General features: G+C 41.7%; 91 protein-coding genes and 3 pseudogenes. 32 read left to right on the top strand and 62 right to left on the bottom strand.

What is annotated here, in order from left to right; translation table 11 throughout:
- Nucleotides 1–231: 231 nt before the first annotated feature.
- Together C1G49_RS01225 and C1G49_RS01220 are read right to left on the bottom strand one after the other, a co-directional pair.
- Nucleotides 232–495 (bottom strand): hypothetical protein, encoded by a 264-nt coding sequence (locus C1G49_RS01225; RefSeq protein WP_029187635.1) that lies wholly within the window; start codon nt 493–495, stop codon nt 232–234.
- Nucleotides 496–748: 253 nt separating this feature from the next.
- Nucleotides 749–1609, bottom strand: coding sequence for an Rgg/GadR/MutR family transcriptional regulator (locus C1G49_RS01220; RefSeq protein WP_029187634.1), 861 nt, complete (start codon nt 1607–1609; stop codon nt 749–751).
- Nucleotides 1610–1708: 99 nt separating this feature from the next.
- On the opposite strand from C1G49_RS01220, the gene C1G49_RS01215 reads away from it, so the two are divergent.
- Together C1G49_RS01215 and C1G49_RS01210 are read left to right on the top strand one after the other, a co-directional pair.
- Nucleotides 1709–2605, top strand: a complete 897-nt coding sequence (locus tag C1G49_RS01215) for an ATP-binding cassette domain-containing protein (protein ID WP_105114400.1) — start codon at nt 1709–1711, stop codon at nt 2603–2605.
- Complete coding sequence (locus tag C1G49_RS01210; RefSeq protein ID WP_105124303.1) at nt 2589–3281, top strand: ABC transporter permease; 693 nt, start codon at nt 2589–2591, stop codon at nt 3279–3281. The genes C1G49_RS01215 and C1G49_RS01210 overlap by 17 nt, the downstream gene beginning before the upstream one ends.
- A 78-nt stretch (nt 3282–3359) precedes the next feature.
- On the opposite strand, the gene C1G49_RS01205 is transcribed toward C1G49_RS01210, so the two are convergent.
- The 14 genes and pseudogenes from C1G49_RS01205 to adhE form a co-directional block, all read right to left on the bottom strand.
- On the bottom strand, nt 3360–4055 hold the full coding sequence (locus C1G49_RS01205) for a histidine phosphatase family protein (protein WP_105114398.1): 696 nt from the start codon (nt 4053–4055) through the stop codon (nt 3360–3362).
- Between the two features lie 74 nt (nt 4056–4129).
- On the bottom strand, nt 4130–5467 hold the full coding sequence (locus tag C1G49_RS01200; protein WP_044669365.1) for a PFL family protein: 1338 nt from the start codon (nt 5465–5467) through the stop codon (nt 4130–4132).
- 11 nt (nt 5468–5478) lie between these two features.
- The gene (locus C1G49_RS01195) at nt 5479–5745 is read right to left on the bottom strand and encodes an ACT domain-containing protein (RefSeq protein WP_029175615.1); all 267 of its coding nucleotides are present in this window, start codon (nt 5743–5745) and stop codon (nt 5479–5481) included.
- 90 nt (nt 5746–5835) lie between these two features.
- Nucleotides 5836–6933 (bottom strand): type 2 isopentenyl-diphosphate Delta-isomerase, encoded by a 1098-nt coding sequence (gene fni / locus C1G49_RS01190; RefSeq protein WP_105124302.1) that lies wholly within the window; start codon nt 6931–6933, stop codon nt 5836–5838.
- A gap of 10 nt (nt 6934–6943) precedes the next feature.
- A complete protein-coding gene (locus C1G49_RS01185; RefSeq protein ID WP_105124301.1) occupies nt 6944–8023 on the bottom strand; it encodes a phosphomevalonate kinase in 1080 nt (359 codons plus the stop codon).
- 1 nt (nt 8024) lies between these two features.
- On the bottom strand, nt 8025–9050 hold the full coding sequence (gene mvaD, locus C1G49_RS01180) for a diphosphomevalonate decarboxylase (RefSeq protein ID WP_105124300.1): 1026 nt from the start codon (nt 9048–9050) through the stop codon (nt 8025–8027).
- Nucleotides 9043–9978 carry a mevalonate kinase gene (gene mvk / locus C1G49_RS01175; RefSeq protein ID WP_105124299.1) on the bottom strand — a complete coding sequence of 312 codons (936 nt, stop codon included), beginning with the start codon at nt 9976–9978 and terminating at the stop codon, nt 9043–9045. Before mvk ends, mvaD begins: the two co-directional genes overlap by 8 nt.
- Before the next feature lie 231 nt (nt 9979–10209).
- Nucleotides 10210–11484 carry an MATE family efflux transporter gene (locus tag C1G49_RS01170; protein WP_105124298.1) on the bottom strand — a complete coding sequence of 425 codons (1275 nt, stop codon included), beginning with the start codon at nt 11482–11484 and terminating at the stop codon, nt 10210–10212.
- A gap of 5 nt (nt 11485–11489) precedes the next feature.
- Entirely contained in the window at nt 11490–12917 is a 1428-nt protein-coding gene (locus C1G49_RS01165) for an ABC transporter ATP-binding protein (RefSeq protein ID WP_105124297.1), read from the bottom strand.
- Nucleotides 12881–13540, bottom strand: a complete 660-nt coding sequence (locus C1G49_RS01160) for an energy-coupling factor transporter transmembrane component T (protein WP_105124296.1) — start codon at nt 13538–13540, stop codon at nt 12881–12883. The genes C1G49_RS01165 and C1G49_RS01160 overlap by 37 nt, the downstream gene beginning before the upstream one ends.
- Entirely contained in the window at nt 13537–14130 is a 594-nt protein-coding gene (locus C1G49_RS01155; RefSeq protein WP_105124295.1) for an MptD family putative ECF transporter S component, read from the bottom strand. The genes C1G49_RS01160 and C1G49_RS01155 overlap by 4 nt, the downstream gene beginning before the upstream one ends.
- Nucleotides 14131–14403, bottom strand: a pseudogene (locus tag C1G49_RS01150) (ATP-binding cassette domain-containing protein); the annotation flags it as partial.
- 211 nt (nt 14404–14614) lie between these two features.
- A complete protein-coding gene (thrC, locus tag C1G49_RS01145; protein ID WP_105124294.1) occupies nt 14615–16099 on the bottom strand; it encodes a threonine synthase in 1485 nt (494 codons plus the stop codon).
- A 329-nt stretch (nt 16100–16428) separates the two neighbouring features.
- Complete coding sequence (gene adhE, locus C1G49_RS01140) at nt 16429–19080, bottom strand: bifunctional acetaldehyde-CoA/alcohol dehydrogenase (RefSeq protein WP_105124293.1); 2652 nt, start codon at nt 19078–19080, stop codon at nt 16429–16431.
- A gap of 444 nt (nt 19081–19524) precedes the next feature.
- On the opposite strand from adhE, the gene adhP reads away from it, so the two are divergent.
- Nucleotides 19525–20550: an alcohol dehydrogenase AdhP gene (gene adhP, locus C1G49_RS01135; protein WP_105124292.1), complete on the top strand. Its 1026-nt coding sequence runs from the start codon at nt 19525–19527 to the stop codon at nt 20548–20550.
- An 84-nt stretch (nt 20551–20634) separates the two neighbouring features.
- On the opposite strand, the gene hisS is transcribed toward adhP, so the two are convergent.
- On the bottom strand, nt 20635–21915 hold the full coding sequence (gene hisS, locus C1G49_RS01130) for a histidine--tRNA ligase (protein ID WP_105124291.1): 1281 nt from the start codon (nt 21913–21915) through the stop codon (nt 20635–20637).
- Between the two features lie 330 nt (nt 21916–22245).
- On the opposite strand from hisS, the gene C1G49_RS01125 reads away from it, so the two are divergent.
- Entirely contained in the window at nt 22246–23418 is a 1173-nt protein-coding gene (locus tag C1G49_RS01125; protein WP_105124290.1) for an IS110 family transposase, read from the top strand.
- Between the two features lie 240 nt (nt 23419–23658).
- On the opposite strand, the gene C1G49_RS01115 is transcribed toward C1G49_RS01125, so the two are convergent.
- The gene (locus C1G49_RS01115; RefSeq protein WP_105124288.1) at nt 23659–24360 is read right to left on the bottom strand and encodes a hypothetical protein; all 702 of its coding nucleotides are present in this window, start codon (nt 24358–24360) and stop codon (nt 23659–23661) included.
- A 278-nt stretch (nt 24361–24638) separates the two neighbouring features.
- On the opposite strand from C1G49_RS01115, the gene rpmF reads away from it, so the two are divergent.
- Together rpmF and rpmG are read left to right on the top strand one after the other, a co-directional pair.
- The gene (gene rpmF / locus C1G49_RS01110; RefSeq protein WP_002937589.1) at nt 24639–24821 is read left to right on the top strand and encodes a 50S ribosomal protein L32; all 183 of its coding nucleotides are present in this window, start codon (nt 24639–24641) and stop codon (nt 24819–24821) included.
- A 15-nt stretch (nt 24822–24836) separates the two neighbouring features.
- Entirely contained in the window at nt 24837–24986 is a 150-nt protein-coding gene (gene rpmG, locus C1G49_RS01105; RefSeq protein WP_002262412.1) for a 50S ribosomal protein L33, read from the top strand.
- A 171-nt stretch (nt 24987–25157) separates the two neighbouring features.
- Here the strand turns inward: rpmG and C1G49_RS01100 are convergent, their stop codons facing one another.
- From C1G49_RS01100 to C1G49_RS01085, 4 genes are read right to left on the bottom strand one after another with little or no spacing between them, the layout of a single operon-like run.
- Entirely contained in the window at nt 25158–26984 is a 1827-nt protein-coding gene (locus C1G49_RS01100) for an ImmA/IrrE family metallo-endopeptidase (RefSeq protein ID WP_044674055.1), read from the bottom strand.
- A 15-nt stretch (nt 26985–26999) separates the two neighbouring features.
- Entirely contained in the window at nt 27000–30134 is a 3135-nt protein-coding gene (locus C1G49_RS01095; protein WP_044674053.1) for a type I restriction endonuclease subunit R, read from the bottom strand.
- Nucleotides 30127–31251 (bottom strand): restriction endonuclease subunit S, encoded by a 1125-nt coding sequence (locus C1G49_RS01090; RefSeq protein WP_044674052.1) that lies wholly within the window; start codon nt 31249–31251, stop codon nt 30127–30129. Before C1G49_RS01090 ends, C1G49_RS01095 begins: the two co-directional genes overlap by 8 nt.
- Nucleotides 31241–32842, bottom strand: a complete 1602-nt coding sequence (locus C1G49_RS01085) for an HsdM family class I SAM-dependent methyltransferase (RefSeq protein WP_044674050.1) — start codon at nt 32840–32842, stop codon at nt 31241–31243. The genes C1G49_RS01090 and C1G49_RS01085 overlap by 11 nt, the downstream gene beginning before the upstream one ends.
- Before the next feature lie 587 nt (nt 32843–33429).
- On the opposite strand from C1G49_RS01085, the gene C1G49_RS01075 reads away from it, so the two are divergent.
- The 7 genes from C1G49_RS01075 to C1G49_RS01045 all read left to right on the top strand — a co-directional run bounded on the left by C1G49_RS01075 (nt 33430) and on the right by C1G49_RS01045 (nt 38415).
- Nucleotides 33430–33864 carry a hypothetical protein gene (locus C1G49_RS01075; RefSeq protein WP_044674049.1) on the top strand — a complete coding sequence of 145 codons (435 nt, stop codon included), beginning with the start codon at nt 33430–33432 and terminating at the stop codon, nt 33862–33864.
- A 153-nt stretch (nt 33865–34017) separates the two neighbouring features.
- Nucleotides 34018–34332: a hypothetical protein gene (locus C1G49_RS01070; protein ID WP_044674117.1), complete on the top strand. Its 315-nt coding sequence runs from the start codon at nt 34018–34020 to the stop codon at nt 34330–34332.
- Complete coding sequence (locus C1G49_RS01065) at nt 34332–35408, top strand: cell division protein FtsK (protein WP_044674114.1); 1077 nt, start codon at nt 34332–34334, stop codon at nt 35406–35408. The genes C1G49_RS01070 and C1G49_RS01065 overlap by 1 nt, the downstream gene beginning before the upstream one ends.
- Before the next feature lie 2 nt (nt 35409–35410).
- Nucleotides 35411–36028: a hypothetical protein gene (locus C1G49_RS01060; protein WP_105124287.1), complete on the top strand. Its 618-nt coding sequence runs from the start codon at nt 35411–35413 to the stop codon at nt 36026–36028.
- Nucleotides 36029–36222: 194 nt separating this feature from the next.
- Entirely contained in the window at nt 36223–36810 is a 588-nt protein-coding gene (locus C1G49_RS01055; RefSeq protein WP_044674047.1) for a replication protein, read from the top strand.
- Nucleotides 36800–37060, top strand: coding sequence for a MerR family transcriptional regulator (locus C1G49_RS01050; RefSeq protein WP_044674045.1), 261 nt, complete (start codon nt 36800–36802; stop codon nt 37058–37060). The genes C1G49_RS01055 and C1G49_RS01050 overlap by 11 nt, the downstream gene beginning before the upstream one ends.
- An 89-nt stretch (nt 37061–37149) precedes the next feature.
- Nucleotides 37150–38415, top strand: coding sequence for a tyrosine-type recombinase/integrase (locus tag C1G49_RS01045; RefSeq protein WP_044674044.1), 1266 nt, complete (start codon nt 37150–37152; stop codon nt 38413–38415).
- Between the two features lie 194 nt (nt 38416–38609).
- Here C1G49_RS01045 and C1G49_RS11235 read toward each other — a convergent pair whose 3' ends face one another.
- Nucleotides 38610–38783: a FanG protein gene (locus C1G49_RS11235; RefSeq protein WP_105124286.1), complete on the bottom strand. Its 174-nt coding sequence runs from the start codon at nt 38781–38783 to the stop codon at nt 38610–38612.
- 28 nt (nt 38784–38811) lie between these two features.
- On the opposite strand from C1G49_RS11235, the gene C1G49_RS01035 reads away from it, so the two are divergent.
- Nucleotides 38812–39426, top strand: coding sequence for a CadD family cadmium resistance transporter (locus tag C1G49_RS01035; protein WP_105124285.1), 615 nt, complete (start codon nt 38812–38814; stop codon nt 39424–39426).
- A gap of 11 nt (nt 39427–39437) precedes the next feature.
- The gene (cadX, locus tag C1G49_RS01030) at nt 39438–39776 is read left to right on the top strand and encodes a Cd(II)/Zn(II)-sensing metalloregulatory transcriptional regulator CadX (RefSeq protein ID WP_105108485.1); all 339 of its coding nucleotides are present in this window, start codon (nt 39438–39440) and stop codon (nt 39774–39776) included.
- A 408-nt stretch (nt 39777–40184) separates the two neighbouring features.
- Here cadX and C1G49_RS01020 read toward each other — a convergent pair whose 3' ends face one another.
- The 14 genes from C1G49_RS01020 to pezA form a co-directional block, all read right to left on the bottom strand.
- Complete coding sequence (locus C1G49_RS01020; protein WP_105124284.1) at nt 40185–41024, bottom strand: metallophosphoesterase; 840 nt, start codon at nt 41022–41024, stop codon at nt 40185–40187.
- Nucleotides 41025–41075: 51 nt separating this feature from the next.
- A complete protein-coding gene (locus tag C1G49_RS01015; RefSeq protein ID WP_105124283.1) occupies nt 41076–41969 on the bottom strand; it encodes an aldose 1-epimerase family protein in 894 nt (297 codons plus the stop codon).
- 66 nt (nt 41970–42035) lie between these two features.
- On the bottom strand, nt 42036–43442 hold the full coding sequence (lacG, locus tag C1G49_RS01010; RefSeq protein ID WP_105124282.1) for a 6-phospho-beta-galactosidase: 1407 nt from the start codon (nt 43440–43442) through the stop codon (nt 42036–42038).
- A gap of 234 nt (nt 43443–43676) precedes the next feature.
- Nucleotides 43677–45356 (bottom strand): lactose-specific PTS transporter subunit EIIC, encoded by a 1680-nt coding sequence (locus C1G49_RS01005; RefSeq protein ID WP_002941140.1) that lies wholly within the window; start codon nt 45354–45356, stop codon nt 43677–43679.
- Complete coding sequence (locus tag C1G49_RS01000; RefSeq protein ID WP_003048451.1) at nt 45356–45673, bottom strand: PTS lactose/cellobiose transporter subunit IIA; 318 nt, start codon at nt 45671–45673, stop codon at nt 45356–45358. Before C1G49_RS01000 ends, C1G49_RS01005 begins: the two co-directional genes overlap by 1 nt.
- 31 nt (nt 45674–45704) lie before the next feature.
- Complete coding sequence (locus tag C1G49_RS00995; RefSeq protein WP_105124281.1) at nt 45705–46538, bottom strand: PRD domain-containing protein; 834 nt, start codon at nt 46536–46538, stop codon at nt 45705–45707.
- Between the two features lie 188 nt (nt 46539–46726).
- Nucleotides 46727–47704: a tagatose-bisphosphate aldolase gene (lacD, locus tag C1G49_RS00990; protein ID WP_105124280.1), complete on the bottom strand. Its 978-nt coding sequence runs from the start codon at nt 47702–47704 to the stop codon at nt 46727–46729.
- A 1-nt stretch (nt 47705) separates the two neighbouring features.
- Nucleotides 47706–48638, bottom strand: coding sequence for a tagatose-6-phosphate kinase (locus tag C1G49_RS00985; protein WP_105124279.1), 933 nt, complete (start codon nt 48636–48638; stop codon nt 47706–47708).
- 9 nt (nt 48639–48647) lie between these two features.
- The gene (gene lacB, locus C1G49_RS00980; protein WP_018031055.1) at nt 48648–49163 is read right to left on the bottom strand and encodes a galactose-6-phosphate isomerase subunit LacB; all 516 of its coding nucleotides are present in this window, start codon (nt 49161–49163) and stop codon (nt 48648–48650) included.
- Between the two features lie 26 nt (nt 49164–49189).
- The gene (lacA, locus tag C1G49_RS00975) at nt 49190–49612 is read right to left on the bottom strand and encodes a galactose-6-phosphate isomerase subunit LacA (RefSeq protein ID WP_002935225.1); all 423 of its coding nucleotides are present in this window, start codon (nt 49610–49612) and stop codon (nt 49190–49192) included.
- A gap of 206 nt (nt 49613–49818) precedes the next feature.
- A complete protein-coding gene (locus tag C1G49_RS00965; protein WP_024381344.1) occupies nt 49819–50586 on the bottom strand; it encodes a DeoR/GlpR family DNA-binding transcription regulator in 768 nt (255 codons plus the stop codon).
- A 163-nt stretch (nt 50587–50749) separates the two neighbouring features.
- Nucleotides 50750–51025 (bottom strand): hypothetical protein, encoded by a 276-nt coding sequence (locus tag C1G49_RS00960; protein ID WP_238142261.1) that lies wholly within the window; start codon nt 51023–51025, stop codon nt 50750–50752.
- Nucleotides 51026–51150: 125 nt separating this feature from the next.
- Nucleotides 51151–51927, bottom strand: coding sequence for a type II toxin-antitoxin system toxin PezT (pezT, locus tag C1G49_RS00955; RefSeq protein WP_105124278.1), 777 nt, complete (start codon nt 51925–51927; stop codon nt 51151–51153).
- Nucleotides 51927–52403 carry a type II toxin-antitoxin system antitoxin PezA gene (gene pezA, locus C1G49_RS00950; protein WP_105124277.1) on the bottom strand — a complete coding sequence of 159 codons (477 nt, stop codon included), beginning with the start codon at nt 52401–52403 and terminating at the stop codon, nt 51927–51929. Before pezA ends, pezT begins: the two co-directional genes overlap by 1 nt.
- A gap of 478 nt (nt 52404–52881) precedes the next feature.
- Here pezA and C1G49_RS00945 point away from each other — a divergent pair.
- Nucleotides 52882–53649 (top strand): annotated as a pseudogene (locus C1G49_RS00945) (tyrosine-type recombinase/integrase); the annotation flags it as partial.
- Between the two features lie 317 nt (nt 53650–53966).
- Here the strand turns inward: C1G49_RS00945 and C1G49_RS00940 are convergent.
- Both C1G49_RS00940 and C1G49_RS00935 read right to left on the bottom strand, forming a co-directional pair.
- The gene (locus C1G49_RS00940) at nt 53967–54572 is read right to left on the bottom strand and encodes an NUDIX hydrolase (protein WP_105124276.1); all 606 of its coding nucleotides are present in this window, start codon (nt 54570–54572) and stop codon (nt 53967–53969) included.
- Nucleotides 54573–54683: 111 nt separating this feature from the next.
- Nucleotides 54684–56216: a helicase HerA-like domain-containing protein gene (locus C1G49_RS00935; protein WP_105124275.1), complete on the bottom strand. Its 1533-nt coding sequence runs from the start codon at nt 56214–56216 to the stop codon at nt 54684–54686.
- A gap of 269 nt (nt 56217–56485) precedes the next feature.
- Between C1G49_RS00935 and C1G49_RS00930 the strand changes: the two genes are divergently transcribed.
- From C1G49_RS00930 to C1G49_RS00915, 4 genes are all read left to right on the top strand, one after another.
- Nucleotides 56486–57292 carry a formate/nitrite transporter family protein gene (locus tag C1G49_RS00930; protein ID WP_105124274.1) on the top strand — a complete coding sequence of 269 codons (807 nt, stop codon included), beginning with the start codon at nt 56486–56488 and terminating at the stop codon, nt 57290–57292.
- 181 nt (nt 57293–57473) lie between these two features.
- The gene (locus tag C1G49_RS00925) at nt 57474–57800 is read left to right on the top strand and encodes a PadR family transcriptional regulator (protein WP_105108268.1); all 327 of its coding nucleotides are present in this window, start codon (nt 57474–57476) and stop codon (nt 57798–57800) included.
- Entirely contained in the window at nt 57787–58542 is a 756-nt protein-coding gene (locus C1G49_RS00920; protein WP_105124273.1) for a DUF1700 domain-containing protein, read from the top strand. Before C1G49_RS00925 ends, C1G49_RS00920 begins: the two co-directional genes overlap by 14 nt.
- Entirely contained in the window at nt 58539–59609 is a 1071-nt protein-coding gene (locus tag C1G49_RS00915) for a DUF4097 family beta strand repeat-containing protein (RefSeq protein WP_105124272.1), read from the top strand. Before C1G49_RS00920 ends, C1G49_RS00915 begins: the two co-directional genes overlap by 4 nt.
- Before the next feature lie 74 nt (nt 59610–59683).
- Here C1G49_RS00915 and C1G49_RS00910 read toward each other — a convergent pair whose 3' ends face one another.
- The 3 genes from C1G49_RS00910 to C1G49_RS00900 all read right to left on the bottom strand — a co-directional run bounded on the left by C1G49_RS00910 (nt 59684) and on the right by C1G49_RS00900 (nt 64373).
- On the bottom strand, nt 59684–60901 hold the full coding sequence (locus C1G49_RS00910; RefSeq protein WP_105124271.1) for an ABC transporter permease: 1218 nt from the start codon (nt 60899–60901) through the stop codon (nt 59684–59686).
- A complete protein-coding gene (locus tag C1G49_RS00905; protein WP_105124270.1) occupies nt 60898–61791 on the bottom strand; it encodes an ABC transporter ATP-binding protein in 894 nt (297 codons plus the stop codon). The genes C1G49_RS00910 and C1G49_RS00905 overlap by 4 nt, the downstream gene beginning before the upstream one ends.
- Before the next feature lie 122 nt (nt 61792–61913).
- Nucleotides 61914–64373 (bottom strand): YhgE/Pip domain-containing protein, encoded by a 2460-nt coding sequence (locus tag C1G49_RS00900; RefSeq protein WP_105124269.1) that lies wholly within the window; start codon nt 64371–64373, stop codon nt 61914–61916.
- A gap of 125 nt (nt 64374–64498) precedes the next feature.
- Between C1G49_RS00900 and C1G49_RS00895 the strand changes: the two genes are divergently transcribed.
- The 4 genes from C1G49_RS00895 (at nt 64499) to C1G49_RS00880 (ending at nt 67653) form a co-directional block, all read left to right on the top strand.
- Nucleotides 64499–65029, top strand: a complete 531-nt coding sequence (locus C1G49_RS00895) for a TetR/AcrR family transcriptional regulator (protein ID WP_105112879.1) — start codon at nt 64499–64501, stop codon at nt 65027–65029.
- Nucleotides 65030–65113: 84 nt separating this feature from the next.
- Nucleotides 65114–66097, top strand: coding sequence for an ABC transporter ATP-binding protein (locus C1G49_RS00890; protein ID WP_105124268.1), 984 nt, complete (start codon nt 65114–65116; stop codon nt 66095–66097).
- On the top strand, nt 66090–66869 hold the full coding sequence (locus C1G49_RS00885; protein WP_105124267.1) for an ABC transporter permease: 780 nt from the start codon (nt 66090–66092) through the stop codon (nt 66867–66869). Before C1G49_RS00890 ends, C1G49_RS00885 begins: the two co-directional genes overlap by 8 nt.
- A gap of 1 nt (nt 66870) precedes the next feature.
- On the top strand, nt 66871–67653 hold the full coding sequence (locus tag C1G49_RS00880) for an ABC transporter permease (RefSeq protein ID WP_105124266.1): 783 nt from the start codon (nt 66871–66873) through the stop codon (nt 67651–67653).
- Nucleotides 67654–67700: 47 nt separating this feature from the next.
- Here the strand turns inward: C1G49_RS00880 and C1G49_RS00875 are convergent, their stop codons facing one another.
- From C1G49_RS00875 to C1G49_RS00860, 4 genes are all read right to left on the bottom strand, one after another.
- A complete protein-coding gene (locus C1G49_RS00875; RefSeq protein WP_105124265.1) occupies nt 67701–68525 on the bottom strand; it encodes a Cof-type HAD-IIB family hydrolase in 825 nt (274 codons plus the stop codon).
- Nucleotides 68526–68748: 223 nt separating this feature from the next.
- Complete coding sequence (locus C1G49_RS00870; RefSeq protein ID WP_238595821.1) at nt 68749–69471, bottom strand: ABC transporter permease; 723 nt, start codon at nt 69469–69471, stop codon at nt 68749–68751.
- A gap of 6 nt (nt 69472–69477) precedes the next feature.
- Entirely contained in the window at nt 69478–70218 is a 741-nt protein-coding gene (locus C1G49_RS00865) for an ABC transporter permease (RefSeq protein WP_105124263.1), read from the bottom strand.
- Entirely contained in the window at nt 70211–71146 is a 936-nt protein-coding gene (locus C1G49_RS00860; protein ID WP_105124262.1) for an ABC transporter ATP-binding protein, read from the bottom strand. The genes C1G49_RS00865 and C1G49_RS00860 overlap by 8 nt, the downstream gene beginning before the upstream one ends.
- Nucleotides 71147–71631: 485 nt before the next feature.
- On the opposite strand from C1G49_RS00860, the gene C1G49_RS00855 reads away from it, so the two are divergent.
- The gene (locus C1G49_RS00855) at nt 71632–72498 is read left to right on the top strand and encodes a helix-turn-helix domain-containing protein (protein ID WP_105124261.1); all 867 of its coding nucleotides are present in this window, start codon (nt 71632–71634) and stop codon (nt 72496–72498) included.
- Between the two features lie 100 nt (nt 72499–72598).
- Nucleotides 72599–72850: pseudogene (locus tag C1G49_RS00850) on the top strand (transposase); the annotation flags it as partial.
- 348 nt (nt 72851–73198) lie between these two features.
- Here the strand turns inward: C1G49_RS00850 and C1G49_RS00845 are convergent.
- Nucleotides 73199–74452: a CapA family protein gene (locus tag C1G49_RS00845; RefSeq protein WP_105114354.1), complete on the bottom strand. Its 1254-nt coding sequence runs from the start codon at nt 74450–74452 to the stop codon at nt 73199–73201.
- Between the two features lie 87 nt (nt 74453–74539).
- Complete coding sequence (locus tag C1G49_RS00840; RefSeq protein ID WP_105124260.1) at nt 74540–75475, bottom strand: dihydroorotate oxidase; 936 nt, start codon at nt 75473–75475, stop codon at nt 74540–74542.
- A gap of 221 nt (nt 75476–75696) precedes the next feature.
- Between C1G49_RS00840 and gdhA the strand changes: the two genes are divergently transcribed.
- The gene (gdhA, locus tag C1G49_RS00835) at nt 75697–77043 is read left to right on the top strand and encodes an NADP-specific glutamate dehydrogenase (RefSeq protein ID WP_105124259.1); all 1347 of its coding nucleotides are present in this window, start codon (nt 75697–75699) and stop codon (nt 77041–77043) included.
- Nucleotides 77044–77276: 233 nt separating this feature from the next.
- On the opposite strand, the gene C1G49_RS00830 is transcribed toward gdhA, so the two are convergent.
- The 6 genes from C1G49_RS00830 to C1G49_RS00805 form a co-directional block, all read right to left on the bottom strand.
- The gene (locus C1G49_RS00830; protein ID WP_105124258.1) at nt 77277–79130 is read right to left on the bottom strand and encodes a proline--tRNA ligase; all 1854 of its coding nucleotides are present in this window, start codon (nt 79128–79130) and stop codon (nt 77277–77279) included.
- A 419-nt stretch (nt 79131–79549) separates the two neighbouring features.
- A complete protein-coding gene (rseP, locus tag C1G49_RS00825) occupies nt 79550–80809 on the bottom strand; it encodes an RIP metalloprotease RseP (RefSeq protein ID WP_105124257.1) in 1260 nt (419 codons plus the stop codon).
- 9 nt (nt 80810–80818) lie between these two features.
- Nucleotides 80819–81613, bottom strand: a complete 795-nt coding sequence (locus tag C1G49_RS00820; protein WP_161942062.1) for a phosphatidate cytidylyltransferase — start codon at nt 81611–81613, stop codon at nt 80819–80821.
- Between the two features lie 21 nt (nt 81614–81634).
- The gene (locus C1G49_RS00815; protein WP_105124255.1) at nt 81635–82390 is read right to left on the bottom strand and encodes an isoprenyl transferase; all 756 of its coding nucleotides are present in this window, start codon (nt 82388–82390) and stop codon (nt 81635–81637) included.
- A 158-nt stretch (nt 82391–82548) separates the two neighbouring features.
- Complete coding sequence (yajC, locus tag C1G49_RS00810; RefSeq protein ID WP_105124254.1) at nt 82549–82860, bottom strand: preprotein translocase subunit YajC; 312 nt, start codon at nt 82858–82860, stop codon at nt 82549–82551.
- A gap of 110 nt (nt 82861–82970) precedes the next feature.
- Entirely contained in the window at nt 82971–84263 is a 1293-nt protein-coding gene (locus C1G49_RS00805; protein ID WP_029187714.1) for an adenylosuccinate synthase, read from the bottom strand.
- A gap of 363 nt (nt 84264–84626) precedes the next feature.
- Here C1G49_RS00805 and gshAB point away from each other — a divergent pair, with 363 nt between their 5' ends.
- The 3 genes from gshAB to dusB all read left to right on the top strand — a co-directional run bounded on the left by gshAB (nt 84627) and on the right by dusB (nt 88800).
- Nucleotides 84627–86858, top strand: a complete 2232-nt coding sequence (gene gshAB / locus C1G49_RS00800) for a bifunctional glutamate--cysteine ligase GshA/glutathione synthetase GshB (RefSeq protein WP_105124253.1) — start codon at nt 84627–84629, stop codon at nt 86856–86858.
- A 78-nt stretch (nt 86859–86936) separates the two neighbouring features.
- Nucleotides 86937–87803: an Hsp33 family molecular chaperone HslO gene (gene hslO / locus C1G49_RS00795; protein WP_013730589.1), complete on the top strand. Its 867-nt coding sequence runs from the start codon at nt 86937–86939 to the stop codon at nt 87801–87803.
- The gene (dusB, locus tag C1G49_RS00790) at nt 87796–88800 is read left to right on the top strand and encodes a tRNA dihydrouridine synthase DusB (protein ID WP_105124252.1); all 1005 of its coding nucleotides are present in this window, start codon (nt 87796–87798) and stop codon (nt 88798–88800) included. Before hslO ends, dusB begins: the two co-directional genes overlap by 8 nt.
- Nucleotides 88801–89002: 202 nt before the next feature.
- On the opposite strand, the gene C1G49_RS00785 is transcribed toward dusB, so the two are convergent.
- The 6 genes from C1G49_RS00785 to C1G49_RS00760 form a co-directional block, all read right to left on the bottom strand.
- Entirely contained in the window at nt 89003–89776 is a 774-nt protein-coding gene (locus C1G49_RS00785) for an NUDIX domain-containing protein (RefSeq protein ID WP_105124251.1), read from the bottom strand.
- Nucleotide 89777: 1 nt separating this feature from the next.
- Complete coding sequence (gene pnuC / locus C1G49_RS00780) at nt 89778–90584, bottom strand: nicotinamide riboside transporter PnuC (RefSeq protein WP_105124250.1); 807 nt, start codon at nt 90582–90584, stop codon at nt 89778–89780.
- Nucleotides 90585–90594: 10 nt separating this feature from the next.
- A complete protein-coding gene (locus tag C1G49_RS00775) occupies nt 90595–91632 on the bottom strand; it encodes an AAA family ATPase (RefSeq protein ID WP_105124249.1) in 1038 nt (345 codons plus the stop codon).
- A gap of 125 nt (nt 91633–91757) precedes the next feature.
- Nucleotides 91758–92258, bottom strand: a complete 501-nt coding sequence (locus C1G49_RS00770; protein ID WP_105124248.1) for a GNAT family N-acetyltransferase — start codon at nt 92256–92258, stop codon at nt 91758–91760.
- 8 nt (nt 92259–92266) lie between these two features.
- Nucleotides 92267–94723: an ATP-dependent Clp protease ATP-binding subunit gene (locus C1G49_RS00765; protein ID WP_105124247.1), complete on the bottom strand. Its 2457-nt coding sequence runs from the start codon at nt 94721–94723 to the stop codon at nt 92267–92269.
- A 4-nt stretch (nt 94724–94727) separates the two neighbouring features.
- The gene (locus C1G49_RS00760) at nt 94728–95186 is read right to left on the bottom strand and encodes a CtsR family transcriptional regulator (RefSeq protein WP_105124246.1); all 459 of its coding nucleotides are present in this window, start codon (nt 95184–95186) and stop codon (nt 94728–94730) included.
- Nucleotides 95187–95459: 273 nt separating this feature from the next.
- On the opposite strand from C1G49_RS00760, the gene C1G49_RS00755 reads away from it, so the two are divergent.
- A complete protein-coding gene (locus tag C1G49_RS00755) occupies nt 95460–95798 on the top strand; it encodes a thioredoxin domain-containing protein (RefSeq protein ID WP_105124304.1) in 339 nt (112 codons plus the stop codon).
- Nucleotides 95798–96499 (top strand): GNAT family acetyltransferase, encoded by a 702-nt coding sequence (locus C1G49_RS00750; protein ID WP_105124245.1) that lies wholly within the window; start codon nt 95798–95800, stop codon nt 96497–96499. The genes C1G49_RS00755 and C1G49_RS00750 overlap by 1 nt, the downstream gene beginning before the upstream one ends.
- Before the next feature lie 442 nt (nt 96500–96941).
- Here C1G49_RS00750 and tsf read toward each other — a convergent pair whose 3' ends face one another.
- On the bottom strand, nt 96942–97982 hold the full coding sequence (gene tsf / locus C1G49_RS00745; protein ID WP_105124244.1) for a translation elongation factor Ts: 1041 nt from the start codon (nt 97980–97982) through the stop codon (nt 96942–96944).
- A gap of 158 nt (nt 97983–98140) precedes the next feature.
- The gene (rpsB, locus tag C1G49_RS00740; protein WP_012775356.1) at nt 98141–98917 is read right to left on the bottom strand and encodes a 30S ribosomal protein S2; all 777 of its coding nucleotides are present in this window, start codon (nt 98915–98917) and stop codon (nt 98141–98143) included.
- Between the last annotated feature and the right edge of the window lie 293 nt (nt 98918–99210).

Here is a 99210-nt window from a genome sequence, read left to right as displayed (position 1 = left end):
TACATCCTGCTGAAATTGCTTTCCTTTAAAATGATTCATCGTCATTCCTCCTGCTATCTTTTTCTATTATTCTACCTTATTTGATAGTAGATTTAAAACTTTGCAACAGAACCTTTTAACTTATCGTTCATAAAACTCCTTTCGCACTACGATACATCGAACTTCGATACATAAAGTGTATCGCATCTCGATATATAAATCAAGAAAAAAATCAGAGAAAAGTCCCTGATTTCATTTCTTGATTGTTTTAGAAAATGGTGTTTTATGTGTCGTGATAAAGTTTTCAAGCCAGCTAGCATCATCGCTCTCCGTCGCTACTTCTTCCCTTTCCTCATCCGTGTCCTGTTCTTCATCGTCTGAAAGATCGACTTTTCCAAACAGAACTACCTTGCCCTCCGTTTCAGCACTTGCTGAACTGCTATTAGTTGTTAGAAGCCCAAAAGTTACAAAACCTAGCATTGCAAGAGCACCTAAAACAAGTAATTTCTTCATCATTATTTCCTCCAAGATAATTAAGAACCTGTATTCACAGTTCAGCACTTCTAGCTAAGGCTAGTTTTTCAGCTACTCACCGTTCGTTTTTTCAAAATACAGTCAGTATTCCCTCAAAAAACTGCCTTGATTAGCAAAAAACCATCTCTTCTCTAAAAGCACTTTTCTTGTGAATACAGGTTCTAAACATTGTTTTATAAAGTTGTCAAACTTACAAGTATTATCTTACAGGAAATGACGAGCCACTTAAAATTCATTACATATCTGTAACTTTCTCAATTTCCTTATTGATCTGGTGGATTAAATCATAGCAATCTAAAAATTTGGCAATATGCAGGCATTCCTTCATTATTTCTAGGCCACCATCATTTCCATTCATGTAGGACAAGCGTGCTTTTAGGAGCTTAAGCAGCAAGCGATCCCGCATATTCTTTTCCATGATATTGACAGAGTCAAGAATTTTGAGAAAGCGAATCGCAGCAATCTCCTCTCCCCTATCTAACAAACTGCTCGAAATATTGATGAGTACCTTATAGACATTATCTCTGTTTTCTGTGATATCCATATAAAACTTTGTTCGATTGAGAACTTCCATTCCCAGAACTTCCAACATTTTGCTAGGAAGACCTCTGCTACAATTTCCGAAAATCCAGAGTTCAAATTTCCCCCAATCATCTATGGACATTAAATAGTCCGATAGAATAGCTTTTTCATCCTCAGAAACATCATAATCAGGATCGCACCATTGTTGCTTAAAAATATGAAAGGCTGCAACCATCACCCTATCAAACGGACGTCCATCCCTATCATACTCTGCTTGATGGTACAAAATTCTATCATCCATATACTGAGTATTGTGACTATAAACTGCACGGACAAATCGCTCTGATGAAAACAAATTATCTATCTGAAAGTAGGACTGGTAGAGGGTAGAAAATTCGCCCTCTACCACATTCATCCGTCTCAAACAATTAAAAAATGTATCTACAGAAAGATTACTCTTTCCATTTTCAAAGCGTGATAACTGAGCAGGTGTCACGAAATCCCCTGCCACTTCTTTTAGAGACATATTTTTTGATTCACGAATGAGTTTAAAAATTTTTCCGTAAGTTCCCATTATATTCTCCACGAGTTACATTTATGTAACGAAATTTGCTAACTTTTGAATCTAGTATATCATAGATTTATCATTTTTTTTATAGAAAGGCAGGTAGTTATGTCATCTCTCTTATCTACCCAAGAATTATCAAAGCAATATGGGAAACAAAAGGCCGTTCAGCAGGTTTCCTTGACTATTAATAAAGGAGAAATCTGTGGCTTAGTCGGTGAAAATGGTGCTGGGAAAACAACGCTTCTCAGAATGTTATCGGGCCTCATTTCCCAAACTTCAGGTACCATTAATAGTTCAAAAGATTGTCGTATTGGAGCTTTAATTGAATCCCCTGCTCTACAACCCAATTTATCTGCGATCGATAATCTTCGTTACATGGCTCTGCAATTAAATCTCAAGCAAGCGGATGAAAAAATCTTAGAGACATTAGCAATTGTCGGTTTAGAGGATATTGATCCTAAGAAAAAATCTAAAGATTTTTCACTGGGAATGCGTCAACGTTTAGCCATTGCCTTAGCTATCCTAGATGACCCTGATTTTTTAATCCTAGACGAACCGATTAATGGTCTTGACCCTGTTGGAATCAAAGAGATGAGAAGTATTATTTTAAATCTTCGAAATCAATATGGGATGACCATCCTTATCTCCAGTCATATCCTATCAGAGCTTGAGATGGTGGTTGATCGATACATTATTATGCATAAGGGCCTTATCGTCAAAGAATTCTCAAAGCAAGAGCTTGAACAAACTTTAGAGGAACAACTCTATCTACAAACAAACAACCATCCTAAGACCTTTACTATCCTTGAAGAGCAGGGCATCGCTTACAAAATAGATAAGGATTATATCAGTCTGTCATCAGATACGAATGTTATGAGCCTCATTCATCTCTTGATAAACCATGAGATTGAGGTCAAAGAAATTGTTAAACAACAAATGTCATTTGAAGATTATTACCTGACATTGATTCAAGAAGGAGAAGAGCATGATACATTACTTTAAAGCTGATTTATTTAAGATTCAAAAAGAACAGAGATTAACGATTTCATTGGGAATATTGGCTTTACTGTCCTTTTTATCCGCTTTTTTGTTACATGGCAACGAAGACTTCACTAGCTCTCTGATTCAATTGCTTTCTCAATTTATCACACTATTTTTTATCGTTCCAGCCAACCTATTCTTTGGAGAAGATTTTACTTACCGTACCATCAATCATATTATTATCAAGCAACAAACAAGAAAAAGGGTGTTTTTCTATAAAGTCTTAACAACCCTTGTGCTAGATCTCGCTTATATCCTTCTAGCCTATTTATTGAGTAGCAGTGTTGGCTTCATTCTAAGTGATCGTGTTGATATTGCAGTGATAGTACAAAGTTTCATTGCTCAAACACCTTTATTTATCTGTATCTCTCTTTTGTCCATCCTGATATTTGTCAAGTCTAATAAGGTCAATCAAGCCTATCTTGCCTTTAGTTTAATTAGCCTTCTTTTTGACAATGTCACCAACCTCATTACTAGTAACCTACTCCATATAAAATTACCAACAGATTATTTTCTATTTCTTTCCCTCCAACAAGGGGAAAATATTTCAAGGCTATCCATGGGTGTTAGCTTTATGGCTACTATACTATATCTCTATCTGAGTTACTTTATCTTCAGCAGGAAAGAGTTAAAATGATGTAACTTAGATTTCATATATAAAAAACAGGTATGTCACACATCCGAAAAAACGTATGACATACCTGATTTCATTTCTTTATTTCCCTTGGGCAATCAATTCTGCCCCACGTTTGCGGTAGGACATATCCCCAACCGCTTCAATCAAGAGCTTGCCATTTTCGTATTTGAGGACGGTTATCGAGCCGTTATCGAGAAAGACATTGGCACCACGCTCTGGCTCCAACAGATGAGCCAGGGTTGCAATAGTCATACCGTGGCTGACCACAAGGGCATTGCCTCCGCCTTGTTTTTCCAAGTCTTGGGCGATGGATTCAAAACCTGTTAAGATACGATTGCTCAAAACCTCCCACGATTCCGCCCAGCCAGCGGTGTCTGCCTCTTGGATACCTGCTGCGATTTCCGCAAAGGACATACCCGTCGCATCAACTGTCCCTTTCAAACGAGGCAGGACACCTTGGAAAAGCTCGGCATCGTACATGCCTTCAAAACTACCGAAACACCATTCACGGATACGCTTGTCTTGGTAATAAGGGATTTTCCCTAAAATTCCTAACTCACGCTGGGCGATGGTCATAGTTTGAACAGTTCGTCCCAAGTCACTAGAAACAGCCAGCTTAAAATCAAGACCCGCATCCTTTAGCCCCAAGCCCAGTTCACGAATTCCTTCCTCACCGACCTTGGTCAGCGGTGTATCACACCAGCCCTGCACGCGCCCGATGGTATTAAACATGGTTTTCCCGTGACGAGAAATATATAATCTTACGTCTGCCATAGTATTCTCCTTGTCATTTCTTACTATATAGTATAACAAAAAACCGACTGCTTGTGGCAATCGGTCTACGTTTTTTAGTTCTTAAAGCTATGAATCGGTGCTGGAATCTGTCCGCCACGGTTGATAAAGTCCACAGACGAAGCCTGATTGACCTTCATGACAGGAGCCGTTCCCAGAAGGCCGCCAAATTCAATCATGTCTCCTTCTTTTCCGAGAGGAATAATACGGACCGCAGTTGTTTTCTGATTGATAACCCCAATAGCCGCTTCATCCGCAATCATGGCTGCAATGGTTTCAGCAGGCGTTGTTTCTGGAATAGCAATCATATCCAAACCTACAGAACAGATGGCCGTCATGGCTTCCAATTTTTCAAGGTTGAGCGAGCCATTTTGCACCGCCGCAATCATGCCCTCGTCCTCAGACACAGGGATAAAGGCACCTGACAAGCCACCTACTTGGTTGCAGGCCATGACCCCACCCTTTTTGACTGCGTCATTGAGCAGAGCAAGGGCAGCAGTCGTTCCGTGCGTACCAACGGTTTCTAAGCCCATTTCCTCCAAAACCCGTGCTACTGAGTCGCCAACAGCTGGCGTTGGAGCAAGGGACAGGTCCACGATACCGAACTTGACCCCCAGGCGTTCACTGGCCATATTGCCGACCAACTGACCGATACGGGTAATCTTGAAGGCGGTCTTCTTGACGGTCTCCGCCACCACATCAAAGCTCTCACCACGCACTTTTTCAAGGGCACGCTTGACCACACCAGGCCCAGATACGCCGACGTTGATGACCACATCCGCCTCACCGACACCATGGAAGGCACCCGCCATGAAAGGATTGTCCTCAACCGCATTGGCAAAGACCACCAGCTTGGCAGCCCCCATATCAGAAGCCTCCGCCGTCTCCTTGATGATCCGCCCCATGTCCCGCACAGCCGTCATATTGATACCCGTCTTGGTTGAGCCGATATTGACCGACGAGCAGACCTTAGAGGTTTGGGCCAATGCCTGCGGTATGGAGTTGATGAGGATTTCATCTCCTTTTTGGTAGCCCTTTTGAACGAGAGCTGAAAAACCTCCGATAAAATCAATTCCGATCTCATGAGCCGCCTTGTCCAAGGCATGAGCTAGAGGAAGGTAATCCGTCGCATCCGTCGCCGCACCAATCAAAGCAATAGGCGTCACCGATACCCGTTTGTTAACAATAGGAATCCCCAGTTCTGCCGCAATCTCATCGCCGACGGCTACCAAGTTTTTGGCCTTGGTGACAATCTTGGTATAAACTTTCTCAGCAGCTTTCTCAATATCCGCATCAATACAGTCCAAGAGGGAAATCCCCATGGTAATGGTCCGAATATCGAAGTGCTGCTCCTCAATCATCTCAATGGTTTCTCTAACCTGTCTAATATCCATGATTGTTCTCCTTACAAGTTGTGCATAGCATCAAAAATCGCCGCACTTTGAATGTTGATTTTCACGTTCAAACTTTGACCAAAGGCATCCAATTCCGCACGAAGTTGCGTGAAATCTTGCTTCTCATCTGATGACACCACCGCCATCATGGTAAAATACTCATCTAAAACAGTCTGGGAAATATCATCAATATTAAGCCCCAACTCCGCAATCTTAGTCGCAACACCCGCAACAATCCCTGACTTGTCCTTACCGACAACTGTAACAATAGCTTTCATCTGAACACCTCTTCTAAATTTTCGTATATTTTATCATAAATATACAGAAATAGGTAGAAATCATCTAGATTCTACCCTAATTGTATGCATTTACTTAACAGATTGCGTCCGACGAGCATAGGCTTTCCAGTCAATCCCACGCGCTTCGCACCAATTTTGTACATTTGGAGCCAAGACCAAATCTTTCTGACGGAGTTCCGCAATATTCTTAGCACCCAGCATGGTCATGATTTCAGCCATCTGCCATTGGAAGGTCTTAATAGCCTGCAAGCCGTCGTCAAAACGATGCCCTTTTCCATCCTTGACATACTGGAGGAAATGATTGGACATACCAACAAGGTCTGCACCGAGGGCCAATGATTTGACAATATCTAGTGGCGTCTTAATACCACCAGATGCAATCAGACTTGGGCGAACTTCTTCAGGGACAGACATAGCTTCCACCAAGGATGTCACCGTTGACTGCCCCCAACCTTCTAGATAGGTATAATCATTGAAGGTCCGACGGGCATTTTCAATCTTGGCGAAATCCGTCCCCCCAGTCCCAGACACATCAATGGTCTTGACACCGACAGAAGCCAGCTGGGCAACCGTTTCTCGGCTCATGCCAAAACCAACTTCCTTGACGATGACCGGTACTTCCAGCTCCCGCACCAGAGTTTCAATATTCTTCAACCACATCGTAAAATCACGGTCCCCCTCAGGCATGACAATCTCCTGGGGTGCATTGACATGGATCTGGATGGCATTGGCCTCCAACAAATCCACCGCTCGCTTGGCGTTCTCAACACTGTGGTGGGCACCTAGATTGGCAAAAATAATGCCATAAGGATTTTCCCGACGCATAACGGAGAAGGTTTCCGCAACAGACGGATCCTTGATCGCCGCACTAACCGAACCCGAAGCCAGAGCAATCTTCCCAAAATGCCCCATAATTCCCAAGAGACGATTGATTTCCCGCGTCTTCTTGCTTCCACCGGTCATGGCATTGATGAAGAAAGGAAAGGCAAAGTCCAAACCAGCTACACTGGTCGAAATATCCACTTCATCCACCTTGGTCTGAGGCAGGGAATGATGGACAAACAAGGTCTCCGTAAAGTCCTTGGCCGGCGTTGCACTATATTGCTGGTTGGCCAAGCCAACATGTTGATCCTTGCGATCTAAACCAAATTCTCCTAGATAAAACATAGGGTTCTCCTTATTCTCTACTTGTGATCTTTAGTTGGAGTGGAAGAATGCCGGCTTGTTGCCAAGCCTTCTCAATCGTTACTTTTTGTTCCTTACTGTCTACCAAGCAAATGCCGCAGTCACCACCGCCTGCACCAGATGATTTGGCCACCGCTCCATAAGTCTGGGCCAGGTCACAGAGTTGACTCAGTTGAGGGGTTTCAATGACCAAACCCATTCCTCTCGCAAAATCCTGTAAGAGCTTGCGGTTTTGAGAAATGGCCTGTCTAGCAACTGTTCGATTGCCTGTTTGACAGGCCGCTATCAACTGCTCTACACAGGTCTTGGAGTCGGCTAGAAACTGGCTATGAATGTGCTCTTTTTCTGCCTGACTTTTTTGGCTTTCCATCTGGGAAACCAATCGATCTGTCGAAGCCGCCGACCCTGTCCAACCAACTAAGAGGTCTAAGCCTTCAGGTAGCTGGATGGGGCTGATGGACAAACCTTGCCAATCACTTTCCACCAGTTCAAGCAGGGACAGCTCTGCCATTTTCCCTAAAAGCCAAGAACGGTCCAGGGAATGATAGGCAATCAAGCCACCAAAACTGGAAGCCGCCAAGTCACCGAAGGAACCCGTCATGCCTAGCTTGGTCTGGGCCAAGGCTGCCAGCTTGTAGGTCAGCAGAGCATCTGGTCGGTGACCGTAGTAGGTCAGGAGAGCCTTGACCGTCGCAACCGTCACTGCCCCTGACGAGCCCAAGCCATACTTGGCACCTGAAGTCTGGTCATCCAGGTCAGACTGGACAGATAGGCTGTAAGCTGCTTGACAAGTATAGCCCTTGGCAGTCAAATATTCCTCGGTCACCTGCATGGCTGTTTCAATCAGAGCATAGGGATGGTCACCTTGGACATGAAGAGCACCTTCCTGACGCTCCCAGGTCAGATAGAGGTCTGCTTGTTGGCTGGAGTGAAGAAGGCCGCGGTCACTTGGTTCAATGGTGACAGTCAGGTATTGGTCAAGGGCCGCAATCACTGCGGGATAGCCTGCCTCGACAACTGCGTATTCCCCTGCTAGAAAGAGTTTTCCAGGTATCTTTACTTGTACTTTCATGCTACAAGCCCTTTTCAAACGCTACTTGTGAGGCCTGCCAATCATCTTCACTGAGGACGTAGGCAGCAGGACCAGGCTTGCTGGTAATGATTTTCTCTCTTGGGAAGACTTTGGCCAATTCAGCTACTAGCTCATCCATTTGACTTGCTCGGCAGAGGACCTTGACATTCGGTCCTGCATCCATAGTCATGTAGGCTGATAAGCCACTTTCCTCACGAACCTGACGGACTGCCTCTTGGGCCACTAGACTATCCGCTGACCAGTAGGTAAATGGCGGATTGGCAGAAAGCGTCGTTGCATGCATTTTCATGCCGTTGTGTTCCGTAATCTGACCAAGTTTTTCAAAATCACGGCTAGCAATAGCTGCCTTGATGTCCACCAAGTCTTGTTTGGCTGTATCTACCCAGGCTGGGTAAAATGGTGAGGTTGCAACGGTATGGTCCATTCCTTCTCGACTGGCAATCTTTTTCGGTCCGGTATTGACCGCCAAGACGACCATACCGATATCCCAATCCGCATCGTCAATGGGATGAGCCATCGAATCTTCCGAACCAGTTCCCATATCCCACTCGACAAAGCCGCCGAATAGGCTACGGGTGCTAGAGCCAGAACCCCTGCGAGCAAGGGTTGATAGGGTGGCTGGTGACAAATCTAAATCCAAGGCAGTTGCGGTTGCAAGTGCAAGTGCTGCGAAGGCTGATGCTGAGCTGGCCAAACCAGCCGCAGTCGGAACAAAATTTAGACTTTCCACTCGGGCAAATGCCCTTTCACCTATATATTCGCAAAATAAATCCAAAAATCGAGAAATTTTTAACATTTCTTTTTCTTTTTGTAAGATTCCGTTGAGATAGAACTCATCCGCAGTTAATTCCGGGTCAAAAACGACCTTGGTATCCGTATAAAATGCGTCAAGGGTCAGGGATAGACTAGAATTCATGGGTAGGAACAATTCCTTATCGCGTTTTCCCCAGTATTTAATCAAGGCAATATTGGTATGGGCACGAGCTATGCCTGTTTGTTTAGTCATTGGTTTCTCCTAAGTACTGTATCCAGGTTTGGCGGGCGCCAGCTTGGTTAAGGATGTGTGCAAGATTTTGGGCATCCTGGGCTGTTCTTGCCAGAGCAATCATGCAACCGCCTCTTCCACCACCGGTTAATTTGGCTCCGAGGGCTCCATTTTCTTGGGCAAGGCTGACGAGCTTATCCAGGCTAGGATCAGACACGCCTAATTTTTGCAGGAGGGCATGGGCTTGGTTCATTCTGCTGCCTAGAAGCTCTGCCTGGTCTGTGGCTAAATCCTCCTTAGCCTGTCGGGTCAAGGTACCCAGGTCTTCGACTAGCTTGATAGCCTCTGGCTCTTTCTCCAACAAATCCGCCACATCTGAAATGGCTTCTAGGGTATTTCCCGTCACGCCTGTATCAGCCACCACCAAATAGGCCTGGAGTTTTAGCTCCAAGGGCTCGATGGGCTGGTGCTTGATAAAAAAGACGGGGGACTTGCCGCTGGTGGTCGCCGCATCAATGCCCGAGGGATTACCGTGAGCAATTTTTTCCGAAGACTGTACAATGTCCCAGAGTTCGCCGTCGGTCAGGTCTTTTTCATAGTAGGCAAAGAGGGCGCGGGCAACGGCTACTGCCACCGCAGCACTGGACCCCATGCCTCGCTCGGCGGGAATGGTGGAGCTGATTTCGATGTGAATAGCCGGATCTGTCGGGGCACCGATACGGTAGAGGGAAAAGCGAATGGCATGCTTGAGGCTTTCCCAGATTTTTGGCATCTTGTGAACCAAGCCTTCGTAAAAGTCACAAGCCACACTCAAAGCCTGACCTTGCGCCCTTACCTGAGCGGTAATTTCAACAGCAGAAAAAGGCATAGCAATTGCTGGCTGACCATAGACAACCGCATGCTCACCCATCAAAATGATTTTTCCATTTGCTCTTCCTACTACTGACATATTCTTCTCCTTATACAATCACAACTATTATACCATTTTTCATAAGAATAATAGACGAAAACAGCCGACCGCAGTCGACTGTTCTCTGGAGATTATATGATACCTAGCTCTTTGTCGCTTGCGACTTAGAGATAGGGACACCTTTAGGTGAAAAGAAATTCGCTATTTCTAGCTTGATGATAGTATATCGCTACTAACTTAAAAGAAACTGAAAGTTTTCTTAGCCTTATCTTAAATTGATTCCTGTTTTGAATACCTATACTGAAAAAATAGCACCCCTGCTCGGAAGGCATTATCTAAAATCGTTGCAATCCAAATCGCTGACAAGCCGATTTTATAAAATGTTACAAGTAAATAAGCTATGCCAATCCGCACTAGCCACATACCGATAGTCGTGGCATAAAAGGGTAATCTAGCATTTCCCAAACCTTGCCAAAGAGCTGTCATAATAAGAGTGCCAGCCGTAAAGGGAACTCCTAACATGGAATAGAGCAAAACTGTCTGGCTGGCCTGAACAACCTGTGGTTCTTTTGAATACAAACCGATTAAAAGTAGGCCAGATAAATAGGTTGTAACAGCTACCAGTAACATAAATAGGAGAGAGAGGAAAAAACTCCTTTTCAAGATGTCCTCAACCGCAGACTGATTCTGCCTATGCTTGGCTGTCAAGATAATAGTTGCCGTTGCAATTCCCATAGCCGGCATATAGTTAAACTGAGTGAGCGTTTCTCCAATGGCGTTACCTGCCACAACCGCTGTACCTAAACCAGTAATCAAAGCGACAACAACCACATCTCCAGCCCGCATCATCAAGCGCTCACCAGTAGCTGGTAAGGCAAGTCGGATGAGTTCTATGTCCCAAGACCAGTTCCATTTCTCTAAAGGAAGGGCAAGCTTTGCCCACAGCAGAAAACAACCTACCAGCCGTGACAAGACTGTTCCAAGAGCAACTCCAGCCACGCCAGCATGGAGCACGAAAACAGCAACAGCTGAAAAAAGAACATTCAACAGATTGGACAGAAGGCTGATATACATGGGGAATTTGGGTTGACCCAAGGTTCGTAAGATCGCACCTAAACTCATCATCAATCCGAGAAAGAGAATTCCGCCACCAACCAACATCAGATAGGAACCTCCCGCTTGTGCAACAGCCACTTCAGCTCCCAAACTTGTCAGCAAATGTGGCCCCGCAAGCACAGCCAGCCCTCCCAGCAGCAGACTGATACAAGCTGTTATTTTCAAGCCCTCGCTAACAATATAGCTCATCTTTTCAGACTTTCCTTGACCCAAAATCTGAGCTAGACGAGCTGAGATGGCCGCGGCTAAAGCGATAAAAATTGCCTGATAAACTGCCAATATATTGTTGGCCAGAGATACTCCTGACAGGGCTACAAGGCCGATACTAGCCACTAAGTAAGAATCTACCATTCCCATCAACATTTGGAGAATATTTTCAGCCATGGCAGGCAAGGCAATCCTTAGTAATTCTTTTGTATGCTTGTTCATCATCCTCATCTTAATTGTTTAATATCTATTATTTTATCACAAACCAAGTCTAAGAGTTCTTCATCATGAGAAATCAACAGAACCAACTTGTTTTTCTCTTTTAAATCAAGCAGGGCCCTGGCGACTGCTTTCATCTGCCGCAAATCCAATCCGCTAGTCGGCTCATCAAAGATAAAAATATCCTTGTCCGCCAATAAGCTAGCTACCATCATCACACGTTGCTGCTCACCACCTGACAAACTGACTGGATGCCTGTCCAGCAAGTCTTCCAAGCGAAAACGGCTGATTAGCTCCTCATCAAGCTGCTTGTCTTTTTGCCCCAGCGTCAATTCCCTGCGGACTGTTTCTGCAAAGAGTTGCAAACGGACATCCTGCATGACAAGGGCAGTTTTTTCCAGGCGTTGACGTGCTGTGAGTTTTTTCCCATACCAAGCAATGCTAGCCTGTTTATCTTCTAACAGTCCAACCAGATAATTGGCCAGACTAGTTTTTCCAGACCCATTTGGTCCCACAAGACCAATAACCTGACCCGGTGCCAAACAGAGCTTTTCAACCTGGTAAAGAAGGCTTCCTGACTGGCTGACCGATAGGTTCTCAACAAGCAAGCCTTGCTCATCATCTGTAAACTGACTGGCCCGCTCTGCTATTGCCCGCCCATAAGGCGCTGCATCGTAGCACCGCAAGCCCATATCCTGACGGCACTCCTCTGTTCGGCTGAGAAAGTCCGCAGCCAGATAGTCCGTCACCAAGTGCCCATCCTGAAAATACAAATACCGGTCAGCTAAGTGACTAAGATAGGACAGGCGGTGTTCAGCAATAATAATGGTCTTTCCCTGTTTTTTCAAGAGCTGCAAGACTTCTTGAACTCTTACCACACCTTGCTGATCCAAATTAGCTGTCGGCTCATCCAGAACTAGAAGATCTGTTCCCTGCATGGCTGCCACAGCCAAAGCCAGAACCTGTTGCTGTCCACCAGATAGGCTGGAAATCTTTCGTTCATACAGGGGCTCTAAGTCAAACAAGTTATTGACCCAAACCAAACGCTGAGCTATTTCTTCCTTAGATAAGCCTTGGTTTTCACAGGGAAATACCAGTTCCTGCAAGACTTGATTTTGAAAGAATTGAGTAGAAGGTTGCTGAAAAACAGAAGCAACATGATGGGACAAATCTTCTAAACTCCTCCCTCTCAACTCCTTGTCACCTAGATAGGCCTGACCTGAGAGTTTGGCTGGATAATATTCTGGAACCAGGCCATTCAAAACTTTGAGAAAACTGGATTTTCCCGAACCGCTCTGACCACAAAGGACAACACATTGGCCGGTTGGGATGGTTAAATCTGAAATAGCAAGGGCTGGTTTGTCAGATCCGGGATAGTGCAATTCCAACCCTTTTACCGTCACAGCTGGACCAGAAGAAGAAAACTGACACAACATAAACAAAGACTCCAATCTAGCAGGCTCCAAGACGACTGCAGGTATTCTGTGGTTTTACCAGACAAGGCCAAGCCCTTTGTTAAGCTAGCCACTGTTAACTCCTGAGCTGTTCGTAAGAGCGACATCATAAGGGGAACCAAGAAACATTCCAGGTACTGAAGCGGTCTACAAATCACGTCCCTCTTCCCCAGGAAAATCCCCCTCACCTGTAATGAAGCGCGAATGGTTCTAGCATCCTCTTTGATGGCTGGCAGAAAGCGAAACATAACCCCCAAGGTCAAGAGAAAGGCTTCTGGTAAGCGCCATTTGCGCAGACCATGGACAAGTTCATAGCTGCTGGTGGTCATCAGTAAAAAATGCCCTGCTAAAAGTGGTGGCCATGTATAAGTCAGAACGACCAAGACATGTGCCAGCCAAGCTGGCAAGAAGGAAATATAGGACAGGAGCCAAAAACCAGTATAGAACAAGATCCCAATGACAGCCATTTTTTTCTTCTGAGAAAACCAGAAAAGCAGGCTAAATCCCAAGACTAGCACTGCATTTTCAAGAATAGTCAGTCGCAAACCATAGGTAATACTAGCAAAGATGACTAGAATGATTTTGGTACGGGCATCTAATTTCATGATAGAAAACCTGATTGTTTGAAATAGCGCTTGACCATGTATTGTCCAAAAAGACCACTTACAAGAGCAGTTAGAATAATAGTGGTTGACAACCAGATGACATTCCCTGGAGTAAAGTCCAACATCACTCGGGCCACATACTCTGCTGATTTACCACGGGCCAATAGACTAGCTTCATAGGCATCTCTCATGAACCACATGAGAATAATAGGACCTAAATTTCCAAAGGAGAATACAATATAACTAAGCAGATTGACCCATTTTTGTTTATAATGACCAGTTTTTGCGATCAGTTCAGCCAGTAAGCCAAAGATCAGGCTAGGCAGAAAGGCAGCTGTCATATAGCCTGATAGGAAAAAGAAACAAGCCATGACCGCACCGACTAGACTAATAGAACCCGGCTTCCCAACCTTGGCAATCAAGAGCATATAGACTGGACCAGCTAAGAGAGCTGCTCCAGCTGGTGCATACATCATATTTCCTGACCGATCAAAAACCAGGCTCAATAAGGTTCCTAGACCAACACAAACAAAGTAGAGGGCAGCAAAAGCCCCTGTGACCATCAGATCTTTTACTTGTAATTTCTTCATTTATTTTTCCTTTACTAATTGTCCGGCTTCCAAACGGAAAATGGTATCCGCACAAGCCATAGTCGAGCTTCTATGGGAAATCAAGAAGACCATGCCCTGACAATGTTCCTTAACCAGCTGGATAAAGCGGGCTTCATTGAGTGAATCTAGGTTACTAGTTGGCTCATCAAAGATATAGCAGTCTGCGTTTTTGAGCAAGGCCCGCATGAGCTCCAAGCGTTGCCCTTCTCCTGCTGAAAAGTCACTGGCTTCTACAAGCGTATCCAAGCCCTCTCAATGTTGGTAAAATCCATTCTTCCAGCTACATTGAGAAGGCGTTTTCTTTTTACAAAAAATGGTTACTTGCTACTGTGCCACTAGTGACTTCTTTTCCAAGTGCTCTTATCTAGTATATCATTCCTTAAATTATCTGTAAATTTTACTCTACATTTAAAAAGAAAACAAACTACTCAAGATAAGTAGTTTGTTAGGAATCATCAATGGATTAAATACCCAAATAACGTTCCACCTCAGCCTGCATATCGGCTGCCGCAACAACAGTATTGTGGCGGACAGGTGCCGTTTCCAAGCCGTCCACAGCTGGCGGCAGGGCTACACCTGAAATTTCATGCAATGTTGCAAGGGCTTCAAAGTCAGACAAACCTGACTGGCCTGTCACAGCCTCAACCGCAACCACTGGGAACTTGTAAGGACTTGCTGTGGAAGCAATCACTGTCGGAGTTTTGTCCCCTGTTTGCTCCACATACTGTTTATAGACAGCTGAGGCAACAGCCGTGTGTGGATCTTCAATGTAGTCTGACTCCTCATAGACTCGCTTGATTTCCGTAGCAGTTTCTTCTTCTGTCGCAAAGGCGGCAGCAAAGAGAGAGAGGATATCCGCGTCAGCCCCTTGAATGTCATACTGACCAGCTGTGTTCAAGGCTTCCATGAGCTCGGCTGTTTTTGCAGCGTCATTGCCAAAGAGATGGAAAATCAAGCGTTCCAAGTTAGAGGACACCAAGATGTCCATGGACGGACTGGTCGTCACGCGGAAGGTACGGTTCTTGTCGTAAACGCCTGTTGAGAAGAAGTCGGTCAATACATTATTATCATTGGATGCGCAGATAAGTTTACCAACTGGCAGACCGATTTGTTTGGCGTAATAAGCCGCCAAGATGTTACCGAAGTTACCTGTTGGAACGGTGAAGTTGACCTTGTCACCCGCCGCAATCTCGCCAGTTTTAACCAACTGAGCGTAGGCATAGACATAGTAAACAATCTGTGGTACCAAGCGGCCGATGTTCATAGAGTTAGCAGATGAAAACTGGAGTTTCTTAGCCGCCAATTTGGCACGGAGGGCCTCATCATTGAACATGTGTTTGACATTTGTCTGGGCGTCGTCAAAGTTACCATCAATAGCCACCACGTGCGTATTAGCCCCTGTCTGCGTGGTCATCTGCAATTCCTGAACCTTAGACACACCGTCGCGTGGGTAGAAGACAATGATTTGCGTGCCAGGGACATCCGCAAAGCCAGCCATGGCTGCCTTGCCTGTATCGCCTGAAGTCGCTGTCAAGATGACAATCTCATTTTCCAAACCATGCTTTTTGGCCGCAGTCGTCATCAAGTAAGGCAGGATAGACAGAGCCATATCCTTAAAGGCGATGGTTGAGCCACGGAAAAGCTCCAAGTTGTACTGACCATTGAGCTTTACAACCGGGGCAATAACTGGCGTGTCAAACTTGCTGTCGTAGGCGTTATTGATACAGTAGTCCAGCTCATCTGCCGTGAAATCATCCAAGAAAGCCGACAAAATCAGTTTAGCAACTTCCTGATAAGAAGCGTCTTTGAGAACAGAAAAATCTAAGTCAACAGTTGGAATGGAAATCGGTGTAAACAAGCCACCATCAGTCGCCAAGCCCTGCAAAATGGCCTGACTAGCCGATACAGTATTTTTAGCATCGCGTGTTGATTGATAAACTAGTGTCATAGTATCCCTCGTAAAAAATCTATTTTTTCTATTCTACCATAAATTGACAGAAAATTGGGAAGATAAGACAAAAAACCGAATATCTGTCCGGCTTTGGGCTCTTACCTTCAAAATATCAAAACACCAACCTACTCACGTAAGCTGGTGTTTGAGAAAGTTTTGGAGGCTAGTCCAATTGTTTATATAAGGATTATTAAGAAATGACTTGTGCAACAAACACTTACACGTCCATTTTGAAATCAGTTTTTCCTAAGAGAGTCTAGGCGGCGAAGGCGACGGTTGAACTCAAGTTCACCTAGCCAAGCCAACGCAGAGGCTCGACGGAAAAATTATTTCAAACGGCCTGGACGTTCTTTGTAGCCATAATACGCATCCTCAATGATTTCTTGCATATGGTCAACCATTGCTAGACGAGGGTTAGCTGGTGTACATTGGTCTTCGTAAGCAAGAAGAGCCAATTCACGAGAGTATTCTTTGAGTTCTTTCTCGTCCACACCTTGCGCTTTCAAGTTCATTTGGATACCGATACGCTCACCGAGGTCATAAACAGCTTGTGCGTATGAAGCGACACCTTCCTCTGGTGTTGAAGCTGGAAGTCCTAGCATTTTCGCGATGTCTTGGTATTTCTCATCTGCTTTGTAGTAGTTGTACTTAGGCCATGTAGCTGTCTTAGCTGGACGAGTACCGTTGTAGCGGATAACGTATGGAAGCAAGATAGCGTTTGTACGACCGTGAACTGTGTGGAAACGTCCACCAATCTTGTGGGCCATTGAGTGTGAAATACCCAAGAAAGCGTTGGCAAAGGCCATACCTGCAATAGTTGAAGCATTATGCATTTTCTCACGTGAGTGGAAGTCAGCATTCTTCACTGAGCTTTCAAGGTTTTCAAAGACAAGTTTAATAGCTTGAAGCGCAAGACCGTCTGTGAAGTCGTTTGCTACTGTTGATACATATGCTTCTGTTGCGTGGGTCAATACGTCCATACCAGTATCGGCAGTAACATGGGCAGGTACTGTCAATACAAGAGCTGGGTCAACAATTGCCACAGTTGGCGTCAATGAGTAGTCAGCAATTGGGTACTTGCGGTTGTTTGCCTTATCAGAGATTACAGCAAATGGTGTTACTTCTGAACCTGTACCAGATGTTGTTGGAATCGCGATAAACTTAGATTTCTTACCAAGTTCTGGGAACTTGAAGGCACGTTTACGGATGTCCATGAATTTTTGAACAAGGTCATGGAAGTCAACTGTTGGTTGCTCGTAGAAGAGCCACATAACTTTGGCAGCATCCATTGGTGAACCACCACCGAGTGCGATGATTGTATCTGGTTTGAAGGTACGCATCAATTCTGTACCCTTGTAAACTGTTGTGATGTCTGGATCTGGTTCAACGTCTGAGAAGATTTGGTAAACCACTTTGTTACGACGAAGATCCAATTGTTCAATAATACGATCCAAGAAACCAAGCTCTACCATGGCATGGTCCGTAACGATCATCACACGTTCAACGTCACGACATTTTTGGAGGTATTGGATAGAATCACGTTCGAAGTATGTTTTAGAAGGAACTTTAAACCATTGCATATTATTTCTACGTCTTCCTACTTTCTTGATGTTGAGCAAGTTCATCGCACTTACGTTATCACTGATTGAGTTACGTCCATAAGAACCACAACCAAGTGTCAATGATGGCAAGAAGGCATTGTAAACATCACCGATACCACCGAAAGTAGATGGAGAGTTCCAAATAACACGAATCGCACGTACGATTGTACCAAATTCTTTGGCCAATTCAGCATCTTCTGTATGGATAGCTGCTGAGTGACCTAGACCGTGGAATTCAACCATTTGACGAGCTGCTTCCAGACCTTCTTCACGGCCTTCAACTTTCAATACTGCAATAACTGGTGACAATTTCTCACGAGTCAATGGCTCTTTTTCACCGATTTCAGTAACTTCAGCTGCCAAGATGTTAGTACCTTCTGGAACTGAGAAACCAGCTTGTTCAGCAATCCATGCAGCTGGACGACCTACGATGTCCGCATTCAATTTGCCTTCTGCACAGTTCTTGCTGTTGGCTTTTACACCGAAGCAGTACTCTTCAAGTAGGGCTTTTTCTTTCTTATTAACAAAGTAAGTTTTGTAAGATTTGAACTCAGCTACAAATTCGTCATACACTTCCTTATCAATGATCACTGCTTGCTCTGACGCGCAGACCATACCATTATCAAATGACTTAGACATGACGATATCATGAGCAGCTTGACGGATGTTTGCAGATTTTTCAACATAGGCAGGAACGTTACCGGCACCTACACCAAGAGCTGGTTTACCACAAGAGTAAGCTGCACGCACCATGGCGTTACCACCCGTTGCAAGGATTGTCGCAATACCGTCGTGCTTCATCAATTCAGAAGTTGCTTCCATAGATGGTTTTGTTACCCACTGGATACAGTTCTCTGGAGCACCAGCTGCCACAGCTGCTTCATAGACAACACGCGCTGCGTGAGCTGAAGATTCTTGAGCAGATGGATGGAAGGCAAAGACGATAGGGTTACGTGTTTTCAAAGCAATCAAAGACTTAAAGATTGCAGTTGAAGTTGGGTTTGTTGTTGGCGTGATACCACAGATAACACCAACTGGCTCGGCAATTAAGGTCAAGCCGGTAACATCATCTTCTTCGATGACACCAACTGTTTTTGTATGGCGCATGTTGTTAACAACGTGCTCACAGGCAAACAAGTTTTTAGTTGCCTTATCTTCGAATACACCACGTTTGGTTTCTTCAAAAGCGTGCATTGCCAGTTCACCGTGCTTGTCAAGAGCAGCTACCGAAGCCTTAGCTACAATGTAGTCTACTTCTTCTTGACCAAGTTTGCGGAACTCATCAAGAGCAACCAAACCTTTTTGAACAAGCTCATCAACGTGCTTGCGAGCTTCTGCTAATTTTTCTTCTGGTGATACAACTTTTTTATCAGCCATTGTGTTCCTCCAAATATACTCGTTAACTATTTGTTAACTTTTTCACAATGTTATTCTACTATTTTTTATTTTATTTGTAAAGAGAAATTGTTAATTTTTTCACATTTTTTCTGTTTTGTTTTTGAAAACGCTTTCTTTTTTGTTTATCTGGAGTACATTTCAGAAAACTTTCTGAAATGTATCTGTTAACAGCTTCAAAAATAAACCTAAGATATAAAAATCTAACAACTAACCCCCTTGGTTTCTATTTTAACAGGAAAACGCTTACAAGTAAATGACTTTTTATGAAAAAATTTCAGTAATTATCTGATTGTTTTCAAAAGCAGATACATAGCCCTCTTTCCTGATTTACTTGCATTTTCTTGTTTTATGTGATATTATTAACAAGAAAATATCTATATTAACACATTCAAAGAATGTGCTATAATAAATAGGAGGTCTGCCATGAAAGCAGTTGTCGTTAATCCAGAATCTACTGGTGTTGTCGTTGTTGAAAAAGAACTTCGTCCACTTGAAACTGGCGAAGCTCTGGTTCAGATTGAATATTGTGGTGTCTGCCATACTGACCTACACGTTGCTCAAGGTGATTTTGGCAAGGTCCCTGGCCGTGTTCTTGGGCATGAAGGGATTGGTGTCGTTACTGAAATCGCCCCTGATGTGACCAGCTTGAAGGTCGGCGACCGTGTCAGCGTTGCTTGGTTCTTCCAAGGTTGTGGTACTTGCGAATACTGTACTACTGGCCGTGAAACCCTCTGCCGTACTGTAAAAAATGCAGGCTACTCTGTTGATGGTGGCATGGCTGAGCAATGTATCGTAACAGCTGACTATGCGGTAAAAGTTCCAGAAGGTCTTGATCCAGCTCAAGCAAGTTCTATCACTTGTGCCGGCGTTACTTGTTATAAAGCTATTAAGGAAGCACACCTAGAACCAGGTCAATGGATTGTCATTTACGGTGCTGGTGGACTAGGCAACCTTGCAGTCCAATACGCTAAGAAAGTGTTCAATGCCCACGTTATTGCTGTAGATATCAATAATGACAAATTGGAATTAGCCAAGGAAGTCGGTGCAGATGTCATCATCAATGGTCTTGAAGTGGAAGACGTGCCTGGCTATATCAAGGAAGTAACTGGCGGCGGTGCTCACTCAACTGTCGTAACGGCTGTTTCTAAGGTTGCCTTCAACCAGGCTATTGACAGCGTTCGTGCAGGTGGTTATGTAGTTGCTGTCGGACTTCCATCTGAATACATGGATCTCAGCATTGTCAAAACAGTACTAGATGGTATCAAGGTTGTCGGCTCTCTAGTTGGTACTCGTAAAGATCTAGAAGAAGCCTTCCACTTTGGTGCTATGGGTCTAGTTGTTCCGGTTGTTCAGAAACGCCCTGTAGAAGATGCAGAAGCCGTCTTTGATGAAATGGCTGCCGGTACTATCCAAGGCCGTATGGTACTTGACTTCTGCCACAGTCACTAATTTCTACTCTACTAAAGTTAGAAGCGACTCAATTGTCGCTTCTTTTTTGCTTTTAGAACCAGAAAAAAGTAGCAGCCCTCGCTACTACTTCTCTAATTTTTCTAAAATGCTTGCGAAATCTGTTTTTAAGATTTCCAGACTTGTTTCAACTTGACTTCTAGTCTGGTTATTTTTTACCACAACCTGTCCGCTTTCCAGCTCGCTTCCACCAAGTGTGATAATGGTCTTGGCTCCAAAGACATCTGCTGACTTAAACTGGGCCTTGAGCTTGCGGTCCAGATAATCGCGCTCTGCTCGGAAACCTTGTTTGCGGATAGCTTGAACCAAGTCTAGCGCTCCGCCATTGGCCTCCTGACCCAAAACCGCGATGTAGACATCTAGCTGGGTATCGAGAGGAAGCTCAATGCCCTGCTTTTCAAGGACGAGGATGAGGCGTTCAATCCCCATACCAAAGCCAAAGGCTGGCGTTTCTGGTCCGCCAAAGTAGGTCACCAAACCGTCATAACGGCCACCGGCACAGATGGTCAGGTCGTTGCCACCTACCTCTGTCATAAACTCGAAAATAGTGTGGTTATAGTAGTCCAAACCACGCACCATGTTGGTGTCGATGGTGTAAGCAATACCTAGACTGTCCAACATAGACTTGACCGCTTCAAAGTGGGCTGTGCTTTCTTCGTCCAGATAGTCCAGGATAGACGGTGCGTTTTCCACAGCGACCTTGTCTTCCTTTTCCTTGGAATCCAACACACGCAGGGGATTTTCTTCTAGACGGCGCTGGCTGTCCTTAGATAGCTGGTCCTTGAGCGGTGTCAGGTAGTCAATCAAGGCCTGGCGATAAGCGGCACGGCTCTCAGGATTACCCAAACTATTGAGGTGGAGGCGGATGTCTTTAATCCCTAACTCCTCAAAGAAGTGATAAGCCATGGCAATGGTTTCCACATCTGTTGCTGGGTTGCTAGAGCCAAAGCACTCAACACCAATCTGGTGGAACTGGCGCAGACGACCAGCTTGTGGGCGCTCGTAACGGAACATTGGACCCATGTAGTAGAACTTAGCAGGCTTTTGCACTTCTGGGGCAAAGAGCTTGTTTTCTACATAAGAACGAACAACCGGTGCCGTGCCTTCTGGACGAAGAGTGATATGGCGGTCCCCCTTGTCATAGAAATCGTACATCTCCTTGGTCACAATATCCGTTGTATCCCCAACTGAACGACTGATGACCTCGTAATGCTCGAAGATCGGTGTGCGAATTTCTGCATAATTGTATTGCTTGAAAATGCTGCGGGTGAAGTTTTCCACATACTGCCACTTGGCAGAATCCTGTGGTAATAAATCCTGGGTTCCTTTTGGTTTTTGTAATTTCATAGGTCTTCTCACTTCTCTATATCTTGCCCCTTATTTTATCATATTTTAATCTTTTTTGGAAATGACAGAGCAGACAAAAAGGGAGTGGGAAAGACATCCATGATGGCTCCGCCCTCACCCACAGAATAATGAAAACGAACATAAGGCCCTCACTAGGTGTATAATCTTAGTGAGGGCTTTGTGGTTGACGAGTTAATGATGTTAGTCATCGCGGGAAAAACTAACCCACTCTACTGACGAGCACCCCAGAATATGCGATAGGCATGAGTATAAAAATACGACAAAAATTCGGTAGATAAGCTCTCTAATTTTTAGAAGGAGGGAATTATCATGGATGTTCTCTATCAATCTTGTGCAGGTATTGATGTCCATCAAGCCAATATCGTTGTCTGTATCCTACACGGACCACTCACCTCAACTCGTCCAAAGCGTGAGATGGCTACGTTTGATACAACGACTAAAGGCCTACGTGCTTGCCACGATTTTCTCAGTCAATTTCATGTGGAAGCTGTTGGTATGGAAAGCACAGGTGTCTATTGGCGACCTGTCTGGCATGCTCTATGTGGTGACTTCAAGTTGATACTCGCTCAACCAGCCCACATGAAGGCTATTCCAGGTCAGAAAACCGACAAGAAGGATGCTCACTGGATTGCCAAATTAACACGGATTGGTCTGCTTCCTCGGAGTTTCGTTCCCGATGAAACTATTCAAGAATTGAGGGAGTTGACCAGACAACGAAAACATTATGTGGAAAGTCGCAATCGAGAAACCAACCGAATCCATAAAATTCTTCAGTCAGGTGGTATCAAGTTAACAACCTATATCGAAGATATTATGGGGCTATCTGGTCGCAATCTCCTTCAGCTACTGGTTGATGGGACGCCTATGACACCTCGCATTGTCCATCAATCCGTTTATACCAGCTTGAAGAAGAAAGTGCCGCAGCTTCTGGAAGCCTTGGACGGTTATTTCTCTGACCATCATCGCTTCATGTTAAAGCAGTCCTTAGAGATTTATGATTTTTATCAGAAGCAGATTGAGTTGTTGGAAGAGCGAATGAATGTCTATCTATCACAATATGAAAGCCATGTAGAAATATTGGATTCCATCCCAGGCATTGATGTCATTACAGCTTCTGTTATCATTTCTGAGGTTGGTGTTGACATGAGTCAGTTTCCCACTGCTGGACATTTAGCTTCTTGGGCTGGACTTTGTCCAGGTAATAATGAGAGTGCTGGTAAAAAACGAAGCACCAAGATTCGACACGGAAATTCTTATTTGAAGAAATGTTTATGCCAAGCCGCTTTCGCTGTCAAAAAACAAAAAGGAAGTCCTCTAGCAGACCGATTTTATCAGATTCAAAGTCGGCGTGGTTCACAAAAAGCAACAATTGCACTCGCACATCAATTATTAAAAATAGCTTATATCCTCTTAAAAAAGCAGATAACGTATTCTGAATTTTTAGCACAGAAAAAGACTACTAGGGACGAGCTAGTAGCCTAACATAAAAAATTTTTCGCTTTGATTATATCATAGGGAGAGAGTTTTTGCATTCTTTTGAGTTTTCGTATAAGAACTCGACTAGTCAAAAAAAGAGTTCGTCTTCCCACCCCCGCACAGTTGATTAGGTCAGATTTGGAGTGTAAAACACGAACAAATCTGCCAATCAACCACTGCGCTGAGATGTTGACACTAACTTTGAGAAGCGGTGCTGGGCTTGAGCCCAGCCTCCTTGTTTAAAAACTATTTCTTATCCACAATCTGGAAATTCAAGTCGCTCACTTCTATCTCAACCTCAAGTTTTTCTTCGGAGTTGAGATTGAGGAGGTTTTCTAAAGCCGTTTCTGCAAAAGCCGCGACTTTTTCCTTACGTTCTGCATCATTCAAGACTTCCTCACTTGTCTTGTAAATGGCTTCTTGGGATTTATCATTTAAAAATTCCTGAGCCTTTTGCCCTGCAGTAAATACATCCACCGCCTTATCGACAAGACCATTGCTATTATTGCTGATTTTGATTTGACCATGCTGTTGAGAATCAACTTCGACAAGGACAGGCTGCTTGAATGTCAAGGTATTGTTTTGAATGTGAACATCTGACTGCTCAATTCCTTCCAAGACCAGTTTGAACTCCGTCTGGACAGGAATATCTACAGACATTTCCCGCCCAACAAAGAGCTTGGTAATGGGCTCTGTCCAGTCTGGCCATTCTTCTAATTTATTGTTTTCAAAGGTTTGGTTGGCAGTGGTGGCTACCTCAGCTCCTGCCACAACTAGCTTGCTTTCCGCTTCAAACTTCTTGATGACAAATTCATACTGAACCTTGTGGGTCCCTTGAAACCAGGCAAAAATACTATTCCTAAGCCAAAAGATACCTAGACCTAAAACCAGCAATAAGACCAAAAGGCTAGCCAACTTTTTCGCGAAAAACTTCCCAACTGTTTTCATACAGTTCTCCTTCATATTTGAATTATCGGAACTTGTCCTACAACCATTATATAATATATATGCTGTCAAGTATTTTTTGCATTTTTTTGACTATTTTAGCAAAGTTAGGTAAATTCTGCTCGCTAGAAGCATTTGAGGCAAAAATTTTTAAAAAAATCTGTCAAGTAACTTTACTTTACAAAAAACTTTTGTTATACTGTTAAAGTTGACGAAAGTCATACGCACTATTTTAGATTGAAAAAGGGCTGTGCCCTTATATTTAACGGAGGAAGAAAGAAATGGCAGTACCTGCACGTCGCACTTCAAAAGCGAAGAAAAACAAACGTCGTACTCACTATAAAGTAGCAGCTCCAACTGTGAAATTTGATGAAACTACTGGAGATTACTCACGTTCTCACCGTGTATCTTTGAAAGGATACTACAAAGGACGTAAAATCGCTAAGGCTGCTTCAGCTGAATAATAGAAGGGAGATACCATGCGCGTAAATATTACACTTGAACACAAAGAATCTGGTGAGCGTTTGTACCTTACTTCAAAAAACAAACGTAACACTCCAGACCGTCTTCAATTGAAAAAATACTCACCAAAATTGCGTAAGCACGTAATTTTTACTGAAGTTAAGTAGACATTCAATACACGTCAGTTGACGTTAAAAACATCGATTTTAAGCGATTCTTGAAATTTCAAGTTTCAATAGATTGCAACAAAAATCAGCCGAATGACTACATTTTTGACTACATTTTTTGTGAAATAATTATAGAAATTCGGATATAAAAAAGGAACTCTAGCTTAAGTGCTAGAGTTCCTTTTTTGTAGTTAAAAGTGAGAATTTACTTTGAGCTAATATCAAATTACAATGTTCAACTGTAAAATTTCCAGTAGCCATCATAAAGACATCTAACAGTAATTCTTCATCATTAGATTGAGTCCGTAATGTTCTTCCTGATAGTTCTAAAAATTTATAAGCTATCTTATGAGGTAAAGAAAGAGCTACAGACAAAGCAATTACTGTCCTCATCTTTGGTTCTTTAGTATTATTTAGTAAACTATAGATTGAGCGCTCTGATATTAACGATGTAAAGGCGAGGTCTTGAATCGTCATATCTCGCCAATCTCGTAAATAATTTAGCGCTCCCCCAAAGTCAGGTGGTAATTCATTAAGAACTTTTTTTATCTCATTCCCATGACTCATTAGCATCGAAGCTTCTTCTTCAAGCTTCAGATTTTCGTCATTATTTGGGTAGTGAAAATGAGAGGTGACACTGTCATCGACTGAATTATCAAGCATTTTAGCAAATGACAATTTCGTTTTACTATGAGAAATGCTTTTCTTTTCAAAAACTAAACAACATTCTTCCATATGAGTTCTGGCATATGCCGTTAGCTCGGGAAGTTCGTTTGACTTGGTAGTAATATACTTAGCATCATTTAAACATACATGAGCTTCCGCATAAATCAGACCTCCTTCAGAAAGTCTATGACGTAATGACTCATGTTTTGATACTAACTGAGATAAATCAGAGAGTCCTATCGAAAATGTTTGGTCAACTCCTAGAAAACCTTTTTGCCAAGAATGGGCTGGAACATAGCGATCATCGACATAATTAAATGCTCCCCTAGCCTCCTCTACTCCAAATTCTACTATCCGTTTTTGAGCTGCAATAATAGTTACCCCAAAATAATTCGCAGTAGCTTTAATTAAATCTTCAATGATATCTATCATTGAGTTCACTTGTCTATTTTCTTTTAACTCAGCAAATTTCAATTTGAGAAATTGTTGAGTCATAGCTTTAGGCATCATGATTTTAGGAGCGAGACTGTGTACTTGCCATTCCATCCAATCCGTTTCTACAGCTTCTTCAGTTGTTGAAATTTGAGTCACGCTATCAGCAGAACCCTTCTCTAGCTCCACTGAATATCGGTGTAAAATCCAATGTAAACATTCATGAACAATAGTATTATTGACAGTTCCTGATGGTCTAATTTTTTCTAGGTTACTATCGATAACAATAGTCATTTTAGATATCTCTTGCTCCGTGTCATCCTCAAAATAAATCCGTCCAAAAATAGAAGTGTCAGAGGTGATTTCTCTAAATTCAACACTAAGCCCCAACGTTTGGGCTAGAATATAGGGATTGATTTGAATAGGTGATTGAAGCGCCTCTGGATAATACAGTCTCAAAATCGCTTCTGCGGTATCATCTAGTTCGCCTTTCCATAAAAATGGTACCAGTTCATCAGAAAGGGGATGTTCGAAAAGACTAATCTTGCCCCTCTTGTATGGAGTGACTGATTGAATTTGAAAATCTTTAAGACCATCATCTACAAGTGCTGTGCACGAGACACGTAGCCAACGATTTTTCTTTTGAGTATCTTCTGGTTCAAAAATAGAAAATCTAGATACCTCCGCATAAATGTTCAGTAATACATCTATGTCTATTAACTCATCTTCTCTATTCCCTGCAGAAACATACTTTATTTCACTATACTCAACAGAAACCGACTCTATAAGCTCATCGGCTATAACTCCTAAATGAATAACATTCTGTAAGAAATAATCAACCCCTGCTTTTGATACCTCATCAAAGTAATGCTCTTTTACATATTTTGTAATTGAAGCCATATATCCTCCTAGGTATCAGTTTGTAGACTTTTTAAAGTTCTCAGCTTGTCCAAGCACTTGTTCAAAAACTTCATCATTCCATTGCGGTGGATAGCCGTTTTCATAGAGTAAAATTGTTAAATCCATGTTCAGCTGACTCTTAATATCCTCACGACTTGACCAGTCTGCATACTGTGCTTTATCATCTACCAACTCTTTAATCGCTTTAGCTAAGTCAATACATTTTTCATCAGCATATTCAAAGTCATGTTCGTCTCGAACCTTGATAAGGATATCATAAAAGGCTTTTTCTTCATAAGATATTCCTAAGTCTTTAAATGAATCCATATCAACTTGGAGGTCTTTCAAAATTCTCATAATTTCATCTGAAAGACTATTGATAAAATCTGCCGTTACCTCAGAAACAAAAATTTGGCTATCTCTATTGTTATAGGCTTCAACAACTCTCTCTAATCTGTCAGAAAACTCAATTGCCTTGACTCGATTCGTTCCACCATATTGGTCTATGGCACGTTTCAATAATTTTAGCAAGGCATTGAACTTAGTGATAGGCATCTCTAAAGCATCGAGTTCATCTAAGAAACTTTCATCGAATAGCTCTTGTTTGTCATTATTAACAATATCTTCCACACCCGTTGAAGCTATCGCATTTTCAATCATTTGCTGAACTTGCTTGTTCATTATTTCAGCGTCTGGTGCATTACCTTTGGTCTGTTTATAGATAATTGACCGAATTGCCATATAAAATTGAGCTTTCTCTGTCTCCTCATCTGTGAGTTCTCCAGAAGGAAAAACAATCTCATAAGCAGATTTCATTCGACGTGAAAGGTACATAAAACGTACTTCCATATCATGAAGTCTCTGAACGTACTCTGCTCCTCTGTTAAGACAAAGTAATCTCTCCGCAGGCGTACCACGATAGAAATCCGAGGCATCAAAATTGACCAGCAATTCATCAATTAAACTCAATTGATTTCTAAAGATTTTCAAGGTAACCTCCAACTCATCAATTGGGCTTTCTTGCTCCCCACCATAAGTTTTGATAGCTTCTAGCATTGCTCGCTTGATGCCAATATAGTCAACAACCAAACCATAGTCTTTTCCTTCAAAAACACGATTGACACGGGAAATCGTCTGTATAAGCGTATGTTTTTGCAGAGGCTTGTCAATGTACATAACGGCAAGTGATGGTACATCAAACCCCGTAATCCACATATCCACAACAATAACAATTTGAAAGTTTGAATCATTGTTTTTAAATTGAGTGTCCAACATCTTACGGTGTTTCGCATCTCCCAATAAATCATACATTTCCTTGACGTCATCTTGGCTACGTGTTGCAACTATATTGACTTTAGGCAGAGATTCTAACTTTTCTAATTCTTGCTGTGATAAATCCTCACGCTCCGTTTTCTTTGCGATAAACCATTCTGGACGAACTGATTTTATGGCTTGATAAACACTAAAGGCATGCTCACGATTTGAACAAACAATCATAGCTTTTTGAACAATCTCAGGCTTCTCACTAACCACCTTTTCATAATGTTCAACAATATCTATAGCTACTTTTCGGATACGGTCTGGGTGACTTAAAATTTGTGTCACCTTAGACATGGTACGTTTACTTGCCTCTATCTGCTCAATATTGGCGCCCTGCTCCTCAACTTCTTTGTAGTAGTTGTCAATCTCAGCAATCTGTTCCTTATTCGTGATAACACGTGCCAAGCGTGGTTCATAGGAGATGCGAACAGTAATGCCATCATCTGTTGATTCTTTCATCGTGTAAGATTCAACAACTTCACCAAAAACATGTATCGTTTCATCAATCGGTGTGCCCGTGAAGCCAGCATAAGTCGCATTTGGGAATGAATCTCTTAAATACTTGGCAAATCCGTAAGAAGTTTCAACACCAGCATCCGTGTATTTTAGCTTAGAACCTACGTTTGTCTGTGTTCGGTGTGCTTCATCTGAGATACAGATGATATTTGTTCGTTCTGAAAGTAATCCTGTTGCCTCTTCAAATTTTTGAATCGTGGTAATATAAACACCACCACTCTCATTGATGGATAACTCTCGTTTAAGTTCTGCTCGGCTTCCAATCGTTTTGACTTTTTCTGTTTTTAGGTAACGTTTTGACCCTTCAAAAAGTTTGCTGGTCTGGTCGCTTAAATCCTCACGGTCAACCAAAATAACTACAGTCGGAGACTTGAAGATTTCTCGGTCATGTGTCGCTAGTAAACGTGACAAGAAAAGCATAGTATTCGTCTTACCTGAACCAGTCGCACCAAAGTAAGTACCTCCCTTACCGTCCCCATGAGGTTTTAAATGCAACTTGATATTTTCCAACATCTTATTGGCTGCAAAAAACTGAGGATAGCGTGTCACGATAGCTGTATCCTTTTTATCAGAGTCAGGATAATAGATGAAATCTCGTAAGATAGCCACCACTCTATCTTTGGCAAAAGCTCCATGAATCATGGTCAAAAGAGCAGAAATACCATTAGACACCTTCTCAGTATCATTTACTTTATTCCATGAATAGTAGTATTCGTAAGGCGTAAAGATTGAACCCAACTTGGTATTAGCTCCATCAGAAATAACTGACAAGAAAGCGTACTTCATCAGAGAAGGGATATCTCTGTTATAGCGAATGGTAATCTGCTTCCAAGCGTCATAGACATTTGTTGTCTCCTGAATAGCTGTCTTGAACTCAAAAATAGCAACAGGAATCCCATTGATAAAGAGAATCAGGTCTGGTCGGCGCTCACGGACATCTTGAACCGTATATTGATTGACGACTTTAAAAATGTTGTTTTCAGGATTCTCAAAATCAATATACTCGATATGAATTGGCGCCAGCGCTGAGTCGTCACGAACAAGGTTAAATCCCTCATTGACCAAATAAAACGCCTCACGATTCCCCATATAAAGCGGGGTGTTGGGAACATACTTGATTTTATTGATAACTTTTTCTAGCTCTGTATCGGTTAAATTTGAATAGCGATGACTGAGAAAGTCCCTCATGTCCTCTTCCAGCAGAATATCATCATACTTGCGATGCAGTTTGTCACCATTGGTATAGTCATACCCCTGTGCTTGAAACAGCTCAATAATCGCTTCTTCCAGTTGAGCTTCCGTAAATTTAGGCATTGCTATTCGCCTCCTTTATAGCTCCAGCAATCAAAATAGGACAAATTTCCTTTATTTGCTGTTTGAGCCTCTCATTGATTTCTTTGCGTGTGATATAGGCATTGTAAATATCTACGATGGACTGTTGGATATTAATGTCAGGCACAGGGATTTCAAATTCTATAAAATCCTCCCAATTATACGTTTCACGTGCTGACCCCCATGAATTGAATCTGGCAAATCTATCAAAATTATCTCGATTAAAATACATGAACAAAAACTCAGGTAACAAAATTTCCTTATCTGTAATCTTAAAAGTTATATAAGATGAGGAGACTAAATATTTTTCAGTAGTATTATTTTGTGCAATAGTAATTTTTTCACCATTTCTAGAAGTAACCGTTACGTAAGCAATCTCATTCGGTTTAAACAATTTATAATTAGATAAACTTACGCCTGACATATTAGCTTTTGTCGGAATAATTTTTTTCTCGATTGATAATCCTCTAACAAAATCAACTCCTAATCCATCGTTTCTTTCGTCCGTCTGCTCAATATATCTTCCAATAGCTTCACTAGGCATTTCTCTCCGAAGTTTTTCAATTGTTGCATCACACACCAGTTTCAAATCTTCTAGTCCATTTTCATAGGCTTTTTGATTGGCGAGCATGGCTTGATAGACAGCGACATACTTTTCTTGAATGTGGAGAGGTGGGAGGTCGATTTCAATATCGCACATATCGTCCCATGAGAAGGTTTCACGTGCTGACCCCCATGAATTATACCTTGAAAAACGGTCAAATTCTGGACGGTTGAAATACATGAATAGAAATTCAGAAGATAATAACTTTGGTTCTTTATTGTGAAAAACAATATAAGATGACGAAACGATATAGGTATCCTCTGTATCATTGTATGCAAGGGTGATTTTCTCACCATTTCGTGAAGTGACAGTCACATAAGCAAAAGTATCGGGCTTAACCAGTTTGTAGGGTTTCAACGATACGCCATCCATATTGGCTTTAGTCTCGATAAATACCTTCTGAATAGAAATCCCTTTAACGTCCGTGAGCGTGTGCTCTGCACCTGCATTTCTTTCATCAAGTTGTTCAATCAATCTTCCTAACTTAAACTTCATACCCAATCCCCTTAAAGGCTTCTTCCAAGCTAGCTTGAGAAGCTTTTTCTAGTGACAAGATTTCTCTCATCTCAGCTTGGATACGTGCCATCTCCACATCGTAGTCAATATCTAAATCATGGTCGATAAACTCGACATACTTAGAAGGAGCAAGAGAGTAGTTAGCTTTGCGAATCTCCTCAAGGCTTGCTGATTTGCATAATTCAGCTACATCTTCATAGCCTTCACCTGTTTGCCATGAGTTATAAATTGCTTTTACATCAGCAATTTGCTTATCAGTCAAGACTGTTTTCTTCTTTTTCTTACCTTTTTCAACAACATACTGTTCAATATGGTCATCCCAGCGTCTTAAGTCACAGAAAAGGATTTCATACTGACGATTACGGTATTCATGACCATTTTTCAGACCACCTTTTTTATTGTTGTTCAAAATCCAAAGTGTTACTGAAATATCCGTCGTGTAAAACATATCACGAGGTAAGACAATAATTGCCTCTACTTTATCATTCTCAATAAGCTGTTTACGGATTTCATACTCTACACCATCGGCATTCAAAGCACCATTTGCCAAAAGAAAACCTGCAACTCCATCAGTTACATCTAGCTTAGACAGCATATGAAGAATCCAAGCATAATTGGCATTAGAAGCAGGTGGGACTTTATAGCCTTCCCACCGAGCATCGTCTAGCAACTCTTTTTCGCCACGCCAATCTTTTAAGTTGAATGGCGGATTTGCCATGATATAATCAACCTTTATGTCTCTATGCTGGTCATCTGTAAAGCTGGAACTCTCTCCATAAGGTTTATTTCCAAAATTATATGAAATTCCTCGAATCGCAAGGTTCATTTTTGCCAAACGACGGGTGTCAGGGTTCTTTTCTTGACCAATGATAGAAATGTTTTTCTTATTTCCATGATGTTGTTCGATAAACTTCATAGACTGAACAAACATTCCTCCTGAACCACAGGCTGGGTCGTAAACTCTTCCAGAATAGGGCTCAATCAGTTCCGCAATCAATTTTACCGCTGAAGGTGGGGTGTAAAATTCTCCCTCTTCTTTAGTACTGGCTACGGCATAAGACTGCATGAAGTATTCATAAACTCGACCGATTAAATCTTCTTCATGAAACTTACTTTGGTCAATCTTATTGATTTCATCAATCAAATTTTTAAGAGTTCTAATCTCAGCACCTAAACTAGCATAAAAGTTCGACAAAAGGGCACCTTCTAGAGAAGGATTGTCCTTTTCAATCGTTGCCATAGCTGTATCGATTTTTATCGCTATATCGTTGGAGCTTGATTCTTGAACGAGATAAGACCAGCGACTCTCAGGCTCAAGATAGAACACATTTTGGGAAGTATATGAGTCTTTCTTCTCTGCTAAAATCTTTACCAATTCAGGTTTATCAGCATATTCACGACTAATCTCCTGACGACGATTTTCAAATTTATCGCTAGCAAACTTTATAAAGACCAAACCAATAACGGCATCACGATTTTTTTCTGTTCCACCTGCCCCACGTAAAGCAATGCGACAGTTTAAAAGGATTTGTTCTAAGGTAGCCTCTTTAGACACTGTTTTTTTAGCCATTAAAAAGCACCTCCATTCTCAATGTGTGAAGGCGTTTTTTTGCGTGCTGAAAAAAGGTAGAAACTACCTGCTGTGCTGTGCTGTGCTGTGCTGTGCTGTGCTGTGCTGTGCTGTGCTGTGCTGTGCTGTGCTGTGCTGTGCTGTGCTGTGCTGTTAGATTGTATCACAACTATTCCCCTAATCAAGTTATTCTCACTACTATTATATCACGTGAGAAAAATTTTTTTTGAAAAAAGTTACGTGTTTTATGAATTGGAAGTTCATGTTTTATAAAGAGTTCAGCCCATATATTGAACTTTAATCAGTAGAAACCCTGCAATTGTAGGCTTAAGTAACATGAACTGACAAGTCATGGGAAAAGTGATTATCATCAACTACAATGTAATCATAAGATGAAAATCTTAACAAAATCATTTTTATAGTCCTATATTGATGCGCATCAAATGGACGGATTGAAACTCAGAACATAGTTACACCATCAGGTGGTCACTGTGTCAAATGTTTCGCCGTTTCTTTGGTGTGCTTTTCATACTCCAATCGGCAAACGAATGTGTTTCTCTTCCGTCCGAGGACGGAAAGGACACTATATGACTAACAAAGTCGAAAACAAACGTGAACAGAACATTGCAAACGCCGTTAAAAAAGGTGATTGGAGTAAAGTTGATAAACTACTCAATCAACCAATGGATAACCTTGAACGAAAAGAACGCTATTATGGCAAGACTAGTCTAAATGCTATCGTTTCAAATGAAGGACAAGTAACGGAGCTCATGGACTTATATCCTGATAATACTTATAACCCGATTGAACAGTTACTTATCAAGGAGCGTAATGAACACCTCTACAATGTTCTCTCTAAACTTCCAGAAGTTGACCTTCATATCTTTCTAGAAATTACACTCTATGGCACTTCAGCACTACAACTGACCAAAGAGACTCCGTACAAGAGCCACAAAACCATTAAAAAACACTATGAGGACACCATTGATATCTTAAAAAAAGAACTCGGAAAATATTTCTAAAAAACTTTTAGCAGGAACTACCAGTTTCCTGCTTTTTTCTCCTTATAGATAAGGAGGTAAGAAATCTTGACCTAACAAAAGTCCAGCTCATGACTTAAAAGGAGCATGTTGACCTGAATCTACAAACACAATGAAAGATAAATGGTGAAAACTATGAAAACTCGTAATCGCAAAGGTGGCTATTCAGCCAATACCGCAACCGAATACATCGACATCAAACAAGCAATCCATTGTTTAAGCACCGAACTTGAACCTCAAATGAGATTTGAAGACGGTCAGCCAACAGGAGAAATTATTGCCCATAAAGCTTGGTTCAGTCAAAAAGGACTTCCACCCTTCCAAGTGAAATTTGAATCTGAGGTAACACTGCCAGCCTATATGACTATGGTTGAATTTGAGAACCTAGAAGCCTGTGAAGTTGGCTATAATGTCTATTTCCGTGCTACTAATATTAAGGAGGTTAAATGATGACGAATAAAGAACTAGCTCAATACCTGCTCCAAAGTCTCAATATGGGACTTGGAGCCCTCATGCAGGGGGAAACTAGCTATACCAACAGCTTTGATACTAAGATTATGTCTGACGGCTTTCTGTTTATTCCTCGCTTACCTGCAGGTTATATCATTGATGATGAACTCTATCAGAAAATTTTCTTGATTGCCAATGCTGCCCTTTACCCACGTTATACCCTCTTAAAGCAAAATTCAGCCTATTTCATGGCACTAGATACTGATGATATTCATGTTCAGCGAGGGCTTTTCTTTCCTTGGAAAAAAGGTGTTTCTGAACGATTGGTCATCTCAGATTTAGAGGAATTTTCAAAAATGCAGGAAAAAGATATTCTTCCAATTATGAAAAATCTCACTCTGAACTTTAATAAGGTCACTTCGCTAGCAATCGCTGGAAATAGTGGCTCTGGGAAGTCATATGCACTTACCTACTTTCTAAGTTTATTGAAAAACTTTTCTGAACTTATTATTGTAGACCCCAAATTTGATACACCGTCTCGCTGGGCTCGTGAAAATGGCATTGCCATAATTCATCCTCAAAAGAACCGTTCAAAATCAGATTTTGTTTCCGAAATCAATGAAAATCTCAGCACTTGCCTAAATCTCATTCAGCAACGACAAGAAATCCTTTATGACAATCCTGAACATCAATTTGACCATTTGACAATTGTCATTGATGAGGTACTTGCCTTGAGTGAAGGCGTAAACAAGACTATTAAGGATTCATTTTTTTCTCTATTGTCTCAAATTGCTCTTCTTGGTCGTGCAACTAGAGTCCACCTTTTTTTAGTAAGTCAACGTTTTGACCATAATACGATACCTGTCTCAGTTCGTGAACAGTTAAATGTATTGATTCAAATCGGAAATATCAACAAAAAGACAACGCAATTTCTCTTCCCTGACTTAGACCCTGAAGGAATTGTAATCCCCATCGGAAAAGGGACAGGACTGATTCAAATTATTGATAATGAGCATCCCTATCAAGTCCTTCCTCTTCTTTGTCCCACCTACTACACCAAGAAAGGTATACTATAAATATGAAAAAGACTTTCTTTCAAAAATCATATAATCTTATTTCCTCCTTACTTTTCTTTGGACTGTTTAGCTTCATTCTAAATTTTTCTCTCAATCTGCTTGTAAAACTATTTGGAGATTTTGATATCCCATCTTTGGTTAGTACTATCTTCATTATCCAATATAAACTTAGTCTCCTAGAGAATTACACAAGTCAAATTGCAACCATACTTATGCTATTCGCTGTCTCTCTGATTATCATCGAATTAACTCAACGAATGATTAACGACAGTATTTTGAACTATTTCAAATCAGTCTATCAAACCATACGCCTACGGCAATTTCTCAGGCAAGATGAAAAATCAGAGTCAATTATCACCATTGACAATCAGACGACTGTTACGAAATCCAATCCTATACTCAAAAATTTCAACCAATCGGTAGGAAAAGCAACCGTGGATGTTCGAAAAGAATCAGTTGTCGTCTTTCTCAAATACCCTAGAACACAGCAAGCTCAAAAACTTCTGAGGGATATGGAAGCTCATATCAAGGAAGAAATTTCTAGCCGTAATCCAAATTATTATTTTTCTTCACCCAATCGGGAAGGAAATAAGCTCTGGTTTATAGCTACAAGAAGATAAGGAAAGGGCGGTGCTTGGCTCACAAAGTGAAAGCCAAAGGCACTGCCCTTTCAAACTCTCTAACTTAGCTATGTAATGGGGCTACTACGACCCCCATTACATCAGCAATCAATAATCACATTTTTGGGACTAAGACTGCCAAAATCGCCAAAAATTCTCCTTATAGATAAGAAATAGAAATGAGGTACCTGCCTATGGCAAAAGAAAAACGTTCTAACAAATGGGCTTTCCTTCTCTATCAAGAGAGTGCTCCTGAAAACTATTTGGAAATCCTCGAAGAAATGCACATCCCCTTTGTGCTCAGTCCTTGGCATGATAAAGATGTTAATAGACAAACTGGAGAATTTAAGAAGTCTCACAAACATGGTGCATTGTTCTTTGATTCCTTAAAAAGCTACTCTCAAGTTTCAGAACTTCTGACAGAAAAACTAAACACACCTAGTCACGTTGAAATCGTCATGTCCCCTAAAGGGATGTATGATTACTTTATCCATGCTGAAAATCCTGAAAAGACACCTTACGATATCGAGGATATTGAATCAGGGTGTGGCTTTGAACTTGATAAATTTCTTATAAGCAATAATAACGATGAATTTCTTTCGACTGTGATTGATACTATTGAGGAGCATAATTTTACAGAGTTTAACAATCTTGTCATATATGCTCGTGAGGAAAACCAATTACTACTGAGTGTTATAGTTGATAAAACCTACTTCTTTGCGAAATATCTTGACTCACGTCGTCACTCAGGCTATGGAAAGGACAACAATAATGACCAATAATGAATATGCCAAATTAACCCAAATTGAGCAATTGTTAAATACCTTATTAACCATCATTCAACATCAACAAAAAAAACAGAAAAGCTCTAACATCGTCACTCAAAAAGAATTGTTGTCAATTCTTCAGATTTCTCCTAACACCTTAAAATCGTGGGAGAAAACTGGTCTAAAGAGACTTGAACCTCCTATAGAAGGAACACGTACAGTCTATTACAAAATGGAAGATGTAATAAAATACTTAACTCCTTAATCCAAAATGTGCTAAAATAAGACTATCACAATAAATACATGTGAGGTTGTTATTTTAGCCTTTTATATATCCGAAATAAGAAGGCTACTATGCAAAAAGAAACTATCATTCACAACAATCGAAAGGTAACAAAAACTACAAAAAACAACGGTACAATCAGCTACACTCAAAGAGGTGTTTATATTGGGATTGATGTTAAGACTGGTAAAAAAGTCACCTCATCCATCACTGCCAAAACTTTACGAAGTCTTGACCGAAAAATCATACAGGCTAGACTAGACTTTGAAGAAAAAGGGGCTACCTTAAAAGGGACTCTTGTCATCAATAATTTTGAAGAACTCGCAGAAGCGTGGTTCACTAGCTTTGTAACTTGGGTGAGCTCACAAAATACTATCAACCGTGTTAGAGGATACTTAGATACTTATATCATTCCAAAATTTGGTACTTATAAGCCTGAGGAAATAAAATCTGTTGATATTCAAGTATGGGTGAACAAACTTGCTCAGCAATCAAAGAAATCTGTGGAATCAGGCGCTAAAAAGTCTAAAAAAGGCTGCGCTAAAGATTTTGGAGCTATTTTACACAAATTAAGTGATATTTTTGATTTTGGTATCACTAATTTTGAATTAGGTCACAATCCTGCAAATACTGTTAAAATTCCCCCGAAACCCAAATCTACTAAAAAAAGATTCATGGTTCTCCATGATCAGGAGTTAACAATATGGCTGTCCTTTCTGGAGACTCTTCCAAATACAAGAGCTAATCGAAGATTTAAAGTCATTTGCGATACCTTGCTAGCTTCTGCACTTCGGATTAATGAGCTTCTTGCTTTAGATATCCAAGACTTGGATTTTGAAAGCTGTGAAATTGTTGTTAATAAAACTTTAGTCTGGAAAGCTGGCAATCGTAAACTTGGCGTACGCGGGGAAATTCTTTGCAAGAATACTCCCAAAACAGATGCTGGCAATCGAAGAGTGCCTGTTCCTCATGAAACACTTCAAAATTTAAAGGATTTCCATAATGAGATGAACCTTTATTTTGATAAACACGGATTACCTAAAACCGATTTATTATTCCCAACTATCTATGGAAATTATATGTGCGATAGAAACGAGAGAGCAACACTTAAAAAGCGTCTCTCAGAACTTGGGTTGCCCGATTATGGTTTCCATCTGTTTCGTCACACACACGCCTCTATGATGCTTAATGCAGGTGCAAACTGGAAAGAACTCCAAAGCAGAATGGGACATAAGTCAATCAAGACAACTATGGACACCTACGCTGAACTCGCACCAAAGAAAAAGTCTGAAGCTGTTAGTATTTACCTCAGGGAGATTGCAAAACTTACGTCCTAATACAATGACTACATTTTTGACTACATTTTATTAGATTTGAACTCAAAAAACGTTGATATACCCACGTTTATAGCATGCTGAAATAACACTAATAAACCTTTACTGAGGTGAAATAGGGATTCACTACACGTCAATAGACGGTAGAAACCTTGATTTTAAGCGATTTTTGATTTTTTGAAACTCATTATATCGCACTACAAATCAATAAAAACTCTACCTTTTTTAGATAAATATATCATCTGGATATTGAAGTTAAGCCCTGCTATCATTTCGATGGCAGGGCTTTTTAATATTTGGTACACTAACTTCTTATCTATATTTTGGTGGATTTTATGTTGACATCTACAAAGTTTAATGTTAGAATACATTCAAAAATATATTTGAATGAGGTGTTTTATGATTCAAAATGTTGTTACTTCAATAATCCTGTATTCTGGGACAGCCGTAGACTTACTTATTATCCTAATGTTATTTTTTGCCAAAAGAAAAAGCAGAAAAGACATCATTAACATCTATTTAGGACAATTTCTAGGCTCTGTTAGTCTAATATTGCTAAGTTTGCTTTTTGCATTTGTCTTAGATTATATTCCTAGTAAAGAGATTTTAGGTTTGCTCGGTTTGATTCCAATTCTCCTAGGCCTCAAAGTTTTGCTTTTAGGAGATTCTGATGGAGAAGCTATTGCCAAAGAAGGTTTGAGCAAAGATAATAAAAACCTGATTTTGCTAGTCGCTATGATTACTTTTGCAAGTTGTGGTGCTGACAATATTGGTGTCTTTGTCCCATATTTTACTACCTTAAATTTAGCAAATTTGATAGTGGCTTTACTTACCTTTCTAGTCATGATTTATCTCTTGGTTTTTTCTGCCCAAAAATTGGCACAAGTCCCTTCTATTGGAGAAACCTTGGAAAAATATAGCAGATGGTTTATTGCCGTTGTTTATTTAGGATTGGGGATATATATCCTGATTGAAAACAACAGTTTTGACATGCTATGGACTGTGTTAAACTAGGAGCAAATATTATGAAAAAAGATAGTATCTGCCAAGTGAATGTTATAAATCAACAAAATGTTACAACCGCAACGAACTACCTTGAAAAGGAAAAAGTCCAAAAATCACTTCGCATTTTATCAAAGTTTACCGATAATAAACAGATAAATATCCTCTTTTATCTCCTTGCTGTTGAAGAACTCTGTGTCTGCGATATAGCCTGTTTACTAAATCTCAGTATGGCATCTGCCTCCCACCATCTTCGTAAACTAGCCAATCAAAACATCTTGGACACTAGAAGAGAGGGGAAAATTATATATTATTTTATAAAAGATGAGGAAATCAGAGATTTTTTTAATCAACTAGGATAACAATGGATACTTACGCTGAATTAGCACCTCAACGAATGTTAGAAGCTGTGGGTATTTATCTTGAAAAGATTGCTGAACTAACGCAATAACTACTCTACCATTCACTCTACCTTTTGCTAAGGAACATTACAAAAACGTTGATATATAAACATTTCTAACAGCTAAAATAGACAATACTTAATCTTTACTGATGTGAAATAGGGATTCACTACACGTCAATTGGCGGTAGAAACCTTGATTTTAAGCGATTTTTGAAAGATGAACTTTCATTACATTGCAGTACAAATCAGTCGAATCACTACCTTTTTCACTACCTTTTTTGAAATAAGTTTTTGATTCGGATAAGTAATAAAACCCACTGGCTAATTAAAAGTCAGTGGGTTTTTGAGTGATTAGAAAGAAGTGAAGTTACGGATTAACAAGATCGACAATGATAAGTTCTGGGCGATTAAAGAATCTTGGTACTCGTGTAGATTCTTTGGCCAGACCCCTGCTTACAATAAAATGCGAATTTTCAACTTCATATAAACCACCTGCATATTTCGGAAGAAAACCTTGATTAGGTGCAAATACACCATTAACCAAATAAGGCACTCTCCATTGTCCTCCATGCGCATGACCAGATAACACTAAATCAAATCCATACTTTTGATAAGTATCAATTAGTTCTGGTCGGTGCGCTAGTAAAACTTGGAAGTCAGTGCTTATTTGCCTCCTTTTTATGTCTTCAAGTTGGTCTAGCAAATTCTCACTAGTATCATACTTTTGAAAATATTCAGGATCATCAATGCCTGAAATAGTGATGGACTGCCCCCTTACATCAACTCTACTACTATTTCCAGATAATACGACCACATGCTGTTGTCTCAGATGTTCCAGCATTTGATCATATCGATTACTCCATATTTCATGATTACCTGACACATAGTAAGTATGATTAAATTTTCCTAGCCCGCTTAACAATTCTAGAGTTTTTCTGTCAGAAAGTTCATCATCAAAAATATCTCCACCTAATAAAATGATATCTGGCTCTTCTTTCTCTAATGTTTCCAAGATTTGTATCTGATTTTTACCGTAATTTGATGAGTGTAAATCAGTGATTAGAGCAAGTCTGATTGGCTGAGATATTTTGGGACTGACAAGCCTGTAATGAGTTACTTGAAGCCGACTGTCAAAACCTAAAGCAAGAAAAATTAGGATACAAATAAAAACAAAGCATCGTGGCTTAATATTTTTTAGTTTTTTCATTATTCGAACTATTTTACCAAATTTCTGTAACGAATAAACATTTTCAAAAGGTTACTCAATAATAATATCAAAATATTTTGTATCAACCTCTTTTGGAGCAACGTAACTAATATTTCGTTTGGCATTGAATATGTCAGATTCTTCCAATGATGTAGAGAGTCCGCTCCATGGTTCTAATGCGATAAAGGGACTCTGATTTGTAGTTGACCAAATCACTAAATATGGAAAATCATCAAATGCAATCGAAAGTTTCTTCTGATGATTTTTTGATTTCAAGGTTACCTTTCGTGATGCTAACTGATCCAATGTTATGGCATCATGCTCAAACAGTTGATAGGACAAGTCCAAGGTCTTCTGATTTTCCAAGAATGGCCGGCGATCTTGCAGATCAAGTAAGCCAGTTTCTGGAAAACTTCTAGGTACTGTACAAGATTCTACTTTTTCAAATTCTAAATAATAGTCTTCATAACTCTCACCATCCAACAAGGGACAATTAAAACCTGGGTGACCACCAATAAAGTAAGGTAGCTTTCTATGTCCCTCAAGGTTTTTCACCCGATATTCAGTTCGAATTGTATTGCCAAGTAGTGAGTAGTTAATCGAAAGTTCAAATTCAAAAGGGTAATTTTTTACGGTTTCTTCGTTTGATGAAATAGAAAATTCTAAAGAGTTTTCAGTACTATTTACATTTTTGAACATCATTTTTCGCACAAGTCCATGCCTCGGAATTGTGCCTGTAAATGTCGGTCTTTCTGCAGGTTCATAGATAGCCCAATCATTTCGTAAACTTCCACAAATCGGAAATAGAACTGGTGCTTGACCGCTCCAATAGGTCGGATCACCTTGCCAAAGATATTCGATACCATCCTTGTCTTTAATAGAAATAATTTGTCCACCTAATTCAGAAAATTGTACTGTTAAGTTCTCATTTTTTAATTCGAGCATAAAAACTGCCTCCCTTATATGAAAACAAGGATGCTAACTTGAGCTAAGCATCCTTGTATTACTTTTTTATTCAATAACCTGTGTTTCTGCTACTTTTTTATACCAATAAGCACTTTTCTTTGGATAACGTTCTTGGGTATCAAAGTCAACATAAAACAAACCATATCGTTTCTCGTATCCATTTGACCAAGAAAATACATCCATCAAGGACCAGATGAAATAACCTTTAACATTGGCACCATCTGAGATAGCATCTGAAATCACTTCTAAATGCTTTTTCACGTAGTCGATTCGACCGTCATCATAGACTGTACCATCTACAAATTCATCTTTATAGCCTAGGCCATTTTCAGTGATGTAGATTTTCTTATAGTTTGGATAGTCATTTTTCACACGCATGATTTGATCATAAAGACCTTGTGGGTAAATAATCCAATCCCAGTCCGTTTTTGGAATATCGACTGGAGATTCTCTACGACCAACTCCCTTGATTTGATACTTAGAACTTCCCTTTTCCCCTTTACCATTATGGATAATTTCAGTCTCACCGTCATGAGCCCTCATCCAATCACTCATATAGTAATTGATGCCCAAGAAGTCGTTCAGATCTTTTGCGGCATCTAAGGCAGCAAAGTCTTCATCACGAAGGTCTAATTCCCCACCATTTACTTTCAGAATATGTCGAACGCCTTCAAGCGTTTTTTCAGAATAGTAACCCAAGTATGTAGCATCGAGGATAAATTTATTATGAATAATATCTTCTAGTTCCGCTGCACGAATATCGTCAGGATTGGTTGGATCATAAGGATATTTCGTTGGCAATGCGTGTACAACACCAATTTCTCCGCTATATCCAGCATCCTTGTAAAGCTTAACTGCCTTGGCATGTGAAACCATCATATTGTGGTGAGATTGGAATACCTTAGCTAAGTCATACTGAATACCTGGCGGGAACTTACCTACAAGATACTGTCCGTCACCAATTGGACCGATTTCATTAAAGGTAGTCCAGTAATTAACTTCAGGGAATTCTTTGAAGCAAAACGCTGCATAATTGACGAAGTGTTCAATGTTATCTCGATTTAGAAAGTCCCCATTAGAATGTAGCGTTTCTGGTGTATCGAAATGGTGAAGCGTTACAAATGGTTCTACGTGACGCTTATGGCATTCCGCAAATAATTTATGGTAATACTCTACTCCCTTTGGATTCACTTCTCCAAAGCCTGTTGGGAAGATACGAGACCAAGCAATCGAAATCCGAATGCCATTTACCCCAAACTGTTCACTTAGCTCTAAATCAACTGGATAACGATTATAAAAATCAGAAGCTGGTTCCGCAGTGTACCAGTAATTATCTTCTAGATACTTGTCCCATGCAACACGACCTTTTCCATCCGTCTGTGTAGCACCCTCTGCCTGATATGCAGCAGTTGCTCCACCAAATATAAAATCTTTCGGTAATGTTTTAACCATATGCCTACCTTCTTCTATCAAAAATAAATAAAGGGGGAGGAGTTGGAGATGATAACTCCCTCCCCTTTTGATTAAGAACCTGTATTCACAAGTGAAGTGCTTGTATATAAGAGATAGTTTTTCGCTAATCAAGGCGATTTTTTGAGGGAATACTGACTGTATTTTGAAAAAAACTAACGATGAATAGCTGAAAAACTAGCCTTAGATGGAAGTGCTGAACTGTGAATACAGGTTCTAGAACTGTTGTTTGACAAAGTCAAGAGCACCTTGACCATCTCGTGTGAGTTTAATGTATTGAGCCCCTTCAGTTTTGGCAAGTTTAATACCCAATGCATCAGTTTCTTGTTTAATGTCATCGTAGTTTGATGCTACTTGAGGTGCAAGGATGACTAATTGATACTCTGGCAAAATCTCACGGTGTGCCCCATAACTTCCTGCTGTAGCTGTAACTGGAACACCATATTCTTTTGCAGCTTTCGTTAGAGCGTTGGCAAGTAATCCACTTGTACCACCCCCTGCACAAAGTACCAAAACATTTGTTTGTTCAGAAATTTCGGTATCGACTGCAGCCTTTTCAAGAATAGCATCCGCTTTGGCAGTATTGAAATTAGCTGCCACTTTCTCTTTCAAGCTATTTTCAACTTTCCCTGATTGTTCTTCAGCGAGAATCTGCTCATCGTAAACTTTCAAGAATGGATAATAGATAAGTACATCGACAACTACCAATAAGATAGCTAGTGCAAAGGCAAGTGGAGCAAAGTTTGTTCCCATTACAATCCCCAATGGTCCTGGAGTTGTCCATGGCAAGTTGACGCTGAAACTGTTCATTTTTAGCGTATCAACAAAGAATTTGAAAATCCATACGTTAGCAATTGGAGCTAAGATGAATGGAACAAAGAATACTGGGTTGAGTACAAGTGGTGCACCGAACAAGATCGGTTCATTTACACCAAAGAAGGTTGGAACAACTGAAGCACGTCCAATTGCTTTATTTCGTTTAGACTTAGTCAACCACATAAACATGAATGGCACAACCAAGGTAGCACCTGTACCACCCATTGTCACGATAAACATTTGAGTACCTGAAGTCAGGATTTTATCCGCATGTTGACCTGCCTGTAGAAGCTGGAAGTTGGTTTCAATGTTGGCATAAGTAATGGCTGCAATTGCTGGTTCCACAATAGATGGACCATGAATCCCTACAAACCAGAACAAAGCATAGGCACCAAAGATAATTGTAATACCAACATAACCATCTGCGGCTGTAAACAGAGGCTCAAATAATTTCAGAATCGCCTCAGCAACGTTTGTTCCAAGGAATTGACGTGTCACAAGATCAATTCCATACAAGACAAAGATAGACAATGCATATGGAATCACATCTTTAAATGCCTGGGATACGTTCGGTGGAACTTCGTCTGGCATACGAATGGTGACATTGTTTTTCACACAGACCTTATAGATATTAACCGTAATGAAGGCTGCCAGAAAGGCTGTCAAAAGTCCCTTAGTTCCCATGTAACCATTGGCAAATCCACCTTCAATACCATCCGAAGCCAGTAATAAGAAACCTGAAATTGAGGCAATCATGGTTGAAATGAAGTTAATCTGATTGGTTTTTGGCAATTGACGGTTAAAAGCATCTGTCAAAGATTTTGCGGTCGTTCCTGCAACTAAGACAGCTACAATACCCATTGTATAACCGTAAGGTTTCATGATAGCCGCAACTGCTTCATCAGACCAAGTAAAGCCAAAGATATTAGGCACGAATGCCACCAATAGGAAGATACTTGAGAACAAGATAACCGGCATGGCAGCGATAAAACCATCACGGATAGCCCTTAAATAAGGGTTTCTCGAAATCTTTTCAAAGAAAGGCTTCCCTTTCTCAATGAATTCAATCAATTTATTCATTATTTATCACCTCGTTTGTAAAGTTCAATCATATGACTCATCATGTCTTTCAATAATAATGTGGTCATGAGATGGTCTTGACCATGCATGAGCGTCACACTAAAGGCTAAATCCTCACCAGCCGCTTCTTTCTGCAACAAACTTGTCTGAGCATGGTGGGCTTCAACAATACAAGCATTGGCAGCTTCAACTAGTTCTTCTGCTTTTGCATAATCACCTTTTTGAGCAGCAGCCAGTGCCTCCATCAAACGAGAACGAGCATCACCAGCGAATGCAACAATCTCAAAACCTAATAAAGTAATTTCTTCTCTGTTCATAACATGAACCTCCTTTTAAAATTGAATTGATTTACAATAACCGTTGAATATGTAACACAATATAGAACCTTTCACTATCATTTACTGGCTCATCAACCAATGATGTAATCATCTCAAAAATCTGACTTCCAACCTGATGGGCTCTTGGATTCTGGAGCTTGATGTACTGTTCCAAACTAGCAATCGATTCATTTGACTGATGGGTTCTATCTAAGTAACTCAGAAAATAGGACAAATGAATCATAAAGCGATCATAAAAATTGCTATTTGCTTTTGTGCGTTTAATCCCATTCTCTATCAAAATTTGTTCAACCTCAGCAATAATTTTCTTACTGATGTCATGTTCTTCACTTGTGGGATGAATGGTTTCACCTTTTGCATTGATTAAGTGAAGTGCAATTCTACCAATCTCATCATTTGGAAAATCATTTAGCAACTTTTCACGAAACATAGCTAAGGCTTCACGCGCCATTTTATATTCCAATGGATATTCGGCTGAAATATTGGGTAGTCTACTTTCTTGATAGGTATTCTTTAAAACCGCCTGATATGCACAATAGATATGATCTGTCAGTGTCACATATAGATATTCTTGTACAGGGTAATGATAAGTTTCTACCAGATGATTAATAACCGTGTAGGTTGCCGAAATAAAATCTAATGGAATATCTTTTAATAAGGTTAGAAAATTTTCTTTGGCCTCATCATTTTTTAGTGAAAAAATATTTTCTATCTTGTCCTTAACAATTAAATCCCCTTTTTTCTTTTGAAAGGTTATACCTAATCCCATCACGACTGCCTGTTCCCCATGTTCATTCTTCACCAGGGCAGCGTTATTATTTAGTGACTGTATAATCCTAAACATATATCCCTCCTATATTTTTAAGCAAAAAAAGACTACAAACAAACCGAGAATATCCTACTCTCAAATCCATTTGTAGTCTTGCCTAATCGAATTAGTTACAATCCACTCTATTCTTGCTGATGAGATTATTATAGCATATTCTCAGAAAATGTAAACCCTTTCTTTTAAGAAAATGGTAATTTTTTTAATTATTTTTCTAGCCAAGAAGTTGCTGTTTGAGACAAGACTGCATCAAGTCCCTCAATATTTTCACGACCAACAGTACGTAACCATTCACGCGCAGCTTCTTCACCCTGTTCAATATAGACTGGCACAACACCCGCCCACGTCGCACGACCACAGAGAACACCGTTAAATTTAGCACCTGCTTCATGTGCAAAGACTAGAGTATCTTGGAAAAGCTTAGCAGAAACACCTGCACTTAGATAAATGTAGGGTAAGTTAGTTGACGCTTCTTGTTGACGGAAATATTCAGCTGCTTCTTCTTTTGTATAGACGACTTCCCCTGTTCCAAAGCCTTCTACAAAATTCATGTTCACAGGTACCTCTACCTTGAGAACATCTACTCCAAAGCGTTCATCCGAAAATACTTTCATAGCCTCATTTACTTTTCGAGGTTTGACTTTTGCAAATTCCACACTGGCATTGTCTTCAATCGTTTCATCGTAGCTCAAAATTTCCAAGAAGAATGGTAAACCTTCAGCCTGACATTCTGAACCCAAGCGTTCAATATAGGCATGTTTTTGAAGGTTGACATATGGATCACCATCAATGTCATAGTAGAGTAGAAACTTAATGGCATCTGCCCCTTCTTCTTTTAGTCGTTTTACAGACCACTCTACTAGGCAATCTGGTAAGCGACTAGTAGAGCTGGTATCATAGCCAGTTTTTTCATAAGCGAGGAGCAAACCGCACTGTTCGTCACGGGCGCGTGATGCTGGCAAACCAAATTCAGGATCTAACAGAATTGAGGAAGAAAACTGTGTTAATTCCTCTGAAACTAGTTTCTTTAGTTCTTCCATCTGCTCCACAGTAGGTTCTTCTGTCTGATGTTTTGCCATCATTTTTTTCAGGGCTCCACGTTGGTCAAATGCTAAAGCTGAAATAATACCTGCTTTATTGCTTACTTTTTCCATGTATTTTCTTTTGTCTGCTGTTACTACCATATTATACCTCTTCGACTTCGATTTGAGAATACAACGATTCTGCACTATCTAAATTGACGTAACCCGTCTGTTCTTCCTGGGCATTTAACATGCCCAAAACATTAGCATTTTTTAATAATTCTGCTTCAGGTAAAGCATGTACCAAACCTGATGCAATACCTGCAACAGTTGAATCTCCTGATCCTACTGGATTGACGACTTTGATTTTTGGAATTCTGACACGATAGAACTTGTCATTATGCTTGGCAAAAGCCCCCTGTGCCCCTAATGAGACGACTATCCAATCAATTCCTTGGAAAAGTTGACCGGACAAAACTGATTTCAACTCTTGAATATCATCAGTAACTTCTTTACCAATCAGTTGTGATAACTCTTCTGTATTCGGCTTAATAACTGTCGGCTTCTGCTGGCTTTCTAAAACGTTTTTCAGCGCCTCACCAGAACAATCCAAAACAACAGCTACACCGTATTTTTTACAAAGTTCTACAATCTCAACATAATAATTGCTAGCAAGTCCCTTAGGCAAACTTCCTGAAATGACAACTACATCTACGTTGTTCAGAATAATTTCAAGATGTTCGATAAAATTCAAGGCTTCGTGTTCTTGAATAGTTGGTCCTTGTTCTAAAATCTCCGTCTGTTTGCCATCATGAAGAACCGCAATACAGTTACGTGTTTCGCTCCCAATTTCCACAAAGGAATTTTTAATATCCTTTCGAGTGAGTTGTTTCTTTACATAACTTCCAGTCTCACCGCCAATAAAGCCTGTTGCTACAACATCTTCACCGATTTGTTTCAAAACTCGTGTGACATTGAGCCCCTTGCCTCCAGCTGTTTTTTGAACTTTTTCTACTCGATTAACCGTATCTAAATGAAAGGTATCTAATTGATAGGCAATATCAACTGACGGATTTAAAGTGATCGTCAAAATCATGTGAGCCTCCTAGTCGTGGTATTCTCCACGATCCCACTTTTCAAGAAATTCAGTAAAGAACTCTGGATTAGCCTGCTCTTGATTGAGCGTTTCAACTGCAGCAATCTTTTCAATCAAACGTTTGTTTTCTTCAGTTGGTTTGTATTCTGCTTTAATAAAGGCTTCAATGATGTCGCACATGAGCAACTCACCCGTAATTTTGCCGCCAAAACCAATGACGTTGGCATTTAACTCTTCCTTAGCGTAAAGTGCTGAGGTCATATCACGAACTAAGGCTGAGCGAACACCAGGAACCTTGTTTACAGCATTGTTGATTCCAACACCTGTTCCACAAATACAAATTCCCAAATCTGCTTGTCCGCTTGCAACAGCTTCACCAACTTTTTTACCAAAGATTGGGTAATGAGTACGAACATTGTCATAAGTCCCAAAGTCCAATACTTCATATCCTTGATTTTTCAAATAATCTACCACAGCAATTTTTTCATAGGTTACAATGTGGTCACAACCGATTGCAATTTTCATCTCTTATTCTCCTTCGTTTACAACAATTAGCACATTTTATTTAGCATATCGACACGAATTTGGTGACGGCCACCATCATACTCACCTTCAACAAATCCTTTAACGATATTTTTAGCAATTCCCTCTCCTACAATCTCACTACCGATTGTAATAATACGCGAATTGTTATGTCCTCTTGTCATATAGGCAGAACGTTCGTCTGAAACTTCTGCAGCGATCATGCCTTTGACTTTAGTTGCGGTCATAAATGGACCAACACCATAAGCATCAATCACAATGCCAAGATTTCCTTCCTGTTGATTAACTTCTGCAACTACTGCCAAAGTTGTATCAACAAAATCACTTCCATCACTGACATCTTTAAAGTCATATGATTTTTCTAGCAAATAATCTTTAATAACGTCTTTTAGTTTTGAACCCGCTGGATCAGCACCGATAATGATTGTCATAACCTATCTCCTAACAAAAATAGAAAGTTGTAGCCATATTTGGCAGAAAATCTTTGTTTTGCAAAACTTAGAAAAAGCGTTTTCGCTTTTTTATGTTTAAATTATACACCCAAATAAACATAAAGTCAACATATTTTGTTTTATTTTTGTTTATTTTTTTCGTATACAAACAAAAAACCAACATTTCGCTGTTGGTTTTGATAACTTTATGATTTTGTAGTGATAATTTCGATGTGCTTACTTAATAATTGGTAATTTTCATCCTTTGCATTCATATCTGTCACTAGAGCAGTTACATCATTCAAATCACAAAAGGAAGTAAAATCATCTTTTCCAATTTTCGAGGCATCTAGCAGTAGATATTTTTCTAAAGAATGTTTAATGGCAATATTTTGCGTATAGGCTTCAGCTAGAGTAGAGGTCATGACATCAGTTCCCTTAAGTCCGTTACCTGAAAAGAAAATCTTGCTGAATCGCATTTTTTCTAAACTTGTATTGGTAATTTCTCCTACAAAAGATTCTGTCACTTGGCGATATTCTCCCCCCAGAAGAAAGACTTGAAACTCCTCGGTCTTCTTTTGAGATAGGATGGTAAAAACAGGCATACAGTTTGTGATGACTGTTAGGCGAGGATTTTTAATGGCCTCAGCCAGAAAGGCCACTGTTGTTCCTGGACCTAAAAATACCGTGTCTCCATCTTCTATCAGCTGTGCAGCCCTTTCCGCTATCTCTTGCTTGGCTTCCTTATTTTGAATGTGTTTCTCAGAATGGGAATATTCCCGATATTGAAAAGCCTTATTACTTCTAGCACCGCCGTGAATTTTTGTTAAGACACCTTGCTCTTCCAATTCAATAAAATCACGTCGAACAGTCATATCAGTAACATTTAGCAATTCAACAATCTCAGAGATTCGAACTGTACCTTTTTTGTTTACCAATCGTGTAATTTCTTCTAGTCGTTCTCGTTTATTCATGTTTAATCCTTTGTTGTTTTATTACATTATATCAAAAATAAACAAGAAGATGTTGGAATTTTGAACATTTATACTAGGTGAATTGAAGCTTCTTATCCAAATCTCAGTTCAGAAATTTTTTACATCATTAAGATAGAGCCAAGCCCTTCTTTGATAAAGGTTACTATTGATTAACAATTGATACATAGGGATTACCCGTTTTAGAAGCGCCAACTATCTTGACTTTTAAAGCTTCGTATAAAGTAATTCTATTTTCTAGAATATAAGACAACTCTTGGCCATCCATAAATAAAATTTTATCTCTATTTGCAAAGTCTTGAATTACCTCATCTCTAAAACCGTTTATTGAAAGAAACTGTCCTCGAGTTGAAGTTAGTTTTGTATCAACTTTTTGTTTTAAAGAGGCAATTTTCAAAGAATTTACTGGATTTTTTCCCATTTCATTTCAACTAGATAATCAAAACCTTCAAACCTATTTTTGAAGCTGTTGTTGTCTAATTTGAATTTTCTTCTCCTGTTTTAAACGATGATAGGAATTCCTCTTGAATTAGATACTGCATATAACTATACATCGTTTCCATTACTTTTACTCATCTCCCTCAACCGTTCCTGTCCAACCTTCATCATCTCTTCCTCAACTTTACTCCACTCCCCGAAAAGGCAGTTTTGAAGAACTTCTGCTGCGGAACCTTCATCAGTTTCAGAATCATAGATACAAGTCCTATCTCTTTGATAAATCTGAATCTGGTCAAAGAGTTTATCGCTTTCAAGCTCCTTTAAGTTACCAACCAAATGCTCTACAATCCCATCATGGTGTTCTTTTGGTGTTGCTCTGGCCTGATTGGGATCGATGGCATAAAGTTCTTCGTAACGAATCAAGGTGCTGAGATAAGAAAGCTCTGGTTTAGTACCAATGACAGCTAAAGAGACTTGGTATCCTTTCGAAGCTAATAATTGAGCAGTCTGACGAGGAACTTGAGTGGTACGCAAAGTCCCTTCAATCAGCAAATGATAACCTTGTGTGCTAAGTTCATCAACCAGATGCTCTACCATTTTTCCTGCAAATCCCTTGGTATAGTCCACGCTGTCCTTGCCATACTTTTCTTGCAGGGCTAAGTAATTGGGATGCTGAGAACGGTAGCTGTCACCATCGATGATAATGATATTACCTTGAAATTCCTTTTGCTTGATACGATGAATAGTCGTCTTACCTGCTCCGCTTTGTCCACCAAGTAAGATAGCTTTCGGTTGATCTGGAAGCATCTTTCCCCGGGTTAAAGCCCGAATGGTTCGCTGCAAGGCCTTCTGAAATGCAGCCTCACTAAATTCTTCCAACCTCATTAAGCCACCACCCGATGATACACCATGTCTAACATCCGCTCAATACCATCTAAATAGCCATTATAACGCTCGATTTCATCGAAAGTATCGACAAGGTAAATTTTCGTATTGATCAATTCAGCCAAATCATCGCTCATGAGAATCCAAGGATTTGTTTCATCATCAAAAGCAATATCCTGACTATCTTGATATCGATAGAGCTGCGATAAAATGGCTGCTCCACGTTCTTTTATCACTTCTACTTTTAAAGTCAATTGGTAATCTTCAACAGGTGTTAACATCTTGTCCTCCCCTACAATATCGATATAAGAGACATTAAATTTCTGACAAATACGGTCGATAAGCTCTATTGAAACCGTACTGGTCCCATTTTCATAACGACTCAGGCTATTGCGTGAAATCCCGACCATTTTAGCAAATTCTGGTTGTGTTAAATCGTGTGTCTGGCGTATTGATTTTATATTGTCTCCGATCATAGATAAAGACCTCCTCATATTTGCTTTCATTATAACACAAAAACGACTGACGCACCATTTTTGGTGCGTTCTTTGTTTTCTTATTTTTTGATTAGCCGTCTGCAAGACCCCTCGGAGAGCGTTTGTAGTTTTGATGGACCACAGGTCTGTCAAAACTACAAAAACATTACTTTTTGGCAAAAAGTAACAAAAATCTATCTTGAATCGAAGTCAATTGTTTATCTTACAGCTCAAAAATATCGAACATAGGCCAGCGGGGAATAGCAAAGCGCCCCGCTGTTGCCCGCCATTCGGGCAATCGAGCATGAATTTTCAGTTTCATAATAATAAAAATGGAGTTCTATATTTTCCATTTATTGGGCAAACATGGACTTTATAAATTTAGACCATTTTTCAACTATTAATGGACTTCATACATATCCAATTTGTATTCAAAGATGGATTACCTCAACCATCCATCTTAGTATCAATAAAATAATTGAGTGATATATTCGACTACGGGATTACATTGGAAATCTTGACGACTAATCCTGCTAAAGTAGTTAAAATTCCTCCAAAACCTAAAGCTCATAAAAAACGTGTGATGGTATTGCATGATGAAGATTTAGCAAAATGGTTACAATTCCTTAATAGTCTTCAAAATACACGTGCTAATCGCCGTTTTAAAACGATTTGTAACACATTACTAGCATCTGCCTTACGAATTAATGAACTACTTGCTCTTGATATTGATGATTTACTGTTTGATACAAATGAGATTCAAGTCAATAAAACATTAATGTGGAAGGCTAGGAATAAAAAATTAGGGATTAAAGGTGAGGTTGTCTGTAAGCAAACACCGAAAACTGATGCTAGCAATCGGAATGTCTCCGTCCCTAGACAGGTTCTTGAGGAGCTCCGAGAATTTCATCTGGAAATGAACGCATATTTCACCAAGAAAGGGCTACCAGAAAGTTCGTTAATTTTTCCAACCATCTACGGGAATTATATGTGTGATAGGAACGAGCGTACAACTTTAGAAAAAAGATTAGAATCAATCAACTTACCTAAGTATGGATTTCATCTCTTTCGGCATACACATGCTTCATTGATGTTGAATGCAGGAGCAAATTGGAAGGAATTACAGACACGTTTAGGGCACAAATCAATATCTACAACAATGGATACTTACGCTGAACTAGCTCCTAAAAAAATTCAAAACGCTGTGAACATCTTTACTCAAAAAATGAAAGAACTGACAGCTTAATTACATCACTACCCTTGTCACTACCTTTTACAAAAATGATCGTCACAATTTTTCGAAAATCCTTATTATAAAAGGATTTTCAACAACTGGGATAAGATAATATTTAACCTTCACTGAGGTGAAATAATTAAATTGAAAAAGCACTTGAAACCAATGATTTCAGGTGCTTTTTGCTTGGTGTGACTGGTTTTGAAAGAAAAACAGTTGTTCTAATGAAATAGTCAAATTTTTATCAAACCATCTGAATAAAGCCATACAATCTATACATTTTTCTCTACACTTTTTCATTCAAAAACAAATAGATGACAAAGTCAAGCTCATCGACTTCCGTTCACTATCTCCACAAATCGATGGGTAAACTGGGCGGTCATTCCCCAGATATTTTCTGGTAGATTTTCATAAAAGGGAACGAAGCGTTTGTGATGACTGAAAGGATAGTCAACCCCACCTCTCAAACGTTCAAAGGGAAAGTCACAATCTGGGACAATCTGTGAATCCAGTTGATAATAGACAGGGGCCGTTTTCAGCAAGGTTTCTAGTGGAACTGTAAAGAATCGAGCCACTTCATCATTGGGTTGAAGGGTCTTCCAGTCCAGATGAAGTCGTCCGACAAAACAGCGAATCGTCGAGCGACCGAAAACGAGATAATCAATTTCACCTAGCAATTCCACTTGTTCAGCTTGAATATCCAATTCTTCGACGACCTCGCGAACGGCAGCTTCTTCTGCTGTCTCCCCTTCATCAATTCCGCCGCCAGGAAAGGAGACCTCACCCGGTTGAGAAATGGATTCGCTCCGAATTTCATATAGAACTTGCCACTGATTGTCTGACCAGACTAAGGGTAAGAAGACTGCATAAGAACGTTTTTCACCTAATGGCTGGGGCTGATAGTCTTTCAATAATGCCTGCAATTGATCAGTCATGGCAACTCCTTACTAACTAGTGATTTGCGTTTATTTTAACGAATTTTGTGGTATCTGGCAAGAACTTTGTCTAGATAAAAAACTGAGAAGTTTCCTTCCCAGTTTAATCGTTTATTTTCCTTTTAACATGCCCATAATACCACGAGTTACCACGCGCCCAACTTCCCGTCCGACCTGACTCATCAGGTTCTTGGTAAAACGATCCATCATGGAATCTGTTTTGCGACTGGCTGGCTGACTGGCTTTTTGCGCAGCTTTAGTTGCTTCTTTCTGGGATTTCTCTTCCATTTTTGCGGCTGCCTTAGCTTCTTTTTCTGCCTGTTTTTCCGCCTCGGCCTGCTCTGCTTTTTTGATGAGTTCGGCTTCTTTAGCCTCTGTCATGGCTAAAATCTGCTCATGGGCTGACTCACGATTGACCGCGTCAGCATATTTTTCCATCAAAGGAGAATTATTGATAACTGACAAGAGGGCGCTTGGCTCCACCGTTCCCAGCATACTCTTTGGAGGATAAATCAATACTCGATCCGCAAAGCTTGGTGTCCCGTCAGCTTGCAGAGTAGACACAACCGCTTCACCTACCTGCAATTCCTGAATGACCTTGGCCAAATCCTCATCACCTTCTTGTCGGAAGGTTTCGGCAACAGTCGCGACTGTCTTGAGCTCTTTTGGTGTAAAGGCGCGAAGACCATGTTGGATGCGGTTGCCCAACTGGGCTGCCACGCTATCAGGAATATCCGTCGGATTCTGCGTTACAAAGAAGACACCTACACCTTTTGAACGAATCAAACGGACAATCAATTCAATCTTTTCAAGAAGAACTTTCGGTGTATCTTTGAAGAGAACATGGGCCTCATCAAAGAAGAAGACAATCTTAGGCTTGTCCAAATCACCCACCTCGGGCAAGACTTCATAAAGCTCAGACAAAAGGCTAAGAAGAACCGTTGAATATAATGTTGGTTGATTAAATAGCTGAGTAGCTTGGAGAACGTTGATAACCCCACGGCCATCTTCTGCAGTCCGCATCAAATCAGCAATTTCCAGACTTGGCTCACCGAAGAAAATCTTACCACCTTGTTGCTCCAAAACAACCAGACTACGCAAGATAGCACCGACCGAACGAGCTGGAATATTTCCATAATACTGGCTCAGCTCTGCCGCATTTTCAGCCACAAAATTGAGCATAGCCCGCAGGTCCATGAGGTCAATCAAGAGCAGCCCACGCTCATCTGCTACACTAAATACGATATTCAGTATAGATTCTTGAGTGTCATTCAAGCCCAACAAACGTGTCAGTAAGACAGGCCCCAGCTCTGAAATGGTCATGCGGACAGGAGTCCCATTTTCCCCCAAGACATCCCACAACTCAACTGGATAGCCAACTGGACTATAATCATGATAGTGAGTCTTCTCTAGACGACTAGGATCAATCTCCTTGGTATTGGCCGCAACCAAACTATTCAAATCACCCTTGATATCCGACAGAAAGACAGGGATTCCCGCATCACTCAACTTCTCTGCCAAGACCTTTAAGGTCACTGTCTTCCCTGTACCTGTCGCACCTGCGATGATTCCATGACGATTGAGCCGCTTGAGCTGCATCTCCGCTCGACTGCTTCCATAGCCAAAAGCAATAACATCTGACATATTCTAGCCTCATTTCCGATTTTTTCTAGCTTTATTGTAGCATAGTTTTCAGGAAAATAGCAGAGCAGATAACTTAGCTTTCACATAAAATATTCATATCCATTCTTTCTACATATCATGATTTTCAGACAAATGAAGGTCATCTGTCAATTGATAACGGTTACTTTTGTTTTTTACTGAAAAACACTTACTTTTTTAGCGGTTTTCTGTTATACTCTTCTATTGTGAGAACATTCTCAAATACGTTTTAAAATACAAAGGGGATTATTATGGCAGCACAACCAGATTCGCTGATTTATAATATCGACAAGAGTATCAAGAAAAAAGCCGACTTGATCGAAAGCAACTACTTTGCCTATGCCATCCGTGCCGCAATGGCCAGCGTTTATTTGGCAATCGGTTTGGCCATCTCAGCCTATGTGGCTGACAAACTCAACCACATCGTAGATGGTTTGGGTAAATTCGGTTACGGTCTTATGTTCGGCTGGTGCTTGGTCATGATTTTGTATATGAATGCTGAGCTCGGCACATCAAACATGATGTATATGACATCAGCTATTCACCGCAAGGTCATCCCTACTAAGACTGCATTGAAAATCTTGGCAACCTGTATTTTCTTCAACTTTGTCGGCGCGGTTATCGTCTGCTTCTTGCTCTCCTACACCCAGCCTTACCAAGTTGGACATTTGGATGAGCATAGCTACCTAATCCAAGCCACCACTGCAAAATTGATGAAAACACCATTGACACAATTTATCGAAGGGATCTTCGCTAACATCGTTGTAAACATCGCAGTCTTCATCTCTATGCGTATGAAGGATGATGCTGGACGTGTTATTTCCTTGATTTTCATCATCTTCATCTTTGCCTTCCTTGGCTTTGAGCACGTGATCGCTAACTTCTCTACCTTCTCTCTTGCCTTCTTTGCAAATGGCGGAGCTGTAGAAGGTATGTCTGTGGCCAGTGTCCTTGTGAACTTCCTCTTCTCAGGTCTTGGAAACTATGTCGGTGGTGGACTTCTAATCGGTCTGCTCTATAGCTGGCTCAGCAACAAATCAAAACTTTACATCGACTAATCCGAATGAGTACGGTTGGACTTCCAGCCGTATTTTTTTTGGTAATTTTTGCACAAATATTCTTGACAAAATATTTGTTTAGGTGTATATTTGTTATATACCAAGATTTGATATATAACAAATAACAAATATATACCAAATCCAAACCTAATCACCCAACTACCAAAGAAAGGAGTGTCCTATGCATTTTCCAGTCCCCGCAGTGCTGACAGAATTTCTTATTATGGCTATTTTGGAATCCGATGATTCCTACGGATACGAAATCTGTCAGACCATCAAACTGATTGCCAATATCAAGGAGTCAGCCCTCTATCCTATCCTGAAAAAGCTAGAGCAAAATGACTTTTTGACCACCTACTCCCAAGAATACCAAGGCCGCATGCGCAAGTATTACAGCCTGACCCAGCTGGGCCATGAAGAACTGGTTCGGCTCAAAGATGATTGGGATACCTACACAACAACCATCAACGGTATTATAGAAGGGAGCGTCCGCCATGACAAGAACTGAGTACATGGAGCAACTTGAAAAACATTTGAAAAAGTTGCCCCACAAGGAATACTTGGAAGCCAAAAACTTTTTTGAAGAATACTTTGACGAGGCTGGTCCAGAACGGGAAGCCGACATTATCGAAGAGCTAGGCTCACCAAAGGAAGCTGCTAGTGAGCTGATTAACAACATGCTCAACCGTCAACTAGAAGATACAGCTCCAACAGAAGATGTGACCAGTCCTCAGGACAAGCGCTTCTTGCTCACTTTGGCTTTGTTGAGCGCTGCCCTTCTCATCTCTGCTTTCTTCCTCTTTGTTGAACCACTGCTTGGAATCATGGGAATCTTCCTGGTCACTATCAGCGCAGCTTTTTACATCGGTAAAAACTTAGAGCAATTGAAACATACACGGAAAACAGTTTGGTTGGCCAGTCTTGCTCTGATTACTCTTCCGATTACCATCCCTCTTCTTCTCTTGCTGATCGGGGCCTTGTTGGGCTTGGTATTATTAATTGTCGCCTTCATCATTGGTGCATTTGGCTTGGGAGTCGGCTTGATGGTTACTGGTGGTTCCTTGATTTGGGAAGGATTTACCTTGCTTTCAAAAGGATTCAATGTCTTCATCATGGGTTTTGGCGCTGGCTTATCTCTGCTTGGTGCGGCCATCCTACTCTACCTTTTGACCGGATTTTTCTCCTATTGGGCATGGCGATTGGTCAAAACCTTCTTCCAATGGATCTTGAAACGAGGTAAACGAGCATGAAAAAGAAACTTACTATCGCCCTCATCACGGGCTTTGTCAGCTTGATTGCTGGCTTGATTCTGGTCGGAATCGGATTTTTCTCTGGTGGTCTCAACCGCCTGGAAGAAATTGCAAAGCCGAATCAGGTTCAAACATCCTATACTTCCCTATCAGAAATCCAGATTAGAGATCTTCCGCATTCAGTTACAATCAAGGAATCAACCGACGGACTCTTCCATGTGTCCTATGCCAACTCAAAAAATAACACCCACAACACAGTTGAAGTTACCGAGAAAAACGGCACTCTGGCCCTTAGCTCCAAAAATCCCCAACTGTCCATTCAAGGTATCATGCAGGTTCTCGGGGAAAGATTAGCCGATGACGCCATCGACATCTACTCAGTTACCATTGAGGTTCCAACAGGTAAGCAGCTGGACAGACTCATCAGTAACAATGCCTATAATCGCTACTACGATAGTCTCTACATCGAAAATGTCCATATCAAGGAAATGACCGTCGAGCAAGGCGGGATGCTCTATCTCAACAATGTCCAATTGGAATCAGGTACTGTAAGTAGTTACTATACAAATATCAGTAAATCAACGATTAAAAATACCACTATCTCTGCACAAGGTGACAATATCCATTTCTATCAGACCCAGCTCGAAAATGTTTCTGTTGAAAACTATGGTCAACTGGATTTGATTGAAGGAACTCTCCTAGGAGACAATAAATTCCTCCCACACGAAGACCGAGCTTATACCGTGACCAATATCGATCTGACTGACCAATCATTAGCAGACATCAACCTCCAGATTCAAAATAAGCTTGACGTGAGAAGTCTAGGCGAATTTATGGGCTACTACTACGAGTCAGATGAAGAGTGGGAAACTGCCCAAAGCGAATCAAGTCTGATTGACGAAAGTCAGTTGAAAGACATTGGTATCTTTACAAGAGACCAGTATGAAAAACTAGAGGTCAAGGAAACAGAAGATGGTTTTAGTCTGACGGTTGAGAAAAAAGAAAGTAAAAACAAATTAACCGTTGAAGCAACCAACGCGACTATCAACCTCCGTGATCCAAAATAAATGACCGAACAGCTAACAAAGACCAACTTAGGAATCCTAAGTTGGTCTTTTCGTTCTATCTATTGTAGGCAGACTTACTTACTCGTTAAGCCTTTTTTCAAGCTTCTCCAAAAGCCGATATCATCGGTCTGTAAAATCAAGCCTGCATAGGATTTACCTATAAAGACGATTGCGCCAATCGTGGTCGCTGCGAGAATGAAGAAAGATAGCCAGGTCTCCCAGCTACTTGCCCAGCCATTTATCTGGCGAATCGGCATAAAGAAGGAGGATAAAAATGGGATGTAGGATCCGATTTTCACCACCATATGTTCTTGGGCTTGTTGCCCAAAGGTCATGGCCCCTAAAAAGCCGATGATAATAGGATAAATAACAGGTTGAACAGCCTTGTTGACATCTTCTGGCCTCACCACAAGAGAGCCACACAAGGAAGCCAGGGTTACTCCTAGGAGCAGGCCGAAAATAGCAAAGAGAATCATGGTCCAGTCCAAGTTGTCTAAAACAGCTTGCACCAAGACCTGGTTTGACTCAAAGATTTCCTTGGTCAATTCCAATTGTCCTGCTAGGTGATAGGCCAAGATGCCACCTACAAGATAGACACCCAAATGGGTCGCAATGACGAGGAAGATGCCAAAGATGCGACCATAGAAATAGGTCCAGGCTGGAACACTAGAGAAAATTACTTCCATGATTTTCGTTCCCTTTTCACTGGCTACTTCCTGGGCAGTTGTAGAAGCATAAACAATAGTCATGATGTACATGAGGAAAATCAAGCCAAAGAAGGTAATCATCTGCCCAATTTTTTCCAGCCCCTCTTGGTCACCAACTTCCTCCACATAGGAAGGCTGGATGGCTAGAACTTCAAGCTGAGTTGGTGTCAGTTGAGCATTTGCTTCATTAAGTTGCTGCTGCAAGCTCTCTAGAATAGACTGGAAGGTTTGCTGAACGGATTGAGAAGGGACCTCTTTTCCATGATAGGTCGCCTGGTATTGCTGGTCCACAACTGCGACCTTGATATAGCCTGCCAACTCTTCTTCTGAAAGCTGTTGCTTGGCTTCTTCTTCTGTCACAAGAACCAGGTCTAAATCGAGGGTGGCAAAGGCCATGTGGGCCATAAAGTCCTCACTTACGAGACCAATTTTTTCCGACCCAGCATTCATGCTAGAGCTTGTTAGATAGGCTGATCCCAAAGATAAGCCGAGAAAGAGGAAGGGAGATAGGACCATAAAAACAAAGGACCAGGATTTGACCTGACGGAGATAGGTTTCTTTTGCAACTAATAACAAAGCTTTCATTCTGCCACCCCCGATTTCATTTTAAAGATTTCATCAATAGTTGGAGCCTGCTGGTCAAAGGTGGTCAGATACTGCCCACCACTAATCAACTGGAACAATTCCTGACCTGCTGATTCATCATCCAAGACTAGTCGCCACTTGTCTTGATTGGTCATCTGAATAGAAAGGACATGGGGCAGACCTTCCAAACGTTCTTTCGGGATATCAGATGATAGGAAGAGCCTTGTCCGACCAAATTGACGGCGGATATCCTGAATGCCCCCATTGAGAACCAATTGACCATCTTGAATCATGAGCAGTTGGTCACAGAGTTCCTCCACATTGGTCATGACATGATCTGAGAAAATGAGAGTCGCTCCGCGTTCTTTTTCTTCCAAAATAACCCGTTTCAAGAGATCCGTATTAACAGGATCAAGACCAGAAAATGGCTCATCTAAAATGATTAAACTTGGCTGATGTATCAAGGTAACAATCAATTGAATTTTCTGTTGATTCCCCTTGGATAGACTCTTTATCTTGTCATTCATCTTGCCCTTGACCTGCAATCGCTCCATCCATACAGGCAATTTTTCCGCTACTTCCTTGCTGGTCATGCCCTTAAGGCTAGCCAGATACCGCACCTGATCAAAAATGGTCAACTTGGGCATGAGGCTCCGCTCTTCTGGCAGGTAGCCGATTTTTGGGAACAAAGCTGGCGTGACAGCCTGCTGATCCAAGATAATCTCTCCCTCGTAGCTGACAAAACGCAGTAAGGAATGGAAAAAGGTTGTTTTACCGGCACCATTTTTCCCTACTAGACCACAGATTGTTCCTGATGGAATCGTGAATGAAATGTCCTGCAAGACTTCCTTGGTCCCGTAACTTTTACATAAGTGACGAACTTCTAACATCTCAACCTCCTTAGAATTGATTGATTTTATTGTACACCTTTTTCTTGGCATTGTAAATAGTTGCTTGTAAAAAAATGCAAAAATAGCAGAACAGGAAACCTGCTCTGCTATTGTCCCAAAAACTACTCCTCAGTAGGTCGATAAATCAAGAGCCCCAATCCCGTGAATCCAATCAAGAAGAGACTAAGCATCCATGTTTGATGACTACTATTTCCAACCATAGAAATGGTTTGACGAAGACCTGAAACAGAATAGGTCATTGGAAGATAGGGCTGAATGACTTGGAAGAAGCGTGGGCTGAGTTCAATTGGATAGGTACCTGCGCTTGAGCCAAGCTGTAGTAACAAGAGAATTAAACTTGCGAAGGATCCGAAACGATTGTCCCAGCCCACCAGAGCTGTAACGAGGGCCATGAAGGTCCAAGAAGCTAAGAGGATTAATCCCAAGGTTGCCATTGGATGAGCCGGTTCGATTCCAATCAAGCGAAGAACACCGTACAGAATCACTGCTGCTAGACTAGCAATGATACCATTGAGCAAGAATTTTCCTCTAGCCCAGTCCCAACGATTCTTGTAGGAGCGATTATCAATGTGTTTGACAAAAATAACATTCGCTGATAAGGCTGCAACCATCAGTGCGACTGATACCATGTAAGGAGCCATGCCGACTCCGTTGGTCTTCACATCATCTTGGTCACTGTGTTCCAAGGTGACTGGTTGAGAAACTGCTTGTGCATTTTTATCTTCTACAGAGACGACTGATAGTTGTTGACTGGCTGAGCTGAGTGAATTCGTTAGGGTTTCACTACCTGTGCGGAGGCTAGTAATACCGCTTGTCAAGGTTTGACCGCCACTAGCCAACTGTTCTGCACCAGAAATCAATTGCTGACTACCAGAAGCCAGTTGTCCTGAACCACTGACAAGCTGATTGGAGTTGGAGGCCAAGGTTGCCAATCCTGATGTTAACTGGCCACCTCCTGATTGGATACTACTATTATTCACAACCAACTGGGCTCCACCCTCTGCTAATTGGGCAACACCTGCGGTATAGGCTGTTACTCCTGACATGAGCTGACTTGCTCCATTTGATAATTGCGTTTGAAGTTGACTCACACCACTCGTTAAGGCTTGAGTTCCTGGTAGAACTTGTTGGTTCAAGGCGGTGTTGACCTGACTCAAGCCACTTGATAGGTTTTCAATGGCTGTTGCGGCGCCTGGCAATGCTTGATTGGCAGCCGTGTTGATCTGACCGACAGCTGATTGTAGCTGGCTCATTTGTGTTGCCATGCCAGAAAGACTTTGTAGACTAGATAAGGCTTGACTCAGTTGAGATAATTGACCCAAAATCGTTTGAGCCGCTGTCACTGTTGTAGAAGGAGAGTTTTGGAGGGCTCCAACCAATTCAGCTTGCTGATCAGCTGTCAAGTTTTGATAGGTAGCTGTTGCTTGCAAGGCTTCAATGCTGGCTGTTTTATCAGCTTGGGCTGCTGTCAACAAGCCTTGAGCCTGAGCCCCCATCTCCGTCAAGAGATGGGATAAACTGCTTGTATCTACTGCAAGTCCTCCGATACTGGATAGGCTGGCATTTAATTGGTTGATGGCCGCCTGCAACTGAGGAAGCCCTGTCAAGAGTGCTTGTATCTGACTAGACTGTTCAGCAGACAAACTAGTTGAACTAGCGAGTTGCTCCAAGCCTGCCTGCAATTGATTGGCTCCTGTTACCAGTTGTTCAACCTGGCTTGCTCCTGATTGCAATTGTCCCACCCCAGCGATGAGCTGAGAGGAATTGGCATTTAATTGCTCCGCACCTGAAGCAAGACTAGCTACCCCATTTGTGTAGGTGGTTAAGCCACTGGACAGTGTTTGACTGCCTATCGCAGCCTGATTGACTCCATCTGTATAAGATACGAGACCGGTGGCCAATTGATTTGCTCCTGTCACGAGTGCTTGACCCGAAGTCGTTAAAGTAGTCAGTCCATTTGAGAGTGTTTGACTGCCTGATTCCAATTGACTGGCACCATTTGTTAATTGTTGGCTTCCATCTGCTGCCTCAACCATGCCGTTTTGAATTTCTCTCATACTATCAAAAACGGCTGTCGTGTAGGTTTCAGTAATTGTCTCTGAAACAGATGTCTTTAATTTCTCCATAGCTGATTCGCCCATCTTAGAAGCAACAAAGCTGTGACCTTTAGATGTTTGATAGGAAATCGTTAGTGGTTCAGACTGATTCGTCAAGAGACTGGATGCTTTTTCTGATAAATCTTCTGGTAGGGTGATGACCATATAGTAGTCCCCTTCTTCCAAACCTCTTTCCGCATCCTTTTCTGATACAAAGTGGAAATCCAGACTTTGGCTCTCTTTCATATTATCCACCATATCATCACCAATGGTGAGGGTTTTAGCTTGAAAGCTCGCCGACTGGTCTTGATTGACAACTGCTACAGGCAGCTGGTCTAGTCGACCGTAAGGGTCCCACATAGAAGTTAGGAAACTAATGTTATATAAGGCTGGGACACAGGCAACACCAATAATGGTAACCAAAGTCATTGGTTTTTTGAAAATATTCTTTACTTTTTGTAACATAAGCAACTCCTTTAGACATGTTGTCCAAAAACTGATAAAATACATTATACAAGTATCATTTTCAAAATCAAGTTAGAAGAACCGTTTTTAGACACTATGTCTAAAAACGTTCAAAAGGAGAAATTATGGGAACAGATAATCGAAAAGAACGGACACGTCAGGCAATTTTAGAAGCCATGATTACTTGTCTTGAATCGCAACCTTTTAACGAAATTACAACCACACACCTGGCAAGTCAAGCCGGCATCAGCCGTTCTAGTTTTTATACACATTATAAGGATAAATATGAATTGATTGAGGCCTATCAAAAAGATTTATTTCATCAATTCGAATACATTTTTGATCGTCATGGGCAGAATAGAACACAAGTTTTTTTAGAAATTTTTCAATTACTCTATCGAGAACAACTCCTTTCTGCCTTGCTCAGTCATCATGGTACACAGGAAATTCAACAATTTCTAATCCATAAGGTCCGCATATTGATTGCAAGGGATTTGAAAGAATATTTCAAAGAACCATTATCAGAAAAGGAAAAAGAATACCGGAGTATTTATTTTTCACATGCCTTCTTCGGTATCATGCAGGTATGGATAAAAAATGGGAAGCAAGAATCACCTCAATTCATGACGGATTTTCTAATCAAAATGTTACCGTAAACATTATTTTCTGCCTTCACAACTTAAGAAATATGGTATAATAGCTATATCGTGCAAACGTTTTCTTAAAAGGAGATGAATGAAATGATTCAGGCAGAACATCTATCAAAAACCTATTCTATTATCGATAAGGAAGTGGGACTCAAAGGCTCTATCAAGGCCTTTTTCAAGCCCAAGAAAAAGGCCATTCCTGCTGTTCAAGACATTTCCTTACAGGTGAGAAAAGGAGAAATTATCGGCTATATCGGCTCCAATGGTTCCGGTAAGTCGACCACCATCAAAATGCTGACAGGTGTTCTCTATCCAGACCAAGGCTCCGTCCGCATCAATGGTCTTAATCCACAAGAAAACCGCAAGGCTGTCAATAAGCAAATCGGCGTTCTCTTTGGACAAAAATCTCACTTGGACTGGAACTTGCCTGTTCAAGAATCTTTTATCCTTCACGCAAAAATCTACGATGTCCCAGATAAGATTTTCAAAGAGAGATTGGCTGTCTTGATTGACCTATTGGACTTGGCAGATATCATGAAACAACCCATTCGTAATCTTTCACTTGGCCAACGGGTTCGCTGTGAATTTGCGGCTATCTTTATCCACCAACCTGCTGTTGTCTTTTTGGACGAACCAACCATCGGCTTGGATGCCAGCGTCAAGGAGACCATTCGCTCCTTCATCCGCTATATGAATCAAGAATACCAGACCACCTTTTTGATTACTTCCCATGATATGAAGGACATCGAAAGCCTCTGTGAGCGGATTTTTATCATTGATAAGGGCAAGAAAGTCTACGATGGTTCACTGACCGTCCTCAAAGAACGCTTTTCCACAGTCAAGACCATTCTCTTCTCAACAGAAAAACCAATTGAAAAAGCCTTGCAAGTGGATGGCTGGGAGTTTGAGCAGTTGGATGACTTCCACTTTGAAATCCATTATCAAAGCAAGGTATGGACCAGTGCCCAGGTGATTGAACAAGTCTTCAATCATTATGCCATTGAAGATGTTACCATGAAGGAATTGGAAATTGAAACCATGGTCCGCCAAATTTATGAGGAGGGTATCCATGCGTAAATATCTCTACATGACCCGCCTGACCATGATGAATGCTATGCAGTATAAGGCTTTCTTTCTGGCTACCTTCGTTTCACTGGCAGTGAAGATTTTGGTAGCTCTCTATGTCTGGAAAACCATTTTCTTCACTCAATCAGAAGTCAATGGCTTTACCCTACAAACCTTTACCACCTACATCATCTTTGCCAATCTACTAGCCAGTTTGAATTCTTTCTCACTTGGTGAAGATTTGTCCCATAGCATTTTGAAAGGGAGCATCGCGGGGGAATTTCTCAGACCCTATTCCTTTATCCTAGCCCTCTTTTTCAAGGATCTTGGCAATAAACTCCTGGAACTGGTAAAATTTGCCATCGTTTTTATTGGTATCTTACTGGTTCATCAAGATTTTTATCTACCTGATGGCCAAACCATTTTTCTCTTTCTAGTCAGCTCGATTTTGGGTATGTTTATCGTTCAACTACTGGATATGGCTTTTGGTTTTTTGGCATTTTTTACAGTCAACGCCTGGGGAGTCATGCTTCTGAGAATGGGACTTTTCAATCTAGCCTCGGGGGCACTATTGCCACTCAGCTTCTATCCACAGGCTGTGGGAAACTTTTTGAAACTCCTTCCCTATAATTATGCGGTTAACGTTCCAGTTTCTATTTTATTAGGACAGGAAAGCGATATAACTGCTTTGGGATTGCAAGTTATATGGATACCCATTCTAGCCTGCTTCATCGCTCTACTCTGGTCCCAAGCCAAGCGTCGTATTGTCATTTTTGGAGGTTAACATGAAGAAATATATCAGCCTCTATCTATATAACATCAAGGTCTACATGATAGCCCAGATGTCCTTTCGGGTGGACTTCTTCATCGGGCTTTTCTCCTCGTTGATTGAACAAATTGTCTACCTGATTTTCCTCAATATTCTCTTTGGAAATATCAAGGAAATCGCTGGTTTCAACTACGGTCAAATGCTTTTCATCTATGGAATAGCGACCGTCGGACGCTCCATTCACTTGATTTTCTTTGACAATCTCTGGATGTTTGGCAGTCGCTACATCCGACAAGGCGAATTTGAACGCCTCCTCCTCATGCCTGTCAATCCTCTTTTTCAACTAATTTGCGAACGAATTCAACCACAAGGAATCGGAACAACCATTATCGGTTCCCTTGCACTAGTCCAGGCTTCACATGAGCTAGGCATGGAATGGAGTCTTGGAAAACTAGCCTTACTAATCTTTATTGCCATTTGTATCGGCCTACTCTATGCAGCCATTCAACTCGGTCCAACGGCTCTAGCATTTTGGATTGTAGAGTCTTTCCCTCTGACCATGGGGATTTTCTCCCTCAATCAAATGGCTCAGTATCCCCTCAACATCTATCCAAAAATCATTCAAATCCTGCTGATTTTTGTTTTCCCCTACGCCTTTACCGCCTACTTCCCAGCTCTCTACTTCCTAGATTTGTCCATGTGGGGACTGGCTTTACCGCTGGTGGTAGTGGTCCTATTTTCCATCAATTATAAGCTCTTCCGCTATGGTATGACCAAGTTCACCAGCGTAGGAAATTAAAAGAGCTAGAATTCTCTGTCCTGAGAGTTCTAGCTTTTTCTTTATCACTATAAAACAAGTTCCTCAAGCACCTGAAACACACCGGCTTCCAAATGGCTAGGGGCCATGTATTTGGCAACTGCCTTGACCTTGTCTGTCGCATTTTCCATGGCATAGGAAACACCAACATAGGACAACAATTCGATATCATTATCCGAATCACCAAATGCTACAACCTGATCTGGTTCAATATCTAAACTGTTCAAAACCTGTTCCAAGCCCCATGCCTTATGGATACCCTGCGGTAGAATGTCAACGGACCCATAACCACTGGTTACAGCCACCAACTGACCGTGAAAAACCTGATTAAAGGCTTCCGTCATCTTATCCACACGCGCTTCTGGAACCCAAAGACCAACCTTGTGTATTGAGTCTGAAACTGGATAGGCACTGAGGTCGTCTAGATAGGTCACACGATTTTGGAAGGCAGTCATTTGTGCGGGTTCAATGGGCAAATTCGTCCCTTCAAATGGCACACCTGCCCCAACCTGCATATAAATGTCCTTCTCCGTTGACAACATTAGGCAGACCTCTGCCCAACGGTCTTTGAAATAGTCTAAAACTGCTCTGATTTCTTCTTGCTGAATGCTTCGCCGAATGATGGTTTTGCCAGCTTGATAGACATGGGAACCATTATCTGCTACAAAAATCAAGCGTTCTTCAAATCCTTTAAAGAGTTGAAGTAATCTACCTATTCCATTGCCACTGGCGATGACAAATGGGATGCCTTTCTCCTCTAGCTTATCCAAAATCCATGCAAAACGTTCTCTGTCAAAACTCCCCTGACCATCTAAGAAAGTCCCATCCATATCTGTTGCAATCAGCTTTATCATACAATCTAACCTTTTCCCTTTCAAGGGGGGCAAAAAACAAGTAGGTCTGCATCTAAAATCCTAGTATAATTTCTTTTATTATACCACACAGTTAACATGAAACATAATATCCAAAAATTAAGAGAGGCTTTTTAATGCTACCGAAGAATGTAAAGTGTATTTCTCGAGTTTATCAGTAACACATATTTAAATACGCTGTATTCCCTAATTTAGGCTAATACAGTCATTTATAAGCGAAAATAATCTTTATCATCCCTCTATCTGCTAAAAAATAGCAGACACAGGACAGTAAGACAAAAAACCAAATAGCATATACAAAAACTGTCAAAAGTGTAAACTCCTTCATGATGAGCAATGGTAAATTTACCAGATAATACTGCCCAAAAGCCGTTGACAAGGTAAACAAGCCTGCAAATGACAGTAGGAATGCAAAAGGGACCGCAAGGATAAGTTCCCTCCTACATTTTCCTAAAAAGAGGACAATAATATTAGCAAATAGTGTATAAACAAAAGCTACTACTCCATATCCAATCACCCACGATAACAGAGTAATATTAGAAAAAACAAGTTCACCATCTATCATCTCGAGTACAAGCATTGCAAAAAAGATTAGCTCACTGAGTAAGAGATTCATCAGCAAAGCAAGAATAAACTTTGATTGAATGAATCTTTTTAAATCCACTGGAATCAGTCTAAGATTCGCAATCGTTTTAGAGTCTTGCTCTATTCTTATCAAATCCACTACAATCATACTGGAAAAAGGAAGGAGAAAATAATAGTTCAAAAAGAAAAAGCCATTTTCCAAATACCAACCATTTACACTACCATATCGATGGCCTTGATACAGCTGATTACCCATCACAAATTCCAACAAAAAGAGAAAAATGACAACCAAAGGCAGACTATATAGGAATTTGCGACGTCGTAGCTTGCTTAATTCGAGCATAAACATTTAATTTTCCGCCTTTCTTAACCAGAATTTAATGGATAGAAAAGATAAGACAAATAAAGATAAACCTAAGACAATACTTGATACGAAAGCCGGCTGTTGTAGAACTACTCCTTCGCTATTTCCTTCCCAGATTAAACTAGTAGCACTTGTAATTGGACTGATGTTTGGGCTTGTCCTTGCTAGAAAGAAGGATACCAAAACATAGATAACTCCTACCAAATTCCCAATGATATCCTTTCCTTTTCCTTTAATCATCACGAAAGCAACTAAAGGAAATACACCAACAGGAATCAACAAACCGCTACTAATACATAGATATAAAAATCTTAGCAATAAAGGCAATGTGACCGTTGAAGAAAATCGGGATAGTAATGCAAATAAGGAAACGGAAACATAGGTAAACATCATAATCAACAGAGCATTGATTTCTATATACAATACCTTAGCCCAAAAGGTCTTGATCATATTCGCTGAAGCAAGTTGCAAGTTGTTCATTATATTATAGCGATATTCCACACCAAACGCCTGTATAGTATAAGAGACACAGTACAAGGGGAGAATTAAAAAATTCAAATAAGACAAGGAAAATTTATAAACAAATGGAAAAGAGTCAAACAAACCTCGTGCATCATTTACATAATAAAAGATAAGAGCTAGATAGAGAGCAATCACACCATATACAACCATATTCAGTTTTTGATGCTTTTGTTTGAGAAATTCAATTTTTACTAACTCAAGCAATTCCCTCACCTCCAGTTATTCGCTCAAAATAATCCTCCAAACTTTCATGGTTTCTATAGAAATATTCTTTTAGGACTATTCCATTTTCCTTTAAAATAGCAGAAACAGCTGCAATATCAAAATCAGATGGACCTCCCTGAAGTTCAAGGTCTACATCAGAAAGAATACTTACGACTCCTTTCAGTTTGAATTTGCAAAGAACTTCCTTAGCCTGGTGGGCATCAGAAACGGTTAGATGAACTTTATTTTGCTCTGTGTCACTTACTGGTCCTTTCATACTCTTTTCAGCTATTAAGTGAGCATTGTGCAATATTCCCACTCTGTCAACAAGTTTTTCAAGCTCTGAGATAATGTGACTGGATATTAAAATAGAAATGCCTTGATCAGTACTAAGTTCTTTTAAATAGCGACGCATTTCAAGGATACCAATAGGATCCAAACCATTTGTTGGTTCATCTAGTATCAGAACTTGCGGGCGGTGCATAATCGCATTGGCGATTGCCAAGCGTTGCTTCATTCCGAGAGAATACTGCTTGAATAATTTCCTATCCTCTCCGTCTAACCCAACAACTTGTAAAGCTTGGTCTACCTGTTTTAGAGAAATACCTCTCAGTCTTGCAAAAATAGAAAGATTTTCTTTACCTGTTAAGTTGGGATAAAAAGCTGCACTATCTAGTACCACACCAACTCGAGATAATAAATCCTTAGAAAATTCCCCTGACAGTTTTTCGGATAGAATCCTCACTTCACCGCTATCCATCTCTATCAACCCTAAAATAGCCTTGATAAAAGTTGTTTTACCAGCACCATTTCTTCCTAGTAATCCATAAATCTCTCCTTGATTTAGCGTAAAATTTATCTTTTCAAGGATAATTCTCCCATCATACGATTTTGACAAATTGGATGTCTGTATTACTTGATGTTGCATTTTATATTCCTCCTAGCACCCATACATTCGTATTTAGAGATAACACGAGTTAATCTTTAGAGCAAAGGTCAACCTCGTCAGTATAAACGTTTATTTTCTTCATTTCTCTACTATTCAGAATTAAAATATCGAAATGCCTCAATCAGCCATATCTACATCCACAACATCAAAATTTACAATGTTAGAATGGTAGGAATAGTGAGAAATTAACGTTTCATCATCAATAATTTGAGTATTCGGCATTTTAGATACAAAACCAAACACAAAAATTAAAGCGAGAGCCATCTTTGGTATTAAGTTTAATTTTCGCATCATATTGAAAACCCTTTCTTAGTTCTTAAATATATTCTATCATTTTCCTAAAAAACAGCAAGTTTTTTTTGAACTTTATTTTCAAAAAATTACTATCTGACATTTTTGCTATTTGCATTTTTAGCAAAAAGTAGATATAATAGTTCTAAAACTTGAAATTGAAAAGGGAACATATGAATAATATACTAGGTGAACGTTTAAAAATTTTAAGAAAACAAAAAAATCTATCCCAAAAAGAATTAGCTGAGGGAATTTGTGAACCCAGTCAACTTAGCAAGTTCGAACGTGGCTTAGTGAATCCTTCCTCAAAATTACTCAACCAACTTGCTAAACGATTAGAAATTTCTATGGACTACTTTTTTGATGAAGATATCGTTATTCACTCAAACCTCGAATCCTTTAAGTCAATTGCGACAAAATTGTTAGAAGATAGAGACTATAAAGAACTTGAATATCTCACTATTCTTGAACGCAATAATAATTCCGTGCTTTCAAATGATGATAATTGTTATCTTGAATGGATTGATGCAATCCTTCTTTTCTACAACTATCATCAAAAAGAAGAAGCTATTTCTCAATTAGAAACTTTACTATATAAGGTAAACAATCATGAAATAACTTACTTAAATATTTTAAATACACTATCCAACTTTTACTCTTTAACTAATCAAATTATCAAATATGAAACAAATTACAAAAAACTAGTAAAAGAATACCAAAACAAGAATCTTTCCGTCTCTACCTATCTCTTTGGTTATATAAAAATTCAGTATAACTACTCCTACCACTTATGGAAACAGGGAGAAACACTCTCTGCTATAAAAATAGCGATGCAAACGATTGAATTATGCAAACTACATCACACTAGCTATCAACTCGCCCCCCTATTAACGATTGTTGCAAACGCTGGAGAAAAATTTCTCCCTAAAGATAAAAGAAAAGAATATTACACAGACGCAAAGAACCTTTGTAAAATCTACGATAATGATCTTATGTATCTTCAACTCGAAGAAGCTTTAAATAAAAATTTTGCAGATTAAATACTCTAAATCCTAAAAAACAAGATTACTTGAATCTGTTACACTAGACTGGACAGAAATTATAAAGTGTTCTATACTGAGAAAAACAGGAGAAAACTATATGTCTAGAAGAATTCGCCGTCACTTCACCGATGACTTTAAGCAACAGATTGTTGAGCTTCACAAGGCAGGAAGAAAGTGGAGTGAATACATCAAGGAGTATAACTTGACCCCTTCAACCTTTGACAAGTGGGTAAGACAAGCCAAAACAACCGGTTCCTTCAAGTCTGTTGATAATCTGACCGACGAGCAGCGTGAGCTCATTGCCCTAAGAAAGAGAAATAAAGAGCTAGAAATGCAATTAGGCATCCTATCACATCAAAACACTCAACTTGTGTTCTCACTCTGATACTTACCCCCTATATGACAAAAAGCCTTGCAATTAAGGCTTTTCATTATCCCTTTCGTTCCAAGATTTCTAAACTTTTACGAGCAATGCTACACACTCGACGTGGTCTGTCTTTGGTAACATACAATTTAACGATTCACGAATCAAAGGTGTCTAAACAAAATGCATCATCTTTAATAGCATTGAAACTATATCTACGGACAGCTAAAAAGCCTTGGAAACAGCTAGTTCCAAGGCTTTTTCTGTATTCTATTGTATCAATTTCCTTACTCCGATATCTGTTGCAACTAATCGAACTACCATATTCTCTCCTTACCAATTTAGATTTACAAAATCCTTCATTTCTTGATAGGCTGTGTCCACACGCGCCTGGGTATCTGGATCCAACTGCCCATAATACTGACCGCCTTCTACCCAATCTTGCAAGATATAGGTTTGATACGCAAATTGTTCATAACCTTCTGACGAATACGTCCCCTTGGACAAGCGATTGACCCAGGTCGGATGAGCTTGGGCTGTCTGGATGCTGGTCTGCCCATTCTCTTTCTGAACGGTAATATCCATCAAAACACCCCGTTCTGTCCACTGGGCATTGGGTGTGTCTTCCATGCTTTCGATACGCTGGTTTGACAGGAAGTTGCCCATAGAATAGATAATCAATTTTCTCTGCCCATCTTTCTCAAGAATTTCAGCCGGCTCGACCACATGGGGATGTCCTCCCAAAACAATATCAGCCCCCCAATCAATCATTTGACGATACAGAGTGGTCTGCTCCTCTGTTGGTTCCAACTGGTACTCCACTCCAGTTTGAGGCATGACAATGGTTATATCAGCCTCTTGCTCTGCCCGTTCAATCTCAGCACGCATTTTTTCTTGATGAAAATCGGACAGGTAGCCATCATACTCCTCCTGACTAAGTAAGACTTCCAATCCATTAAAACCATAAGCATAGGCTAAAACAGCTATACGGATACCATTGACCTCTCGAATGTAGATCGGAGCAGTTGACCGATTTCCTTCCGCATAAACACCAACAGTATCTACACCAACTTCCTTGAATGTATTAACTGTAGAAACCAGACCAGACAGGTGAGAATCCAAGATATGATTGTGGGCCAAATCCACCACATCATAGCCTGCATCACGGATGTTACTAGCAACGATACTAGGAGCATTAAAGAGCGGATAGCCTGCCAACTCCATATCCGGAGAAATGGTTCCCTCAAAGTCTGCAATGGCAAAATCAGCCTGCTCAATCCAGGGTTTAACATAGGTGAAATTCTCAGAAAAATCATAGCTTCCATCCACTTGCTCTGCCCCCCAGAGAATCGGCAAATGGTAAAGTAGGTCTCCGTGAGCCATAATGCGAGCAGTCCTTACTCCCTTGTCTCCTTGGGTTTGACCAGTCTCTTCTTGTAACTGAATTTCCGAGCTAGGTGTAAATTGTTCCAAGACAAAAATAAGCCCCAACAAAAACAGTGCTAGACAAGCAATAAATACTAATTGTTGTCGGCTTCTTATTGAGGATACTCTCTTAGAACGGCTATATGTCCTAGATTGTGACATCTTCTCACCTCCTCTTTCCTTATCCTTATTATACGCTTTTTATCCTAAAAAATCTATAGAAAAACGGGGATAAACCCCCGCTTCCTCCTAGTCAATATACTGTAACTTTCCACGGAAATCGTCAATGGTTTCATAGCCCTTTTCTGCCATAATAGCCTCCAATTCAGCAGTAATGCGCTCAAAGGCAGACAGACCTTCCTTTTGCAGAGTTGTGCCAATTTGAACCATGCTGGCGCCGCAGAGAATGTGTTCAAAGGCGTCGCGCCCTGTCAAAACACCGCCTGTTCCGACAATCTGAACTTCAGGTTTCAACCGTTGGTAAAAGGCATGGACATTGGCCAAGGCAGTCGGTTTGATGTATTCGCCTCCGATACCACCAAAACCATTTTTAGGCTTGATAACCACCTGCTCATCTTCAATATAAAGTCCATTGCCAATGGAGTTAACACAGTTGACAAAGGCTAAAGGAAATTGATTAAAAATAGCGGCTGCCTGATCGAAGTGGACAATATCAAAGTAAGGTGGCAATTTGATGCCCAGCGGTTTGGTGAAGTAGCTAAATACCTCTCGCAAGATGGTTTCCGTCGTTTCAAAGTCATAGGCAATCTGCGGTTTACCAGGAACATTTGGACAGGAGAGATTAAGCTCAACAAGTCCCTTAAAATCACTTGCCTCTACCGTTTTTAAAATCTCATGTGTTTCATCTGGCGACATCCCAACAAGAGATAGAACAAATGTTCTCTCGGGCTCACTTTCCTGCAATTCCAAGAGGTAGTCCAAATAATAACGGAGCCCCTGATTGGGCAAGCCCATAGAATTGATAGAACCAAGGGGCACATTTTGATAACGGGGTTCTGGATTGCCCGCTCGGTAGTCCAATGTTGCTGTTTTGGTCACAAAGGTCCCTGCCGCTGAATCCTTGACGGCATTCAATTCTTCCTTGGTCATACACCAAACCCCCGCCGCATTCATCAGGCAGTTGTCAAATGCAAATCCACCCAGTGTCGTTGCTGTTGAAACCATGATTTCCTCCTAGTGATTGTTTCGTTTGACTGATTATACCATATCTTCTTGACCAACCCAATGGATTGCTGTCAATGTTCGCCTTTGCTTAAATTTTTATTAAAAATATTCAGAATAATGTATTTTTTACTTTACAAGAAAAATTGGAAGTGCTATAATAATCAACAGATAAATTAAATTGTCAGACAATTTAATAAATAAAAAAGAAATCAGGTGACCCTATGTCAAATGCAAAAGCTTATATTGCCCAATCATTTGAAGCTGTTAAAGCTCGCAACCCACATGAAACTGAGTTCCTTCAAGCTGTTGAAGAACTCTTCAATACGCTTGAACCTGTCATCGAAGCACACCCAGAATACATCGAAGAAAACATCTTAGCCCGTATCGTTGAACCAGAGCGTGTGATCAGCTTCCGTGTTCCATGGACTGACAAGGACGGTAAAGTGCAGGTGAACCGTGGCTACCGTGTACAATACAACTCAGCAGTAGGTCCTTACAAGGGCGGTCTTCGCTTCCACCCAACTGTTAACCAATCTATCTTGAAGTTCCTCGGTTTTGAGCAAATCTTCAAAAACGTTTTAACTGGTCTCCCAATCGGCGGTGGTAAAGGTGGTTCAGACTTCGATCCTAAAGGCAAGACTGATGCTGAAATCATGCGTTTCTGCCAAAGCTTTATGACAGAATTGCAAAAACACATTGGTCCTTCTCTTGACGTTCCTGCCGGTGACATCGGTGTTGGTGGTCGCGAGATTGGTTATATGTACGGTCAATACAAACGCCTTCGCCAGTTTGATGCAGGTGTCTTGACCGGTAAGCCTCTTGGCTTCGGTGGTTCACTCATCCGCCCAGAAGCAACTGGTTACGGCTTGGTTTACTTTACTGACAATATGTTAGCTGCAAACGGTAAATCCTTCAAAGACCAAACTGTTCTTATCTCAGGTTCTGGTAACGTAGCTCAATTTGCAGTACAAAAAGCTACTGAACTTGGAGCAAAAGTTATCTCTGTGTCTGATTCAAATGGTTACATCATTGATGAAACAGGTATCGATTTCGACCTTCTCTGCGATATTAAGAACAACCGTCGCGCTCGTTTGACAGAGTACGCTGCTGAAAAAGCAAGTGCTCAATACTTCGAAGGTTCTGTATGGAACTACGCTGGCAAGGCTGACATCGCCCTTCCATGTGCTACTCAAAACGAAATCAACGGTGAGCAAGCGGCTGCCCTTGTGAAAAACGGCGTTTACTGTGTGGCTGAAGGTGCCAACATGCCATCAGACCTTGACGCTATCAAAGTCTACAAAGAAAATGGCGTTCTTTACGGTCTTGCTAAAGCAGCAAACGCTGGTGGTGTAGCTGTATCTGCCCTTGAAATGAGCCAAAACAGCCTTCGTCTTTCATGGACTCGTGAAGAAGTAGACGGCCGTCTCAAAGACATCATGGCCAACATCTTCAATACAGCCAAAGAAACTGCTGAAAAATACAACCTTGGTACAGACTACCTTGCAGGTGCTAACATTGCAGCCTTCGAGCAAGTTGCGGATGCAATGATTGCTCAAGGATTAGTGTAAGAAAACTTTTAGCATTCCATACTATAGTAAAAAAACTCCCAAATTGACGTGCCAATTTGGGAGTTTTTCTAATACTGCTATCGACAAACAGCCCTATCAGAACTGCCTATTTTCATTCTAAATCTGCTCTCTGGTTAGCTCACCTTATTTTCAACTAGGAATACAGATGAAACTTCCTAGCCAAAAGACCCTGCCCAAAGGGAATTGGACAAGGTCTTTTATACTGTCTTCATTTACTTAGTCAAAATTTGGAGGGTTTCAAGAAGTTGGTCCACATGGACTTCAACTGTGTCACCTGTTCCCTTGATTTTCACTTCGACGATGCCGTCCGCTGCTTTTTTACCAACGGTCACACGGATTGGCAAACCAATCAAGTCGCTGTCAGAGAATTTAACACCGACACGCTCATTACGGTCGTCTGTCAAGACTTCATAACCAGCTCCGACCAAGCTCGCTTCGATAGACTGAGTCAAGGCCATAGCTTCTTCATCTTTGACATTGACTGGAATCAAATGCACATCAAACGGTGCCAATTCTTTAGGGAAGTTGATACCCCAAGCGTAACGGTATTCACCTTTTGGTGTCTTGTTAACAAAGAGACGAGCGTGTTGCTCAAGAACTGCCGACAAGAGGCGGCTAACACCGATGCCGTAGCATCCCATGATAATCGGCATAGAACGACCATTCTCATCCAAGATGTTGGCATTCATGCTATCTGAATAGCGTGTACCGAGTTTGAAGATGTGACCAATCTCGATACCACGGGCAAAGTTGAGAACCCCGTGTCCGTCTGGAGAAGGCTCGCCTTCCTTGACTTCGCGAATGTCCACATACTCCGTCACTTGGAAATCACGACCTGCATTGGCACCTGTGTAGTGGAAACCGTCTTCGTTGGCACCGACTACAGCATTTTTCACATCTTGCACCTTGCGGTCTGCAATAATCTTGATATTTTCTGGCAAGCCGACTGGGCCAAGAGAACCAAAGCCTGCACCGAAGACTTTTTCTGCATCCGTTGGACTAGCTACATCAAAGAAATCAGCTCCAAGGTGGTTTTTCAACTTAACATCGTTGACCTGGTCATTGCCAACAAGAAGGGCAACAACTGGCTCGCCATCTGCCATAAAGAGCATGGTTTTGATGGTTTGCTCTTCAGCGACATTCAAGAAGGCTGCCACTTCGTCGATGGTTTTAGCATCTGGTGTAGCAACTTTAACCAAGTCTTCTTCAACTACAACTACTGTACTTGGTTTGTACTCGCTAGTTGCCATTTCTAGGTTGGCAGCGTAGCCAGATTCGCTAGAGTAGGCGATGGTATCTTCACCAGACACAGACCATGCCAAGAGCTCTGCCTTGATCGCTTCAAGAACATCCTCTGGGATTTCCTCAAAAGAAGCAACCGACTTGTCCAAGACAACCCAACGGTCCAGGTCAGTACGGTCTGGTGTAATGGCCATAAATTCCTGGCTATCCTTACCACCCATGGCACCACCGTCACCGATAATGGCCTTAAACTCCAATCCTGCACGAGTAAAAATAGCCTCGTAAGCCGCCTTGTAGTCATCGTAGGTCTGGTCCAGACTCTCGTAGCTAGCATGGAAGCTGTAGCCGTCTTTCATGATGAACTCGCGACCACGGAGAAGACCGTTACGCGGGCGTTTTTCATCACGGTATTTTGGCTGGATTTGATAGATGTTGAGCGGCAACTGTTTGTAAGATTGCACCGCATCACGCGCCAATAGTGTCACCGTTTCTTCGTGAGTTGGTCCCAAGATAAAGTCAGAACCTTCGCGGTTTTTGAGCTTGTAAAGATCGTCGCCATATGTTTCGTAACGACCTGACTCACGCCAAATGTCCGCTGACAAGAGGGCTGGCGCCAAAAATTCAATGGCATCAATCTTATCAAACTCCTCACGCATGATATTTTTTGCTTTTTCAATCACACGGTTAGCCAAAGGCAAGTAGCTGTAAATACCAGCAGAAATCTGACGGACATAACCCGCACGCAACATCAAAGCGTGGCTAATCACCGACGCATCCGAAGGCATCTCCCGCAAAGTCGGGATAATCATTTTAGACTGTTTCATAGTTAAGATATAAGTGCGTTAAGAAAACGAAACGAAAATAGGAAACCTAACGCAGTGCCTTTGGCACTAGGCAGGTTTATCTTTTTCGTAAAGTTTTTAGCACGCATTCAATTCCTTTCGTAGTTTACTTGATTAGAAATCCAGAGGCGTAGCTCTCAATCTATTTTCCGAGTTTTTAGACCGAGTTCAATTACGACCCTCCTTAATTCCTTTCATCGTTTGTTGGTCAGGAAGACACAGGTTTCAGCCTGTGTTCAATTCCTTTCGTAGTTTACTTGATTAGAAATCACAGAAGTCACTTTTTCAAAACCCTCGCTAACGCTCGAGTTCAAATCTGAAAACTCTCTGTTCCTTTCTTTTTCGTATTTTTCAGAACTTCCTGCGTTTAGCACGCATTCAATTCCTTTCTTAGCGAGATTTTAGAAGAATACACGCATAATGTCATTCCAGGTCACAACTAGCATAAGAACGACCATAATAGCAACTCCTGCCAGAGTGATATAGGATTCTGTTTCTGGCTTGAGCGGTTTTCTGCGAATACCTTCTAAAATATTCATAACGATTTTACCGCCATCCAAGGCTGGAATAGGGATAAGGTTAAAAATACCAATATTGATAGACAGCATAGCCATCAGGTTAAAGACTGAGAACCAGCCATTTGCAGCAGCTTGATTGCTGACAGAATAAATAGCCACAGGTCCGCCCAACTGCTTGACATCAAAATTGGCAATCAAGTTCTTTAAGGCAGTCACAACAATAAGGGCTGTCCCACCTGCTTGCTGGAAACCACCAACAATCTTATCAAAGAAACCTGTTTTTAGAATGGGTGAAACGCCAATTCGGTAACTATCTTCAACCTTTTCAGCGGTTACTGTGATTGTTTTTTCAGCTCCTTCATGCTCTACGACCAACTCAAAACTTGGAGCTGTAGTAGCTTCTGAAGCTGCCTGACTGATGATACCAGCAATCTCTGTGTAATTGTCCGTTGCTTGACCATTGATAGACAAAATCTTATCACCAGTCACTAAACCAGCTGCCTGTAAAGCGCCGCCGTCTGTAATACGGACTGCATTGCTTGTTGGATCTGCAACACCACCCTGAGCAAAGACAAGCATGATGAAAATAAAGGTACCTAGAATAAAGTTATTCATAGGACCAGCAAAGTTGGTTATCAACTTCCCCCAGACAGTCGCATTTTGATATTGAACATCCAGCGGAGCAATCCGAACTTCCGTTCCATCTTCCTCTACAATCGTAGCATCGTGATCAACCTTGTAAGTCTTGTTTTCATCTAACACCAAGCCTGTGATTTCTAGTTTTTCCTCAAAATCAAAACCGGTCACGTTCATAGGTAAACTCAGATTATCAAGTTGTTTGCCGGAAAGATTGATACGAGTAACAACCCCATCAGCATTCAAGGTCAGGCTAGCTGGCGTCCCCGTCTTAATTTCCGTCTTATCTTCTCCCCAACCAGCCATACGTACATAGCCACCGAGCGGAAGGATACGAATAGTATAAGCCGTCCCATCTTTACCAATGTGAGCAAATATTTTAGGACCCATACCAATGGCAAATTCTCTGACAAGGATACCCGATTTTTTGGCAAAGTAGAAATGCCCAAATTCATGAACAACTACAATCACACCAAATATAAAGATAAAGGCTAAAATTCCCTTCATAGTCCCTCCTTAAAACAGTCCAAAGAAGTGCATGATAGGAAGGACAAAGATCATACCATCAAAGCGGTCTAAAATACCACCATGACCTGGAATCAGATTGCCAGAATCCTTGACACCAAAGTGGCGCTTAATAGCACTTTCTACTAAATCACCAAATTGAACAAAAGCAGAGAAGATGGCCACCAATACCAACATCAAGAAGAAGGGGTAACCTGCTCGAAGGCTTTTATCAACCAATAAGAAAATAATCGACAAGACGAGAGCTGAGCCAATCCCACCAAAAAATCCTTCCACCGTCTTATTGGGTGATACTTTTGGTAATAACTTTCTTCGACCAAATTGGCGACCAACCAGATAAGCCCCAATATCCGTTGCCCATACAATACAAAGTGCAAACAGTACCTTATTCAAGCCATCCGTCCGTGCCAACAGCAAATTATGAAAACCAATCCCTACATAAAAACTGGAGGCAATCGGAAAAACAACATCCGAGTAGTTGTACTCTCCCAAATTAAAAACGGTCGTCCCTAGAAGAAGGAAAACAACAATGGCATAGGCTGTATAGTTGCCATCTGTTGGAAGAAAAGTCAAGTAATGCTGCAAGGGCAAGGTCAAAACCAAACTTGCCAACATGGCCAAAGTCCCCTCAATAGAGTAGGGAGTTAAACCGTGCATCTTAATCAATTCAGCCGTAGCAATCATCGCTAATAGGCCTACGAAGAAATGAAAGGCAGTTCCTCCTAGCAATAAAAAGGGAAGGAAGACCGCAAAAGCAATCCCTCCAAATACCACTCGTTTCTGCAAATCGTTTGTCATAACCTCTCCTTACACGCCACCAAAACGCCTGTGGCGACGGTTGTATTCTTTAATAGCTAATTTCAGTGCCTCACCATCAAAATCTGGCCAAGCAATATCTGTAAAATACAGCTCACTATAGGCTGTCTGCCAAGGCAAGAAATTACTCAAGCGCAATTCTCCACTGGTCCGAATAACCAAATCAGGATCACGAAGAGCAGGCGACAGACTTCCAGTATAGAGATAGTCCGCAATCAGCTTTTCATCAATATCCCCTGGATTAAACTTAGCATCCAAGACATCTTGTGCAATGGCCTTGATTGCTCGGGTCACTTCATCACGCCCACCGTAGTTCAGGGCAAAATTCAAAATTAAACCCGTATTATTCTTGGTTTTTTGCTCTGCCTTGTACAAGGCATTCAAAGTAGGCTCTGGAAGCTTAGAATGGTCCCCAATCATCTGGATTTTAACATTATTGGCATGGAGTTCTGGAACATATTTATCATAAAATTCCACAGGCAAGTTCATGATAAACTTCACTTCTTTCTCTGGTCTGGACCAATTTTCTGTTGAAAAAGCATAGACCGTCAAGACTTTCACACCTAAATCTGCTGCTGTCTTGGTCACTTTTTGAAGGGCATCCATTCCAGCCTTGTGCCCCATAATCCGAGGTTGCATCCGCTTCTTGGCCCAGCGACCATTGCCATCCATGATGACCGCTATATGCTTGGGTACCTCAATAGCTGTTTCAAGACTTTCCTTCTTTTTAAATTGAAATTTGAACATGGTAGTTTCCTTAAGATATTATTTACTCTATTTTCTCCGTCATACTGACAAAAAATAAGGATATAATCAGTCTATTATACCATATTTGTAGGGATTTAAGCAAAAATCAGCTAGCACAGTCAAGCAAAAAACCGAGGGTCCCCTCGGCTTTCAGTCATCTATTCTTCAATAGCTGTTTCTGTTTTTTCTTGACTTGCTTCTTCTACGATAGCTGAAGCTGCTGGAGTACTGGCTACACGGTTACGAATAGCCCCACGTTCAAAGGTCAGGTAGACCCCATCCACGTCCAAGACAACCTTCTTCTCATCGATTTCATCGACAATACCAAACAAGCCACCAATGGTAACAATCTCATCACCTTTTTTAATCTGACTAAGTGCATCTTGGCGCTGTTTTTGTTGTTTACGCTGGCTATAGAACATAAAGCCAATCATAGCAAGCATCAAAACAGGAAATAATAGTCCTTCCATTTGTGTACCTCTTCTTTTAGTTTATGAACATCATTATACCAAATTCCAGCCTAGAAAGCAAAATTCGGTCGCGCAAAAAAGACCGAACTCCCGTTCAGCCTTTATCCATCTTATTTTGAACTCCACACACTCTCAAGGATGTTGGTCTGTTCACGACCTGGTCCGACTGAGAAGGTTGAGATACGCACGCCTACCAATTCGCTGATACGACGAACATAGTTGCGAGCCGCTTCTGGCAATTCATCTAAGCTACGAACACCTGTGATGTCTTCAGACCAACCTGGCATTTCTTCGTAGATTGGTTTGCAGCGTTTGAGCTGTTCCAAGCTTGCTGGGTAGTGGTCAATCCGCTCACCATCCAAATCGTAAGCCACGCAGATTTTCAAGGTTTCAAGACCTGACAAGACATCAATCGAGTTGAGGGACAAGTTGGTAATACCTGACACACGGCGACTATGGCGCATGACAACAGAGTCAAACCAACCGACACGGCGTGGACGGCCAGTTGTTGTACCGTATTCTTTACCGATTTCACGGATACGGTCTCCGATTTCATCGTGCAATTCAGTTGGGAATGGTCCGTCACCAACACGGCTGGTGTAGGCCTTACATACACCAACAACCTTGTCAATCTTGCTTGGGCCGACACCGCTACCGATGGTCACACCACCAGCAACTGGGTTTGAAGAAGTTACAAATGGGTAGGTCCCTTGGTCAATGTCCAACATAACCCCTTGCGCCCCTTCAAACAAGACACGTTTGCCTTGGTCGAGAGCATCATTCAAAATTACAGAGGTATCAGTCACATATTTCTTGATTTCTTGACCATAAGCGTAGTATTCTTCAAAAATTTCATCAAACTCGATTGGCGTTGACTCGTACATTTTCTCAAACAAACGGTTTTTCTCAGCCAAGTTTGTTTTCAAGCGCTCTGCAAAAATCTCTTTGTCCAAGAGGTCTGCAATGCGGATACCAACACGCGCAGCCTTATCCATATAAGCAGGACCGATACCCTTGTTGGTTGTACCAATCTTGTTCTCACCTTTGGATTCTTCCTGCAACTGGTCCAATTTGATGTGATAAGGCAAGATGACGTGTGCGCGGTCTGAAATCCGCAAATTATCTGTCGTCACACCTGAATCGTGGAGGTAGTTGATTTCCTTAACCAAGGATTTTGGATTGACAACTACACCATTTCCGATAACCGAAATCTTTTCTGGAAAGAAAATTCCAGACGGAATCAAGTGCAACTTATACTTGGTGCCGTCGATAACGATAGTATGTCCTGCATTATCTCCACCTTGATAGCGCGCGATTACTTCAGCATTAGCAGACAAGAAGTCTGTAATTTTACCCTTACCTTCGTCGCCCCATTGGGTTCCTACAACAACTACTGATGTCATATTCACTCTTTCTCTGAACTGGCTGACCAGTCCAGCCTTTCTTCTACTTCTGGCAGGAATCTCACCTGCAAGTTTCGTTTTACAATCTATTCTACCAAAATACGAACATTTTTTCAAGAATTACCAATATTTTCGTTTATATCGGATGTTGTTTCTTGTTGCATTATTTTCAATCTCAAAATACGAACAAACGCTTATCCTGAACATTTTTAAAATTGTTTTTGACAGGAATTCCCGAAGCCTCCCAATCCTGTCCTCTTACCAACTTCATTTTTTCTTTCAAAACGTAGCAGAAATTTGTATTTGTTTTATAAACTAGATAAAATTGGTGTAAGACACTATCAGAAATTGGACGGATTGCATATGTTACAGAAATTATCCCCAAATAGTCCCATCCTCCAAGCCACCTTTGGTTTGGAACGGGAATCCTTACGAATAAATAGCGACAACCGCGTGGCTCAGACACCACATCCTGAAAAACTGGGCTCACGCAGTTTTCACCCCTATATTCAGACCGATTACAGCGAGCCACAACTAGAACTGATTACACCAGTGGCTCATTCGACCAAGGAAGCCCGTCGTTTCCTCGGAGCCATCACGGATGTAGCGGTGCGGTCTATGGAAAAAACGGAATACCTATGGCCCCTGTCCATGCCACCTGTGATTTCAGCGGATGAAATTCAGATTGCTCAGCTGGAAAGTGACTATGAGTATCAGTACCGTGTCGGCTTGGCAGAACGCTACGGCAAGTTACTTCAATCCATGTCTGGCATCCACTATAACTTTGAGCTCGGCAAGGACCTGACCCAGCAACTCTTTGAAGTGAGCGATTACGACGACCTCATCACCTTCAAAAACGCCCTCTATCTCAAGCTGGCTCAGAATTTCCTACGCTACCGCTGGCTCTTGACCTACCTCTACGGAGTTAGCAGTCTGGCAGAAAAAGGATTTTTGACAGAGGAAATTGGCTGCGTGCGGTCCATTCGCAATTCCAACTACGGCTATGTCAACGCCCCTGATGTCCACATCTCCTTCTCTTCTTTGGAGCAATATGTGACCGACATCGAGCAGGCGGTTGCTAGCGGTCAGCTGTCTGCCGAAAAGGAATTTTACTCTGCGGTTCGCCTCCGCGGTGCCAAGACCAGCCGGGACTTCTTGACCAAGGGCATTACCTACTTGGAGTTCCGCAACTTCGACCTCAACCCCTTCGAGCCTCTGGCCATTAGCCAAGAAACCCTCGACACCACCCACCTCTTTGCCCTAGCTCTACTCTGGCTTGATGACATGGAGCAGGTTGAAGAGGAACTGGCAACAGCGGCAGACCTCAACAACCGCATCGCCCTCAGCCATCCCCACACTCTCCTACCAGCAGAGGCAGACGCCAACCCTATCCTGACTGCCATGAAGTCTATCGTTCAGCATTTCGGACTAGATGATTACTACAGTCAGCTCATCGCTCAGGTGGAGGCAGCCCTTCAAGACCCTCGTCTGACCCTTTCTGGAAAAATAGCAGAGCAGGTTGAAGACGGGTCTTTGGAACGATTTGGCCAGCAGCAAGGTCGACTTTTCCATGACTATGCTTGGACAGCCCCTTACGCCCTCAAGGGCTATGAAAACATGGAACTCTCCACCCAGATGATTCTCTTTGACGCCATTCAGCTGGGCTTGCATGTCGAGATTTTGGATGAAGAGGACCAGTTTCTCAAACTCTGGCATGGTGACCATGTCGAGTACATCAAAAATGGCAACATGACTTCCAAGGACAACTACGTCATCCCTCTGGCCATGGCCAACAAGGTCGTAACCAAAAAGATTTTGGACCAGGCTGGCTTCCCAGTGCCTGCGGGAGCTGAATTTTCTAACAAGGAAGAAGCCCTGCGTTACTACGGACAGGCAGCCAGCTCTGCTATTGTTGTCAAACCAAAATCCACCAACTTCGGCCTCGGCATCTCTATCTTCCAAGAACCTGCCAGCCAAGCAGACTATGAAAAAGCCCTAGATATAGCCTTTTCGGAAGATAGCCATGTGCTAGTGGAGGAGTTCGTAGCGGGAACTGAGTACCGCTTCTTCATCTTGGACGGCAAGTGCGAGGCTGTCCTGCTCCGCGTCGCAGCCAATGTCGTTGGGGATGGGCAGTCAACCATCCGTGAATTAGTGGACCAAAAAAACCAAGATCCCCTGCGGGGCCGCGATCACCGCTCACCGCTTGAAATCATCAATCTGGGTGATATCGAACTGCTCATGCTGGAGCAACAGGGCTACACACCTGATACGGTCTTGCCAGAAGGCGTCCAAGCCTTTCTACGTGGCAATTCCAATATCTCCACCGGTGGCGACTCCATTGACATGACCGACCAAATGGATGAATCCTACAAGCAACTGGCTGCCGCTATGGCGACGGCTATGGGGGCTTGGGCCTGCGGTGTAGATTTGATTATTCCTGACCGCACCAAGCCAGCCAGCAAGGAAGAGCCCAACTGCACCTGTATCGAGCTTAACTTTAACCCAGCCATGTACCTGCATACCTATACCTACGCAGGACCTGGTCAGAGCATTACGCCGAAGATTTTGCGGAAGTTGTTTCCTGAACTATAAACTGGCTAGTCATAGTCAGTTTTTTACTTTCGGTCACTCCCTTTCCCCATTTTCCCCACTTGTGCTATAATAATCCTTATGGATAAAATTATTAAGACACTATCAAAGAGCGGGCATTTTCGTGCCTTTGTGCTAGATAGCACAGAAACCGTAAAAACTGCCCAAGAAAAACACGACACCATGGCTTCATCAACCGTGGCACTAGGACGCACCCTCATTGCCAATCAAATTTTGGCTGCCAATGAAAAAGGCGACACCAAGATCACCCTGAAAATCTTGGCCAGCGGTGCTGTTGGGGCTATCATCTCTGTTGCTAATACCAAAGGGCAGGTCAAGGGCTACATTCAAAACCCAGACTTGGACTACAAACGGACGGCGACTGGCGAGGTTATCGTTGGGCCTCTTGTAGGGAACGGACAATTCCTGGTCATCACAGACTACGGAACAGGTCACCCTTACAATTCCATGACGCCATTGATTTCTGGTGAAATCGGTGAAGACTTTGCTTATTTCCTGACAGACAGCCAACAAACACCTTCTGCGGTGGGACTGAATGTCTTGTTGGACGAGGAAGACAAGGTCAAGGTGGCTGGCGGCTTCTTGCTGCAAGTTTTACCAGGTGCAACTGAGGCTGAAATTGCCCGTTTCGAGAAACGCATCCAAGAAATGCCTGCCATTTCAAGCTTGCTGGCTTCTGAAAACCATATTGAAGCTCTGCTATCCGCCATTTATGGCGACGACGACTTCAAACGCCTGTCAGAAGAAGAAATCGGCTTTGTCTGCGACTGCTCTAAAGACCGCTTCCTCGATGCTCTGGCTAGTCTGCCAAAAACGGACCTACAAGAGATGAAGGAAGAAGACAAGGGCGTGGACATCACCTGCCAATTCTGCCAGACCCATTACCACTTTGACGAAAACGATTTGGAGGAACTCATCAATGGCTAATCTCAATACCCCTTTCATGATTGGTGATGTGGAAATCCCCAATCGCTGCGTGCTGGCTCCTATGGCTGGCGTGACCAACTCAGCCTTCCGTACCATTGCCAAAGAAATGGGCGCAGGCCTGGTCGTTATGGAAATGATTTCTGAAAAAGGCCTTCTCTACAACAACGAGAAGACCCTCCATATGCTCCATATCGACGACAACGAATACCCTATGTCTATCCAGCTTTTTGGTGGCGACGCTGAAGGACTGAAACGGGCTGCCGACTTCATCCAGAAAAACACCAAGGCCAACATCGTGGACATCAACATGGGCTGCCCTGTCAACAAGGTCATCAAGAACGAAGCTGGTGCCAAGTGGCTCAAGGACCCCGACAAGATTTACCACATCATCAAGGAAGTGACCTCGGTCCTAGACATTCCTCTGACCGTTAAGATGCGGACCGGTTGGAACAATACCGACCTAGCGGTCGAAAATGCCCTGGCCGCAGAAAGTGGCGGTGTGTCTGCCCTGGCCATGCACGGACGGACCCGCGAGCAGATGTACACAGGAACAGTCGACCTGGAAACCCTCACCAAGGTGGCTGGCAGCCTGACCAAGATTCCCTTCATCGCAAACGGCGACATCCGCAATGTAGAAGATGCCCGCCAGCGAATCGAGGAAGTCGGTGCAGACGCTGTCATGGTCGGCCGGACTGCCATGGGAAATCCTTATATCTTCAACCAAATCAACCACTATCTTGAAACTGGAGAAGTCCTGCCCGACCTCTCCTTCGATGACAAACTCAATGTCGCCTTTGACCACCTGACCCGATTGACCAATCTCAAGGGCGAGTCAGTTGCCGTCCGCGAATTCCGTGGCCTTGCTCCCCACTATCTCCGTGGCTCAGCTGGTGCAGCCAAGATCCGTGGAGCCGTTGCCAAGGCAGAAACTATTGAGCAGGTCCAAGAACTCTTTGACCAAGCACGAGAAGCCTATCAGGAACGGATTGCTAAATAATATAGTCATTTGAATTAACTTTGATACATCGTCACTTTCGGCTTGCCGTACTCTGCGGAAGTGACTTGCTTTGCAAGTTATATCTCCAACCTAGCACAGCCACTAGGCTGTGCTAGCAACCTGCACCTCAGTTCCTTGTCTGAAAGCTCTTCATTCGACTATATCAAAACCTCCAGTTTGAGCTGGAGGTTTCTTTATCTTTTTATGAACTTTCTTTCAAGCGGTAGGTCTTTCTGGGTTTGCGTTTGGGCAATCGTTCCACTCCAACTTCTTCCACAAAGTCACCATACTTGGCTAGGAAATTATTGTGGAGGATTTTTTTGTCAGGGGAAATCAGATTGACCAAGTCTGTCGCAGCGTAGATGTTAAAGGGTTGCTGCAAGAGATTAAGAAAGGTAGGATTCCACTTCATCCGTCCCTGAATCCGCTGGATAGAGGTCATGACAATCTCGTAATGGTCAAAGGCAAAATCCTCTGCCGTCAAGACCTGCCCCTCATAAGAACACTGCGAAGTCTTAAAATTCACATCGATAACAATCGGTTCCCTGCCATCTGGACCTGTCTTGACCAAGTCCAGCGCCTGACTAGGCAGGTAAACCAAGTGGGCAATGGTCATCATCCAGCCCCGCGGATCCCGTTCAGGATTGGAAACTGTCAAGAGCTGCTCGATGTGATTCCGCGGCAAATCCAGTCCCGCTTCTTTTTTTATCTCACGCTGGCAGGTCTGATAGGCATCCTCGCCTCTGGCAATAAAACCACCTACCAAGGAGAGTTTGTGTTGACAAGGATGGGCAGCTCGCCGAATCAGTAAAAGTTTGATTTTACCTTCCACAAAACTGTAAACCACCATATCAGCTGTCACACTTGGTTTTTCAAAACGTGGCAAATCCTGTTGTTGGTACCAGGCCAAGAACTCCTCTTCTGTCCCGTATTTTTCATAATATTCCTTGTCTGATAGACCATCTGCCCCAACCATCCTACACCACCTGCCTCTCTTTTATGGACTTAGACCATTGGTACCAGCCAACCGCACTATTCAAAGCATAAACCCAGTACATGGCCTGCATGTGAAGTGATGTCCCCCACCAGAGATAGATAGAAAAGAGGTTGGTCGCAATCCAAAAGATCCACTGTTCACGATAGAGGTAGGTCATTAAGAACTGACCCGTCCAGTTGGTTCCATCTGTGATGGAATCACGGAAAGGACGGGCTGAGCCAACAGATTGGTAAATCAGACCAAAACTTGCCCAAACCAGCAAAGTGAAACTCAACCATTTGAGCCAACCTCTTAAGTCCAGCTTACGTGCTTCAAACTCCGTTTTCTCCTCTTCTTCAACTCCATTGACCCGAGCTGACAACCAGAAATACAAACCCACTGGCTGCATGACAATGAAGAAGATGGCTGTCATCACTTCTCCATAAAACATATTTTGATAGGAGAGAGCAAAGTAAATCACGCTATTCAAGAATCCAAAAAAGTAGTTACTAGCACGGCCTTCTGCCACCATAATCACGCAGACAATACCTGTCCAGGAGGTAAAGAGCCCAACCCAATCATGATTGGCAGCACCATTAGTAAATTCCAACAGAAGGGGCACACTAGATAAAGCCAGCAAGTAGAGCCATTGTTTTAGAGTACGCCCCAAAAACAAGTCTGCAATAATGGCTTGTAAAACCCCAATAAACCCTAGTTTTTTTGCTCTAGCTGCAATAGCTGCCATATTTTCTGGCACCTTCTTCAAGGATGTATGAAGACGAGTAATTCGATTTGTAAGTTGTTCCATCAATTCTCTCCTAGAATTCTTGATAAATGCCATCGATCAGCTGGATAGCTTTGGCATAATTTTCTGCATAAGACCCACCGATAAAGGCTAGCGGAGTCTGGGGATGATTTTTTGCGACCAATTCCTTCAAATGCTCAGTAAAAGCATTGCGAATGTTCGTGTCAGCCATAGTCATATCCCGAAAACCATCATCGACATAAGAGCCCGTCGGCAAGACAAAGATAATCAAATCCCATTTTTCATTCTTGACCGTATCGGCACAAAGTGAATGGAAGGAACTAGAGGTCTCACCAATATAATAATTATAGTAGGCTTCCGTCACGGTAGCATTCGTATCTGCAATCACTAGACCTCTATTAGTATCCGAATCAATCAAAATAGAAGTCTGGCGGTATTGACCAGTCAAAAGATAGTTATAATCTTTTCCTGTTAGCTCATCATCACGTACATTATAGCGTTGTTGGTAGTGACGAGCATACTCTAGCGAAACAGGACAGGAATAATACCGTCCCAGATCTCGCACCAGTGTCGTTTTCCCGTTTGAAGCAGATCCGACCACTAAGATATTTTTGGAAAAATGCCGACGGAATGGCTTGGCAATCATATTCCAATACTTAGCAGACTGTTCGCGGATAAGGGTAGCAGAAATTCCAAAGTTTCTCTCTGTGAAGGAAGCCTTGAAACCTCGAGTACGCAATTCATCTGCATACTCCTGCTCTGATACATAGAAAACTAATTCTTCATCTTCCTTAGTAGCCACCAAGTCCTGCAGGGCTTCTAACCAGGGCGTCCACCCTTCTGGATAGGGCGGCATACCTGTCTCATCCAACTTAAAGACCGATACCAAGGGTTCATCATTGAAAGTTTCACGAATATAGCGAAAGCGTTTTTGCAAGCCCAAACCAATTTGGTGACCTCGGTCATTCTCATATCCAGATACGATAACAACCGCCCGATCGCACTCTCGTTTGGCCCGCTGGATGAGGTCAATATGACCCTTATGCATGGGAGCAAAGGTCCCAAAAATAACTGCAACTGATTGTTTCATAATCTACCTTTTTATTATTTTTTATATTTTATATCATACATGTTTGTACAAAAAAAGTCAATGTTTTTATACTTTTTTATAGAAAGGTTCAAACCAAGAAAAATAGAAGGTAGTCTCTCTACCCCCTATTTCTTCATATGTTTTTCAAAGCGGAAGAATAATTCTGCATCTGGAAAGTCAGGTACATGCTCCATCGGATGAGCTGGATTGAAAAATTCCACAATCTGAAAACCACATTTATTGACATAGAAGTGAATATTGCGCACCTCAAAATGCGGGGTGTGGGTTTCCCAAACTTCCGTGTCTGGATAGGCTTGTTCAAGAGCCAGCCAGATTTTTAAGCCTAAACCCTGTCCCTTATGATTGCCATCGACAAACAAAAGGTCCAAGGAGTTGCGATTGGTTACTGAGTCAATCTGGACAACAACACCACCAACCAAATCATTCTGCCAATAAACCTGAAAAGCTTGGGCCTTGGGAGCAAGCAGGCTTTCCAAAATTTCTTCCCGACTAATCACCTCTTCACCCTCAGGCATGTCATCCGCCAAGGCCTCCCGAAAGGCCATTTGATTGCGAACAATAAAGGCTTCCTTTTCTTCTTCCAAAAGCGGTCTTAGTTCAAGCATCTTACCACCTATTTGACCACATCAAACTTAAGCTCTTCGCCCTTAACCCCAATCTTCAAGGTTGAACCAGTTGGTAACTCCCCACGGAGCAACATCTCTGCCAATGGATCTTCCAACTTGGTCTGCAAGAGTCTACGAAGTGGGCGAGCCCCCATTTCTGGGTCGTAACCTTGTTTAGCCAATAACTTAAGGGCAGACGGCTGAAGTTTGAGAGTAATGTCTTTCTCAGCTGTTACCGCAAGCAAGGATTTGACCATAACCTTGACAACATCCTGCATATGCCTTTCCGTTAGGCTATGGAAAACAACTTTCTCGTCAATACGGTTGATAAATTCAGGACGGTAGGCTTTTTTCAATTCCTCAAAAATGCGCTTCTCCACTTCCTTGTGGTCCTTAGACAAATCAAGAGCCCCAAAACCAACTGTCTTATCATCCCGAAGAGCTGTCGCTCCAAGGTTGGATGTCATGATAATAATGGTATTTGAGAAATCAACCTTACGTCCCTTACTGTCCGTCAAGACACCATCATCCAAGACCTGCAAGAGCACATTGAAAATATCTGGATGGGCTTTTTCAACCTCGTCAAAGAGGAGAACAGAGTAAGGTTTGTTGCGGACTTTTTCCGTCAATTCGCCCCCTTCTTCATAGCCCACATAGCCCGGAGGGGCACCATTTAGACGGATGGCTGCGAATTTCTCCATATACTCGGACATATCAAAACGGATAAGAGCAGATTCATCATCAAAGAGAACCTCTGCCAAGGCTTTAGCCAACTCCGTCTTACCGACACCCGTCGGTCCCAAGAACATGAATGAACCAATCGGTCTGCGACCTGTTCGAATACCTGACTGATTACGACGGATGGCCCTGCTGACTGCAGAAATGGCTTCTTCCTGGCCAATGACACGCTGGTGTAATTCGGCTTCCAAATTCAAATACTTCTTGGCATCTGACTGGCTAAGCTTGGTCACAGGGATACCAGACAGACGACTGAGGGTTTCTAAGACATCTTCTTCCGTCACTTCCAAGTCATAGTTTTGACTGGATTTAGCTGCTTCTTTTGCTTGACGCAGTAACTTGCTAACTGTCTTATACTTACCAGCCATCAAAGCCTTATCCAGACTGGTCAAACCAGCTTCTGCTAATTCTCCCTGTCCCTTGGCACGATTTTGCACGGTTGCACTGGCTTCATCTAGCAAGTCTATTGCTGAATCTGGCAGGTTTTTACTGGTCAAATACCGCTTAGCGTAGGTTACAGCAACCTCTACAGCCCTATCTCCAATACGGACCCTATGGTATTTCTCAAAAGTCCCTTTTAGACCAGACAAAATGGCAATGCTATCTTCCACAGTCGGCTCTTCAATCATCACTTTGGCAAAACGACGTACCAAGGCCGCATCTTTTTCGATATGCTTTTGGTACTCATCTTGAGTCGTCGCCCCAACTGTCCGAAGAGTTCCGCGAGCCAGGGCCGGCTTGAGGATATTGGCCGCATCCAAGGTCGAATCAATACCAGAGCCTGAACCCATAATGGTATGCAGTTCATCAATAAAGAGAATGACCTGACCATCTTCTTCGATGTCATTGATGATATTGTTCATCCGCTCTTCGAAGTCACCACGGAAACGAGTGCCCGCAATCACATTCATCAAATCAAGTTCTAGTACCCGCATCTTAGATAGACTAACAGGCACATCACCTGAAGCGACACGTTGAGCCAAGCCCAAAGCAAGAGCCGTTTTTCCGACACCCGCATCACCGACTAGGACAGGATTATTTTTTGTTTTTCGGGACAAGATTTGAATCATACGTGAAATTTCAGCATCCCGGTCAATAACAGGTTCCATCTTTCCTTCTCGGGCTAGTGCAGTCAAATCACGGGTATAGTCCTCCAATCCACCTGTTTGGGGACCAGGAGGCATCCCCATCATCTGTCCCGCATTGGCTGGCTTGGCTTTTCCACCCTTCAAGATACTGCGAATAGATTTCAAATCTTCCTTTGTAAAGCCTGCACGTGTTTCCAAGGTTTTTCGTAAATCAATAAAACGAATCTTATCATCTGAGTCCTCAAAATGAAAACCGACCTTGTCCAAAATCAGACTGGCAGTCGAACGTCTGTTCAGCAACATGGCTAGGAAAAGATGTTCCGTTCCCAACTCCTTGGCCTTGACCACTTCCGCAATCTTTTTTGCCAAACTAGCTGTTTCATCCAAACGTTTAGAAGACGGTAAGATACGAAAACTCTCCAAGTCTTCACGATAGACCTTCTCCGTCACGACAAAGGTCGCATGCTCATACTCTGAAATAGAAGCAGGATATTCTGCCAAGACGGCCCCTGCAACCGTATCGTGATTGATGACAAAGGCCAGGAGAATATGCCAGGTTTCTAAATAGTCACAGGCATAGCGTTGGGCGACCAACTGGGCATCTTCAAACACCCTTTGTAAACCAGTTGAAATTTTCATGAATTTATTCCTCTTTCCTATCTAAGCGCCGCAAAACCTGACGCATCATCCGAGCGCGAATACTATCTGCATCCCTGCCCAAGACCTCATCCGAACCAGTTGCCAAAAAGAGATTTCCCTCTCTTTCTGTCATCAATCCTTCATCAAACAACAACTGCAGAATATCTGCATAGACCGTCGCAGACAGTTGTTCGCCCATATTGTTTAGTAAATCATGAACCAGTTCATGCTTGTCTGAAAAGGTAATCCGACCAATGCGGATGTAACCACCGCCACCTCGTTTGCTTTCTACAATATAACCTCGACTGGCTGTAAAACGGGTTTTAATGACATAGTTTATCTGGCTGGGAACCACTTCAAACCGGCTGGCCAATTCGCTGCGGCGCAACTCTGCCACATTGACCTGGTCCAAGATGGCTTTGATATGCTCTTCGATATAATCTGATGTATTTTTCATCGCCATAGTATCGCCTCTTTCTTTGACTATCTTTGACCATTATACCCTAATTTGACAAATATTGAAAGAAAAAGCCCAGCCTTATCCGTAGCAGAATTTTGAAATCTCTCCTCAAATTTTCTATAATAGAAAGAAAAAGGAGAAAGGACTAGGGCTTCCGTACTTAGTTGAGCTGAATACGGGCTAGGGACTTGGCCAAAAAGGAAAACAAGACGTTTGCATCGTCGTTTTATTTTCTATTTTATCTGTGTCCACTTAAGGCCCTTTATATCTTATACCATGAACTTTCAAGATTACATTCAAGATTTTACAAATGTGACTGTGGAGCAGGCACAGAGCCTGCTAACTGCCAAAGAGGGGGCTGTTCTCTTCATCGGACGAGCAACCTGTCCTTACTGCAACCGCTTTGCGCCAAAACTCCACAAGGTAGCCCAAGACAAGCAAGTGACCATTCACTTCCTCGACTCTAGCCAAGTCAGCCCTCAACTCCAGGCCCTTCGCGACCACTACCAAGTTCCTACCGTACCAGGTCTCTTGGTCGCTAAATCGACTGGAGTCCAAGTCCGCTGCGACTCCAGCATGACCGAAGAAGAGATTGCGGTCTTTATTCAAGACTAATGCTGGACATTTCCTACCAAGCCAACACCTTCCACATCTCTTATCAAGGAAGACCACTCGGTAAGATTCGCAGCTACCAAAATCCCTACCACCAGACCAATAGCTATCTGCGACTGGCTTTGGTCGATTACGATTGGACCATAGCAGAGCAGCTCTTCCAGTCCTTACAAACTTACTTAGGCGGAAAAACTCTTCAAGTTATGCTCTCTTCTGCAGAGCAGGAAAGAATCCATTTCCTTACCGCAGCTGGCTTTGTCTGCAAGCGGAAATGTTATGAGTTCGAAGTGACCAAACAAGACTACCTTGGTCAAGCAGACACCACCAACCTAAACATAGTCCGCAAAGGCACCGCACCTTATCAAATAGCCTGTCAGCAAGTCTTTGACCACTATCAAACAGTCCACCAAGACATCAATCCTTGGACTGCCAGTCAAGAAGAATTTGAAAAGGGCTTACCTGATTTGGTTTATACAGACTCAAAAAATTGTGCCTTCATAGATACCGATGAAATTGCCTACGTATGCGGAAAAGATGAACAAAGCTTTGGTTCCTTCATCCAAGCAGTTATTTGCCAACTATTTGAACAGTATGAACAAATTAGCTTTGAGGCTGATGACTGCGATCCTATCGCCATGCATTTAGCTGACCAATTCCGACAACCAAACAAGCCTAGCTGGGATACTTATATTTTAGAAATCTAACAAAAAGCACCGACCACATGGCCGGTGCTTTTTAAGGAGATTATGAAAAATATTTAGGATTGATAATAGTATAACTCACTCGACCTGTTCAGACATCCGCCCTAAGACCGATTTTACAAAAAATTCCCCCTTTCGGAAGTTCTTGAATTGTCGAGTAAGCTTTCAGTTTGCTTTTAGTACTCGCTTCAAATGGTTTGGGGAACCTTTGAAGGCTGGAGATAGTGCGAACCAAGTTCGCCTCAAAAAGAGCCGTACAGCTTGTAAAGTAAGTCACATTCGTGAAGTACAGCTCTCAATATGAAAAGAACTCCCTTTCGGAAGTTCTTGAATTATCGAGTAGTTTTTCAGTTTGCTTTTAGTACGAGGCAACGAGCCGTAGGCTGTACTGAAGTACGGCAAGGCGAGTTAACGAAGTAATAAAAGATAAAATGAAGACTACAAATTATTTACCAAGAGCTGCTGCCATCGTCGCTGCAACTTCTGCTTCAAAGTCGTTTGAAGCTTTCTCGATACCTTCACCTACTTCGAAACGAGCAAATTCTACAACTGAAGCGTTTACTGAGTTCAAGTAAGCTTCAACTGTTTTGCTGTCGTCCATGATGTACACTTGAGCAAGAAGTGTGTAAGCTTGGTCAACTTGAGTGTTGTCAAGCATGAAGCGGTCCATTTTACCTGGGATGATTTTGTCCCAGATTTTTTCTGGTTTGCCTTCTGCTGCCAATTCTGCTTTGATAGCTTCTTCAGCTGCTGCAATCACTTCGTCAGTCAATTGAGCTTTTGAACCGTATTTCAACAATGGCAATGCTGGTTTGTCAACCATTGCACGGCTTTCGTTGTCTTGTTCGATTTTGTGGTTGATTTGTGCCAACTCATCTTTAACGAATTGCTCATCCAACTCAGTGTAAGAAAGAACAGTTGGTTTCATCGCAGCGATGTGCATTGAGATTTGTTTCGCAAGAGTTTCGTCACCACCATCGATAACTGAGATAACACCGATACGACCACCGTTGTGTTGGTAAGCACCAAATGCTTGAGCATCTGTTTTTTCAACCAAAGCAAAGCGACGGAATGAGATTTTCTCACCGATAGTTGCAGTTGCGTTTACGTATGCTTCTTCAAGAGTTTCACCTGAAGGCATAGCCAATTTAAGAGCTGCTTCGTTGTCAGCTGGTTTACCTTCTGCAATTACTTTAGCAGTAGTGTTTACCAATTCAACGAATTGAGCGTTTTTCGCAACAAAGTCAGTTTCAGCATTCACTTCAACAACTGCTGCTACGTTACCATCAACGTAAACACCTGTCAAACCTTCAGCTGCTACACGGTCAGCTTTCTTAGCCGCCTTAGCCATACCTTTTTCGCGAAGCAATTCAATCGCTTTTTCGATATCACCTTCAGTTTCAACCAATGCTTTTTTCGCGTCCATAACGCCAGCACCTGATTTTTCACGCAATTCTTTAACGAGAGCTGCTGTAATTTCTGCCATGTCTATTCTCCTTGTTTGTATTTATAAAATAGAGGAGCGGGCTCAGCCCTGCCCCTCTAGGATTGTTTTTTGTTGTTCGATAATATGTAGAATGTACTCGGACTAAAAAGCTATAATTTAGATAAATCTAATGCTTTTCTTAACGTCTTCATTACTTATTATTTACCTTCTACAACTTCAACCAATTCTTCAATTGATTCTGTAGATGCTGGCTCAGCTGCCAATTCAGCTTCAACTGCTGCTACGCTGTCTTCACCTTGGTTACCTTCGATGATAGCGTCAGCCATTTTAGCTGTGATCAATTTAACAGCGCGGATAGCGTCATCGTTAGCCGGGATGATAACATCGATGTCATCTGGATCTGTGTTTGTGTCAACCATGGCTACAACTGGGATACCCAATTTCTTAGCTTCTTTAACAGCGATTTGCTCTTTGTGTGGGTCAACGACGAACATTACGTCTGGAATGCGTGGCATGTCAGCGATACCGCCCAAGAATTTTTCAAGACGAGCACGTTGTTTGTTCAACAATGCTACTTCTTTCTTAGGAAGCACTTCGAAAGTTCCATCTTCTTCCATGCGGTTGATTTCTTTCAAACGAGCGATACGTTTTTGGATTGTACCCCAGTTTGTAAGAGTTCCACCCAACCAACGGTGGTTGATGAAGTATTGACCAGCGCGGATAGCTTCGTCTTTAACAGCTTCAGCAGCTTGTTTTTTAGTACCTACGAACAAGATAACTGCGTCGTTTGCTGCAGCATCACGGATGAATTCGTAAGCTTGGTCAGCCAATTTTACAGTTTGTTGCAAGTCGATAACGTGGATACCGTTACGCTCTGTGAAGATGTACTTAGCCATCTTAGGATTCCAGCGACGAGTTTGGTGACCAAAGTGTACACCAGCCTCAAGAAGTTGTTTCATTGAAATTACTGCCATGAGTATTTCTCCTTTTTGTTTTTTCTCCTCTCCCGAACTTCGACTTGCAGCCCAACCTTTCGGCAACAAGACCACAATTGGTCCGAGATGAGTATTTGTTGCATAGCAACTCTATTAGTATATCAGAATACCTGCCTATTTTCAAGCAAAATAGTAGATAAATTCGGCAAAAATCGGCACCCTAAATTCTCAAAGTAAGTTCTAGTCTAACGCCAAAACTGGAAATTAGACTGAGACAAAAAAATAAGCTAGAACTTACTATGGGACAAGTTGGTAACTAATAATGAAAAACA

It is taken from the genome of Streptococcus suis, from assembly GCF_002960625.1.
In the GTDB taxonomy this organism is placed as follows: domain Bacteria; phylum Bacillota; class Bacilli; order Lactobacillales; family Streptococcaceae; genus Streptococcus; species Streptococcus suis_T.
The sequence above is the reverse complement of the archived record's forward strand: the minus strand, read 5'-3'. Positions and strand labels throughout refer to the sequence as shown.

Excerpts from the sequence above, each read along its gene's own strand:
- C1G49_RS01225 (WP_029187635.1), bottom strand. The coding sequence starts at position 495 with ATGATGAAGAAATTACTTGTTTTAGGTGCTCTTGCAATGCTAGGTTTT.
- C1G49_RS01220 (WP_029187634.1), bottom strand. The coding sequence starts at position 1,609 with ATGGGAACTTACGGAAAAATTTTTAAACTCATTCGTGAATCAAAAAAT.
- C1G49_RS01215 (WP_105114400.1), top strand. The coding sequence starts at position 1,709 with ATGTCATCTCTCTTATCTACCCAAGAATTATCAAAGCAATATGGGAAA.
- C1G49_RS01210 (WP_105124303.1), top strand. The coding sequence starts at position 2,589 with ATGATACATTACTTTAAAGCTGATTTATTTAAGATTCAAAAAGAACAG.
- C1G49_RS01205 (WP_105114398.1), bottom strand. The coding sequence starts at position 4,055 with ATGGCAGACGTAAGATTATATATTTCTCGTCACGGGAAAACCATGTTT.
- C1G49_RS01200 (WP_044669365.1), bottom strand. The coding sequence starts at position 5,467 with ATGGATATTAGACAGGTTAGAGAAACCATTGAGATGATTGAGGAGCAG.
- C1G49_RS01195 (WP_029175615.1), bottom strand. The coding sequence starts at position 5,745 with ATGAAAGCTATTGTTACAGTTGTCGGTAAGGACAAGTCAGGGATTGTT.
- fni (WP_105124302.1), bottom strand. The coding sequence starts at position 6,933 with ATGTTTTATCTAGGAGAATTTGGTTTAGATCGCAAGGATCAACATGTT.
- C1G49_RS01185 (WP_105124301.1), bottom strand. The coding sequence starts at position 8,023 with ATGAAAGTACAAGTAAAGATACCTGGAAAACTCTTTCTAGCAGGGGAA.
- mvaD (WP_105124300.1), bottom strand. The coding sequence starts at position 9,050 with ATGACTAAACAAACAGGCATAGCTCGTGCCCATACCAATATTGCCTTG.
- mvk (WP_105124299.1), bottom strand. The coding sequence starts at position 9,978 with ATGTCAGTAGTAGGAAGAGCAAATGGAAAAATCATTTTGATGGGTGAG.
- C1G49_RS01170 (WP_105124298.1), bottom strand. The coding sequence starts at position 11,484 with ATGAACAAGCATACAAAAGAATTACTAAGGATTGCCTTGCCTGCCATG.
- C1G49_RS01165 (WP_105124297.1), bottom strand. The coding sequence starts at position 12,917 with ATGTTGTGTCAGTTTTCTTCTTCTGGTCCAGCTGTGACGGTAAAAGGG.
- C1G49_RS01160 (WP_105124296.1), bottom strand. The coding sequence starts at position 13,540 with ATGAAATTAGATGCCCGTACCAAAATCATTCTAGTCATCTTTGCTAGT.
- C1G49_RS01155 (WP_105124295.1), bottom strand. The coding sequence starts at position 14,130 with ATGAAGAAATTACAAGTAAAAGATCTGATGGTCACAGGGGCTTTTGCT.
- thrC (WP_105124294.1), bottom strand. The coding sequence starts at position 16,099 with ATGACACTAGTTTATCAATCAACACGCGATGCTAAAAATACTGTATCG.
- adhE (WP_105124293.1), bottom strand. The coding sequence starts at position 19,080 with ATGGCTGATAAAAAAGTTGTATCACCAGAAGAAAAATTAGCAGAAGCT.
- adhP (WP_105124292.1), top strand. The coding sequence starts at position 19,525 with ATGAAAGCAGTTGTCGTTAATCCAGAATCTACTGGTGTTGTCGTTGTT.
- hisS (WP_105124291.1), bottom strand. The coding sequence starts at position 21,915 with ATGAAATTACAAAAACCAAAAGGAACCCAGGATTTATTACCACAGGAT.
- C1G49_RS01125 (WP_105124290.1), top strand. The coding sequence starts at position 22,246 with ATGGATGTTCTCTATCAATCTTGTGCAGGTATTGATGTCCATCAAGCC.
- C1G49_RS01115 (WP_105124288.1), bottom strand. The coding sequence starts at position 24,360 with ATGAAAACAGTTGGGAAGTTTTTCGCGAAAAAGTTGGCTAGCCTTTTG.
- rpmF (WP_002937589.1), top strand. The coding sequence starts at position 24,639 with ATGGCAGTACCTGCACGTCGCACTTCAAAAGCGAAGAAAAACAAACGT.
- rpmG (WP_002262412.1), top strand. The coding sequence starts at position 24,837 with ATGCGCGTAAATATTACACTTGAACACAAAGAATCTGGTGAGCGTTTG.
- C1G49_RS01100 (WP_044674055.1), bottom strand. The coding sequence starts at position 26,984 with ATGGCTTCAATTACAAAATATGTAAAAGAGCATTACTTTGATGAGGTA.
- C1G49_RS01095 (WP_044674053.1), bottom strand. The coding sequence starts at position 30,134 with ATGCCTAAATTTACGGAAGCTCAACTGGAAGAAGCGATTATTGAGCTG.
- C1G49_RS01090 (WP_044674052.1), bottom strand. The coding sequence starts at position 31,251 with ATGAAGTTTAAGTTAGGAAGATTGATTGAACAACTTGATGAAAGAAAT.
- C1G49_RS01085 (WP_044674050.1), bottom strand. The coding sequence starts at position 32,842 with ATGGCTAAAAAAACAGTGTCTAAAGAGGCTACCTTAGAACAAATCCTT.
- C1G49_RS01075 (WP_044674049.1), top strand. The coding sequence starts at position 33,430 with ATGACTAACAAAGTCGAAAACAAACGTGAACAGAACATTGCAAACGCC.
- C1G49_RS01070 (WP_044674117.1), top strand. The coding sequence starts at position 34,018 with ATGAAAACTCGTAATCGCAAAGGTGGCTATTCAGCCAATACCGCAACC.
- C1G49_RS01065 (WP_044674114.1), top strand. The coding sequence starts at position 34,332 with ATGACGAATAAAGAACTAGCTCAATACCTGCTCCAAAGTCTCAATATG.
- C1G49_RS01060 (WP_105124287.1), top strand. The coding sequence starts at position 35,411 with ATGAAAAAGACTTTCTTTCAAAAATCATATAATCTTATTTCCTCCTTA.
- C1G49_RS01055 (WP_044674047.1), top strand. The coding sequence starts at position 36,223 with ATGGCAAAAGAAAAACGTTCTAACAAATGGGCTTTCCTTCTCTATCAA.
- C1G49_RS01050 (WP_044674045.1), top strand. The coding sequence starts at position 36,800 with ATGACCAATAATGAATATGCCAAATTAACCCAAATTGAGCAATTGTTA.
- C1G49_RS01045 (WP_044674044.1), top strand. The coding sequence starts at position 37,150 with ATGCAAAAAGAAACTATCATTCACAACAATCGAAAGGTAACAAAAACT.
- C1G49_RS11235 (WP_105124286.1), bottom strand. The coding sequence starts at position 38,783 with ATGTATTCTAACATTAAACTTTGTAGATGTCAACATAAAATCCACCAA.
- C1G49_RS01035 (WP_105124285.1), top strand. The coding sequence starts at position 38,812 with ATGATTCAAAATGTTGTTACTTCAATAATCCTGTATTCTGGGACAGCC.
- cadX (WP_105108485.1), top strand. The coding sequence starts at position 39,438 with ATGAAAAAAGATAGTATCTGCCAAGTGAATGTTATAAATCAACAAAAT.
- C1G49_RS01020 (WP_105124284.1), bottom strand. The coding sequence starts at position 41,024 with ATGAAAAAACTAAAAAATATTAAGCCACGATGCTTTGTTTTTATTTGT.
- C1G49_RS01015 (WP_105124283.1), bottom strand. The coding sequence starts at position 41,969 with ATGCTCGAATTAAAAAATGAGAACTTAACAGTACAATTTTCTGAATTA.
- lacG (WP_105124282.1), bottom strand. The coding sequence starts at position 43,442 with ATGGTTAAAACATTACCGAAAGATTTTATATTTGGTGGAGCAACTGCT.
- C1G49_RS01005 (WP_002941140.1), bottom strand. The coding sequence starts at position 45,356 with ATGAATAAATTGATTGAATTCATTGAGAAAGGGAAGCCTTTCTTTGAA.
- C1G49_RS01000 (WP_003048451.1), bottom strand. The coding sequence starts at position 45,673 with ATGAACAGAGAAGAAATTACTTTATTAGGTTTTGAGATTGTTGCATTC.
- C1G49_RS00995 (WP_105124281.1), bottom strand. The coding sequence starts at position 46,538 with ATGTTTAGGATTATACAGTCACTAAATAATAACGCTGCCCTGGTGAAG.
- lacD (WP_105124280.1), bottom strand. The coding sequence starts at position 47,704 with ATGGTAGTAACAGCAGACAAAAGAAAATACATGGAAAAAGTAAGCAAT.
- C1G49_RS00985 (WP_105124279.1), bottom strand. The coding sequence starts at position 48,638 with ATGATTTTGACGATCACTTTAAATCCGTCAGTTGATATTGCCTATCAA.
- lacB (WP_018031055.1), bottom strand. The coding sequence starts at position 49,163 with ATGAAAATTGCAATCGGTTGTGACCACATTGTAACCTATGAAAAAATT.
- lacA (WP_002935225.1), bottom strand. The coding sequence starts at position 49,612 with ATGACAATCATTATCGGTGCTGATCCAGCGGGTTCAAAACTAAAAGAC.
- C1G49_RS00965 (WP_024381344.1), bottom strand. The coding sequence starts at position 50,586 with ATGAATAAACGAGAACGACTAGAAGAAATTACACGATTGGTAAACAAA.
- C1G49_RS00960 (WP_238142261.1), bottom strand. The coding sequence starts at position 51,025 with ATGGGAAAAAATCCAGTAAATTCTTTGAAAATTGCCTCTTTAAAACAA.
- pezT (WP_105124278.1), bottom strand. The coding sequence starts at position 51,927 with ATGAGGTTGGAAGAATTTAGTGAGGCTGCATTTCAGAAGGCCTTGCAG.
- pezA (WP_105124277.1), bottom strand. The coding sequence starts at position 52,403 with ATGATCGGAGACAATATAAAATCAATACGCCAGACACACGATTTAACA.
- C1G49_RS00940 (WP_105124276.1), bottom strand. The coding sequence starts at position 54,572 with ATGACTGATCAATTGCAGGCATTATTGAAAGACTATCAGCCCCAGCCA.
- C1G49_RS00935 (WP_105124275.1), bottom strand. The coding sequence starts at position 56,216 with ATGTCAGATGTTATTGCTTTTGGCTATGGAAGCAGTCGAGCGGAGATG.
- C1G49_RS00930 (WP_105124274.1), top strand. The coding sequence starts at position 56,486 with ATGGCAGCACAACCAGATTCGCTGATTTATAATATCGACAAGAGTATC.
- C1G49_RS00925 (WP_105108268.1), top strand. The coding sequence starts at position 57,474 with ATGCATTTTCCAGTCCCCGCAGTGCTGACAGAATTTCTTATTATGGCT.
- C1G49_RS00920 (WP_105124273.1), top strand. The coding sequence starts at position 57,787 with ATGACAAGAACTGAGTACATGGAGCAACTTGAAAAACATTTGAAAAAG.
- C1G49_RS00915 (WP_105124272.1), top strand. The coding sequence starts at position 58,539 with ATGAAAAAGAAACTTACTATCGCCCTCATCACGGGCTTTGTCAGCTTG.
- C1G49_RS00910 (WP_105124271.1), bottom strand. The coding sequence starts at position 60,901 with ATGAAAGCTTTGTTATTAGTTGCAAAAGAAACCTATCTCCGTCAGGTC.
- C1G49_RS00905 (WP_105124270.1), bottom strand. The coding sequence starts at position 61,791 with ATGTTAGAAGTTCGTCACTTATGTAAAAGTTACGGGACCAAGGAAGTC.
- C1G49_RS00900 (WP_105124269.1), bottom strand. The coding sequence starts at position 64,373 with ATGTTACAAAAAGTAAAGAATATTTTCAAAAAACCAATGACTTTGGTT.
- C1G49_RS00895 (WP_105112879.1), top strand. The coding sequence starts at position 64,499 with ATGGGAACAGATAATCGAAAAGAACGGACACGTCAGGCAATTTTAGAA.
- C1G49_RS00890 (WP_105124268.1), top strand. The coding sequence starts at position 65,114 with ATGATTCAGGCAGAACATCTATCAAAAACCTATTCTATTATCGATAAG.
- C1G49_RS00885 (WP_105124267.1), top strand. The coding sequence starts at position 66,090 with ATGCGTAAATATCTCTACATGACCCGCCTGACCATGATGAATGCTATG.
- C1G49_RS00880 (WP_105124266.1), top strand. The coding sequence starts at position 66,871 with ATGAAGAAATATATCAGCCTCTATCTATATAACATCAAGGTCTACATG.
- C1G49_RS00875 (WP_105124265.1), bottom strand. The coding sequence starts at position 68,525 with ATGATAAAGCTGATTGCAACAGATATGGATGGGACTTTCTTAGATGGT.
- C1G49_RS00870 (WP_238595821.1), bottom strand. The coding sequence starts at position 69,471 with ATGCTCGAATTAAGCAAGCTACGACGTCGCAAATTCCTATATAGTCTG.
- C1G49_RS00860 (WP_105124262.1), bottom strand. The coding sequence starts at position 71,146 with ATGCAACATCAAGTAATACAGACATCCAATTTGTCAAAATCGTATGAT.
- C1G49_RS00855 (WP_105124261.1), top strand. The coding sequence starts at position 71,632 with ATGAATAATATACTAGGTGAACGTTTAAAAATTTTAAGAAAACAAAAA.
- C1G49_RS00845 (WP_105114354.1), bottom strand. The coding sequence starts at position 74,452 with ATGTCACAATCTAGGACATATAGCCGTTCTAAGAGAGTATCCTCAATA.
- C1G49_RS00840 (WP_105124260.1), bottom strand. The coding sequence starts at position 75,475 with ATGGTTTCAACAGCAACGACACTGGGTGGATTTGCATTTGACAACTGC.
- gdhA (WP_105124259.1), top strand. The coding sequence starts at position 75,697 with ATGTCAAATGCAAAAGCTTATATTGCCCAATCATTTGAAGCTGTTAAA.
- C1G49_RS00830 (WP_105124258.1), bottom strand. The coding sequence starts at position 79,130 with ATGAAACAGTCTAAAATGATTATCCCGACTTTGCGGGAGATGCCTTCG.
- rseP (WP_105124257.1), bottom strand. The coding sequence starts at position 80,809 with ATGAAGGGAATTTTAGCCTTTATCTTTATATTTGGTGTGATTGTAGTT.
- C1G49_RS00815 (WP_105124255.1), bottom strand. The coding sequence starts at position 82,390 with ATGTTCAAATTTCAATTTAAAAAGAAGGAAAGTCTTGAAACAGCTATT.
- yajC (WP_105124254.1), bottom strand. The coding sequence starts at position 82,860 with ATGGAAGGACTATTATTTCCTGTTTTGATGCTTGCTATGATTGGCTTT.
- C1G49_RS00805 (WP_029187714.1), bottom strand. The coding sequence starts at position 84,263 with ATGACATCAGTAGTTGTTGTAGGAACCCAATGGGGCGACGAAGGTAAG.
- gshAB (WP_105124253.1), top strand. The coding sequence starts at position 84,627 with ATGTTACAGAAATTATCCCCAAATAGTCCCATCCTCCAAGCCACCTTT.
- hslO (WP_013730589.1), top strand. The coding sequence starts at position 86,937 with ATGGATAAAATTATTAAGACACTATCAAAGAGCGGGCATTTTCGTGCC.
- dusB (WP_105124252.1), top strand. The coding sequence starts at position 87,796 with ATGGCTAATCTCAATACCCCTTTCATGATTGGTGATGTGGAAATCCCC.
- C1G49_RS00785 (WP_105124251.1), bottom strand. The coding sequence starts at position 89,776 with ATGGTTGGGGCAGATGGTCTATCAGACAAGGAATATTATGAAAAATAC.
- pnuC (WP_105124250.1), bottom strand. The coding sequence starts at position 90,584 with ATGGAACAACTTACAAATCGAATTACTCGTCTTCATACATCCTTGAAG.
- C1G49_RS00775 (WP_105124249.1), bottom strand. The coding sequence starts at position 91,632 with ATGAAACAATCAGTTGCAGTTATTTTTGGGACCTTTGCTCCCATGCAT.
- C1G49_RS00770 (WP_105124248.1), bottom strand. The coding sequence starts at position 92,258 with ATGCTTGAACTAAGACCGCTTTTGGAAGAAGAAAAGGAAGCCTTTATT.
- C1G49_RS00765 (WP_105124247.1), bottom strand. The coding sequence starts at position 94,723 with ATGAAAATTTCAACTGGTTTACAAAGGGTGTTTGAAGATGCCCAGTTG.
- C1G49_RS00760 (WP_105124246.1), bottom strand. The coding sequence starts at position 95,186 with ATGGCGATGAAAAATACATCAGATTATATCGAAGAGCATATCAAAGCC.
- C1G49_RS00755 (WP_105124304.1), top strand. The coding sequence starts at position 95,460 with ATGAACTTTCAAGATTACATTCAAGATTTTACAAATGTGACTGTGGAG.
- C1G49_RS00750 (WP_105124245.1), top strand. The coding sequence starts at position 95,798 with ATGCTGGACATTTCCTACCAAGCCAACACCTTCCACATCTCTTATCAA.
- tsf (WP_105124244.1), bottom strand. The coding sequence starts at position 97,982 with ATGGCAGAAATTACAGCAGCTCTCGTTAAAGAATTGCGTGAAAAATCA.
- rpsB (WP_012775356.1), bottom strand. The coding sequence starts at position 98,917 with ATGGCAGTAATTTCAATGAAACAACTTCTTGAGGCTGGTGTACACTTT.